The following is a 115,343-nucleotide window of genomic DNA, read 5'->3' on the forward strand; positions in this document are numbered from 1 at the left end:
TCTCGGCCGCCGGCAGATCGGTATCCTGCAGCAGCATCGCGAAGGTCCCGCTCCCATGGCGGGCAACCAGATCGCCATCGCGCCGGACGTGCTTGGCCAGACATTGCGCGACCGCGATCAGGCATTGGTCACCCTGGAACTGGCCGTATCGGTCGTTGAAATCCTTGAAGCCATCGATCTCGATCATCAGCGATGACAGCGGCGATCCGGCATGCGCGCCGCGCTGCCAGGCCTCGCTCAGGCCGGATTCGAAGGTGTGCCGGCTGGCGATGCCGGTGAGCGGGTCGTTGGCGGCGAGCCGTTTGAGTTCGGTGCGCGCGGCGGCCAGCCGCGAGTGCAGGACACTGTTCTCGATCAGCAGCAGCAACAGAATGAAGCTCGCCCCCATCAGCCCGAAAATGCGTCCGGCGTAGAAGCCGAGGTCGTAGCGTCCGCCGTTGAATACGGCACTGAGCGCGACATCGCAGATCCAGACGCACAGCACCACCATCAGCCAGATATCGAGGGTGAGATGCGGCTTGCTGCGCCACAGCACGGCCAGGGCCACCACGCAAAAGCACCATGTCGCCCCGGCCACCATCCACATGATCGACGTATAGCGATTCGCCACCATGATCGCGGGCAGCCAGTCCTGGCCCGCCGTGGCCAGTGCGACGCATGCGCCCGCCGCGCCCAGCACGGCGGGGATGATGAGCACGGTTGTCCGCCGCTTGAGCGTGCCGGCGGCGAAGCGGTCCGGTTCCCGGTCTTCCCGCACTTTGAGCACGGCATAGGCCATCACGAACAGCGGAAAGCCCGCATGCCAGAACATGTAGATCCAGGCCGTGCTCTGCGGCCCCGCACCGAGCAGGCCCCCGGGTGCAAACAGCCCGGGGAACGACAGCAGGTGCCCGATCGCGGCGGTTGCCGTGAACAGGTAGCCGCTCGCCAGCGCCAGCATGGCGCGCGAACGCGTGATGGCGAACTGGCCGAACAGCAGGGCGGAGGTCATCAGGTCATTGAGAATGAGCGCCGATTCGTAGGTCGGGATGAACGACGGAAGCTGCGCCAGCCGCACCTTGGCAAACGGCACCATCGAGATGAAGACCAGCAAGGACACCAGGGCAACGGCCCGCGCCATGCGATAGGTCCGGCGTCCCGGGGACAGGCTCAGCAGTAAGCCCGGCTGCACTTCAAGATATCCCGATGCCACGATTGCCCCTCTAGCAGCGGTGGTTGCGTCACGCGCTTTACCGTACCGCACGGCTTTTTTATGGTGCCGGCCACGCCCAGGCAACTGGGAATTCCCCCATTTGCCGGATTGAATGTTTCTCGACAAGGGCGCGTTGTGCGCCACCGATGGTTACTCACCGTTGATAGTCACGGGGTCGTCCGATGTCAACGCCACGCCACGGATTCGGACATGCGTGGTGCCCGCGGCGCTGGCGGGCGCGATCGCCGGGTGTCACGGATCGCGATGCAGATGTGGGATGGTGCCGTGGTGTTGGCTCATCCGCTTCGGGACCGCACAGAGGGGGCCGTTGTCGCGCTCCTGCATCGCCCTTCGCGCGGTGCGCTGTCGGATTGAGGCCGTCCGGTATGATGCATCGCACAGCACGCCACGCCCCCTTTGCGCTCGCGCATGCCCTTGGCGAATCGCGCCAGCCGGACCTTCGAATCGACCATCTTGACCCGCTCCCAACACCCCCAGCAGGGGATCGCATTCCTGATTGCCGCAGTCGCTTTCTTTGCTGTCTTCGACACGCTCACCAAATACATCAGCACCACGGTGCCGGTCGTCATGGCGCTCTGGTTCCGCTACCTGTTCCAGATGGTCGCCACAGGCGCCACGCTGCTGCCCAGCCGGGGGCGTTCGCTGCTGCGCACGCGCCGGCCGTGGCTGCAGGTGGTGCGCGGGCTGCTGCTGTTGCTGGTCAGCCTGTTCTCGTTCCTGAGCCTGCGGCGGATGCCGGTGGGGGACGTGACGGCCATCGTGATGCTGACGCCGCTGGTGGTCACGTTCGTCGCGGCCGTGTCGCTGGGCGAGCAGGTGTCCGCCACGCGCTGGATCTTCATGGCGGGCGGCTTCTTCGGGGCGTTGATGGTGATCCGCCCGGGCGGCGCGGCATTCGACTGGGGCATGCTGCTGCCGCTGGGCATGGTGGTGGCGAATGCCGCCTTCCAGGTCGTCACCAGCCGGCTGGCCAACGTGGACGAAGCGGGGACGACCCAGTTCTACACCGGTGCCGTCGGCGCATTGCTCCTGACCTGCATGCTTCCGTTCGGCTGGCAGGCGCTTGGCGGGAAGTGGTGGTGGCTGCTGATCCTGATCGGCATCGTGAGCTCATCGGGCCATGCCTTGCTGATCATGGCCTACACGCGCGCGCCGGTGGCGATGCTGACGCCCTACCTCTACATGCAGATCGGCTTTGCCATGATCGGCGGCTGGCTGGTGTTCTCGCATGTGCCGGATGGCTGGTCGGTGGCCGGCATCGCGATCATCGCAATGTGTGGGGCGGCGGGCACATGGGTCGCCGCGCGCGAGCGCCGCATGGCGATGCTGGTGGCGGTCGACGTGTGAGCCGCGAGCATGCCGGCGGGCGCGCCGAGGCGCGACGTCCGCCGGGATGCCGCCCTGCGCAACCTGCGTGGCGCGGCGGTCAGCCGATGTTCCACCGCGGCGCCGTCGCCAGGAATTCGCTGCGAAGCTGCTCGACTTCGCTCGCGAAGCGCAGCGCCAGGGCGCTTTCTGCGGTCAGCTGGCCGGGCAGGCTGGCGGCCGGTTCGGCGTCCGCCGCGCGACTGTGCGCCAGGCGCGCCACCGTGCCGAACCTGAGCGCCCGGGAGATGCCGATCAGCGTGTCGCGGATCCGCCGATCTTCCTGGGCGGACAGGATATCGGCCGTCGCGCGGGCGGCGGGCGCATCCGCCGATGCGCGTGCCGTGCCGAGCAGCTCCAGCGTGCTGATGCAGATGCGCAGGCTGTGCTGGATGCGTTCGAGCCGCTCAATGGGCACCTCGATTTCCTTGGACACCGAAGGCATCAGCGAGCGCAGCTGAACCAGCAGCGCATTCAGCCTGTTGAGGTGCTTGAGCGGCTCGCTGCCCGCGGTGGCGCCCGCCTTCGAGAGGCTGGCGTAGACCTTGGCGCATTCGCGCAGCGCATCGGCCAGCCTGTAGCGCCACGAGTAGGTGGCATACAGCGGTAGGGCAAACGAGAACAGCAGCGCAATCGCAATCCCGACCAGAACGTTGAGCGTGCGCCAGGCGCCGTCGAGCAGATCGTTGTCGCCGTGCCCAACGACGATGACCAGCGTGATGGCCGCCAGCAGCGCGATATAGCCGCCCTTGCCGATCGCATGGTAGGCGCAGATGCCGCAGGCGATGCCCATCAGCGCGTAGGTCAGCGGCGGATGGCCCAGATAGGTCTGCTGGACGATCAGCAGCAGGCCGGCCAGCGCGCCGATCAGCGTGCCCCAGGCGCGTTCGGCGGCGCGCTTGCGGATGTTGCCGTGGTGCTGCAGCCCGGCGATGACGATCAGCAACGAGATGGTGGCCCATTCTCCGTGCGGCCAGCCCAGGCCCGACGTCACCGCGATGGACAGCAGGACGCCCAGGCCGACCCGCGTCCCATGGATGTAGCGCGCGTAGCGATAACGCCGGTGCGGGTCGCGCACCAGCCTGAGCGCGTAGAGCAGGGGCGCGGGAAGTTTCGGGGCGCGGGGGAGGCTGATGGAAATCGACATGGGGAAGCGGTGTTGCGTGTTCTGGGGTGCTGTCCGCACTGAATTGGTGCGGTTTTGTGCGGATCACCCGGTTCTGGGCAAAAGTATGGCAGAAATCTAGGGTTTTCCCTAGGTATGCACGAATCTTGCCAGGTCACCGATGGTGTCGGCGCAACACGCGACATTCGGACGCTCATGCGGCACGCCATGAGCCCTGGGCAAGGCATCGCCGGACAGCGTGACCTCAGCGCGCCGTCAGTTGCCGCCGGCATTTGCCGCGCGAGACCGGTAGCGCAACAGATGGTCGGTGCCGGACTCGGACAGCCAGACTTCTCCCGGACGGCCCATCATCTGGCGTACGTTCGCGTGCGGGCGCGGCAGCGGCAGCACGTCGAACTGCTCGGTGCGCGGGTCGAAGCGCACCAGCGCGTTGGCGCTCCATTCACTGAGCCAGACGATGCCCCGGTCGTCGACGAAGATCGCATAGGCATGCGGATTCGAGCCGGGCAGCCGCCATTCGCGCCATTGATGCGTTGCCGGATCGAACATGCCGACTTGTCCGGCGTTCCACTCGCTGATCCAGACGCGCCCTTGCGGATCGGACCATACGCGGCGGGCACCCTGATGCGGCGTGGGCGGCTCGATGACCTGCGCCGCGCCGCTCGCCGGATCGATGCGGCCGAGATAGCTGCCGGCCAGCGACGCGAAGTACAGGCTGCCGTCGGGCGTCACGCAGATGCCGTAGGGCCCGGGCCCGCGCGGCGCATCGAAGACGCGCAGGCTGGCGCGGGCCGGGTCGAGCTCGCCGTAGATGCCGCTTTGCCCGGTAAACCACAGGTGTCCACGTTTGTCGAAGACGGCGGTGTTGAGATTGGCGTTCGGCCGGTCTTTCGGCAGCGGAAAGCGCGTGACGGCAAGCGTCTTCGGGTCGACGCGCACGATCGCGTTCTGGCCGCCGTCCGTGATCCATGCCGCCTGGTCGGGACCGATGATCACGCCATGCGGCGCCGACCCCGCGCCGAGCGGGACCCGGTCGGCCTTGCCGCTTCGCGGGTCCAGCCGTCCGGCTGCACCCTGTGCCTGCGCGGTGTACCACACGGTGCCGTCGGGCGCCGGCGCGACATCGTGCGGCGCGCTGCCGGCGGGCACGGCGAACGTGTCGAACGACGGCGGCTGCGCCGGTGCCGAACCCATGGCGATGAGGAGCGCGGCACCCACCAGCGCCGATGCGAAGGACAGGGCCGGCCCCGAGCCGGGCCGCCGCTTCGCCGCGGTTCCAACCGGTTCCCGCCGGGTCGCCAGCATGTCCGCCTCCAGGATCCAGGATGCGCCGCACAGGGCATCGACGGCTTCATTGTTGCACCGATCCCGGCCACGGGCAGGGCTCCCTGGACCATCGTCATGGCCCCGGCGCGGCGACGGGAATGCGGGCGGCCGCGCGTGGGAACGTGGTGCCACGCCAGCGCGATCGGCGCGGCGCGGACGCCTCGCGGCAAGGCGCTAGCGGGCGGCGCGCTGCGCCATCCGTCGCCGATAGCGCCGCGTCTGGCAGGTCGTCGCCAGTTGCTGCAATACCAGCGCCCTGAGCGGCGAGACCCGCGGGTCGGTGACACGCCCCTCGCTGAGCCGCTTGAGCTGGAACTTGACGACCGCCATGTTGGCCAGGGCGCCCAGTACCTTGTTCTTCCAGGTGATCGGGCGCAACGCCGGTGCGCTGTCCTTGCCCGCGTGCCAATCGCGCGGCAGGTTCGGGTCGATGGACAGCGCCGTGGCGATGCCGGCCATGGCGATGCCGCTGTCGACCACCTGCTCGGCCACGGCGCGCCGGCGGATGCCGCCGGTGACCATCAAGGGCATGCGCGCGGCCGCCGCAATGTCCTGGGCGAACTCCAGGAAATACGCCTCACGGGCGAGCGTGCGGCCGTCGCGGGCGTGTCCCTGCATCGCCGGGGCTTCGTAGCTTCCGCCCGACAGCTCCACCAGATCGACGCCGAGCGGATTGAGCATCTCGATCACGCGCTTGGCATCGTCGGGGCTGAAGCCGCCGCGCTGGAAGTCGGCCGAGTTCAGCTTGACCGAGACCGCGAACCCGGGCGACACAGCGCCGCGCACCGACCGGACGATCTCGAGCAGCAGGCGTGCGCGGTTCTCGATGCTGCCGCCCCATGGGTCCCGCCGCTGGTTGGTGATCGGCGACAGGAACTGGCTCAGCAGGTAGCCATGGGCGGCGTGGATCTGCACCCCGGTAAAGCCGCTTTGCTCGGCCAGCTGCGCGGTGCGCGTGAAGCGCTGCAGCACGTCGGCGATGTCCGCTTCCGTCATGGCCTTCGGCACGGGGAACTGCCTGGACAGCGCCCCCAGCTCCAGCGCAACGGCGGATGGCGCCAGGGTGGTCTGGCCGAGTGCCGCGGGCATCTGCCGCCCGGGGTGGTTGATCTGCATCCACGCATGCGCGCCATGGGCCCGCGCGATCCGCGCCCAGCGCCGGAAGCGGTCGAGGTGGGTGCCGTCTTCCAGGACCACGCCGTTCGGCCCGGTCATGGCACGGTGATCCACCATGACGTTGCCCGTCAGGATCAGGCCGGCCATGCCCTTGGCCCATGCCCCGTACAGGCGCAGGAGCGCCTCGGACGGCGCGTGGTCCGCATCCGCCATGTTCTCTTCCATGGCCGCTTTGGCCAGACGGTTGGGGATCACCGCGCCGTTGGGCAGGGCAAGGGGCGTGAACAGCTTCATGGGGCCATCCTCGGTTGACGATGGCCAAACCTTAAGCTTAAAGTCAACTTCAATGTCAAGCGGTGGAGCCTGCGCATGAAAATCGGTGAACTGGCCCGGATGAGCGGCGTGGCTGCCTCGCGCATCCGGTTTTACGAAGCGAACGGCCTGCTCCAGCCCGCGCAGCGGCAAGCCAACGGCTACCGCGAATATGCCCCGCAGACGCTGACCCGGCTGGAGATCATCCTGCGTGCGCAAGACACGGGGTTTTCGCTGGAGGAAATCCGGGCGCTGCTGCCGCCGGATCAGGGCAACTGGCCGCACGACGAACTCCTCCAGGCCCTGCGGCGCAAGGTCAGCGAGATCGCGTTGCTGGAGCAGCGCCTGGCGCAGAACAAGCGCCACCTCGTCGCGCTGATCAAAGAGATGGAGGCCAGCGCCGCCGGCGAGGACTGCGCGGGTCGGGCCAAGCGCGTGCTGGAGCGGATGCATCAGGAGGCGAGGCGCGCACCGACGGGAGAGCGTCCCGCGCGTCTGGCGAAAAAGCGGGCCTGATCTTCCGGGGGAAAGGCGGTGTTCGTGGAAGCGATGCCGTGCATTGGCGCCGAGGTGGCGCAAGGCTCGTCCGAATGAACGCGCAGCGCAAGCGAATCGGGCGAATCGGATGGCGCGCCGGGCTGACCGGCACGCCCGCCCGATTGCGCGGGGAGACGCAGCCGCTGCAGGCCCGGTGCCGCCATCGGGCCTTCGGGCGGAACGGGCAGACGCGGCCCGCCCATCCCGGCCCGGCTATCGTCGCCTCACTCAGTTGCCGCTACCCGCCCCCGTGTTGTTGTACTCAAAGAACCGATTCGCCGAATACGCGCAGTTGGCCGAACAGTAGGGCCGCCCCGCCGTCGATGGGCCCCACGGATCGGCCAGCCGGATCAGCGCGCCCAGCGACGAATCGCGGATCACCACCTGCCCATTGGGCGAGCTGCCGTTGATGTAGGCCGAGGTGCCGCTCACGCTCTGATCCCACGCGCGCCCCAGGTGCAGGCTGTTGTTCGGCGGATTGCCGGTGGCGTTGAAGGTGCTGTTGATGGCGAGGAACCCGTACGGATTGCCCGGGGCCGTGCTCGGCGCAAAGATGTAGCTGGCGGCCTTGGCGCCCAGGCGTGCCGCGGTGTACTGGATCGTGCAGCCATGGAAGACGGCGGTGCCGGCACCAAAGATGAAATCCGTATCGCCCTGGATGAAGCTGTTCTTGAAGTAGGCGCGGATCACCGTGGTGGTGCTCGTGGCGCCGACAAACAGCGTGTCCTGGTTGCCGATGACCGAGACGTTTTCGAGGATGGCCTTGTCGCCGCGCACGGCAAGCGCTACCGCGGACTGGTTGTTGTCGGCATAGGTGCCTTCCACGTAGCTGTTCTTGAAGGTCAGGTTGCGGGCGTGGAAGTCCGATGCCCGCACCATGGCGGTGGCGCTGCGCAGCGTGCCGACCGTGGCATTGCTGCTGGTGCCCATGCAGGGGTTTGTCTTGGCGCCCGAGGCGGGCGTCGGGTTCGCGTTGTTGTAGACGATCTGCGTGTTGCCGGCGTTCGCATCGAGGCCATACAGCGTGATCGGCGGCGCCGACTCGGGCACGCAGACCAGTTCGTTGTAGATGCCGGCCTTTACGCTGATGTACCTGCGCGCCACGCCGCCGGCGTTGACTGCCGCGTCGATCGCGGCCTGTACCGTCTTGTACTGCGCCGTTCCGTCCGCGGCGACCGCGTAGTTGGCCCGGAAGCCGCTCACCGCGCCGACGCCGCCGGTGGGGTCCCAGTTGTCCGTGGTCAGCGAGCCGATCGTCCCGAAGCTCGCCAGGTATTTCGCGATGGTGTAGGTGCGCGCGTCGGCACTGCTGAGCTGAGGGCGGGTGGCGGTGCTTGTCACGGCGAGCGCCGTTGCGGCAAACACGGTGCAGCCTCCCAGCAATGCGGTGGCTTTCAAGTACAGGGTTTTGGATTGCATCGTTATTTTTCCGGTCAAAAGGATGCCTGGTGTCAGGCTTTTTTTGTTTGATAGAGATGTGCAACTGATGGAATGCGATGGCATTGCGCGGGTATGGAACGGCAGCGCCATGGATCGGGGTCGTGCCCATTCGGGACAGATCCGGCGAACGATTATTGCTGGTGCGGTTGTAATAACCGTTTAAAGCAGCAGCGGAAATATAGGCAGGCAGTCTTCCGTCAACAAGCCGGATGGCCGATGCATGGGTAAGTGGGCCGCAAGTTTCCATCATGCGGATCGCCTATTGTGTTTTGGCGTCCACAGCGATATTTCTACGGCCTGGCCAGTGAAAAAGGCCGGCAAAGCTTGGGGGAATGGCATGGGCCGGGCGCTCGGCCTGGGGCAAGGGGAAGCCCTGATTGCGCGGTAAGCCGATTTTGATTCTGTGCCGCAAACCGGCGGCGAATTCGTTTGCGTGGTCCATTTGCGCCGATTCGATTATCGGTGCGATTACCGTATCCGGCAGTGGGTTTTTATTGCTTGTCGTCATTCGATGCTAGTCTAGGCTGTCGCATTTCCGGTGTGCCCCAACATCGGGAAATGTGACGACAAAGGCAAGCATAGCCTTGAAAAACAGTAAGCGTGCCGCGGGCTTCACATGCCCGGCGAGCACGCCATCAGGAGACAGGGTTAAACATGCAGATCACCGAAGACGTTCAATTGCGTCAGGCGTCCCGCGCCGATTGCAACGAAGTTGCCGCGCTCCTGCGGCGTTGCGGACTCCCGGCGGACGATATCCACGACATCATCGATGCGTTTCAGATCGCGCTGGAAAAAGGGCGTGTCATCGGGTGCGCCGCCATGGAGCAGGGTGGGAAATCCATCGTCGTCCGCTCGGTGGCCGTCGATCCGGTGTGTCGCGACCGGGGCATCGCCAGCCGGTTGATTGAGACGCTGCTGCTGCGGGCGCATGGCGCGGGAGCGCGTGAGGCGTATCTCCTGTCGACGAGCGCGCCGTCCTACTTTGCCCGCTGGGGCTTCTCGCTGTTTCCCGCCGACAAGGCACCGGCCGAAGTGCGCGCATCGGCGACGTTCCGCAATGCGGAGCGCTCGTCGGCGCTGTGCATGCGGTGCGATCTGAAGTAACGCCGTCATTCCGACAGGGATGTGATGCGCTGGCCGGGCGGCGTGCCGGGCTGGCGGCTTCTTGCGCGCGGTCATCGCGCCTTGATCTGGGGAGGCCGGCACGGCTTCCCACTCCCATCTCCATCCTTAGAGCCCGTTTGGAAATTCCCAGATGCCAGCGAAAACAGGCTCGACAACGCTGAGAAAGCCAAATTCAGGCATCTGGCCTGCTTAATTTCTGTGCAAAATGGGCTCGGGACGGTTGCCTCTTGACCGTATCGTGCAATTTTCAAACGGGCTCTTAGCGATCACACGTGTGCGTGTCGCGGTTTTTCCACCGCGTTCGCACGGGGCCTCCCCAATTCGCCGTCAGTCGGCGTGCCTCGTGGCGAGGTCGGCATAGTCGGACGTTCTTCTTCTACGCGCGGGCTGCGTCATGCGGCACGTTGACCGACAGGCCGTTGCCGGCCGCGCCAACTCCATCGCCGGAGCGCCGGGCAATCCGTGCGCGCGGGCATCGAGGCCGACATCGTGTTGAAAGGACGTATCGACGAACGCAATATCCGGGCACCGGCGCCGTCGGCTGCCCCACCAACTCCCATCGACCCCGACCGGGCCGTGAGCCCTCCGGTGGGCGGACACCAGGCGGTCCGGCCCGCGGCTTTGGCGGATCTGGCCAAGGCGCCGGCGGCGAGTGTCTCCACCGATACTGCGGGCAGCTTTTCACGACGCGCCGTGTTGCCCGCGGCGCCGGCCGACCCCGGCGACGTGCTGAACAAGGCGCTGAAACGCATCGACGTCTGGAAACAGTTGGTCGTTGCCGAACAGGACCCGCGGGGCAGGGCGTGGAGCCCGGAGGAAGAGGTGCAATACGCGAGCCCGGTCATGAAGGCGGTCTGGACAGGTCTGGATGCACTCTCGGCGCTGAAAATGCAAGGCAGGGCGACGGACAGCGATGCCAACCAAAAGGAAGTCATGCTGTTGACCGTGCTGACGAAGGCGTCCGACGTGGTGCTGGATGTGCGCGATCGCATGCTCAGGGCAGAGTGGGCTCAGCTGCGGGCAGTGCAAGCCGATACGGCGGAAACGGAATCCGGCCCGGCAGAGGAAGAGGATCCGGGGCCGGATTTCGAGCAGTTGCCGCGCTGGCTCGATGACCTCAGGCAGGTCCGCGATGCGCTGGACGAGGTCATGAAGCGCTTCAAGTCCTCCGAATCGCCAGCGGCGGTGCGAGCCGGGCTGCAGCCGATCATGCCGGCTGTCACCGTCCAGCAATCGTTTTGCCGGACCGCCATGCAGACGGCCCACGGCATCATCATTTCGGACCGCGTCGGCTGGCTGTTGATGCTGGCCGAGTGGAAGGGATTGCCGGGCGTAGTCGCGCGGGTTGGTGAGCTGCGGCAAGCCCTCCGCCATCGGCGCGAGGAGGTGGCAGCGGCAAGTTCCGCGCTGGAGGCGGAAGCGGACGACAGCTGGAAGCGGAGGCGGCCGGGTGTCCAGTCCGCAGATCGCCCGACCCTCCAGGCGCTGCTCAAGCATCACGAGGTGTTGCAGGACTACGGGCGTCAGCTCGACCAGGTCGGCCATGACATGTGCCTGGACGCTGCCACCATGATCGAAATGAACGATGCCGACGGCCTGTGGCAGTGCATGATGGACATTGCCCACTCGATCGCCGGTTACCAGGAAGGCTTGGAGGCGCTGTGTCGGGCAGCCGGCAACGTGCGGCCCGCGCGCGTCGAGCCGCCGCCGCTGCGGGTGGCCGAACCGCCGCCGCCTGCCGAACCGGCTCAACCGTCCGGCAGTTCGCAGCGCAAGCACGGCAAGCCGGGCAAACAGCCCGGTGCCATCGCTGGGGCCGTGCCGGCACCGCGGCCGGTCTCCGTGGATAAGCGCACCGACACGCAGAAGACGGCCGACGGGCTCTTGAGGCGGTATCCGGTCGACCGGAAGACCCTGGCGCAGTTCGACGGCGACCTCATCCGGATTGCCCAGTCGCTCGGCAGGGATACCCGCACGCTGCAGCGCGAATTGGCGGACCCCAGGCGCGACGCTGCGATCACCGCCGATTATCTGCGCGCCGTGGTACAGGACTGGCTCGGCGACGTCGGGAAGCGCGGCCTCTTGCGCGAGGCCGTGGCGGCGCTGTCCTCGCAGGATGTCCGTGTCGGGCAGTTGACCGGCCGGATCAAGGCGCTGGAGCGGATCGAGCGTCGGCTGGATACCATGGAGGCCGATCTGCTCAAGCGCGACGCGTGTCCGAGAGCACCTCACCTCAAGCGGTTATTGAACGCAAAGGAGAACCCGATCCGGTCCGTCGGCCAGCCGGCCCGGCTTCCGGCCGAGAGGCCGAATGACCGCCTGGGCACCTTGTTCGAGATGCGCATTGCGCTCAAGCCGCTTTCCAATGGCCAGCAGGTGGCGCCGTGGGTCGTGCACATCCATACGCGCGAACCCGTGACGGCTGACATGCTCGGCACGATGCCGTCCGGCGACTTCGCCGCGGTCCACCTGAAGACCGACTGGGAAAAGAACCTGGGCCCGCGCTGGGAGGCGGTGATGCGTGCGCTGGGTTACCCGGAGGCGAAGGTACACCGCGGCCCCATCGGCATGGAGCTGCTCGGCCAGCTGTTTGCGCGCGTCAAGCTGCCGGCTTCCGGGTAATCACGCCGGCCGATGGCGAGCAGGCCGCCTGGGGTGGCCTGCCCGCTGTGCGAGCCGGATGTCAGGAGGCCGGCATCCGCCCCGGCAGCGTTTGGCACGCCGGCCCGTTCGCCGGCGGCGCGACCGTCGGGTAGGCCTGCTTGCCGAGCACATAGGCCTGGCTCGTGGCCACGAATCCATCGGCGAATGTCGCTTCCACGAAGTACGCCGACCAGCCCGCCTCGGGCTGGCTCACGGGCACGCGGATCGCGCCGGCGGCCGGCACGTCGATGGGCGTCGAGGTGTACCGCACGCCGCAGGCATAGCGGAAGTCCCGCGCGTTCGGGTTGGTGGCGCTCCACAGCAGCAGCTTCTGCGGCGGCTCCGAGGCGTGCAGCACGATGGCCGCATCCGCCCCCGTGTTGCGCAGCCGCGCGTCGAGGCGCGGCAGGCTGGCGTCGGCCTGGAAGCGGTTGAGGAAGGGCGTCAACGAGCCGACGATGGCACTGCGGATGTCGCGGTGGGCGGCGTTGGGCACCATGCGCAGCGCCTTGCGGCCGGGGAGCCTGTCGTAGTAGAGCGCGGCGTTGTCCGGCACGAAGAAGTCGTCGCCGCTGGCGTTGACGATGTACTTGGGGATCGCCAGGCGCGCGCCGTAGCGTGTCTGGCGGTAGGCCAGCGGATCGATGATGTCGGTCAATGACGCGAATTCCGGCGTGTCGATCCGCTTGTCGATGCCCTCGGCATAGAACGGCGCGAAGGCGATGGGCCAGTTGCCGCCGTATGAGCGGTACATGTTCTTGAGGGTGTCGTGTGTGCCGAGCACATCGGCGGCGAAGGCGACCACGGCATCGGCGCGGGGGTCGGCGATGGCGGTGAGCCAGCCGGCCCAGGCGCGCTTGGAGGCGCCGGTCACGACGAAGCGGTGGATCTGGTACGGCGCCAGCTCGCGCTCCGCGAGCGTCATGGCGCGGGAGGCCGCGGCCACCATCGGCACCTGCAGCGGCATCGAGGCGCGTTGCTGCGGTGCGTTCATGAACAGCGACCAGCTGTGCGCGACGCTCTCGTCTTCGGCGCGGCTGCCGCCGTCGTCTGCGTAGACGAGGCTCTGGTTCGGCACGTCGCTCACCGAGACGATGGCCGTGCGGGTGGCCCGGGCGACGCCGGCCAGCGCTTCGGGCGTCAGGTCCGTGGAGGCGATCGGGCCGGTGCCGTCCTTCTTGCGCCGCGTGCCGTTGTTGACGACCAGCAGGGCGCGGCGGTGCGCGACCTCGTCGGGGATGTAGATCGTCACATCGTGCAGCCACTCCTCCGGCTGCACCAGCCGCTCGGGCGACCAGGATTGCGACGCCAGCCGGTAGGTGCGCTGCTCGACGTCGGCGACGCGGGCGGTGCCCGTCATCGCGTATTGCAGCGCCTGCGCTTCGGTCTGGTGCCGGTAGCACGCGATCGCATCGGTGAAGTGGCCGGCGGCATCGGTCGCGCAGGGCGGCGTGTAGGCCCTGGCCAGGGCCAGCGGGCAGGCCAGCATGGCCGCCGTGAGCGTCATCGCGACGAGAGGTCGTTTCATCATTCGGGGTTCCTGTTCGGTGGGCGGCAGCGGGCAAGCGTGTGCCGATCGCCGCGCGGATCGCATGATCCCGTGCCGCCTTCAATTCAAATGCACCGTTGCGCTGCAAATGGCGATTGGCGAGGCGATATGCGCGGTGCAATTCGGATGCTCAGATTATTTCCACTCGCCTTCCGTACTCTCAACTTTACTCAAAACCCTGTACTGGCTTGGGGTTGACAGCTTTTATTTTTTGCTTGCAATCGGGTGATTGAATTTCCAAGATGAATCAGGCAAATCCGGCCGATTTGTAATTTTTATCCAGAGTGAAAGTCATTCACCTGTCATTTCCATCCCTATCGATTTCTCCATTTTTCCATTTCGTCATGAAATCCAGATTCCGAATTGCAGCCGCAAATCGCATGCACCGATGTATGCCGCTGGTTGCCGCTTCGATGGCGGCCCTCATGCTCGCCGGTTGCGGCGGCGGCGACGGTGACACCGCCCTCAGCACGGCGGCCGCTACCGACACCACGACCCTGAAGACGGCCGCCACCACCTCGATCTCGCCGTTGTGGCTCACCGTCGCCAAGGACAGCGCGGCGTTCACGGTGAGCGGCACGCGCACGGTGCGCTATGGCGCCGGCAGCGCGTGGGTGGCGAAGAGCATGTCCGGCACAGGCCAGTGCACCGCCGCCTTCTTTGGCAAGGATCCGGCGGCCGGTGTCGCCAAGGTATGCCAGGTGGCGCAGGGCACGGGCACCCTGCTGTGGCGCGGCGTCAGCCTGGCCGGCGCCGAGTTCGGGGAGGGCAGCCTGCCGGGCACCTACGGGAGCAACTACATCTATCCGTCCGCCGACAGCGCGACCTACTACAAGAACAAGGGCATGAACCTCGTGCGCCTGCCGTTCCGCTGGGAGCGGCTGCAGCCCACGCTCAACCAGGCGCTCGACGCGAACGAGCTGTCGCGCCTGACCGGGTTCGTCAACGCCGTGACGGCGGCTGGCCAGACGGTGCTGCTCGATCCGCACAACTACGCGCGCTACTACGGCAACGTGATCGGCTCGAGCGCGGTGCCCAACAGCGCGTACGCCGATTTCTGGCGGCGCGTGGCCACCCAGTTCAAGGGCAATGCCCGCGTCATCTTCGGGCTGATGAACGAGCCCAATTCGATGCCGACCGAGCAGTGGCTGTCCGGCGCCAACGCCGCGCTGGCCGCGATCCGCTCGGCCAATGCGAGCAACGTGGTGTTCGTGCCCGGCAACGCCTGGACGGGCGCGCACAGCTGGAACCAGAACTGGTACGGCACGCCGAACGGCACCGTCATGAAGGGCATCAATGACCCGGGCCGCAACCTCGTCTTCGAGGTGCACCAGTACCTGGACGGCGATTCGTCCGGCCAGTCGGCCAGCTGCGTGAGCGCCACCATCGGCGCCGAGCGGCTGCAGGACTTCACCAACTGGCTGCGCAGCAACGGCTATCGCGGCTTCCTGGGCGAGTTCGGCGCGGCCTCCAATGACACTTGCAACCAGGCCGTCGGCAACATGCTCACCTTCATGAAGAACAATGCCGATGTCTGGACCGGCTGGGCGTGGTGGGCGGGCGGTCCGTGGTGGGGCGGCTACATGTACTCGATCGAGCCGTCGAACGGCGTGGACAAGCCGCAGATGTCGGTGCTGGCGCCGTACCTGAAGTAACCGCGCGCCGCTTCGCGGGCCCGGCGCGTGCCGGGTCCGTGGCGGATGGCATGCGTGCCGCCGTTCATGGCGGCACGGGATGGTTTGGTTTACCCTGCCGCTCGCGCGCCGCGAGCGCTGTCGCGGCAGGATCGAGGAACGGAACATGTTGTGTGTCTGGACGGTGCGCAGTCAGGAATACGCCGATGCGGTGCCGCGCTTTCTGGCGCAGCTGCCGGCCAGCGAGCGGCAGCGTGCCGAGGCGTTTCACTTCGAGCGGGACCGGGTGTCCTATGTCGTGAGCCACTACGCGCTCAGGCAGGTCCTGGCGGGCCATCTGGGGCTCGACGGCTTCGGGCACGCGTTCGAGGTCGGCCCGCGCGGCAAGCCATCGCTGCCGCGCGCGTTCGCGGCCAGCGGTCTCGAGTTCAGCCTGTCGCACACCCATGGGCTGGCGCTGATCGCGGTCTCCCGCCTGGGCGCGGTGGGCGTCGATGTCGAGCGCGTGGTCGATACCGTCGATGTTCACGGGCTGGCCGCATCGGTGTTCGCCGAGCCGGAGTGCCGCCGTCTGGCCGGCCTCGACGCGGTTGCGGCGCGGCACGGTTTTTTCCGCCTGTGGGTCCGCAAGGAGGCCTACGTGAAGGCGCTCGGCATCGGGCTGGCCGATGGGCTCAGGGAGCCCGTGCTCGATCCGGCCGCATTGGATGAGGATGAGGCCGGCGGCGGGCAGGTCCGGCGCGCGGGCGGCAGCGCCTGGGCGGAATGGCCGATCGCCGTGCCGGCCGGCTACTGCGCCGCGCTGTACTTGCGCCTGGACCCTGCGGACAGCGCCGTGCGCGTGGTGCCCGAGATCCGTGCCTGGCATCCCGCCGATCGGCAAGACGAGGCGGCACCTCAGCAACGCGCCGCGCCCTGATCTTCCCGGGGCCGCTCGGCGGCACGTTCCGCCGCCGGCGCGTCCGTCGGCATGAACGCCGCGCGCCAGCCGGCCCAGCGGTAATAGGCCAGCGACATCAGCATGGACGAGACCGAGCCCAGGCCGAAGCTCAGCCACAGCGCATCCGCGCCCCAGGCGTCCATCAGCAGCACAGCGGCCGGCTGCCGGATGCACCACAGGGCGAGGAACAGGATCACCAGCGGCGGGATCGCCGTGCCCGACGCGCGGATGACGCTCCCCAGCACGAACGTGACGCCGACCGGAACGAAGGCCCACGCCACCATCGCGTTGATGTGCTGCGCAGCCTGCAGGGTCTCCGGCTGGGCCGGCAGGAACAGGCCGAGCACCGCGCGGCTGAAGCACTGCAGCACCAGCACCATGCCGCCGGCCATCGCGATGTTGAGCGCGATGCCGGTGCGCGCGATCCGCCCGACCCGGTCCAGCCGGCGCGCGCCGAGGTTCTGCGCCGCCATGGGCGTGACCGCCATGCCCATCGCCAGCACCGGCAGCTGGATGTAGTTCCACAGCTGCAGGCAGGCGCCATACGCCGCCGACAACTGGGCGCCGAAGCGGTTGACCAGCGACATCATCATGACCGCCGCCATCGACACCACCGCCATGTGGAGCCCCATCGGCAGGCCCTTGGCGACCAGGGCCCCGAGGATGCCCCGGTCGGGGCGCAGCAGATGCACTTCGTCGGCGCGCAGGCAGAGCAGGTGCCGGGTGCGGTAGAGGCGCCGGGCCAGCGCCGTCAGGCCGATGCCCTGCGCCACCAGGGTGGCGGTGGCGGAGCCCGCGATGCCGAGCGCGGGAAGCGGCCCCCCGCCCGCGATCAGCAGCGGGTTGAGCGCGATATCGAGCCCCACGCTGACGACCTGGAAGCGCAGCGGCGTCTTGCTGTCGCCGGTGCTGCGCAGCAGGATCGCCAGGAAGATGTAGGCGGCCTGCAGCGGCATCGCCAGGAACTGGACGCGCAGGTAGGCCACGGCCAGCGGCAGCACATCGGGCGGGGTTTGCAGGCGCGCCGCGATGGGCCCGGCCAGCACCGCCCCGGCGAGCGCGATCAGCACCGCCAGCCCGACAAAGAACGTGGCGCCGGTACCGACGACACGCTTGGCCCGGGCGATGTCTTTCGCCCCGAGGCTCTGCCCGATCAGGATGGATGCCGCCGTACCGATGCCCATTACCATCGCGACGACAAATGCGATGACGGCATTCCCATTGGCCGCAGCCGCCAGCGCCGTATCGCCCAGCATGCGGCCGACCCACATCGCGTTGACCGAGCTGCCCAGCGTCTGCAGCAGGTTGCCGGACAGGATCGGCAGGAACAGGGCGAACAGCGTCCCGGCGATGGGGCCGTCCGTCATGCGTGCCGGCGCGGGGCGGGCGGCGGGCTCACCCGGCACGAGGCCTCCCGCGCCGACGGCGATCGGGCCTCACGTGCGCAGGCTCGCCGGCCGCATGTCCGTCCAGTGCGCTTCCACGTAGTCGATGGCCGCTTCGCGCGATTCGGCGCGGTGCACGGCCGACCAGCCGGCCGGTACCTCGATGCCCTCGGGCCACAGCGAATACTGTTCCTCGGCGTTGGTGAGGACGAGGCAGGCGTGAATCGGTTCGATGGTGTCTGTTGTCATGATGCGTTCCTGGTTGGCTTGAATGGATTGGAGTGGGTTGAGCGGCGCGGCTGCCGGCGCTCAGAGCGCGTCCTTCAGTTGCTGGCCGATGGCGGCCAGGCAGGCCGGGCGCGCCATGTCGTCGTGCGTGCAGGGGATGCCGTGCACGGCCATCGCGCGGGCGACGTGGGGCGTCCACAGCGTGTGCAGCGGCTCGGGCCGGGGCGCGGCGCGGGTGGCCTCGAACAGCACCGTTCTGCCGTGCACGCGGCCGAGGTCCGGCGCGCGCCACAGGCGCAGGTGGTGCTTGAAGACATCGAACAGCCGGTGGACCTGCGCCAGCGTCAGCACCGACAGGCGGTCGTGCTGCGCGTGCAGGCGCGCAAGCGTGTCGAGCGGCAGGTCGGCCGGCACCTCGTCTTCGCCAGCCGGCCAGCCGATGATGTCGAGGAACCGGCGCAGCAACTGCGCCTGCGTCGACGGCTGTGCCTGCGCGCGCTGCGCCGGATGGCTGTCGAGCAGCGCCAGCAGCTCGACCGCATGGCCGAGCTGTTCCAGCCGCGCGGCGATGCGGTGGGCGATCACGCCGCCGATCGACCAGCCCAGCAGGCGATACGGCCCCTGCGGCTGGACCGCCTGCAGCGCGGCGATGTAGCGGTCGACCACGGCGCCGATGTCGTCGTGCAGCGGGGCGTGCGCGTCGAGGAAGGGCGATTGCAGCGCGTAGACCGGCACCTCGCGGCCCACGTGCGCGACCAGCCCCGCGTAGGGCCAGCCGAGGCCGGTGGCCGTGTGGACGCAGAACAGCGGGCGCTTGTTGCCGGTGGCGCGCAGCGGCAGCACGAGGTCCAGATCGCCGTCGGCCCCGTCGGCATTCAGCCGCTGGGCGAGCAGCGCGACGGACGGAGCCTCGAACAGCGCCCGCACCGGCAGTGCCGCATCCAGTTCGGCGCGGATCCGGCTGACCAGGCGCGTGGCGAGCAGCGAATGGCCGCCGAGGTCAAAGAAGCTGTCGTCAATGCCGACCTTGTCCAGGCCCAGCGCCTCGGCGAACAGCGCGGCAAGCGCGTGCTCGTTGGGCGTGAGCGGCGCGCGGGCATTGGCGCCGGCGCCGAAATCGGGCGCGGGCAGCGCCCGGCGATCGATCTTGCCGTTGGCCGTGAGCGGCAGCGCGTCGAGCCTGACCATCGCGGCGGGCACCATGTAGTCGGGCAGGCGCTCAGCCAGGTAGCGCCGCAGGGCGGCGGGTTCGAGGCGCGCCGCACCGGCCGCGACGGCGTAGCCGACCAGCTGCTTGCCGCCGGCGGCGTCCTCATGGGCGACCACGGCGGCTTGCACCACGTCCGGATGCTGTTCCAGCACGGCCTGGATTTCGCCGGGCTCGATGCGGAAGCCGCGGATCTTGACCTGGTGGTCGTTGCGGCCGAGGTATTCGATGCGGCCGTCGGGCAGCCAGCGGCCGAGGTCGCCGGTGCGGTACATCCGCGCGCCGGCCTCGCCGCTGAACGGGTCGGGCAGGAAGCGTTCGGCGGTCAGCTCCGGCCGGTTCAGGTAGCCGCGCGCGACGCCCGCGCCGCCGATGTAGAGCTCGCCCGCGACGCCCACCGGCACCGGCTGCTGCCGCGCGTCGAGGAGATAGGCGCGCGTGTTGGCCAGCGGGCGGCCGATGCTGGGGCGCCCGGCCTGCCCGTGCAGCGCGCAGAGCGTGGCATCGACCGTGCACTCGGTCGGGCCGTACACGTTGTAGACGCGCATCCGGTCTGTCCGGCAGAGCGTGTCCCACGTGCTGGCCGCCATGGCATCGCCGCCGACCAGGATGGCCTGGGGCAGGCCCGGCACGTCATCGAAGGCGCCGCCGGCCACGAGCAGGTCGAGCTGCGCCGGCGTGCAATCGAAGACGTCGATGCGCTGGTCTTTCAGGAACGCCGACAGCGCGGCCGCATCCAGCCGGACCGCCTGCGGCACGATCACCAGGCAGCGGCCGGACAGCAGCTGGACCAGCGCCTGCACCGAGGCATCGAACGAGAGCGCCGCGTTCAGCGCGACGCGCGCGCAGGGCCGGCCTTCGCCGTAGACCGTCTGCTCGAGCGCCTGCCACAGGTTCATCACCGACCGGTGCTCGACCATGACGCCCTTGGGCTGGCCGGTCGAGCCGGAGGTGTAGATCACGTAGGCCAGGTGGCGTGAGGTCAGGCCGAGGGTGTCGGCATCGGCGTTGCCGGCCGGCGAGTCCCGGGCCGTGTCCGCGTCGTCGAGGGAGACGACCGGCAGCCCTTGCGCCGGCAGTCCGCTCGGCAGTGCGTCCTTCACCACCACGGCGGCCGGCGCGCAGTCTTCCAGCATGGCGGCCAGCCGTGCCGGCGGGTGGTTCGGGTCCAGCGGCACGTAGGCGCCGCCGGCCTTGAGGATGCCGAGCAGGCCGACCACCATCTCCACGCCGCGCGTCATGCACAGGGCGACCCGCGCATCGGGCCGCACGCCGAGCGCGATCAGGCGATGGGCCAAGCGGTTGGCCTGTGCATTCAGCTGAGCGTAGGTGAGCTGCCGCGTTTCGTGGACGACGGCGACGGCATCGGGCGTCCGCCCGGCCTGCGCCTCGAAGCCCTGATGCAGGCAGGCGTGGCGTGGATACGGTGCCTGTGTCGCGTTCCACTGCGCCAGCACCTGTTGCCGCTGCGCGGGCGTCAGCAGCGGCAGGTCCGCCAGCGGCCGGCTGTCGTCGTCGGCCATGGCTTCGAGCAGCGTGCGCCAGTGGTCGATGTAGCGTTCGACCGTCGCCCCGTCATAGAGCGCGGTGGCGTATTCCAGCGTGCCCACGATCCGCCCGTCGGCTTCCTGCAGGGTCAGCGTGAGGTCGAACTTGGCGGAGACGCTGCCGGGGCCCCTGAGCGGCGACGCGGTCAGCGCCGGCAGCGCGAGCCGGCCCGGCGGCACGTTCTGCCAGGCGAACAGCACCTGGAAGATCGGCGCATGCGCCAGGCTGCGCGGCGGCTGCACCAGGTCGACGATCTGCTCGAACGGCAAGTCGGCGTGCTGCTGGGCGGCCAGCACCTGCTGCCGGCTGTGGGCGAGCAGTCCGGCAACGGTCTGCCCGGGCGCCAGCTGGTAGCGCATCGCGAGCGTGTTGACGAAGAAGCCGATCAGGTGCTCGGTTTCGCTGCGGGTGCGGCCGGCGGTCGGGCTGCCGATGACGATGTCGTGCTGCCCGGACAGGCGCGACAGCAGTGTCGCCCAGGCGGCCATCAGGGTCATGTAGAGCGTCACGCCGTGGCGCTGGCTCAAGGCACCGAGCCGGCGGCTGAGCGCGGCATCGAGCACCACCGGGCAATGGGCGCCGGCGTAGTCCTGCCGTGGCGGGCGCGGCCGGTCGGTCGGCAGGGCGATCACCGAAGGGACGCCGGCCAGGGCCTGCCGCCAGTAGTCGGCCTGGTGTCGCTGGCGTTCGCCGCCGATCCAGCGGCGCTGCCACTGGGCGTAGTCGGGGTACTGGATGGGCAGCGGCGGCAGCGGGTCGTGTGCGTCGGCGCCGGTCTCGCGCAAGGCGGCGTACAGCGCGCTCAGCTCGTGCAGCAGAACGCCCATCGACCAGCCGTCGAAGACGATGTGATGCAGGCAGAGGAACAGGACGTGCTCCTGCGGCGCCAGCCGGAACAGGCCCGCGCGCATCAGCGGGCCGCGCGCCAGGTCGAACGGCGCGCGCGCTTGCTGCGCCAGGCGCTGGCGCAGCCGCGCTTCGCGTGCCTGCGGGTCGTCGATCCCGCTCAGATCGTGCGTCTGCAAGGCCAGGCCGATGTCCGGCGGCGCGATGACCTGGACCGCGACGCCATCGTGCTCGCCGAACGTGGTGCGCAGCGCCTCGTGCCGCGCGACGATGCGGTCGAGGGCCGCGGCCAGGGCCGCCGGGTCGAGCGTGCCTTCGAGCCGGAAGGCGCCCGGGATGTGATACGCCTCGCTGACCCGCGTGCCTTCCATCTGCGCCAGGAACCACAGCCGCTGCTGGGCGAACGACAGTGCCAGCGGTGCGCCGCGGTCGGCCGGCGGGATGGCCGTCACGGTGGTCCGGCCGGTCTGCTCCGCCGCCGCGGCAAAGCCGGCCAGGCTGGGATGGCTGAACAGGGCGCTCAGCGGCATCTCGAGCTGCAGCGCATCGCGAATCTGCGAAAGCAGCCGCACCGCCAGCAGCGAATGCCCGCCGAGCTCGAAGAAGTTGTCGTGGCGGCCGATCGACTCGCGCTGCAGCACCGCCGACCAGATCGCCGCCAGCGCGGTCTCCATCGCGCCCTGCGGCGCCGCGTCGCCACGGCGGACATAGGCATCGCCCTGCGGTGCCGGCAGCGCCTTGCGGTCGAGCTTGCCGTTGACCGTCAGCGGCAGCGTATCGAGCATCACGTAGGCGCTCGGCAGCATGTAGTCGGCCAGTTCCCTGGCCAGGCTGTCGCGCAGCGTCGCGGCATGCAGCGCGCCGCCGGCCTCGGGCACGAGATAGGCGACCAGCTGCTTGTCGCCGGCCCGGTCCTCGCGCGCCAGCACCACGGCATCGCGCACGCCCGGCTGCGCGGCCAGCTTGGCTTCGATCTCGCCCAGCTCGATGCGAAAGCCCCGGATCTTGACCTGGTCGTCGTTGCGCCCGAGGAATTCGAAGGTGCCGTCGGGCAGCCGCCTGCCGACGTCCCCGCTCTTGTAGAGGCGCGCGCCGGGCGGGCCGAACGGACTGGCGATGAAGCGCTCGGCCGTCAGCGCGGGCCGGTTCAGGTAGCCGCGCGCAAGGCCCGGCCCGCCGATGTACAGCTCGCCCAGCACGCCCACCGGCACCGGCTCCAGCGCCTCGTCCAGCAGATGGAGCCGCAGGTCCGCAAGCGGCGTGCCGATGCGGCTGCCCGCGCCGGCTTCGATGTCGGCGCGCCCGATCGGGCAGAAGGTGGCGTGCACGGTGATCTCGGTGATTCCGTACATGTTGATCAGGCGCGTGCGCTCGGGGTCGTTGCGCCGGATCCACGGCAGCAGCGTGTGCAGCTCCAGCGCCTCGCCGCCGAACACGATGCAGCGCAGCCGGTGCGCGGCGTCGCTGCGCGCCTGTGCCGCGATCAGCTGCTGGAAGGCACTGGGCGTCTGGTTGAGCACCGTCACGCCCTCGCGGCACAGCAGCGCGTAGAACGCGTCGGGCGCGCGCGCGCACAGCGCGGGCACCACCACCAGCCGGCCGCCGTAGGCCAGCGCGCCCCAGATCTCCCAGACCGAGAAGTCGAACGCGAACGAGTGGAAGAGCGTCCACACGTCGGTGTGGTCGAAGCGGAACGGGGGCTCGGTGACGCGCAGCAGGCGCGCGACATTGCGGTGCTCGATCACCACGCCCTTGGGTTTGCCGGTCGAGCCGGAGGTGTAGATCACGTAGACCGGATGCGACGGCAGCAGCGGCCGCACGCGGTGCGCGTCGGTCGGATCGGCGGCCGGCATGCGGGACAGGCGCGCCTCGGTTTCCGGGGCATCCAGCGTCCATTGCGGCGCGCCGGCGGGCAGGCGGTCGGCGACGGCCGCGTGGGTGATCACCAGCGTGGGCTGCGCGTCTTCGATCATGAAGGCGAGCCGGTCCTGCGGGTAGTCGGGGTCGAGCGGCAGATAGGCCGCGCCGGCCTTGAGCACCGCGAGCAGCGCCACCAGCAGGTCGAGCCCGCGCGGCAGGGCGATGCCGACGAACTGCGCGGGCCCGATCCCTTGCGCGATGAGGCCGTGCGCCAATCGGTTCGCGCGGCGGTTGAGCTCGGCGTAGGTCAGCGACTGCGCCTCGAACACCACGGCGATGGCCTCCGGCGTCTGCGCGGCCTGCCGCTCGAACAGCTGCGGCAGCGTGGCCTCGGACACCGCGTGGGCGGCTGCATCGGCGCCGGCGAGCAGGTGTTGCCGCTCGGCGGCCGGCAGCATGGGCAGGCGGTCGACCGGGCGCGCGTCGTCGTCCACCATGGCTTGCAGTAGGGTGCGCAGGTAACCGGCGAAGCGCTCGATGGTGCCCGGCTCGAACAGGGCCGTGGCGTACTCGATGCCGCCGCTGATCCGGTCGCCGGTTTCCTGCAGGGCCAGCGTGAGGTCGAACTTGGCCGTGGTGCGCGTCTCCATGCGCAGCGGCGTCGCCGTCAGTCCGTTCAGCGCCAGCGCTTCCTCCGGCGTGTTCTGCCATACGAAGACGACCTGGAACAGCGGATTGCGCGCCAGGCTGCGCGTCGGGCGGGTCAGCTCGACCACGTGCTCGAACGGCAGGTCCTCATGCTGCTGCGCGGCGATGGCGCGTGCCTTCACCTGCCGGAGCAGCTGGCCGACGGTCGGCGCGTCGTCGAGATCGACACGCAGGGCCAGCATGTTGGCGAAGAAGCCGATCAGCGGCTCGACCTCCGCATGCCCGCGGTTGGCGACCGCGGTGCCGATCACCACATCCCTCTGACGGGACAGCCTGGACAGCAGGATGGCCCAGCCCGTCAGCAGCGTCATGAAGAGCGTGGTGCCGTGCCGGCGGCTCAAGGCTTTCAGGCCGGCCGTCAGGGTGGCATCCAGCGTCACGTCCAGCAGCGCGCCGGCGTAGGCCCGCCGCAGCGGGCGCGGGTGGTCGGTGGGCAGCTCCAGCTGCTCGGGCGCGTCCGCCAGCATCGTCTTCCAGTAGGCGGCCTGCCGCTGCGGCGCGTCGCTTGCCATCCAGCGCTGCTGCCAGAGGCTGTAGTCCGCGTACTGCAGCGCGAGGGCCGGCAGCGGGTCGTCCTGCGCCTGTGTGAAGGCGTTGTACAGCGCGCCGAGCTCGCGCAGGAACACCCCCACCGACCAGCCGTCCGTGGCGATATGGTGCAGGGTGACCAGCAGCGTGTACGCATCGTCGGCCTGCCGGATCAGCCGGCCGCGGATCGCCGGGTCGGTGCCCAGGTCGAACGGCGTCTCGCACTCCAGCGCGATCAGCCGTTGCAGTGCGTCGTGCGGATGGCCGTGCCCGCGCAGGTCCGTTTCGTCCAGGTGCAAGCGCGCCGCGTGCGCGGGCAAGATGCGCTGGACGGGCTGCCCGTCGGCCACGGCGAAGGTCGTGCGCAGGGCTTCGTGGCGGGCGACGATGCGGTCCAGCGCGCGGCGCAGTGCATCGCGGTCCAGGTGGCCGCGCAGCTGCACGCCGATCGGCACGAGGTGCACCTGGGTGATGCCGTCGATCTGCGCCAGGAACCACAGCGCCCGCTGGGCGAACGACATCGGCACCTGCGCGCCGCGCTCGGCTGCCGAGATGGCGGGCAGGTCAGCGCGGGCCGCTTGCCGCAGATGCTCGGCGAGGTCCTTGAGCACCGGCCAGGCGAACAGGTCGCGCACGGCGACGTCCACGCCGAACGCCTGCCGCATGGCGGTCACCGTCCGCACGGCGAGCAGGGAGTGGCCGCCGAGCTCGAAGAACTGATCGGTCCGGCCGACGCGGTCGCGCTTGAGGATCTCGCCCCAGATGCGGGCCAGTTCCGTTTCGGCCTCGCCCTGGGGCGCTTCGTAGGCCTGGCTGGCGTCAGCGCCGGCTTCGGGCGCGGGCAGCGCCTTGCGATCGATCTTGCCGTTGGGGGTGAGCGGCAGCGCATCGAGCATGACGACGGCGGCGGGCACCATGTAGTCGGGCAGGTGCTCGGCCAGATAACGGCGCAGTGCCGCCGGCTCCGGCTGCGTGTGCTCTGCGGCAACGACATAGCCGACCAGTTGCCGATTGCCCGGCTGATCCTCGCGTGCGATCACGGTGGCCTGGGCCACCTCGGGATGCTGCTCCAGCACGGCCTGCACCTCACCCGGCTCGATGCGGAAGCCGCGGATCTTGACCTGCTCGTCGATGCGGCCGAGGAACTCGAGGGTGCCGTCATGGCGCCAGCGGCCCAGGTCACCAGAGCGATAGAGCCGCGCGCCGGGCGCGCCGAACGGATCGGCGACAAAGCGCTCGGCGGTCAGGCCGGGGCGGTTGAGGTAGCCGCGCGCGACGCCGGGGCCACTGATGCAGAGCTCGCCCGCCGCGCCGATCGGCACGGGCCGCAGCATCGCATCGAGCAGGTGAATCTGCGTGTTGTCGATGGGCGTGCCGATGGACAGATCGTCGGCGCCGGCCATGGGTGCGCTCATCGAAGCGAGCACGGTGGCTTCGGTGGGGCCGTAGGCGTTGATCATGCGCCGGCCATGGTGCCAGCGCTCGACCAGCGCGGGCGAGACGGCCTCGCCGGCCACGATCAGATAGCGCACCGAGGCCAGGCTGTCCTCGGGCATGACGGCGAGCACGGCCGGCGGCAGGGTGACGTGGGTGACGCACTCGCGCAGCAGCAGGGCGGTCAGCGGCGCACCGGGCACGAGGTCGTCGGGCGGCGCCATCACAGAGGTGGCGCCGGAGAGCAGCGGCCGCAGCAGCTCGGAGAGCGCGGCATCGAAGCTGGGGGAAGCGAACTGCAGGACGCGACAGCCGGGTCCGAGTTCGCAGCGGCGCATGTGGGTGCTGACAAGGTGCGGCACGCCGCGATGGCTGACGAGCACACCCTTGGGCTTGCCGGTGGAGCCGGAAGTGTAGATGAGGTAGGCGGCGTGCTGGGGTGCGATGGGCAGGCCGGGGTTGTGAGCCGGTAGGCCATCCAGCGCAAGGTCATCCAGGCACAACTGCCGGAGGCCGGGGGTATGCATCCCCGCACCGGCAGTCGAGGTGGTCAGCAGCAGCGTCGGCCGCGCATCGTCGAGCATGAAGGCGATACGCTCGGCGGGGTAGTTGGGATCGACGGGCAGGTAGACGGCGCCTGCCTTGAAGATGGCCAGCATGGCGACGGGGAGGTCGATGCCGCGGTGCAGTGCGACGGCGACGCGGTCCTCGGGCTGCACGCCGAGGGCGAGGAGGTGATGCGCGAGCCGGTTGGCGCGCGCATTGAGTGCGGCATAGGACAACCGAGTCTCGCCGAAGGTGACGGCGATGGCCTCGGGATCGCGCGCGACCTGCTGTTCGAACAGCGCCGGGATCGACCGCTCCGGCACCGGCTGCGCGGTTGCATTCCAGCCTTGCAGCAGGCGCCGGTCGTCGTCGTCCAGCAGATCGATCGCGCTGATGCGGCACCCGGGCGCGGCGGCGATGGCTTCGAGCACTCGCTGCCATTGCCGCGCCAGGCGCTCGACGGTGGGCGCATCGAACAGGTCCACCGCGTATTCGATATGGCCTTGCAGGCCCTCGGGCGTGTCCTGCGTGTCGGCCCATTCCCGCATGTTGAAGACCAGGTCGAACTTGACGACCGGCACGTGCACCGGCTGGTGCGCGGTCCGCAGGTCGGCCAGGTCGAGCCGCGGTTGCTGGCTCGCGTTCTGCAGCCCCAGCATGACCTGGAACAGCGGATGCGCCGACAGCGTGCGGGCCGGGTTGAGCGCCTCGATCACGCGCTCGAACGGCAGGTCCTGGTGCGCATAGGCGGCCAGGCAGTGCTCGCGTACCTGGCCCAGCAGCGTGGCGATGTCGGGATCGCCCGACGTATTGGTCCGCAGCGCCAGCGTGTTGACGAAGAACCCGACCAGCGGATCAAGCGTGGCCTCGGTGCGCCCGGCGATGGGCGAGCCGACGACGACATCGGCGCCGGCGCCCAGGCGGCTGAGCAGGATGGCGAGCGCCGCGTGCAGCACCATGAAGAGGCTGGCGCCATGCCGCTGGCCGACCGCCACCAGATCGCGGTGCAGGGCCGGCGCGATGCGCAGCGGCACGGCCGCGCCCCGATGGCTGGGGGCGGCCGGGCGTGCCCGGTCGGGCGGGAAGGTGCACAGCTCGGGCGCGCCGGTGAGCGTCTCGCGCCAGTAGGCGAGCTGGCGTCCGGCGCGGCTTGCCGGATCGTCGGGCCGGGCCAGCAGCGCGTGCTGCCAGACGGTGTAGTCCACGTACTGGACCGCCAGCGGCGCCCAGGCGGGCGCGCGTCCGCTGCGCCGCGCGGCATAGGCGACGGCCAGATCGGCCATCAGCGGGCCGATCGATTCGCCGTCGGCGGCGATGTGGTGCAGCAGGAGCAGCAGCACGTGTTCGTCGGCGCCGAGCGTGAACAGCGTGGCGCGCAGCGGAAGCTGCGTGGCGAGATCGAAGCTGTACCGGACGGCCGCCTGCAGCGCATCGTGCAGCGCCGCCTCGGGCTCGGGCCGGTCGTCCAGGCGCACGCATTCCAGCGCGGGCCGGGCGTGCGCTGCGTCCAGTATCCGCTGGCACGGCGTCTCCCCTGTCTCCGGGAAGACCGTGCGCAGGCTCTCGTGGCGCGCGACCACATCGGCGAGCGCGGCTTCGAGCGCATCGGCATGCAGCGTGCCGCGCAAGCGCCAGCACGACGGCACGTTGTAGGTCGGGCTCGGCCCTTCGAGGCGATGCAGGAACCACAGGCGCTGCTGCGCAAACGACAGGGGAATGGCATCGGGGCGCGGCACCGGCGCCAGCACCGGGCCTTCGATGGCGCTCGCCTGGCCGGCCGTCACCCGCTGCGCGAGCAGGGCGACAGTGGGCGCCTCGAACAGCGTGCGCACCGGCAATTCGACGCTCAGCATCGAGCGGATGCGGCTGGCCAGCCGCGTGGCCAGCAGCGAATGCCCGCCGAGATCGAAGAAGCTGTCGTCGATCCCGACCTTCTCCAGCCCCAGCGTGTTGGCGAACAGGGTGGCCAGCGCATGCTCCACGGGCGTGCGTGGCGTGCGGGAGGCCGATTGCGCAGTGAAGTCCGGCGCGGGCAGCGCCTTGCGGTCGATCTTGCCGTTGGGGGTGAGCGGCAGCGCCTTGAGCATGACGACGGCGGCGGGCACCATGTAGTCGGGCAGGTGCTCGGCCAGATAACGGCGCAGTGCCGCCGGCTCCGGCTGCGTGTGCTCTGCGGCGACCACGTAGCCGACCAGTTGCCGATTGCCCGGCTGATCCTCGCGCGCGATCACGGTGGCCTGTGCCACCTCGGGATGCTGCTCTAGCACGGCCTGCACTTCACCCGGCTCGATGCGGAAGCCGCGGATCTTGACCTGCTCGTCGATGCGGCCGAGGAACTCGAGGGTGCCGTCATGGCGCCAGCGGCCGAGGTCGCCGGAGCGATAGAGCCGCGCGCCCGGAGGGCCGAACGGATCGGCGACGAAGCGTTCTGCGGTCAGGCCGGGGCGGTTGAGGTAGCCGCGCGCGACGCCGGGGCCACCGATGCAGAGTTCGCCCGCCGCGCCGATCGGCACGGGCCGCAGCATCGCATCGAGCAGGTGGATCTGCGTGTTGTCCAGCGGGCCGCCGAGCGGCACGTTTTCCGCCATGTCGCCCTGGGCCGGCACCGGATACGCGATGGCGTAGGTCGTGGTCTCCGTGGGGCCGTAGACGTGCACGACCGCCGTGTCCGGGCAGCCCGCGCGCATGCGCTCGAATGCCGCTGCCGAAGCGCGCTCGCCGCCGGTCCACAGCGTGCGCAGCCCGCGCAGGCAGGCGGGGTCGGTGTCCATCGCCAGCCGGAACATCGCGGTCGTCATGAAGACGGCGGTCACGCTCGCCGTGTCGATCAGCTGCCGCAGCGCGGCTGGCTCCAGGTTGCCCGGCGGCGCCGCGACGATCTGCCCGCCCGTCAGCAGCGGCACCCACAGTTCATAGGTCGACGCATCGAACGCATGCGGCGAATGCGCCAGCACGCGCGCGTGGTCGCCGTTGCGCCAGCGCCGGTCGGCGGCGAAGCTGGCAATGTTGGCGTGCGTGACGGCCACGCCCTTGGGGCGGCCGGTCGAGCCCGAGGTGTAGATCACGTAGGCCAACTGGTCCGGGGCGATCGCGCGGCCCGGGTTGGTGGCGGGTTGCCGCGCCAGCGCGGGATCGTCGAGGTCGATCACGCGGCCCGGCATGCCGCGCAGGCCCTCCGGTGTCTCGCCCTTGACCAGCAGCACGCCGGCGGCGGCATCGGCCATGATCCACTGCTTGCGCTCATCGGGGTAGCGGGACGACAGCGGCGTGTACACCGCGCCCGCCTTGAGCACGGCGGCGATGGCGACGACGAAATCGGTCGAATCGTCCAGCAGCACGGCGATGCGGTCTTCGGTCCGCACGCCGAGTCCGATGAGGTGATGCGCGAGCCGGTTGGCGCGGGCGTTCAGGTCGGCATAGGTGAAGCGGCGGTCGCCGCAGACGATGGCGATGGCCTCGGGATCGCGCGCGACCTGCTGCTCGAACAGCGCCGGGATCGACCGGTCCGGCACCGGCTGCGCGGTCGCATTCCAGCCTTGCAGCAGGCGCTGGTCCTCGTCGTCCAGCAAGTCGATCTCGCTGATGCGGCACCCGGGTACGGCGACGATGGCTTCGAGCACCCGCTGCCACTGCCGCACCAGGCGCGCGATGGTCGGTGCGTCGAACAGGTCGACGGCGTATTCGATGTGGCCGTGCAGGCCGGCCGGCGTGTTCCCCGCATCGGCCGCATCGGCCGATTCCCACATGTTGAAGACCAGGTCGCATTTCACGACCGGCACGTGCACCGGCAGGTGCGTGGCCCGCAGGCCGGCCAGGTCCAGCCGCGGCTGTTGCCCCGCGTTCTGCAAGCCGAGCATGACCTGGAACAGCGGATGCGCCGACAGCGTGCGGGTCGGGTTGAGCGCTTCGATCACGCGCTCGAACGGCAGGTCCTGGTGCGCGTAGGCGCTCAGGCAGCGCTCGCGCACCTGGCGCAGCAGCGTGGCGATGTCGGGATCGCCCGACGTATCGGTCCGCAGCGCCAGCGTGTTGACGAAGAACCCGACCAGCGGATCGAGCGCGGCCTCGGTGCGCCCGGCGATGGGCGAGCCGACGACGATGTCGGCGCCGGCGCCCAGGCGGCTGAGCAGGATGGCGAGCGCCGCGTGCAGCACCATGAAGAGGCTGGCGCCGTGCCGCTGGCCGGCCACCACCAGCGCGCGGTGCAGCGCGGGCGGCATGTCCAGCCGGAAGGCGGCGTTGCGATGGCTGGAGACGGCGGGCCGGGGGCGGTCCGGGAGCGGCGAGCACAGCTCGGGCGTGCCCGCCAGCGCCCCGTGCCAGTAGGCGAGCTGGCGCCCGGCATGGCTTGCCGGATCATCCGGCCGGGCCAGCAGCGCGTGCTGCCAGAGGGTGTAGTCCGCATACTGGAGCGGCAGCGGTGCCCAGCCGGGCGCCTGCCCGCCGCGCCGCGCGGCATAGGCGACGGCCAGGTCGGCCATCAGCGGAGTCACGGACTCGCCATCGGCGGCGATGTGGTGCAGCAGGAGCAGCAGCACGTGCGCATCGGGGCCGAGCGTGAACAGCGTGGCGCGCAGCGGAAGCTGCGTGGCGAGATCGAAGCCGTATCGGACGGCCTCCCGCAGCGCGTCCTGCAGCGCGGCCTCGGGCTCGGGCCGGTCGTCCAGGCGCACGCGCTCCAGCGCGGGCCGGGCGTCCACGCCGTCGAGAATCCGTTGGCACGGCCCGCTGGCCGTTTCGGGAAACACCGTGCGCAAGCTCTCGTGACGCTCGGCCAGGTCGGCCAGCGCCGCTTCGAGCGCCGCGCAGTCGATGGCGCCGTGCAGCCGCCAGCACGACGGAATGTTGTACGACGCGCTCGGGCCCTCGAACCGGTGCAGGAACCACAGCCGCTGCTGGGCGAAGGACAGGGGCAGCGTATCGGGGCGCGGCAGGGCGGTCAGCACCGGCTGCAGGGCGGCCGACGCATCGGCCCTCTCCAGGCGCGCGGCCAGCCGCGCCACGCTGGGCGCCTCGAACAGCGCGCGCACCGACAGCCCGATCTGCAGCGTCGTGCGGATCCGGCTGATCAGCCGCGTGGCCAGCAGCGAGTGCCCGCCCAGCGCGAAGAAATCGTCGTCGATGCCGACACGCGGCAGCCCGAGCACCTCCGCGAACAGGCCCGCCAGCGCGCGCTCGTTCGGCGTCTGCGCTTCGCGGGCGGAGGATTGCGCAGTGAAGTCCGGCGCGGGCAGCGCTTTGCGATCGATCTTGCCGTTGGGGGTGAGCGGCAGCGCCTCGAGCATCACCACGGCGGCGGGCACCATGTAGTCGGGCAGGTGCTCGGCCAGATGGCGGCGCAGCATCGCCGGCTCTGGCTGCGTATTCTCTGCGGCGACCACGTAGCCGACCAGCTGCCGATTGCCCGGCTGATCCTCGCGCGCGATCACGGTGGCCTGTGCCACCTCGGGATGCTGTTCCAGCACGGCCTGCACCTCACCCGGCTCGATGCGGAAGCCGCGGATCTTGACCTGCTCGTCGATGCGGCCGAGGAATTCGAGGGTGCCGTCATGGCGCCAGCGGCCGAGGTCGCCGGAGCGATAGAGCCGCGCGCCCGGAGGGCCGAACGGATCGGCGACAAAGCGCTCGGCGGTCAGGCCGGGGCGGTTGAGGTAGCCGCGCGCGACGCCGGGGCCACCGATGCAGAGTTCGCCCGCCGCGCCGATCGGCACGGGCCGCAGCATCGCATCGAGCAGGTGAATCTGCGTGTTGTCGATGGGCGTGCCGATGGACAGATCGTCGGCGCCGGCCATGGGCGCGCTCATCGAAGCGAGCACGGTGGCTTCGGTCGGCCCGTAGGCGTTGATCATGCGCCGGCCATGGTGCCAGCGCTCGACCAATGCCGGCGAGACGGCCTCGCCGGCCACGATCAGATAGCGCACCGAGGCCAGGCTGTCCTCGGGCATGACGGCGAGCACGGCCGGCGGCAGGGTGACGTGGGTGACGCGCTCGCGCAGCAGCAGGGCGGCCAGCGGCGCACCGGGCACGAGGTCGTCGGGCGGCGCCATCACGGAGGTGGCGCCGGAGAGCAGCGGCCGCAGCAGCTCGGAGAGCGCGGCATCGAAGCTGGGGGAAGCGAATTGCAGAACGCGACAGCCGGGGCCCAGCTCGCAGCGGCGCATGTGGGTGCTGACAAGGTGCGGCACGCCGCGATGGCTGACGAGCACGCCCTTGGGCTTGCCGGTGGAGCCGGAAGTGTAGATGAGGTAGGCGGCGTGCTGGGGTGCGATGGGCAGGCCGGGGTTGTGAGCCGGTAGGCCATCCAGCGCAAGGTCATCCAGGCACAACTGCCGGAGGCCGGGGGTATGCATCCCCGCACCGGCAGTCGAGGTGGTCAGCAGCAGCGCCGGCCGCGCATCGTCGAGCATGAAGGCGATACGCTCGGCGGGGTAGTTGGGATCGACGGGCAGGTAGACGGCGCCGGCCTTGAAGATGGCCAGCATGGCGACGGGGAGGTCGACGCAGCGATGCAGTGCGACGGCGACGCGGTCCTCGGGCTGCACGCCGAGGGCGAGGAGGTGATGCGCGAGCCGGTTGGCGCGCGCATTGAGTGCGGCATAGGACAACCGAGTCTCGCCGAAGGTGACGGCGATGGCCTCGGGATCGCGCGCGACCTGCTGTTCGAACAGCGCCGGGATCGACAGTTCGCTCATCGGCTGCCGCGCGGCTTCGTCGGCGCTGTGCTGCAGCGGTGCATTATCAGCGACGAACATCGTGCTGGCTCCCGTTCATGCATGGATAGATGCCGACCGCATCGAGAATGCGGCTCGCGCAGGTGGAGACGTCGTGGCGGCTGGTGTCGATCCGCAGCGTGCTCTCCGGCGGTGGCTCGTATGGGGCGGCCAGGCCGGTCATGGCCGGCAGCAGCCCCGCGCTCGCCCGCTGGTACAAGCCCTTGGGATCGCGCGCCTGGCAGACCTGCAGCGGCGTGCAGACCCAGACTTCATGCATGGCGCCCGCGCCGATGATCTCGCGCGCGAGCTGCCGATCCGCGCGATACGGCGACACCAGCGCGACGATCGCGACCACGCCGGCTTCGTTCAGGATCCGCGCCACGTGCGCCACGCGGCGCACCTGTTCGCAGCGGTCTTCGCGGCTGAAGCCGAGATCGCTGCTCAGCCCGTCGCGCAGCACATCGCCGTCCAGCACATAGCAGGCGCGCCCGTGCTGCCGCAGGCGGGATCGCATCTCCTGGGCCAGGGTGGACTTGCCGGCGCCGGACAGGCCCGTCATCCAGATCGTGAAGGCTTCGGACGGCGCGAGCGCAAACCGCTGCGTGTCCGGCAGGGACGGAGAGACCGGTATCGATGCGTGCATGATGGGCGGGCGGAAGGCGGGTTGGTGGGGCGTTCGCTGCGGGCCGCGGAGCGCGTCAAGGCAGGCTGGGCAGCGCGGGAAGCGGATCGGGTTCGCTCATGTCATCGGCGGTCACGATGGCCAGCCTTGCCGCGCCGTCGTCCGCGCCGGCATCGACCTGACGCACGAGATGGGCCTGGCTATAGCCGGGCTGACGCCAGAAGCTCAACTGCGACAGCCGCTCGTGCAGGTCCGGCGGCAGTACGGTCCGGCGGGTAACGGTCTGGACCGATGGCCTGACCAGATGCAGGCCCGGTGTCGAGATGCCGTTGTCGAAGCCGGGCTCGTCGTACTGCAGGGTGTCGAGGCTGTGCTCGAACAGCGGCTCCCCCAGGAACCGATAGATCAGCGCCAGCGTCTGCGTGGGGAACTGGACGAGGTGGTCGTATTCGACCACCAGCAGCGAGCGCGCGTGCTCACCGTAGAACGCCTCCTTGAACGAGGCCAGCGCGTAGCCGATCGTGCGGTCCGGCAGCAGCAGCGCATCGGTGCGCGAATAGAGGGTGGCGCGCTCGCGCTCGTCCAGGAACAGGCCGGAGCGCTCGAAGACGTTCTTGCGCACCAGCACCTCGAAGCTGTCCATGACTCTGGCCACGTCGCGCACCATGCAGATCATCTTCACGTCGCCGAACAGCTCGACCAGCAGCGGCAGGCGCGTGCCCCAGCCCCGGTTGGTATCGAAGATGACTTCCCGTGCCGCGCGCTCTTGCGCGTAGTAGGCATCGAACAGCCCGTGCACCACGCGGCGCCGCTTGTCCTGCGGCACCAGCGGCCCATCCTCGCCCGTCATCTCGACGAGCAGCGCAGATGTCATGCGTGCAAGCGGGCTGCTCATGCTGGCATGGAATCGCGGATTCTGTCGCAGCAGCGCGGCGAGCAGCGTCGAGCCGGACCGGGGCAGGCCGGCAATGAAGTGGAATGTCGCGGTCATGTCGAGTGGGGCACCGGGTGTGGAGTGGTGGGAGGGGACACTGCGCAGTGTTTTATGAAATAAATTGCAATGCCGAGGCGAGGTGGATTCTATGTCGGCCAAAACACCCGATTTCGTGTGCTTCTTTCAAAAATCCTCACAGATGCAGGCATCGCGTCGCCTGAATGGGGCATGGCCGTCGGGATGTGAACATCTCGTAAAAAATCGGCGGTGCGGTGGGCGCAATTGCGTAGCAATGTGCGGAGGCGCGGCGAGCCTCATCGTCGAATGCAGCGCATGGCAGCGCGTGTCGGAAAGGCGGCGCCGGCCTTGGCGCGCCGCGCGCGGATCAGTGCTTCCCGGGCGGCGGAAAGCGGTGCGGCGGCGTCCGCTTGTCGCACCGGTGGCGCATTGGCGTCCATTGCACCGCAAGTCCACGTAATATGCGCGTCGCCAGGATCGCCATGCCGCGGTATTTTTTACACGCGTCACGCGCTTCGGATGACCACTTTCCGCGGATACCGATCAAAGAACATGAAACGACTGACTGCGCTTGTCCTGATTCCCGTCCTTGCCGGCTGCGTGTCGGCCGTCAGTGAGCGCGTCTCCGCCAACTACACGCGGCTGGGCGCCGCGGCCCAGGAGCAGGGGGACTGGGCCGCCGCCCGGCGCGCCTACGCGAGGGCGACGCTCAACGCCGACGAGGCCGGGCTGCCCGCCGACCGCCGCGCCATCGTGCATTACGAATACGGCCGGTCATTGGGCGCTACCTGTTTCTTCGAGCAGTCCGAGCGCGAACTGCACACCGCCTACGAGCTGGACCAGCGGGCGGGCCACCCCGTCTACCTGTCGCTGATCGAGCTGGCGCGGCTGATGCTCGATCAGCAGAAGTTCGTGCAGTCCACCACGTATTTCGAGCGCGCGCTGCCGGCCCTGGATGCGGCGGGCGCCGCCGCCAAGGCGCCCGCGGCCTATGCCGATATCCTCGACGAATATGCGCAGGCACTGACCGGCGCGGAGCGCTCCACCGAGGCGAGCACCGTGCTCGAGCGGGCCGATGCGCTGCGGGGCGACCATCCGGGCAAGCGGTCGATCACGGATCGGACGCCCTACGGAAAATTCTGCCGCCTGATCTAGCACGCGGTCTTGCGCCGCCGCCGAAGCCCATGTGAACCGCCTGCGGTGCGAGCGGCCATGCCCCTTCCCGCATGAACGCCGTTGCATGCGGCGACACAAAACCACGCAGATCAGAGTTCGAGAGACTTCAGGAGAAATCGCGTTCGCCCTCCACTAGCCTGCTTTGAGTCGCCCTGTAGATGGGACGACCAAGACGCTTTTCGATCAATGCATTGCTATGGGAGATCATGCATGAAGCATGAAATGAAGACGCTGCTCGCGCTGCTGGCCGCCACGGGTTTCTTTGCCGCTACCGGCGCACAGGCCGACACTGTGGCCGTGACGTCCGTGACCAATCTGAGCGATCCGTCGACGCAGTCGGTTGTGTCGAAGGGGGTGGCCTCTTTCGTTGGCACCAAGCAAATCGTTCTGGCGCTCGCCGGTAAGACCTGCACCTGGGTCGGCTCGGCCAGCGCGATCGGGCCGGTGGGCTGCAACTACGGCATCACGGTGAACGGCGCCAACCAGCTGTCCAATCCGGAGAGCAACAGCAACCCCAACTGCACGCCGGCTTCACAGATGATCGCGATGTGCAAGTGAGGCGCGTGCGCGGGTAACCGCCACTCGCGACACTTTCCGGTTTCCTGGGGAACGCCGCCCGAAGCGCGCTGGAACGCCGTGCTTCGGGCGGTTGACGTTTTGCGCTGCCGTGCGCATGCAGGCGCTTGACCGCCTTGGCCGGATCACGGATGGCCGCGGAAGATGAATGCGCGGGGCCGCCTCATGGTTGAGGCGGCGCAACGTATTCCACCCACACGAGTTCGCCAGGATGGTGTTCCTGGATCGTTTGAAGGGCGTCCTGTAGAACATCGGGTGACGCGCCGCCCAATGCCTGAGTGAATCGCGAAACTTGCCGGCCGGCCAGTTCGCGGTAGCCGTTGTCGCTGATGGCATCCGCGCCGCACCAGATTGGTATGTCCTGTTTGCAGTGCAGTGCGTCTTGCAAGCCCTGCGGCGTGATGGCGAGAAAAACCATGTGATATGGATCGGGTGAATGATGTGCTTTGCGGCGCCGCGCAATGTTCCCGTTCGCGCATCCATGGCGGCGTGCCGTCTGCCGAATTTGCCTTGCGCGGTACGGCCGAAAGCGGTTGGATTGTTGCATAGTCGTTCGCTTCGTCGGCCCCGGCTTCGCGGACGGACGGCAAGGGGAGGCCAAGGCTTGTATTGCCTGGGCGCTCGTCGTTAGGTGCTTCGGATCGATGCTGCCCAGGCAGATGTCTGCTCGGAAGCGCTCGGAGATCCGGCAAGCCATCCCGCCGTCCCGGCGCACCCTCAAGCTATTCCGCTCCACTGTCGTTAGCCCCAATAACAATTCCAAACCAGCCGGGGGGCACCATGACGCACAACTATCTGGAACCGTGTGAAGTCATCGAGGAGGTGTTTGCGTCCACCCACGCCAGCGTGGCCGACCTGGGCGGCCGGGTGGTGGCGCTGAGCGGCTTCGCGTCCTGCGCGCTGTCGTTCATTCCGGCCGGGCAGCGGGCCGATCTCGAAGGTGCCTTCCGGCGCCTGATCGCAGCGCAGCTGGAGTCGGCGGTGGAGTCGTCGATGCCGGAGGCGTTCAGCGATGCGCTCATGCTGCAGTTCAGCACCTTGATGCGCGCCCTGCGGAGCGTTGCGGGATAGCGCCAACGTCACACGGCACGGACAAGCGTTCGAGCCGGCGATCTGGCATTCCGTGGTCGATGCCTTGCGCGGGCGGGGCATCCGAGGCATCTAATTGCCTGGGCATGCATGTGCGGCGGGTGAAATTGAAATTTCAAAATGTGAACCTCTCTACGCAAGGCCGGGACCCGCTACTCTAGCTGTGCTGGTCGAGTTTCCCTGCTCGCATCAGCCTATGCATTCAGACGCCCGCCGCAATGGCGGGCGCTTTTTTTGGGGCGTCGATTTTGCTTCGGTATCCGTCCGGAGCGATCAGGGTTGTTTCGGCGCGCTCGCATGCCGCCACGCTCGCATGACGCGATCGGCTAGCCAGGTTTTCATTCCCGAATACGCAACGGGGTGTTGCGGCATCGGGCCGGTTGGTCCCTCAGGGCAGCAATATCCGGCAATCGGGCCTTTGCGGACACGCTGATGGGAATCGGGCCGCTTCCAGTGCGTATTTAATCCGGATACCGGATGAGCGCCATTGTTTTTCGCAGTTCTATATTCGTTTTTCAAATATCAGCAGTTAATAACATTCAGTAACCGGCTTTTCCAATCGTTCCTAGGCTGACACTTCGCTGCAGGTAACGCCGATGGGACCGATTTCCAGCCGCATGGTCGATACGCATGCGCGGTGGCTTTCGCCCCGATCGGGCCAATTCGGCACGCTGAAATCCCGGCTGGCCGTCTTGCCACGATCGCCCCACGAGCTTCCTGGCGAGACCGCCGCAGCACGCCCTCCCATCGATTTCCCGTGACACCGATAGCGCGCCATGCGACAAGCCAATACCTCCCACAGCCACAAATTCGTCCAATCCGAGGGCGAGCTGATCGACCTTCTTCTCAAGGAAGTCACCAACGCATCGCAACCGGACCTCGTCATCATGGCGGGGCATTTCATGCTGTTCCTGGATGAAGCGCAGGGGCGTCTCACACCGGGGATCATCGAAGAGCAAACGTCGCCGATGCGGGAAAGGATTGCGCGGCGCGTGGGGATCTTCCCCGGCTACACGTGGGAACTGGGCGTGCGCATCGCAGAGAAAGTCGCACACCGGTTCGAGGCGATCAAGTTCCTGCTGCTCATCAACGACTGGCAGTATGTGTCGGTCGACAGCGGTCCCGCGTCTGAGCTCAGGCGCGCTTTCTACGATCGGTTCACCGAGCTTCCGGCCTCGTACCTCCCCGTCCTGAAGCGCAGCGGGCAGTTTTCAGAGCGGAACATGCTCGCCAGTCGCAAGCATCCGATCGCCTATCCGGAGACCTGGCTGAAGTACCGTTTCCAGAAGAGCGCCGACAAGCTGGTCAAGGCCGGGCGGCTGGAGCGCCGCGTGCTCGACAACGGCCCGAATGCCGGCACCGAGGTGTCGCTCGTGGATGAGAACGGCGACTACAAGCCGCTCATCACCTGCGGCGTGACCGGATGCGCGGGCGAGGTCACCGAGATGATCTCGGAGGTCTACAAGGCCAATCACCGGCTGCTGCTGATCTTCGCGCCGGGCGAATGCTTCCAGCCGGTCAAGACGGGGGTGGACATCGCGCTCTCGCTGTATGGGCTCTCGGGCATGAAGGTCATCATCGCGGACCCGGGCGGCAGCGGAGAGATGGAGCCGCAGGAGATCTTCTCGAAGCTCGTCAACCTTGCCGTGTTCAGCTCCTGAAGGGGACCATCATGAATGCCGACGCAAGACCGACCGGTGTCATCTATCTCGATCATTGCGCCACGACACCATGCCTGCCGGAAGTCGTGGACGCCATGCGGCCGTACATGGACCGCGAATTCGGCAACCCCGCCTCGGCTCACGTGATGGGCCGCCGCGCCCGGCATGCCATTGAGAACGCGACCCAGCAGGTCGCGTCGCTGATCGGCGCCCGGCCGGAAGAGATCGTCTTCACCTCGGGCGCCACGGAAGCCAACAACATCGCGCTCTTCTGCGGTTTCGCGCACGACGAGCGTGCGCCCGCGGGCGTGCTGCTTTGCCCGATCGACCACAAGTCCACCCTGGACGTGGGCAAGGAACTGAAGCGCCGCGGGCTGGCCGTTGATTACCTGCCGGTGGCCGCGAACGGCCGGGTGCGCCCGGCAGACGTGATGGCCAGGCTGACGGCCGCCACCCGCATCGTCAGCATTGCGCACGTGAATTCCGAGCTCGGCACGATCCAGCCGGTGGACGAGATCGCCAGGGTGACGCGGCAGTCGGGCGTCTGGCTGCACGTGGATGCCGTCCAGTCGGTCGGCAAGCTGCCGGTGGATGCCAGGGCCTGCGGCATCGACATGCTGTCGCTGTCCGCCCACAAGCTGCGCGGGCCGAAAGGCGTCGGGGCACTCTTTGTCGATGCGCGCGTCGCACCGCGCCTGCGGCCCTTCATCTTTGGCGGCGGCCAGAATCGCCTGCGCAGCGGCACCCTGCCGACGCCCCTCATCGTGGGGTTCGGCCTCGCGTGCGAGATCGCCCAGTCCGCCCTGGCACAGCGTCACCGGAAGGCCATGGCACTGCGCAGCCATTTCATCGCCCGCCTGTGCCAAAGCGTGCCGGACACCGTGCTGAACACCGACGTTGCGTGCAGCTCTCCGTATGTCGTGAACGTCCGGTTTGGCGATATCGCTTCAGAGGCGCTCGTCTCGGGGCTGCACCAGGTGGCCATTTCCACGGGCTCGGCCTGCAATTCGGCGGAACTGCAGCCCTCGCATGCTCTGATCGGCGTGGGCCTGAGCGCCGACCAGGCGCGCGCGTCGGTCCGGTTCTGCCTGGACCCGGACCTCGACACCGAGACGCTCGATACAGCGATCGGGCATTTCGTTTTCCGATTGAACTCTCTTCGTCAGGAGCACTACGCATGACCACGCAAATGCCCATCGCGAGTCCGCGCACGGAATTCTACGAGCGCGCCTTCGGCGGTTTCCATGACCAGGCCGTGGCCGAGGTACGCAAAGAGACCTACGGCGAAGATCTGGGACAGAACGACTGGTCCACCGTGGATGAGATGCGGCAGTTCTCGCAGTGGCTGGAGTTGTCCCCGCAGTCGCATCTGCTCGACGTGTGCAGCGGCTCCGGCGGGCCGGCCCTGTTTCTCGCGCGAAACAGCGGTTGCCGTGTGACCGGCGTCGATCTCCACCCCGACGCCCTGCAGACCGGGCGGCAGCTCGCACAGGCGCTGGAGTTGCACGACCGGAGCCAGTTCGTCGAATGCGATGTCCGCCAGCGCATGCCCTTTCCCGACGGCACGTTCGATGCGCTGTGGTGCATCGATTCCGTCATCCATATCCCGGATCGCCTGGCGCTGCTGCGCGAATGGTGCCGCCTGCTGAAGCCCGGTGGGCGGTTCCTGTACACCGATCCCACCCTCGTCACGGGCATGGTCAGCAAGGAGGAGATCCTGTTGCGCGGCACGCCGGGCTATTTCCTGTACACGCCGATCGGGCTCAATGAACGGCTGATCGAGCAAGCGGGTCTGCGCCTGGATATGCAGGCCGACCTCACGCACAGCATCACGGAACTCAGCGAACGCTGGCACGCCGCCCGGGAGAAGCGCAGTGCGGTGCTGACGGCCACGGAGGGGGCGGAAGCCTTCGCGCGCATGCAGAGCTTCCTGACCGCGACCCACCGGGTTTCCGTCGAGGGCAGGTTGTCGCGCTGGGTTTTTGTCGGCGTGCGTCCCTGATCGCTGCCGGATGGCAATGAGGGATTGAGCCGGCAACCCTGTCGTCCAGTCATTTGGAATGATTGAATTCCCAACCGAAGGCGCGTTGATATCGCTATTTGTTAATAAAAGATAATCGTAGAGCCATGGGCTTGCGGTAGTGGTGCATTTAAAATCAATTGCCCGCGCGCGGAATAATGCGCCGGGCATTTTTCTTTGATACGCCACCCGCCCGCGCATGGACTTCAAGACGCTGCTGCAGCACCTCTTCGCCCCCGCGCACCGCCTGTACGCGCTGGAAGGCGAAGGCCCGATCGCGGAACTGGCGGTGGAGGCATGGCTCGGCCGCGAGGCCTTGTCCGAGCTGTTCGAATGGCGGGTGGTGGCCGCCAGCGCCAATGCGCGCATCGCGCTCGAATCGTTCATCGGCCAGCGCGTGACGCTGGTCACCACGCTGGCCGACGGCACGCAGGCCCGGCGCACCGGCCTGATCCGGCAGGCCGAGCAGCTTGGCGCCGATGGCAGCCTCGCGCGCTATCGCCTGACCGTGGTGCCGTGGTTCTGGCTCGCCACCCAACAGCGCCACAGCCAGGTGTTCCAGAACCGGCCGCTGGCGGACATCCTCGAACAGGTGCTGTCGCCGTATGCGCCCTATGCCGCATGGCGCTTCGCCGCTGGCGCGGAAGACCGCATGGCGGCGTTCGGCACGCGCACGCACATCGCCCAGTTCCGAGAGACCGATTACCGCTTCGTTACGCGCCTGCTGGCCGAGGCGGGTCTGGGCTTCACCATCGTCGAGGATGAGCAGGCGCCCAGTGGCCACGCGCTGCTGATCTTCGCCGACAGCCCCCGGCTGGCCGAGGACACGGCATCCGCTGCCGAGGGCGGCATCCGCTACCACCGCGCGCACAGCCAGGAAGAACGCGACGCCATCCAGGCGTTGATCTGCCATAGCCGCACGGCGGTGGGCGGAGTGGCGGTGGCGGCCTGGGATGCGCAGGCCAAGCGGGCCTTCCGCGCGCACGTTCCCTCCCGGTTTTGCGGTATCGCGGGCAGCCCGGATGCCTATCTGTCGATCAGCTCGTCGCTGGCGCCGGATACGGCCAACGCCCAGCGCATCGCCGAGCAGGTGATGGAGAGCGTCGAAGCGCGCGCTCGCCTGTTCATCGGACGCGGCTCGGTGCGCACGCTGCGCAGCGGCACGCGACTGAAGATCGTGGACTGCCCGCACCTGCCGAAGGACGTGGACGGCCCGTATCCGTTGCTGATCGACCTGGTGGAGCACTGCGGCATCAACAACCTGACCGCCGATACGCAGGCAACATTGGCCCGGAAGCTGGGCGGGCTCGACGCCGCACTGACCTTCGACACGCCGCCCAGCCCACCCGAATCCGGCCCGGGCCCGTTCGGCTTCATGGCGCCACACGAGGTCATCGAACGTTTCACGCCGACGGCGGACCTGCTCGCCGCCGCGCGCGCCCACGGCTACGCCGGCCAATTCCGCGCGAGCGACGCACGCCGCCCGTGGCGACCGGTCGTGTCACACCCCGACACCGGCCGCCTGTACGCCGAGCCCACCGCCAGGGGCGTGCAGAGCGCCATCGTGGTCGGCCCGAACGGCGAGACCGAGGCCAGTGGCGATGCGGAGCACCACACCACTCCACGGGGCCAGGTCCGCGTCCGCTTCCCGTGGCAGCAGGGCGAACGGCCGGACGACCGCAGCAGCCGCTGGCTGCCGGTCGCGCAGCGGCAGGCCGGGGCGGGCATGGGCTGGCAGTGGATACCGCGCATCGGCCAGGAAGTGCTGGTCAAGTTCCAGGAAGACGACATCGACCAGCCGGTGGTGATCGGCGCGCTCTACAACGGCCAGGGCGAAGCGGGCATCGCGCCGACCCCGGGCGGGCAGGTCGCCAAGGGTGTCAGGCAGGAGGCCGACCCGGAGACCCTCTACCGTTTGGGCAGCGACAGCGCCGCCAGCGCGCAGGGCAATCTCGCCGCCGGCCACAGCCCCGCATGGCACGGCCTGGGCACCGAGGCCGAAGGCCACCGCAACGCCGCCGCCCTCAGCGGCTTCAAGAGCGCCGAGCATGGCGGGCGCGGCGCCAACCTGCTCGTCTTCGACGACAGCGATGGCCAGTTGCGTACGCAGCTCGCCACCACGCAGGCTTACAGTCAACTCAACCTGGGCCACCTGATCCATCAGCAGGACAACCGGCGCGGCAGCTTCCGGGGCCAGGGCTTCGAGCTGCGCACCGATGGCTATGGCGCGGTGCGCGGCCAGGCCGGTGTGCTGCTGACCACCTACCGCGATGCCACGAACGGCAAGGCTGTGCCGACCGGCGACAACGCCGCCGGCATCGCGCTGATCCGGCAGGCCAAGCAACTGACGTCATCGTTGAGCCAGGGCGCCACTACGCACCAGACCGCAGCGCTGTCCACCGCGAAGGACGACAGCGCACCGCTGGCCCAACAGGAAAAGGCCGCCTCGGGCATGGTCGACGGCAAAGCGCTCGATGCGGCCCGGCAGGACGCGGCCGCAGGCAACACCACCACGCAAGGCAAGGTGCCGCACCAGAGCGATGCGACGGTGCAGCTGGCCGGCCGCGCGGGGCTGGTGGCGATCGCCGGGCAGGATCTGCAATTCGCCAACGGCGAGAGCGTTGTGCTGGCCAGCGGCCAGGACACCAACGTCGCGGTGGGCAAGCAGGCGCGCATCCATGCGGGGCAGGGCATCGGCGTGGCGGCGGGGCTGTCCAAGGCGGGGGACGACAACATCGGCCTGCAGCTGACGGCGGGGCAGGACAACCTCGACGTGCAGGCGCAGCATGACGTGCTGGGGCTGTTGTCCAAGGATGACCTGAAGCTGGTGTCGGCGAATCTGCATGTGGACTTCGCGGCGGCCAAGCGGATCCGGCTGGCGACGGCAGCGGGGGCGTCGATCACGCTGGAGGGCGGGAACATCATCGTCGAGACGCCGGGGCGGATTACGTACAAGGCGGCGCAGCGCAGCTTTGCGGGGCCGGTGAATCAGTCGTATCCGTTGCCGGCGTTTCCGCAGGGCGTGTGCGTGGAATGCGTGCTGCGTGCCATGGGCAAGCAGCATGCGTTTGCCAACAAGAACGGCTGACGACCCGCTGCCCCAACCGATTGAACCATGGCCACCCGTTTCCAGATCCAAGACCCGCGCCATCGCACCCCTGCCTGGGTGGACGACTACCCGGCGGATGCTGTCGAACAGCTGCTGTCAGCGCTGCCGCCGTTGGACGTCTACGCGCTGGTCGACAACGCTTACGACACCGATTTCGCGCATCGCCTCCGGCGCCGCTTCCCGGACATGCCGCCGCGGTCGCTCTATGCGGGGCGCTACGAGGGGCCCGGCCTGGACGAAATCGCCCCAACGCTGATGCGCTTGCCCGACGCGCCTGCCGAGCGGCGTACGCGCCTCGATTTCCTGTTGCAGGAGACATCGGGCAAGCCGATGCTGAGCTTCCTGCATGCGAATGCGCCGGCCGCCGATCCGCTCACGCATCTGTGTAACCAGATGGAAGCCGTGGACCACGAGGGCACGGCGTTCCTGATTCGTCTGGCGGACACCAACGCACTGGACGCGGTGCTGCAAGTCTTCAATGACGCCCAACGCCAGCGCTTTCTGTCGGACACGCAGTGGTGGTGTTTTCGGCGCGACGGCAGCCTGCGGCACGCAAGTCATGCAACCGGCGGAGGCGGCGACGCCGAGAGCACGCCGTACCGTTGCACCGCCGATCAGATGCAGCAGCTGGAAGCGCTGGCAAGGCCGGGGGCCATGCTGAACCTCGTCCAGAACAGCCCGCACATCTTCGGTGATTTGACCGGCTTGCCGTCGCAGGCCTACGAATGCATACGGATGGCGCTGCAGGCAATCGAACCCGGCACCACGACCCACGATGCGGTGGCCTTGCGTTTGATTGCCAGTGCCTTGAACGAAGCGGGGCTATTGCAGCACGCTGCCTGAGCAAGTCTCGTGGACATGCAGGAATGACGATGACGAAACGAATCTGGAGTGGGATCGTGATGGCGCTTTGCATGGCACTGTGCACGGGCTGCAAGCCGTCGCAGATGCAAGCAGCGAAGGCCAGCGAGGAGAAAGAGATTGGCCTGAAGGTCCAGGTGCTCAACTACATGGACGAGGGGCTTGGGGTGGTCTACGTCAACGGCGTGTGGGCTGGGAGCATGTCAAGCCACGCCGGTGGACATAGTATTGCCGGAGCTATTGGTTTGCCGGCGAAGTGGCATCCGGGCCTAACTGTAGAAGTCGAGTGGCGTGACAACACATTGTGGGAAAAAGACCCGAATGGTCTCTACAAGACGCAAGTGCAGGTCGAGCCCTATGACATCAAGTATGACGGCTACCTATGGCTGGCATTTTTCCCGGGTAACAAGGTCAGAGCCCTTCCATCGAGCACGTCGCCAGGGTTTCCCGGTTTTCCTGACGGCTTGAAATATCCTGCAGTCGTTTGCCAAGCTGATCCTGCCTGCGCTGCCGAGTTCTATCCGGAACGTGCTCCTCACCCCTCACAGGATCACAAGAATGGCTGAGCTTGAACCATTGGGATCGAACCCTTTTGTGCTGACGGTGGATGAGCAGGCACGCTTTCTTGCATGCCGTATGGAGCGTTTCGAAGTCCACTGTTCCACGGAGTTTCATCTGAGCGTCTTCTTTGACGGTACGAACAACAATAGATACCGTGACACACCAAGGCAGGCCCATAGCAACGTGGCACGGCTGTTCGATATCTTCGAGGAAAAAGAACATCAAATTCGCATCTACGTTCCCGGTATCGGCACGCCGTTCGAGAAAGAAATCGGTGATACAGGTAGAGGGGATCATGCTCGAGCCGGCCTCGGTGCCGGCTGGGGTGGCGAGGCTCGGATCAACTGGGCGCTTCTGCAGATCACCAACGAATTCCACCGGCTGTACTATGGCCGGCCGCTCAGCGAGGCGTTAGGCTTCGACGAGCGTGAGTTAGTCCACCAAATCTCCTCCGACCTCAACATGGGACTCGGAGCCGTATCCACCGCCGGCCGCGACGAAGTCGAGCAACTGGCCAACGCCAAGAACTCGGAAATGGTCATCACGGCAGCCGAGACGGTGTTGAAGCCGCCGCGGCACGAAGAACGTCGCGCCCTGCTGCGCCAGCGCCGCGAGTATCTGTCGGAAAAGCTCAAGGCACTGATCGCCGGCCGCAAGCCCAGGATGCTGCGCATCCGCCTGTCCGTGTTCGGTTTCTCGCGCGGCGCGGCCGAAGCCCGGGTCTTCGCCAACTGGCTCAAGGATGCGCTGGACGACGACATGACCTTGGCCGGCGTGCCGGTCAGCTTCGACTTCCTCGGGATCTTCGACACCGTGGCGTCCGTGGGCGTGGCCAACAGCACCAAGGTGGCGACCGGGCATTCCGGCTGGGGCGAAGAGGCGTTCCTGCGCAGCCCCGGTTACGTCAAGCGCACCGTGCATCTGGTGTCCGCGCATGAGGTGCGCGGCTCGTTTCCGCTCGACAAGGCGGTGGCCGACAACTGCCTGGAACTCGCCTATCCGGGCGTCCACACCGATGTCGGCGGCGCCTATCAACCCGGCGACCAGGGGCGCGGGTGCGGCACGGATGGCAAGCCCGACGACAGCAACAAGCTGTCGCAGATCACGCTGGCGAAGATGTACCGCGAAGCCGCCGCCGCCGGCGTGCCGCTGAATCCGATGGCGAGGAACCTCACGCCGGAAGTCCGTGCAGCACTGAAAATTTCCCCCGACCTTATCCAGGCCTACAACGACTACGTCGACGCCGTGAACCCGCTGATCCGCAAGCACGGCGGCGGCACCACGGGCGCGGCGCGGGTGCAGTACGGCCTGTATCTGCGCTGGCGCCGCATGCGCCTGGCCGGCGGCGCGCAGGCCTTCGAGAACCAGCCGTTCTTCCAGCGCGCCGAACAGTACGGCGCCCAGTGCGCGAACGATCTGTCGGTCGCCAACGCGTTGCTGCGCGAAGAGGCGAAGGACCTGGCGGCGCGCGAGAACGACCCGGCGTACGCCGATGGCTGGATGCAGCGGGTCTTGCCGGTCACGCAGGGCGTGGCCGTGTGGAACGGCGTCAAGCAGAAGGTGTGGGGCGACAAGGTGCGGGAGTGGCGCGAGGTCAAGGCCTACTGGAACGACACCGCGCCGCTGGACCCGCGCATCGTGCGCATCTGCGACGACTACATCCACGATTCGCGCGCTTGGTTCAAGCCGTTCGGCGCGCCCAGCGATTCTGTCTGGCGGATGCGGCAGCAGGCGCGCCTGGAGCAGCTCAAGCAGCAGGATGCCGCGTGGAAGCAGGTCGCGGCGGACCTCAGCCGCGACCTGATCGGCACGCTCAAGCGCTATGAATCCACGGCAAACGGCGGCGACGGCGAAGCGGCGCCGAACCCCGTCGTCGGCCAGGATCGCCGCGATCTGGAGCAGTACCTGAAAGACGGCAGCGTGCCGATGGAAACCAAGGGCCGCGAGCCGAGCTCGATGTGGGGCTACCTGCGCTGGCGCACCCACTTCGCGCCCACGCCGACCTTGGGCGAACGGGCGCAGGCCGCCTGGGACGAGGTGGCCTCGGTACCGGGCAAGGTGGCGAAGAAGGCCCAGGAAGCCGCGCACGACGCCGAGGCGCGGCTGGCCAACACCGCGCGCAAGCTGCTCGAGGCGGGCCAGGAGTCGCTGGAGCGTGCCGCGACAGATGCCTTGCAGCGGTTCCTGGGCGGCGGCGTGCCCCGGTTCTGATGCGAAGCCGTACCGGCCGGGGTCCCCCGTGCAGGGGAATCGAAGGCCTTTGTGCAAGACCGTGCGTTTTTGTCTGAACTTGTTTTGTCGATCTCAACGGAGAGAACACCGATGACCCAATACCTCTACCACATCACCACCACGGCCGTGGCGCGCATCATCCGCACCAAGGGGCTGACGCCGGCCGCGCATCCGGAGGCACTCGGCCGGCCGGTCGCGCGTCGCCACGGGGCGTTCGAAGTGAACCGCGCCGCGCAGGAGCCCGGCCGCCAGGTCAATCGGCTCAAGGCCTATCTCAAGAAGGGCCTGGAGGCGGGGTATTCGCTGGACCAGATCCGCACCGGCCAGCGCCCCTTCACGCCGATTCCCGTGGTGCCCGCGGGCAACCGCGATGACGAGCAGGTGGAGATCACCCGCGTCGAAGAGGCCGAGGTCAAGGCCTTCCTGGCCGCGCTGGGGAAGGCGGCCAACAAGCCGGGCCGCCTGACGATGCCGCTGAAAACGCTGGGCGAGCACGCCGACGACATGCTGCGCACCCGCAAAGCCAACGCGCTGTGCCGGCTGGCGGTCCATACCGTCTCGCTCGAATACGCCATCGAAGAGGGGATGACGTCGCGCCACGTCTATTTCTCGCGGCCCGAGCGTGCGTCGGATTGCTACAGCAGCTACACGCGGCAGCATGGCGGCGCCGCGCAATGCTCGGTGCTGCGCGTGTCCCGCATGGCCGCGGCGCCGCTGCTGGACGATCCGTCGGACTTCCGCGCGGTCATGACGCAGCGCCGGATCTTGCCGCAGCAGATCGAGATCTGGCGCGCCCCGTCGGACGTGCTGTTCACCAACGCCGACGATCGGGCCGCAGCCGGCAACTGGATGCCCTTGACGCAGTGGAGCTGAACGCGCCGGACCGCGAGGGACAGCCGATGATGCGGGCAGTCGGACGGGGCGCCGCCATTGCGCTATCGGCGCTGGCGCTGGCCGCTCCCGCGCTGGCCGATGCGCCGAAGGGGCCGTGGCAGGACGAGCCGGCCAGGGCGGCGGTCAGCGAGGCGCAGCCGTACGAGGTGGTGTCCGGCACGCACATTCCCCTCGTGCTGATCCACGCCGACCCGGCCATGGTGGTCGCGCAGGTGTCGACGGACGTGTTCGATGTCCACCGCAATGTCGCGATTCCGAAAGGCAGCCGGCTGATCGGCAAGGAACTGCGCAAGGTGAACGCGCGGCGCGAGATCGTGTGGATCGGGCTGCAGATTCCGGCGGCGTCCGGGACGCTGCGCCTCGATCCGCCGCTGCAGGCCACGATGCGCGATGGCTCGGCGGGTGTGGCGGACCTGTCGCCGGGTGCGTTGCTGGGTGCGATGACGAGCGAGCCGTTCATCGTGCCGCATTGAGGGGACGGGCCGCCCGGGAAACCGAGGGCTGCCGGATGCTGACCTTACCGCGCGGGCGCGCCATCCAGGCGGGCCCGCAGTTCGCGGACGGCATCGCGCCACTTGTCGCCGTCCTCGCTCTCCTGCCAGAGTTCGAGCAGCTCGGACGGTTCGCAAACGATGCGGTCGAGCGCTTGCCGGGCCTTGTGCACGATGTCGCGCGGCGGGGTGATTCCGGTGCGCTCGATCCAGGCGTCGATGCTTTCCGAGTCCGCATTGCGCACGCCCCAATGGCCCTGGAGCCGCGCCACGACCTCCGCCGCGGCAACAGCCTGCGAGGCTTCCGGGGCTTCGAGGTCGTCGTCTCCCGCTGCGAGCACTGCGTCGAATGCGGACTCGACGCGCGACAGATCGTTCGTCTCGGCCACCTCGGCCGCGAAATCGATGGCGTCGTCGTTGCCGAAGGATGCGTGTGACCAAGCGCCCATGGCGATGCTCCTGGTTGGATTGGATGATGGAACGGTCCGGTGCCGGCGCGCGCCCGATTCGGCCTACGCCGCCAGCATCGCCGCCAGTCGGTCGATCACCATCGGCCACCCGGCGCGCATGCCCTCGAACGCCGTCTTGCCCGCCGGCGTCTCCAGGTCAAAGCCCGCGTGCTCGAGCGATAGCCGCGTGCCGTCGCCTTCCGGCGCGAGGGACCAGGTGATGACGGTGTTCAGCACGCCCGGCGCGAACGCGTAGGACAGCCGGCTCGCTGCCTCGGCCGCCAGCACCTCGCAGGGCTGCATCCCCCATTTGCCCATGTCGAGCGTGAAGCGGTGCCCGACGACGGGGCGGATATCGCCCGCGGCCCACCACGTCGCGTGGCGCGCCGGGTCGGTCAGGGCGGTCCAGACCTCGGCGGGCGAATGCGGGAGCGTGCGGGTGAGCCGGATGGCTGCGGGTTCTGTCATCGTGTGCGCGGGTGGGGCGAGCGGGCGTCGCGTTGCGGATCGCCCGTATTCTGGCACGTCAAAACGGGTGCCGGACACTCGCGAGCGCGGCGGTCCGGCCGCTCCCGGCCACGACGTTGCCGCCGCTGCCCAGCGCGAGCGCCGAGCCGTTGCGGTTCAGGGCGCGGGCCGCCGGCCTGCCGGACGGTGTCCTGCCCGGCGGGTTCGGCGGTGTTCGCGTGTTGGTGTACCGGCGCGGCGCGTCAGGCCGGGCAGCGGGCGTCAGGCGCTCAGCGGCCCTGCGGCCGGTCGGGCGCGTGCGCCTCGGTGACGCGCAGCCGCAGCGTCATGACGAACGACACGGCCAGCAGGCCCGCCAGGAACAGCAGGCCCGCCGTGGTGCTGTGCATCTGCCCCTTGAAGTAGCCGATGGCGAACGGGCCGACGAAGCCGCCGAGGTTGCCCACGGAGTTGATGACGGCGATCGAGACGGCGGCGGTGGAGCGGGTCAGGAACAGCGTCGGCAGCGCCCAGAACGGCGACTTGAAGGCGTACAGCCCGGCCAGGCTGAGGCTGAGCATCGCCATGGCGACGGCCGGATGGCCGATGAAGCCGGCGCCCACGAAGGCCAGCGCCGCCACGCCCAGCGGCACGGCCGAGTGCAGGCGGCGCTCGGCGCGCAGGTCGGAGCGCCGCGACCACCAGATCATCACCGCCGTCGCGAACACATAGGGCAGCATGGCGATCAGCCCCACCTCGGTATGCGACAGCGCGGACGAGAAGCCCTTGATGATCTGCGGCATCCAGTAGCCGATGCCCAGGCTGCCGCACTGGTAGACGAAGTAGATGAAGGCCAGGTACAGCACCCTCGGATGGGTCATGACCTTGAGCGTGGCCAGATGCGCGGCGGCGGGGCGGGCCTTGCGGTCCCGCTCCAGCTCGGCCAGCAGCCAGTCGCGCTCGGCCTCGGACAGCCAGCGCGCGTCTTTGGGGCGATCGGCGAGGTAGCCGTAGCAGAGCAGCCCGCCGATCACGGCCGGCGCGCCTTCGAGCAGCAGCATCCAGCGCCAGCCGCTCCACTGCAGCCAGTGGACGTGGTCCATGATCCAGGTGGAGAGCGGCGCGCCGACGATGTACGACACCGGGATCGCGGCCGTGAACAGCGCCACGGTGGTCGCCAGCTCGCGCGCCCGGAACCAGTACGTCAGGTACACGATGATGCCGGGAAAGAAGCCCGCCTCCGCCACGCCGAGCAGGAAGCGCAGTGCATACAGCTGCGTGGCGCTTTGCACGAACGCCGAGCCCATGGCGACCAGCCCCCACGTCACCAGGATCCGCGCGATCCAGCGGCGCGCGCCGAAGCGGTTGAGCATGAGGTTGCTGGGCACCTCGAACAGGAAGTAGCCGATGAAGAAGATGCCCGAGACGAAGCCGAACGCCTCGCTGCTCAGGGCGAGCTCCTGGTTCATCTGCAGCGCGGCGTAGCCGATGTTGGCGCGGTCGAGGTACGAAATGATGTACAGCGCGAACACGAAGGGGAGGATGCGCCAGGTGATCTTCCGGACGATCGCGCGCTCGTCGGGCGCTGCGGGGTGGCGGGCAGCGATGGTGCCGACGGCGGGCGCGCCGGCCGGCGCTTGGGTGTGGGACATGGCGGGCTCCTTACGCGGCCGGGGTCGAGAACACCATGCAGACCGGGCTGCCGCTCTGCGCGCGGGTTCCGGTCGGGTGCAGGCGGCCTGTGTGCGGGTCGATGGCGAAGGCGACGATGCTGTCGCTGTCTTCGTTCAGCGCATACAGGAAGCGTCCGCCCGGGGCGATGGTGAAGAAGCGCGGCGTGCGGCCGAGCGACGGCTCCGCCGCCACGAACCGCAGCAGCCCGCTGGCCGCGTCGATGCGGAACACGGCAATGCTGTCGTGTCCGCGGTTGGAGGCGTAGACGAACCGGCCGGCGGCATCCACTTCGATCTCCGAGGCGCGGCTGTTGCCGGTGAAGGTGTCCGGCAGCGACGGCAGCACCTGCAGGGGCGTGAGCGTGGCGGTGCCGGCGTCGTAGCCGTACGTCGTCACGGTCGAGTCGAGCTCGTTGACGACGTAGGCGAAGCGGCCGTCCGGACGGAACGCCACGTGGCGCGGCCCGGCGCTCTCGCGGGCCGACACGAAGCTCGGCGCGGCCGGGGTGAGCCGGCCTTCGGCAAAGCGGAAGGCGAAGGTCCGGTCCAGGCCCTTGTCCGGCACGACGACGAAGCGGCCGGCGGGATCGAACCGGTTGAAGTGCGGCTTGGCCTGCCTCTGCTCGATGCGGTGCGGGCCGATCGGGCCGTCGAGCTTCACCAGCTGCGTGACCTCGCCCAGCGCGCCGTCGGCGGCGAGCGGGAGCACGGCCAGGCTGGCCCCGATGTGGTTGGTCACCACCACGAACCGGCCCGACGGGTCGAGCGCCAGGTGGACCGGGTTCTTGCCCTGCGTGCTCTGCCGATTGATGAAGCTGAGCCGGCCGGATGCGCGGTCGACGGCAAAGGCGCTGATGTCGGCCAGATCGCCGTGCACCGTGTAGAGCCGGTCGCCGGCGGCGTTCAGCGCGAGGAACGATGGGTTGACGAGGTCCTTGACGAGCTGGACGGGCGCAAGCCCGCCGGTTTGCGTGTCGACGCGGAACACGCTGATGCCGTCTCCGCGGGCGTTGCGCTCGCGCGTGGTGCGCGAGCCCACATAGGCGTACAGATCCATGGGTTTCGAAGGGGTTGAGGTGGCGTGGGCGGAGGCCGCGGCCGGCGCTGCCGTTCCGATGGAGGCCAGCACGCCGGTGGACAGGGCGGCCTGCAGCAGGCGTCGCCGCAATGCGTTCGGGCCGGGCGGGCAAGGGTGGGCGGGAACGGCGGATGCCGGTGTCATGGCGGTGTCTCCGGGTGGTTTCGTTGGGATTGGGGTTTCCACTTGATTGCATTTTTTCTTAAAAACATGCAAAAATTCACTCGTGGAAAACACCTATCCCCCTCTTCAGGCGGTGGTGCGCGTCGGCAACGCCGCTTACCGGATCACCGATCTGCCTGCGATGTTCGGCATGACGTCCGCGCGGCTGCCGGTGGTGCTGCGGCTGGAGCTGGAGCCGCCGCGCTGCTGGAGCCGGCGTACCGACTCGATGCATGTGCGATCGAGCGGCTGCGCGCGGCGGAACACCATCTGCTGGCCGGCGGCATCGAGACGGACACCGCCGACCAGCTGCACGACCGCGGTGTGCGCTTCCACGAATCGCTGGTGGAGGCGTCGGGCAACGCGTTCTTCATCGATACTATCCGGCGCGTCAACCGGGTCCGGCGCCTGCTGTCGTACCGCTCGATGCAGCACCGCGAGCGCTATCCGGAACACGCCCGCCAGCACCTCCACATCCTCGACCTGCTCGCGCGCGAGCGCAACGAAGCGGCCTCGGACATGATGCGCGCGCACCTGCGCCACACGCTCGATGCCATCACCAACATCGCCAGCATTCTCGAATCCTAGCCAGCATGACCCTCGATCCGACCCTGCTTGCCGATCTCGCACCCACGGGCGCCTTGCGTGCCTCCATCAACCTGGGCAACCCCATCCTGGCTGGCCTGGATGCGCAGCGGCAGCCGGCCGGCGTCTCCGTCGATCTGGCGAACGCCCTGGCGCAGCGGCTCGGTGTGGCGCTGGAGCTGGTGGTGGTCGATGCCGCCGGCAAATCGGTCGACGTGGTGTCGCAGGAGCAGGCCGATGTCGGCTTCTTTGCGATCGATCCGTGCCGCGCCGCGAGCATCCGCTTCACCGAGCCTTATGTCCTGATCGAGGGCTGGTACCTGGTCCGCGCGGACTCGCCCATCCGCGGCAACGCCGAGGTGGACCGCGCCGGCAACCGCGTGGTGGTCGGCCAGGGCAGCGCCTACGACCTGTTCCTCACGCGCGAGCTGCGGCACGCGGAGATCGTTCGCGCGCCGACCTCGCCCGCCGTGGTGCAGACCTTCCTGGACACGCAGTGCGAGGTCGCCGCCGGCGTCAGGCAGCAGCTCGAGGCCGATGCGGCGCACCGGCCGGGGCTGCGGCTGCTGGACGAGCGTTTCATGGTGATCCGCCAGGCGATGGGGGTTCCCGCCGGGCGGGGGCCGCGTGCCGCGCAGTATGTGGCGCGCTTTGTCGAAGAGATGAAGGCAAGCGGCTTCGTCGAGCGCGCGCTGCAGCGGCACGGCGTGACCGGCGTGTCGATCGCGCCGGCGGCCGTGGTTTGAGACCGTGCTCCAGCACCAGCAGGTGACGCCACGAACGATCGTACCGCCCCGGCATCGGCAGCCAGCCCGGCCATCCGCTTGAGCGCCACGCCGGCGAGGTCTGGGTGGGCGGCCAGGGCCCCGCTCGGCAGCAGGACGCCGACGACAAGTTCGCCACCAACGCGCGCCTGTGCTGCCATGGCTTGCCGGTCGCGGCCTGCGGCCGCCGGCATCGTGCCGGTCAGCGGCCGACGCGCTGCTGCAGATGCGCGGGGTAGCGATCGCCCGCCACGGCGATCTGCGCCAGTGTCGCCTTGATGGCGGAACGGTCCGCTGGCGTCAGCGCCGCGGCGGCCGTGCCGACGTTTTCCTGTAGCCGGTGCGGCCTGGCCGTGCCCGGCATCGGCGCCCGATCGATGGTGTGCGTTAGGGCAACAGTTCCAGGTCAGGCAACCGTGGCACCTTGGCCGATGCCGCAGGGTCCTGATCCGGCGTGGCCAGCAGTTCCAGGCTGTGGCGGGGCAGGTCGTCCGCCGTGGCCGGCGCCTCGGGCGCTTCGGGGACCTCGGCTGGTTCGGCGGCAGCGGCGTCCGCTGCTTCCGCGGGAGGGGCGGGCGCGACGGGCATGGCTGCCGCGTCCGCATTCGGGCCATCGCCCTGCACCGTCAGGTACAGCGGATTGTCCGGGTCGAACGTGCGGCCCAGCGCGGCGGCCTCGGCCCATTCGGCAGAGGCGGCGCCGACCCGCGCCAGCATGTCTTCGGCGATGCCCTGGAAGCCCTGCGCATCCTGGCGGTTGGCGAAGATCTCCATCAGCTTGAGGCGGATGGCCTGGCGCTCCGGATGCTGTTCGAGCGTCTCGCGCAGGATTTCCTCGGCCTGCACGTCGCGGCCGTAGGCGATGTAGACATCGGCTTCCGCGATCGGATCGACGTCGTTGTTCTCGTTGCCGCTGCCGACGCGGAAATCGGTCCCGAACACGCTGTGCTGCGACGTGTTGATGTTTTGGGCGCCGGCCGGGCCGAACAGCGAGTTGGCATCGGCGATCACGGTGTTTTCCCGCGACAGCAGGCTGTTCTGGAAGCCGTGCGTGCGTACCGGCGTCTGCTGGAGCCGGCGATACACCACCCAGCCGCCGAGCAGCGCCACCAGGCCCAGCGCCAGCGAGACGACCGGCAACGACGAGAGCCACGATGCCTTCGGGGCCCGTGGCTGCGCGACGGCGGCTACCGGTGCCTGTTCGGGCGCGGCGGCGGGCGTGGAAGCTTCGGTCACCGGTGGCGACGCGCTGGCCGCCGTCTCGATCGGCGCAGCCGGAGCGGCCAGCGCTTGCGCCTGCGCTGCCGGGGCCGACGACTGCGTCTCGGCCTGCGGCGCCGGCGCACTGGCGGCCGGCATGGGCGGCGCGCTCGCGGCGGCCCTGGCGAGCTCCGCATTCTTCAGCGCGAGCTGGTGCTGCATCTCGGCAAGGCTCTTCTCGAGCTCGGCCACGCGCGATTCCATTGCCTTGAGCGCGCGGTCGTCGGCCACTGGTGCCGCAGCGGCCGGGGCCGGCCGGCTGCGGTCGGCGTCGGAGCCGGCAGAACCGGCGGTTTGCCCGATGCCGTCGCTCATCGTCAGGACCAGCGTGTTGCCAGCCGGCGGCATGTTCAGCACGGAGCCGACGCGCAGGCGATTGATGTTGCCGCCGATGAACGCGTCGGGATTGCTGCGGTACAGCGCAAGCACCATCTGGTTCCGCGACGCGGCGTCCTGGCCTGGCGCGGCGTTCGACGCGATGTCGTAGAGGCTGTCGCCGGGCCGCACGGTGTATGTCCTGCCGGGCGCGGCATCCGTTGTGGCCGGGGCGGGCCGCGGGCGGGCGGCCTGGCGCGCCGGACGGGCGGCATGCTGCGGCACCAGCGCGGCGATCCGGACTCGCGGTGTGGCGGCCGGCGCCGGCGCGGGTTCGGACACCTTCGGCGTCATCGCCTGCGGCACCTGTATCGGCGTGGCATTCTGGATCGCACTGCCGGAGCTCGCCGGGTCCAGCAGGAAGGTATAGGCGCGGGAGAGTCGGCCGGCGCCCCAGCCCAGGTCGACCAGGATGTCGACGATCGGCTCGCCGATGGGCTGGGCGGAACGCACCCGCACCACGTAGCTGCCGTCGGGCTGGTGCACCAGCGAGGTCCGCAGCGTCGAGACGATCGGGTTGTAGGTCAGGCCGGCGCGTTGATACGCATCAGGCGAGGCCAGCCTGGCAGCTAGATGCTGGCCTTCTTCCTCGGTGACGTTGATCAGCTCGATCTCGGCCTGCAGCGGCTGTCCCAGATTGGAACGCACGCGCAAAGCGCCGAAGCCGGCCGCGTGCGCGGTGGGCTGGACCAGCAGCAGGATTGCCACGGCGATCGCGACGGCCGGCCAGCGAGGACTGCGATGGAACGACTCTCTCTGGCGAAATTGGCTCACCCTCACCCTTCATTCCCCGTTCTTTTGACGTGCCGATGAACTCAGCATCAATGAATTTGCGCCGGCAATCTTACCTAAAACGGGCGCACCAAAGTGTCAAGACGTGTTTTTTCGACCCAGAAAGTCGGGATTATTGGGGCGCGCGCGACACTGCCACCGGGCCGGCCGTCGGTTTTCCAAGGCGTTCGGCGGGTCTGCGTACGGCATGCCGAGCCGCTGCCGCGACGGCCATGTCTGCCGTCCGGATGCCTGGCCGCACCGCCCGCCGGGCGGCGGCGGGGACGAGCGGGCGGGCGAGGGCGGCGCTACAATGCTGCGCTCTTTTGTCATCAAATCGGGTCGGCGCCAGGGCGCGGGCCTTTCTGTTGGTATGGCGCATCACCTGGTCCTGACGGTTCTGACAAATCTGCTGCTCGGGCTGGGCCTGGGTGTGGCCGGCGGCCTGCTCGGCATCGGCGGGGGCCTGATCGCGATCCCCATCCTCGGCTATCTGTACGGGATGGATCAGCACCTGGCCCAGGGGACGGCCCTGGTGATGATCGCCCCCAACGTGCTGATCGGCTTCCTGCGCTACCACCAGCGGCATCCGGTGCATCTGCGCTCGGTGGCGGCCCTGTGCGCGGTCGCGATGGCATCGACCTACGTGGCCGCGCGATTCGCGGCGGGGCTTGATGCCGATCACCTGCGCACGGCCTTCGCCTGGTTCCTGATTGTCCTGGCGGTCTACTTTGCCTCGCAGCTCCAGGACCGGCCCCACGCGGAGCCGGCCGCCGCCCACCCCGAACCCGGGGCGCCCCGCGCCATGCCGCCCGCCGCGATCGCGCTGCTGGGCATCGCCAGCGGTGGCATGTCGGGCATCTTCACGGTGGGCGGCGGGCTGGTCGTGGTGCCGGCGCTGGTGACGCTGTTCGGCATGTCGCAGACGCGCGCCCAGGGCATGGCGCTGGCGCTGGTGGTGCCGGGCTCGCTGATCGCGCTCGCCACCTACGCCCATGCCGGCCATGTCAGCTGGGGCACCGGCATTCCGCTGGCGCTCGGCGGCATGGCCAGTGTGTCGTGGGGCGTGGCGCTGGCGCACCGGTTCTCGCCGATGCGGCTGCGGCTGGTGTTCTGCGCGGTGCTGGTGGGGGCGGCGGCGGCGATGCTGGTGGAGGGGGCGTGATCCTGGCGAGCCCGAAGCAGGCGCGCTTCATGTGAAGGGCGTTTCAGGCGCGATCCGGAAGCACCAGGGTGGCAATCGACCTCGGCGCAGACGGCCTCGGACCCGATAGGCTGTGGCCCATCGGTGGCCATGCTGAGGCATTCCCGATTGCAAGTGCAGTGGTCTCGACTTGACCATCTGATGGCTGGATAACCGGCTGAGCCCGGTTGGCGGTACGCCCGTCGGTTGAATCCGCAGCCGACGCCGGTCATCGATGCGCGGACTGTTTGGGATCAGGGGGAGTCCACCCACAATCCGTCCGACTGCAACGCTACCTCCACGGCATCGAAATGCCGCATGACGAACGCGTATTAGGCCTCTGCCTCCGGATTGCCAGGCACGAACTCATGCGCAAGGCTCCGACCACGAGAAACGAGCATGGGTATCGGCTTGAAATGCTTGCTGATCCAGTAGCCAACAATATGGTTGACTGTGCTGGATAGCTGATAAATCGTGGCGTCGCGCCGGTAAAAGCGTGCGCCGATGATGTCGGCGTTATTTGCCTCTCGGCTCATGGCCGTGACTTCTTGCTCCAGTTCAGGCGCCATCATGACCCGCTTCGGCCGACACTACGGCTTGCTGTGCTGTGTCCACAGACTTGAGTCCACGCAGCATCTTCAGTGCTGTCCGCGCCTTCCACGCGCGCGAAAGATTGAAGACGGCTAACAGCACGGCCATGCCAAATATGACCGACAACGCGGCACGCGGCTCCCATTCCCCGACACCAAACAGAGGCATGACATACATCGGCGTGAGCGCAATCGGCAACACACAAAGCGCGGCATGCAAGACAGTCAATGAGGGCGGGCGGATGCCTGATATCGTCCCCGTTTCATGGTCTACCCAGCCCCGCAACGTTTGCCAGTTGCCCGGCTCTCCAAGCAGAGCCGTGACGGTCATGCCGTTCTGAACCTTGACATTGCCTTCTATGCTCACGGCATATTCCCGCTTGCCGTTGGCGGTGAAATTGAACGATGTCGTTTCGGGGTGATACCGGGTGGCCGGATGGTAGATACGCTGCGACACGTCGTCGAAGGTGACCGTGGTGGGACGTAACTTCATTCTGTCTATTCGGTTGTCTTATCCGAGAGCAGAGAGTCGTATAGCGCTTGGACGGCCGCTTGATCGAATCCCCCAGCTTGCTGCAACTTTCCAATGGATGCCGAGTAAAGACCACGCTAGTGGGAGGTCGCAATTGGATGCGCCCACTGTCGTTCCCGGATGGGTGATGTGGTCGCCATTGTCAGCGATTTCGCTGGCATTCCATATCTTGCGAAACGGCATGTTCCGATGTTTCGTCGCGGCAATGCGTAAGCGACGATTCATCCAATCGCCAGGGTGCCGGCAGCGCCGCCCGCGACGATAAACCGCGCCCAACCCGCTGCACAGCCCCCGTCCACCCCTGAAGAACACGCTTTCACGCATCCACCGCCCCCAAACGCCACGGCACGCGCCGCGTGCCCGGTCGCATCGGTTTCCGAACTGCGGTTTCGCATAGCCTGGAGCCGCTGCCCGGCAACCGATCTATAAATGCCGATTTCCCTGCGCATCCGGCGATGCGGGCGACCCCATCGGCGCCGGAACAGCGAAGCCGCTTGCGCGCGTCGGGCCCCACGTCTTCCCCTTTCCATCCGGAGCACGAACCCATGTGGCGTTCCAACATCGGTGACCAGCGCGTACGCCATGCACCCGACGCCCCCGACATGCAGCAGCAGCCGGCCTCGGGGCAGGCGTCGGCGCCGCGGCCGGAGGGCAGCCGCGCCGTACGCGCTTCCAACGAAACGCTCGCGCCGCTGGCCGCCAACCGCTGGTCCGTGCTGGGCAGCGCATCGAATGCGGGGTTCAGGCGGAGCACGATGGCGCTGCCGAAACGTCCGGAGCCGGCGGACGGTGGTGTGGATGCGTCATCCCAGGTTGGCGATCCGCGTTCGAATGCCGCCGCGATCGCAACGTATGCCGACGAGGGATGCCCGGCGGACGAGGTCCTGAAGCTCACGACGTCCCTGCTGCGGATCGGCGGCGACTTTGCGCGCTCCATGGCGCTGTTCGCCGCCGTCAAGGACGCCGGCATCTGTCCGAACGTCGTGACGTACAGCGCGGCGATCTCGGCGTGCGAGAAGGCCGGGCGCATGGACGAAGCGCTGGTCCTGCTCAATGAACTCAAGGCGATCGACAGCGACGATCCGATGATGCGGCCGAACGTCGTGACCTACAGTGCGGCGATCTCGGCGTGCGAGAAAGCCGGCCGGGCCGACCATGCGGTGGCGCTGCTGGGCGAACTCAAGGCGCTCGCCGCCCACGATCCGATCATGCGGCCGAACGTCGTGACTTACAGCGCGACGATCTCGGCGTGCGAGAAGGCCGGCTGGGTGGACGAGGCGCTGGCGCTGCTGGACGAGCTCAGGGTGCTGGGCCAGAGCGATCCGGCCCTGCGCCCGAACGTCATCACCTACAGCGCCGCGATCTCGGCTTGCATGGGTGCGGGGCAGGCGGATCGCGCCCGGTGGCTGGTCGCCCAGGCCATCCAGGACGAGGTCGTGCTGCCCGATGCCGGGTATGACGCGCGGGCGAACACCTTGGACTTCCATGCCAATCTCGTTTTCCGCGAACCGGCGCCATCGAGCCGCCCCGTCGGCGTGGCCGCGCCGGTCGCCCTGGCGCTGATGAGCTACCACGGGCATCGCGGCAATCTGAATGGCGAGACGCACTATATTGTCGGCCAGCATGGCGGCGATGCGATCAAGTCTGCCGTGCTGGAGACGCTCAACCGTGTCAGGCCCAGGGCCTATGTCGTGTCGCCCACCAACGCAGGCATGCTGATCGCAACCGCGCCGGATCCGTATGCTGTGTGGTCGGCCGAAGACGACCTGCCGCCGTCGCCCCGCGCCGCTTCGTCGGCCTTGCCGGATGCGCTGGCGGACCGGCTGCGCGCCATGTGGCCCCAGGCCGGCGCGTCCGAAGCCCTGGCCGCCGGGCAGAGCGACGCCATGTCGATCGACGATGCGGAGGCGATGTCCTCGGACGAAGAAGACGATAGGCTGATCCGTTTCCACGCCGATCCCGCCGCGCGCGCGGCGCAACTGCGCGACCTGAAGGCGCGCGTGCGCGAGGCCGCCACGGCCGAAGACGTACTCGCTCTGGTGGAAGCGGCAGGACGATTGCGCGCCGAGGCAGCCGAGCGCTATCCAGGCGCGTCGGCCGAGCAACTGAAGGATGCGTTCTTGCCCGGGAGCGAAAACGTCGATTCCAATTTCCGGCGGCTCAACGACATGAGGCTGGACTGCGACGATGCCGCGCAGGCCTGGCAGGCGGCATCGGATCACTATCGGTCCGCCCGCGATGCCGCGCTCAAGCTGAATCTGCCGGGCGATTTCGTCACGCCGCTGGAGACCGCCGAGGCGGAGTGCGAAGCGCAGGCCACGCGGCTTGAGATCACGCACGGTCTGCTGGATGGCATCTGGCGTTTCAAGGGCGGGCGGCAATCGTTCGATGCGGGCCATCCGAAGTCGCTCGACGTCGTGCTGAAACCGTTGCAGCGTGCGCTCGCATTGGGCAATGCAGAGGCGCTTGCCACGTTGCCGTTTCGTGACGTCCCCATCCAGGCGGAGTTCAATGACCAACTGAACATCATCCACGGGGATGCGGCGCAGCTCGTCTCGGCCGGGGGCGGGGTGCTCCCCCTCGCCTTGCTCAACCGGCTGCGGCCGGAGGCGCAAGCGGCCCGACGCGCGATGTCGGCAGCCATGAGCGCCGAGATCGTCAAGACGATCGCCTTGCTGGGGCCGGCGCTGAAAGGCGAGATGCCGGCAGCGGCGGCCCCCGAACCCATGTTGATCGACGAGCCCGGCGTTTCGGAGCGCGCTGTGGGCGTGGCGCTGACGGAGCTGATCGCGCATCTGACGCCCGGCATCGAGTCCGCAAGGCGTCTTGCCGCGCTTGCGCAGTCGCATGAAGCGGGTGCGTTGTCGGTGGACGACCAGGTCAGGGCATTCGGTCTATGGCATCGCACCGTGGAGGTCTTCGGCAGGGCCCGGCAGGCGTTCGAGGCGGTCGCGGCCTCGGGCTGGCCGAGCGAGGCGCTGTCGGCGCCGGACGTGCAGGCATTGCATGCGGAGATCCGCCAGGGGTATGACGCAGGCGTCGGCAAGATGCAAGCCATGGCCGGCCGGGTCTTCGCCGCGATGTGGGAGCAGGTGCGCGGCAGCCTGGGGCAGGTTCGCGACGCGCAGACCGTCGCCCAGCTGATGGCGCGGATGCACGTGCCGGACGAACTGGGCATCCACGTGGCGGATGGTTGCCAGCACATGCGCAGTTGCGTCGAGGACGTACCCGTTGCGCTGCGCGCGAGCGGTATCGATGCTGCCCGGATGGTCGCGCCGTTCACCGCGCTGCAGGCTTTCCTCCGCATCACGCGCCAGCCATTGGCGCAGCCGGAACAACTGTTGCCCACCGCCGCCCACCTTCTGCAAGTGGTGACGCTGGCCAAGGAGGCCGGGGCCGGCGCAGCATCGGCATTGAAGCCGGCCCTGCACGCGTTTTCGACGTTCTGCGCGGATCTGCGGATGCAGCTGGTGCACACCGCGCACCGCATCGAGCGCCGCGAGGTGAGCACGCTGTGCACCAGCGTGTCGCCCGATATCTGGGCGGCGGCCACCCGCGTCGAGCACAGGCTGAGGGCACTCGTCGATCCGAAGGCGGTCACAGGGCCAGGCATCACGTCCGCCGGTACGGCCGAGGAGCCGTCCGACGCCGCGATGGCCGCGGCCGCCGACATGGCCGCGCTGCGCCTGGAGCAGCGGCGCGAGGGCCTGCTTGCCTTGCCGCCCGGCGTCCCGGCGGCGCTGACCCGAAAGCAGGCCGGGTCAGCGCTGCTCTTGCGCGGGATCGCGGCGGCCGGTCGCCTGACAGCGGAGTTGATCCGCTGCCACGAGCGCGCGGCGCCCGCAATGGGCGAGGCGAATCTGGCGCAGCGGGCCAAGGCACTGGGCAAGATCGCCGCGGAGGTGCAGGCCGCGGGCGCGAAGGCCGGCGAGGCCTTTGTCGACACCGTGACGCTTGGCGACGCCCCGGAATCCGCGAGCCCGAATAGCGAGGCCGCGCTCCTCAGCGCCGCCGTGAGCCGCTGCGAGTTCCTGGCCGAGTACATGCGGTTCTGCGTGCAGACGCTGGCCGATCTGGCGGCGGGGCGGCGTAACGCGCAGTCGCGCATCCGGCAGCCCGCCGGCGACGCCAGCGCCTACGTGCGGGAAGCGGATGCCATCCAGGGCATCCACGACGACATTGTCGACAGGCTTTATGAGGCGTGCGAGCGCGTCGTAGGCCTGATCGAAGCGAAGCCTGCCATCGGCGACACGCGCGAGGCCATCGACGCGGAAACGAACTTTGTCCACGAGCTGGTCGATTCGCTGGAATGGCGCGCCATCGTCGAGACGGACATGACGCAGCGTGCGTGGATGCGCGCGACCCTGGACGTGGCCGCTGTCAGCATTGACCACGCCAGCCGGGACGTATTGCAGGGGATGTCGACCATGCTGGCGGAGATTGAAGACGATCTTGGAAAGAGCAAGGGTCGCCTGGTGCGGTACGCTGAAGCAACGGGCGACCAGGCCTACCGGGCGTCGTTGAAGCTCGAGGACGTCACCCTGGGTGTCGGCGTCGCGCGGGCCCAGACGAGGCTGATCGATCGATTGAACGCGCTGGCGGGGGCGTCGCGCGCCCAGCCATCCAGGAGCAAAGGCAAGGGGACGAAGGGCAAGGGCAAAGCCAAGTGACGGGCCGTCGGCCGAGGGGCGAGGTCCGGCATGGCCGCGCGGGTGGATGAGGCGGTACGGCGCCGGCCCCTCCCGCTTCGTGCAAGGGTGCGCCGCCCGCGACCGTCCGGTCAGCGCTTGCGCACCGCCACGCTCCCGATCGAATACCCCGCCCCGAACGAGCAGATCACCCCCAGATCGCCCGGCCGCAGGTCGCCGCGATGCCGATGGAAGGCGATGATGGAACCGGCCGAGGCGGTGTTGGCGAATTCGTCCAGGATCACCGGCGCGTCGTCCGCCGTGGCATCGCGGCCCAGCAGGCGCTTGCCGATCAGCTGGTTCATGCCCAGGTTGGCCTGGTGCAGCCAGAAGCGGCGCACGTCCGCCGGCGCGTGGCCGAGCGCTTGCAGGTGGCCGGCGATGTGCTCCGCGGCCATCGGGCAGACTTCCTTGAACACCTTGCGGCCTTCCTGGCGGAAGAGCTGGTCGCGGTCGTCGGGGTGGCGGTCTTCGCTGCGCGACAGGAAGCCGGCGTTGTTGCGGATGCTGTTGGAGAAGCGGGTCGCCATGCGGGTGCCCAGCACGTGCCATTGGTCGCGGGCGCGCGCGTCGTCGGCGCGCTCGACCACCACGGCGGTGCACACGTCGCCGAAGATGAAATGGCAGTCGCGGTCCTGCCAGGCCAGGTGGCCGGAGGTGATTTCGGGGTTCACCATCAGCGCCATGCGCGCCGAGCCGGTGCGCACGGCGTTGACCGCCTGCTCCAGGCCGAAGGTGGCGGACGAGCAGGCGACGTTCATGTCGAAGGCGTAGCCGCCGGCGCCCAGGGCGTTCTGGATCTCGATGCCCATGGCCGGATACGGGCGCTGCATGTTGGCGGCGGAGCAGATCAGCATGTCGATGTCGGCGGCATCGCGGCCGGCGGCCGCCAGCGCCTCGCGCGCCGCCGCCACGCCGATCTCGGCCTGCAGCGACAGGGTGTCGTCGCCGCGCGGCGCGAGGCGCGGCCGCATGCGCGCCGGGTCGAGCACGCCCGCCTTGTCGATCACGTAGCGCTGCCGGATGCCCGATGCCTTCTCGATGAATTCCACCGAAGACTCGGCCACGGCGGCCAGTTCGCCGGCAGCGATGGCGTCGGCGTTCGCTTCGTTGTAGCGCCGGGCATAGGCGTTGAAGGACGCGACCAGTTCTGCGTTGGTGATGACCTCCGGCGCGACCCACAGGCCGGTGCCGCTGATGACGACATCATGCATAGCGTACGTGCGTGAAATTTGCGTGGCGGCGACGATAGCACGGCGGGCCGGTGGAGGACGGGCGTTTGAAGTGGGGTGAAGGGGCCGCGCGATAGGGTGTTGGCGCGGGTGGTTGTCATCCGTCAATCGCCGCGGTCCCGCGCTTTCCGCGCCGCCGGGTCGACGGCGTTCGCTCAGCGGCCGTGCGATGCCGCGAACCGGTCGGTCGCCGCGATCAGCCGGTCCAGGATGCCGGGCTCGGTCCAGGCATGCCCGGCGCCCTCGATCAGGTGGAACGCGGCGTCCGGCCATGCCTGGTGCAGCGCATAGGCGTACCGCGCGGGGCAGGGCATGTCGTACCGGCCGTGCACGATCACGCCGGGGATGCCGGCCAGGCGGTGCGCATCGCGCAGCAGCTGTCCGTCCTCCAGCCAGCAGCGGTGCGTGAAGTAGTGGTTCTCCAGCCGCGCGAAGGCCAGCGCGAAATGGTCTTCCGCGTGCTTGGCGCTGTTGGACGGATCGGGCAGCAGGGTGATGGTCTCGCCTTCCCACACGCTCCATGCGCGGGCGGCCTCGATCTGTTTCTGCGGATCGCTGTCGGTCAGCAGCTTGCGGTAGGCGGCGATCATGTTGCCGCGCTCGCTTGGCGCAACGGGCGCCTGGAAGCGCGCCCATTTCTCGGGGAACAGCTCCGACACGCCGTATTGGTAGTACCAGTCGAGCTCGGCCTGCGACACGGTGTAGATCCCGCGCAGCACCAGTTCGCTGACGCGCCCGGGATGCTTCTGCGCATACGCGAGCGCCAGCGTCGAGCCCCACGAGCCGCCGAATACCAGCCAGCGCGCCACGCCGGCCAGCGCGCGCAGGCGCTCGATGTCGTCCACCAGGTGCCAGGTGGTGTTGGCCTCCAGCCCTGCGTGCGGCGTGGAGCGGCCGCAGCCGCGCTGGTCGAACAGCAGCACGTCGTAGCGTGCCGGATCGAACAGCCGGCGATGGTCCGCCGAGATGCCGCCGCCCGGCCCGCCGTGCAGGAACACCGCCGGCTTGGCGCCGGGCGTGCCGACGCGCTCGTAGTAGACGCTGTGCCCATCGCCGACATCGAGTTGGCCGGTCTCATACGGTTCGATGGCGGGGTAGAGGGTGCGCAGCTCGGGCATGGCGGGATTCCCAGGATGGATGGTGGAGTGGCGAGTGTAGCGCCCGCGCCCGCGAGGCCGGGAGGTGCGGGCACGCACCGGCATCGCTATCATTGCCATCCTTCGCAAACAGAGCATGGCATTCCGCCATCGACACGCATTCGCTATGAAGACCATTCTCAAGCGTCCGGGTATCCGGCAAACCGCGGCACTCGCCTGCGCCCTGTGGCTGACCGCGGGCTGCGCGGCGACCGGCGCCGGCACGCAGGAAAACGCCTTTGCGCCGCTGGTGCGCGGCCTCGCAGACCGCCTCACCACGGCCGACCAGGTGGCCCTGAGCAAGTGGGACACGGGCCAGTCCGTCTACGATCCCGAGCGCGAAGCCAAGGTGATCGCCAACGTCTCCGGCCAGGCGCCCGCGTATGGGCTGACGGCCGAGGAGGTCTCCAGCGTGTTCGCCGACCAGATGGAAGCCAACAAGACCGTCCAGTACGCCCTGCTCAACGGCTGGCGTCGTGACGGCGCGGCGCCGTCCGCGCCGCGGCAGAGCCTGCGCGATGTCATCCGCCCGCGGCTGGACACGCTGCAGGCTTCGATCCTGGCGGGCTTGCGCGATACCGCATCGCTGCGCCGCGCGCCGGATTGCCAGGCGCAGGCCGCCATCGCGGCGGGCCAGGTGGCGCGGGAGCGGTCGCTCGATGCGCTGCATCGCGTTGCACTGGACCGCGCGACGGCGCGTCTGTGCGTCAAGCGCTGACCACAGACCCATCGGACGCAAGCGGCGGCCCGGCATGACACGGGCCGCCGGAACCGCATTCACCACGGCGGGGCCTGCCCCGTCGCCGCAGCGCCCGCCACGGCCGCAGCCCGGGCCGTAACCCGCCCGCCCGCAGCGCGCCGGCCCGGCTCGTCCAGCCACGCTGCGTCACCGGTGTGGCGGCAGCCTTCCAGCCGGACCCCATCTTCATCCCACGGAATTCGGCCGCGCCCGCCCGGACGCATCCGCGCCGCAATCGCGGATCAGGCACGGCCGCGCCGAGACCGGCAATGTATTGATCGGCTGAATTCATTGTAAATATTCCTGATTCAAAATAATGATGTGATTTTTGAATCGCATGGAAAATGGCGACCAGATGCGGATATTTCAAGAATAATGGGATTTGAGATTTGTTGAAAAATGCCGGAAATCGGCACGCATACTATTCACCCCGCTTTTGGGGGGTAGACCCGATCGGTCATCCCCGATATTTGCCGGTGCGCTTCACATACGCCGGAATCAACCGGGTTCGCGGCATGCATGCCGTGTTCGGCATGGCGCCGGGACGACCACTCAATTCATTTCTCGTTAAAGGAAAATCCACCCATGATGGTATTGCCTTTTCTCATTTTTTTTATCGGGCTATGCGGCATTCTGCGCGGCCAGCAGAGAATCGGACTCGGCTTGTGGGCGCTCGGTATTGCCGCTGTCCTGGTGCTGTTCCGCATGCATGCGACCAGCACCTTGAATATCGTGCTGTAAAAGCCGGCCCATTCTCCATTCATTACAAGAATCCGATCTCCCATGTCTTCCTCGCTTTCGGTCCGACTCAACACGGCGGGTCTTTTCGGCGTGAGCGCCGTCCTGCTGTATGCCTTTGTCCACCAGATCGTCCTGCACGACCTGCCATGTCCGCTGTGCCTGCTGCAGCGCGGGTGCTTCATTGCCGCGGGCGTGGGCCTGGCGCTCAATCTCCGCTTCGGTGCGCGGCCGGCGCATTACGCGCTGATGATCCTGGCGTCGCTGGCGGGCGCCGCCATCGCCGGCCGCCAGATCCTGCTGCATATCGTGCCCGGCACCGGCACCTACGGCGAAGCGCTGTGGGGTCTGCACCTCTATACCCTGGCGTTCATCGCGTTCGCGGTGATGATCGCGGGCACGGCGATCCTGCTGCTGCTGGAGCGTTCGCCCGAGGCGGACGAGGGGCCTGCCAAGCGCGCGCCGATGTCGCGCGCGGCCCTGGCGGCGGTGGCCCTGCTGACCGTGCTGACGCTGGGCAATGTCCTCGGCACCTTCCTTGAGTGCGGCGGCGGCATGTGCGCGGACGATCCGGTCATCTACGATCTGCTCGGCCGCTGAAGCGCGCCGGGATGGGATGGGCGGGGCGGCTTGCCGATGGCGGGCCGCCCCGTTTTGCTGTCTGCCGGTAGCGCGGGCTTGCGGTCAAGCTCGTGCGAGCCGCTGTCCATTGCCGGCCGGTGACGCACGTGCCGATGGATCAGAAGCGCAGCGCCTGCGAGCGCCCTGGCGCAAGCCCTTGCGATCCGGCGCCGAGATCAGTCGAGGAAGGTCGACATGTCGTGGCAGACACGAGCGAACGCATCGACGAAGGATTGCGCCTGGTCTTCGTTGAGCACCAGCGGAGGCTGGATGCGCATGACCCGGTTGTTGTTGGCGGTGACGAAGGTGAGGATGCCGTACTCCTGGGACAGCTTGGTCACGAAGCGCAGGACGAACATCTCCTCAAAGCTCTTCTCCACTTCTTCGATGGCCGCGCGGATGTGCTGCCTGGCCTTGCCGGACAGCATCCGGTAGGTGGCCGCGGCATCGCCCGGCATGCGGTTGGCGAACTCGCGGATGAAGGCCTCGATGCCGCCGGCGTAGCTGTGGCTGAACTCGATGGCGATCATCAGGCCCCGGCCGCGCACTTCCCGGATGAACGGATAGTCGCGGGTTGCCGCTGTCAGCTGGTGCCTGAGGCTTTCGCCGACCCGCGCGGCGTTGCCCGCCAGGTCTTCCTCGGCCAGCACATCGAGGGTTGCCAGGCCCGCCGCCGCCGCCAGGTTCCCGCCGCCGAAGGTCGAGGTGTGCAGGGCGAAAGTGTCGATGTTGCCGTAGGCGCGGTCCCAGATCGCCTTGCGCGAGAGGGTCGCACCGATCGGTACGGCGCCGCCGGAGAGCGACTTCGACAGGATCAGGATGTCCGGCTCCACGCCCTCCCATTCGCAGGCGAACATCTTGCCGGTGCGGCCGAGACCGGTCTGGATCTCGTCGAGGATCAGGATGCAGTCGTACGCCGAGCAGAGCTGGCGGACCTTGGCCAGATAACCGTCCGGCGGAATGATCACCCCGCCCTCGCCCTGGATCGGCTCGACGATGAAGGCGCCGACGTCGCCGGTCTGCAAGGCCGCCTCCAGCGCGTCGGCATCCCCAAAGGGGATTGCGTCGCAACGCGGCAGCAACGGCTTGAACGGCGTGCGGTGCTTGTCGCGGCCGGTCACCGACAGGGCGCCGAGGGTCTTGCCGTGGTAGCCGTTGTCGCAATACAGCACGCGCGGCTTGCTCATGGCGGCAAGGGCGAGCTTCAGGGCAGCCTCCACCGCCTCGGTGCCGGAGTTGCTGAAGAACACCCGTTCCATGCGCCCCGGCGCCAGCTCGCTCAGGCGCTGGGCGAGCTGGCTGGTCTGCAGCGGCACCGAGACATATTGAACGAACGTCGGATGCTCACGCTGCAGGTAGTCCAGCAATGCCGCCTTGATCCGGGGATGGTTGTGGCCGGTGTTCAGGCAGCCATAGCCGGCGACGAAGTCGAGGAATGCCTGGCCGTTGATGTCGGTGAGGGTGCAGCCGCGACCATGCTGGAAGACCCGTTCGATATGGTTGAACGCATAGAAATCGCGGAGGATCGGGTTGATGTGTTCGCCGAAGCTGCGCAGCGCGTGCTCGCGCAGCGATTCGCCTTCCAGGCCGGCCGGCGACTGGGTGCGCGGGCGATGGAAGGGCCGCAACGCAGCGAAATGGCGATCCTCCACGGGCTCGCCGTAAGACGCCATCGGCGACGGCGAGAAGCCGTGCAACTCTGCGATGCGACCGATTTCCAGCACCTTGTCTTCGGGCAGCTCGCGGCCGATCGAGAACGCCTCGGCGCGACCTTCCAGGCCGAGGATCAGGGTTTCCGCCAGGCAGCCATTGAGAAACTTCTTCGGCGCCAACCCCATGCTTTCGGCGCCGAAGCGCAGCGCCGAGCTGGCCGAGACCAGGCCGCCGTCGATGATCAGGATGTCGTTGCGATCCTTGCGGTAGGGCTTCACGTCGCGCGGCAGCGCCGCATCCACCACCACCGACCCGGGGCGCAGGCGATACGGATCGATGAGGCCGCCGGTGGAGGTCGCCGCGACGTAGAACTGCACGTGCTCGTAGCAGTGCTCGATGTCATTGCTCAGGCGGACCTGGGCGTGCATCGACTCCGGCAGGTAGGCGAGCCCCTGGCGGCCCTGCGCTTCGCTGCCGCGATGCACCAGGCACAGGCGGCAGCCATGGCCGGCGAGCAGCTTGGCGATGACCAGCGCGATCGAGCCCGGGTAGCCGACCACCGCCACCTCGGTATCGGCGGGCTCGACACCGAGTCGGTCCATGGACTCGAGCACATTCCTGTAGGCCGCGTAGGCGGTCAGCGAGTTGCCGGTGGTGACCGGTATGCCGGTGCGCTCCAGGGTTTGCAGGCCGCGGTTGCCGACGATCGCGGTGAAGCCGCCGAGGCCGACCACCTGGGCGCCCTGATCCTTGAGGCTCTCGACCGCGTCGACCACCCGCTGGGCGATGGCGCGTGGTTGCGAGAGCATCTCCTCGGCGGTCAGCGGCATGTAGTGGAGGATGCCTTCGCAGACCGCCCCCTGGGCGCTGACGATGCGCCCGAAGTCGGCGAACGGAACCAGGTTGCGCCATTGCCAGCGGTCGTCGCGATAGCCGCGGTCCTGCTCCGCGATGGTTCGCTCCAGCAGGTCGACGATCTTCACATGACGCTTGAGAGCAACGGACGTCGGATGGGCGATAAATCCAAATTTCATGGTCTTGGGGGCCGTGGACGGATTCATTGGCGGTTCCAGGCGGTTTCGGAGACGAGGCTCAGCCCGTCTCCTTCGGAGTTGTGGGCGAGCAGGACATCGAAAATGTTCAGGCGCCCTGGCTCGGTCAGGGCCGCGCGCAGCGCCGGCTCGTCGAAGTCGCTCAGGTGTTCGCGGCGCAGGCTGATCGCGCCGATCCGCTCCTGCGGCGGCGCGCTGCGCAGCGATGGCACGGCAACCTGCACCGCGCCGTTGTGCGCGTAGCGCTTGTCCAGGTAAGACTGGATCAGCGACAGGACGCCGTTGGTGAGATAGAACAGGGTCACGTTCTTGCGCGCGCCGAGCGGGTCTTGGGCCAGGCCGACAGCCAGGCGCGCTTCGATGTCCGGCACCAGGGCGCGGGCACCGTCGCCGACGAAGGCGAGCACGTTCTGCGAGCCGGTGATGGCGATGTAGGGCAGCGCCATCAGCGCGTCGCCCATCAGTGCCCGGCCGTACCAGCCGGAGAACCCCGGACTGGTGCGAGGGACGTTGCGCACCGCCGAGATGCCGCAGCGACCGACGTCGTAGACGCCGATGTAGCGGTAGTCTTCCTGCTCGATCAGGTCGCGGACCAGCGCACCGAGGCGGTGGAAGAAATAATTCGCCGTCATCGGCGTGGTGCGGATGCAATCCGTCGGCACCGTTTCCGGGAGCTTCTGCATGACGCTCAGCTTGGCCTTGCGTTCGCGCAGCACCTCGTCGTCGACGTCGAGCCGGCTTTCCACGTGGGCGAGGAAGGTGTCCAGCGGCAGATCCAGCGCCAGGTCGGTGAATGGCGAGATGTGTCGGGGGTTATGGTTGACCTGCACCACTTTCAGCTGGCGCTTGAGCTTGCCTTCGGAGAACGGCGTGGTGGCCTGGTCGACCTTGCTCTTGATGAAGAACACGCACTGGCTGTCGGTGTCGTTGATCTCGTGGTCGGTATGCAGGAACTTGTAGATCCGCCGGCTGAAGCCATACAGCGACAGCGGTCCGAGGTAGTTCGGCAGGTATTCGCCGTGCTGGTACGGGCCGATGCTGCCGGGCTGGGTGATGCTGTCCGCCAGGGCGATGCCGGCGCGCCGGGCAATGCGCTGCACCCGCGCGCGCTGGTCGGTGCTGAGGTGACCGCAGAACCAGAGGATGTGCATCGGCTGCTGGTTGATCAGCCGCATGGCCTCGTCTAGCGCGGCGCGCTGCGTCTCGTTCGGGCCGGGCACCGGGGCCGGCTGCGCAAGCGCAGGCAGGCTGACCTGGAGCGCTTGCGCCGGGCGCGATTCCAGCACGCCCTGGGTCGCCAGGATGAAGACCGGCTCGGGCCGCTCGGCGAGCATGGCGAAGGCTTCTTCCAGGCGCGCGCCGATCTCTTCGACCTTGCGAATGAAGACATGGCGCAGGCCCCGGGCGGCGATGACCTGCCGGCTATCGTTGTCCGCGTCCATGGTGCCCTGGAAGGCGAACCAGGTGCTGTCCGGGCTGTCGGCGCAGACGATCAGGCCCGGCGCCTCCGCCCGTTTGAGGTTGGACAGGGTGCCGCGGAATTCGTCGAGCATGCCCGAGGTCACGGCGATCACGAAGGCCCGCTCGAACAGCTGCCAGCCGGCCAGCGCTGCCACCGCCAGGCTGTGTTCGTTGCAGCCATGCAGGCAGCGGACCTCGCTGTCGGTCGTGCACTGCTGCATGGACTGGATGAAGCCGGCCACCATCGAGCCGGTGTAGGAATGGAAGTCCCATGCATCGCCCCAGCGGCTGCGCATGAAGCGCGTGATTTCGCTGGCCACGCTCACCGGAGGCAGCGCACCGCTGACCACCGAGCGCGCCAGCATCCGGTTGAGGTGCGCGTGCTCGAGGTGATCGAGCAGCAGGCGCAGCAGGTCGGCGCGGCAGGCGGCCTGGTCTTCGCTCCTGACCCGCAGGTGACGATTGCCCCCGATCCCGAGCATCAGCCAGGGCAACGCTTCCGGCGAGCAGAACAGCATCGCGGAGTGGGGCGTCAGACGCTGGTGCCGGCCTTCACAGGCGCCGGCCTCGAAGAGCGCATCGAACGGATCATAGGCCTGCTCCGGGGGCCGGTGTGCCTGATCGACGATGAAGACATCCACCGGCAGATCGCCGGCCCGGGAGCGCAGGCCTTCGCATGCCGCGTCTTCGCTGGCGAAATGCAGCAGGCTCAAGCGTGGTGCCCGGGCCGTTTCCGCCAGATTGTCCAGCAGGTAGCCCTGTGCCTGGGCCATCAGGGTGTCCAGCACCGCTTGGCTGTGCGGCTGCCTGCCGAGCGCTTGGCCGATGGTTTCGACGGATTCGCCCCGGTTGTCGCGAGACGCATGCTCCGCGCGGTCGAATCCGCTGTTCAGTTGCTCGATAACGAAGCGGACGTTTTCACGCAGCGCCTCTGATTGTGTAACGAGGCAAATCCCTAAATTTCCACTCATCCCTATATCCCATATCAAGATCGAATTCTTGAATAAACGCCATTCGCAAGAAATGAGCGCAACAATGCCTATCCGCCATTTATGGATGGGCGAATATCGATTGATGCAAACTCAATGCTAGCGTGGCGTTGAAGGCAATTTTGTTAAATTGCGCTTGTGCCGATTAGGGTGGTGTATTTTTTTGTGAAGACTTGGTATTTTTGGAGATTACCACGCAAGATGAATGTCTTCTCCTGTGATAAAAAATTTTGAGAATTGATTCGCTGAATTCAGCTGTTATTGGAATTTACTCGCGTGATTGGCAGGGTGGGAGGGCATTCGATGCATTGACCCGTTTCAGAACCATGCGCTTGCGTCGGTTGTGCCGGTTGTAGGGCGCTGGCGTCATTGCGGCTGGTGCCACAGTTGTGCTTCTGGCGGCCGGAGCCGAGGGAATGGCCGAACTGGCAGGCTGCGTGTGTGCCACAAGGAATCCCCGCGTGACGCCGTGGCGGCGGCGCCCCAACCTTGGCAAGGTCGCCGGGTGGAGGATCTGTGGCGGACACACGGGAGCGCAGCGGACGGCGGATTTTCGGCAGCCCCCACTCCGGGGCGGTCAAGATCCGGGATAGGGGGCGCCCTTCGGCCGGTCCTCGACGCTGGCACCTTCTCCTGCCCAGGTGAGACCGCAAACTAAAACGGCCGCTGGGGGCGGCCGATTGCGTCCTGGGGCCTGGCGTCCGTCCGGAGGGGGAGAACAGCCAGGCCATGTTAGCCAAGCGCGTACGAACTAGGTGCTATCACGGTGCCGGAGCGAAAATGCATGCGCTCGCGTTTTCGTTTCGCGTTATTTATTTTATGAAACTCAAATAAATTATGTGGTTTCAGCAAAAAAACAACGCTCCTCCCAGGGCTGTCGCTGCCAAGGCAGAGGTCAGCATGTTGCGTTAATAAATTGCATATAATAAAAATTTCTCCGCATATACTGCATTCAGATAACGCAAATGGACCTCCCATGAGCAACAAGACAGTCCAGCGGCTCCTGCAAGAAAGCCGGCGCGGCCACCCGATCGATTCCGACATGCTCAGGGAGATGGGGGTGAGCGCAGCGCTCGCAGCGTACATGGTCAAATCCGGTTGGCTGCAGCGTCTCTCGCAGGGGGTCTACCTTCTGACCGGCGACATGCCATCAAGAGACGGCTCGATCGCCTATCTGGGCCAATGCATACCCGGCCTGCATGTTGGTGGCAAAACAGCCCTCGCCTGGCAGGGGGTACGCCACAATATCGCCTTCCGGGAACAGGTCGTCCTATGGGGACAGAAGCCGTACCGCATTCCTCCGTGGGTGGCGGAGCACCTGAGCTACTCGTACCAGACCACAACCCTGTTCGACGAAGATTTCCCCTACGAGAAGGGCCTGAAACTGCTTCCGGCCGGCGACCCCGCGGTACGGGTCTCTGTGCCGGAGCGAGCCATCCTGGAGCTCGCGAGCGATATCGGGAAGGGCCAGTCGATGGAGGAAGCGAGCAACCTGATGGTCGGCTTGCGCAATATCCGCTCCGACGTGCTGGACGAGTTTTTGAGCCACTGCAAACGTGTGAAGGTCGTCAGGCTCGTGCGCGACCTCGGGCTGGAGGCCGATTTTTCATGGGCAAGAGACGTTCAGAAGCATGTTGACCGTCTTGGCGCCGGGAAAAGATGGTCGAACAAAACGAAGAACGGCCGGCTAACACTCAAACCACAATGAACGAGATCTACGTAGGCACCGTCCGGCTGATGCTCGGCATTGCACCGATTGTTTTCGATACGCCCATCTTCGCCATGAAAGGTGGTACCGCGTTGAATCTGTTCTTGCAGGATATGCCGCGTCTATCGGTCGATATTGATGTCGTGTTGACCGACCGAATGCTGTCCAGAGATGACGCGATTGCTGCGATCAGCAGCGAACTGGAACGCGCGCGAGAACGAATCGAGGCCGAGGGGCATGCGACGAAGTTCTCGAAAGCCGCCCCATCCGGGAAAGCCAAGGGCGATGAAGTGAAGCTCACCGTGATTTCCGGTGACACCTCGGTCAAGGTGGAAGTCAACTACGTGTCCAGGGGCACATTGCTCGAACCGGTCGCACGCCCCCCTCGCACCAGCGGCCGAAGAAACGTTCAACACCCGCATCGTCGTGCCCACGCTTCATGAAGCGGAGCTGTATGGGAGCAAGCTTGTCGCGGCCCTGGACCGCCAGCATCCGCGCGATCTGTTCGACGTGATGCACATGTACGCTCTTTTCGGCTTGCGCGAAGATATCGTGGATGCGTTCGTTGGCTACCTCGCCGGGCACAACAGGCCCATTCACGAAGTGCTGTTTGGCCCGAAACATTCGATGGCGGAAGTCTACGAGACCGACTTCGTTGGGATGACTCTCGAAACCGTTGGTCTTGACGTACTTGAGGCAACGCAAGGTCGCCTGCACCGGGAGCTGCCTGCCGCTCTCACCGAGAACCACCGCCAGTTCTTGCTATCGCTGGTCCGCGCTGAACCCGACTGGTCCCTGATGCCATATGAACATCTGCGCGATTTGCACAGCAGGAATCTTTGCTGCGCGAGCACTTTGTCAAACCGGACAGCGGGAACGCGCAGTCCTGACCGGGTTTGAGTTTGGGGCGCGTGGGGCACCACCGAACTCACTGCAGTTGCGCATGCCGTCCGTGGCACGGGTGCGCCTTCCAGCCGCGCTCTCGATCCCCGGCTGCCAAGGACACACCCGCAATCCGATCGCCACGGATGGCCGTTGAGGCAAGTGTGCCGCCGTGCTGCACGGCGGTCGGCGTTCCGGAGATCGAACGGATGAGCCGACGGCTCAATTCGCAGCGCTGTACGCTGCCTTGATCGCCTTGTGCCGCTGTTCCATCTCCTGCCGCAGCGCGCGCCGCTGCTGCGCGGCTTCGAAGCGCTCCTTCTCTTGCGCGTCCGTGGGCGTCAGCGGGGGCACGTCGGCCGGCTTGCCGTCGTCGTCCACCGCCACCATGGTGAAGTAGCAGCTGTTGGTGTGGCGCACCACCTTGTTGCGGATGTTCTCGGTCACGACCTTGATGCCGATCTCCATCGAGGTCCGGCCGGTGTAGTTGACCGAGGCGAGGAAGGTCACCAGTTCGCCCACGTGGATCGGCTGGCGGAACACCACCTGGTCCACCGACAGGGTCACCACGTAGCGGCCGGCGTAGCGGCTGGCGCAGGCGTAGGCCACCTGGTCGAGCAGCTTGAGGATGTGGCCGCCGTGCACATTGCCCGAGAAGTTGGCCATGTCCGGGGTCATCAGCACGGTCATGCTGAGCTGGTGGGATTGCGTGTTCATGAGACAGCAGAAAGTGACTTATGGGACGAAGAAATGGGTACGCCGCGAGCCGCGTGGCGGCGCCAGGTGGAGCATTCTGCCTGAAAGCTGCTGCGCTGCGGCGTGAGCCGGGCCCGATGTTTGTCCGCCACGACAGTGGTGTTCCCGCGCGGAGGGTGCCCATCGCGCTTTGTCGTGGGCGCGTGTCCTGCAACGAAAGACCGGGGAACGTGGGTGGTCAAAACGCCGCGCAGTGGCGGGCAATGGAGACGGCGTGCCCGGGATGTGTGCGTGCGGGGGAGGGGGGCACGCGATTGGGGCGAGGCAGGGGGCGCGCGACTCCACCCTTGCCGGGTCGCGCGCATCGCGATTGTGCTGGTGTTGTGCTGGTGCGTGAGGGGATCTACGGCAAGCCGTACAGACGGTGTTGAAGCGATGACGTATCCCGAAGCGCTGCACGCCGTGCCGGCAAGTTGGGGCGTTGCCCCGCGAGAAGCGGTGGAAGGGGTGTGGAATCAGCGTGTGCCGAAGCTGGCCACGGTGGCCGTCAACGTCGCGCCGCAGGAGGTTTTGTGTTCCTCGAAGGCGATGGGCACGCCGTCCACCTTGAAATGCTCGTCGCCTTCGATGATGACGCAGTCATGATGGCCCTCGCGCGGGCAGGAACAGCGGCCACCCTTGCGCGCAACCGCGACGCCGTTGACTTTGAAGTTTGGGGCGGAGGTTTGGACGACGGCGCCACCGTGCTCGGTGGGGTCGCCCAGGCGGATGACTCGGGGCACGGGACGTGTCAGATGATCGATTGGCGGGCGGCATTCCGCTGGTCACTCATGCCCGTTCTCCATCGGTCTTGACCGGCGCGCTGGAAGGCAGCGCAGAAGCATCGGCCGTGTCGGGCATGGGCTCGTAGCTCAGCAGCGTCCACACGGTGGCCGTCTGCCGCATCGGCCGCTCGCCCTTGAGGCGCTGCCACAGCGAAGGCTTGCCCACGATGGCGACCTTGGGCATGACTTGTCCCTCACGGATGAAGCGGTGGCCGCCATCGATGGCGCCAACATCAGGGCATTGCCACCAGCCGGTTTGCGGACACTGACGGCCGGTGGCGGCGAGTTCGCCCAATGGCGCGGACGGGGCATGCGGGGGCAGCGGATCGTTGGATACGGCCTTGCCCGTGCCGGGGCCGCCAACGGGGCGCACGCGAATGGTGGAGGTCAGCTTGTCCCATAGCGCAACGGCCTCTTCGTCGGTAATGCTCGGGCGGTGCTTGCCGACCATGTTGTCGGCGACGCCGGTTTGCATCTGCACGTCGAGCAAAGGCTTGAGCGGGTCGGTCGGGTGGCCCAGGCTCATGAACTGGAAATCGTGATGCGCGCTCACGCTCTCTTGTTCGGGCAAGTGTCCCAGCGCTTCATAGCCGGTCCACCCCTCGATCTGGCGGTCGCCCCGGCGCAGCATCTTGATCTGGCGATACCAGTCGCCGCCGCCCATGCGAATCGTGTTCGCTTCGGCCCGCTTGAGCCGGGGTTCCAAGGCGCTTGATTCTATCAATCGGCCCTGGTTACGGCTGGTGTCGATAGAGATATGCACGTCGGGGAATTCCTTGAGGCGGATGCCGAGGGGAATCCGCTCGTGCGTCAGCCAGCCCGACGAATCGTCGAGGAAGGCACCATCGAGACAGACACCGGGGGCGGTGGGAACCTCGTCGTCGGCGCGGGCATGCAGGTTGCGGGCAGTAGCGTTCAAATCCTCGATTGCATCGCCAAGACTCGCGATCACCGATTTCTTCGGTGTTTGGCCGGTGAGTTTGTACGGTTCGACAGGCGCCTGGGTTTCTTGGATATACAAATCCTGACCTAGACGAATATAGGACTCCACCTCATAAAAAGAACCTCGGAAATTCTGATAGCCCACCACGATCTTCTGGCCCGATACAGCGCCGTCCAAGGTTTCCTTATAACGATTCAGGTCGTCTCGTTTTTCGTCATAACGATCTTGCGCTTTGAGTTCCGTTTCTCGCTTGGCAACATACTCCTCCAGCTTGTCGCCCTCTCCTGGCAACCGCTCGATCCGAGTGCTGGCGCGTACGGGCCCGAAAACGACAGTCGCCGTAGCCGGCACATCGATCAGGAAGCGCCCAAAGCAAACCGTCTTGGTCTTCTCAAACAGCGGTTGCAGGCGGGGAGACAGCGCGGTCATATTCGGTTTCCTAAAGGATTCGGGCGTGCGGTCGAACCAGCCTATGGCGTAAGCGGTCAGGCCAATCAGGGCCAGCAAGGCGGGCGCGCTCCATCGGGCATGGCGCCGCAGGCGTTGCAACAGGGGTGGCGTCATGGGGTGCTCCACTGCATGGTTTGCGCGATGCGTACAAGGCTGTAGAGGGTGGAGCACAGCGCGTGCTCATCCTTGTAGCTCGATTGGTGCTCATAGCCGGTCTGCCGGAACAGCCCTTTGAACTTGCCGCTGCGCAGTTGGTGGTCGGCGGAGTACAGCGGCACGGTCTGATCGCCAGCGCCATCCGCCGGCAGCAGATGCACGCGGATGCGTTGCGCTGTGGTGCCGGTCAGCTCCAACGCCCCTTGCTGCGTGTCGGTCACGATCCGCAGGGCATCGACATTGCCGACCATCGACCGCTCGTTGATTTCCCACGTCACGTTGCGCCAGGTCGGGCGGCCACTGTCGGCGCCGTAGTGCGCGTAGCTCTGGTCGTGGTAGGTCTGCTCAATGGTGCGGTGGAACGCTCTGGCTTCATTCAGATATCCATGCGTGCGCTCAATGCCTCCCTCCTTGTCACCACCGGGGTTGATCCACTCGGGACGCAGTAGCCCATACCATCGGTCTTGCAGCTTGTAGATTTCCTCGTAGGGGTCGCCGGTCTGCGGCAGGCTCCTGAGCGTGCGGCCCTTGTGCGTCACGCGCAGCCAGCCGTTGCCATAGGCTTCACTGGGCAGCAGTTGCAGGCCGCCCGGAGAATTGGCCAGAACGGCCGTCACTTCGGCGCCCATGTTGCCGCAGATTTTTGCCGTGACGCTCGCGATGGGACCGTGCAACATGCCCGCGTCCTCGAAGCCGCAGCGCATGCGTTTGTAGGCCGTCGCCGCGCCAATGGATGGCTGCACGCCGTGCACCACGCCCAACACCTTGTCCTGCATCTTGCCGATCCTGGGATGCACCAAGGCACGTCCGACCAACCCGCCCATTGAGTGGGTCACTACAATGACCTTCTCGCACTGGAAGCCCCATTGCCGGTAATCCGCCATGATCTTCTCGATGCGCTGGGCAACATACTCGGCGGATTCCCAGTTGGATTTCAGCCAGTTATAGCCCACGGCATGCACCGGGAACCAGCAGCCCTTAACGGCTTGTTTCAGGTCGTCCTCGGTCAAAGGCGCCAAGGCTGGCTGCTGGTTCGCCTGCCATGTGGAGGGCGCCACGCCAACGACGCACTTCCACCACTTGTCGAGCTGCCCGCCCCAAAACGCCGAATTCAGGCGCTGTTCGCAGCGCTCCAGCAGCAGCCGGTAGCTGTCGAAATACACCTCGCCCCATCCGCGCTTGCGCGCCTTGTGCTCCTTGGTCTGGCGCGGCTTGGCCGTGGGCGGGTCATCGCAAATCAGCGGCGTTTCGATACCCACGTCGAGCTTGAATTTCGGCAGGCTCACGTTGTCGTGTCGCATGTTTGCCGTTTCCTTCGGGTCGCCGGTCGGGTTGTGGTCCGGATCGTAGGTGTCCACCTCAGTCATCTCCGGGTCCAGTAGCAACTGGCGTGTTCGTGTATCGGCGTCGGTCATGTCATAGGCAAATCCATACCGCTCGGGTCGCCAAGCGATGTTGTTGTCCCTGCGCAGTTCGCGCTGCCGCTCGGGCTTCAGGCGCAGATTGGTGCCCATGATCCCCGGCAAAAATGGTATGGACGCCTCCGCCGCAGCAATAATGGTGCGTCACCACCTTTCCAGGGAGAGCGGAAATGGAACCGACCATCATTGGCGTTGACATTGCGAAGCAGGTCTTTCAGTTGCACTGGATTGACCGCGAGACGGGGGAAGTGGTTGACCGGCAACTCAAGCGAGGTGCCTTCTTGGAACATTTCGCAAATCGTGAACCCTGTCTGATTGGCATGGAAGCGTGTGGCAGCTCACAACACTGGGCACGGCGGTTAAGCGAACTTGGACATCAGGTCAAACTGATGCCGGGCAAGCTGGTCAAGGCGTTTGTGACAGGCAACAAGAACGACGTTGCTGACGCGCGCGCCATCTGGGCTGCAACGAGTCAACCTGGCATCAAGACAGTGGCAATCAAGACCGAAGCGCAGCAGGCCGTTCTAGCGCTGCATCGCATGCGCCAGCAGCTAGTGATATTCCGGCGCTCTCAATCGAATTGCTTGCGTGGACTGCTGAGCGAGTACGGCGAAGTCATGGCATTGGGGCGGGCCGCGATGAGCCGAGCGATGCCCGACGTGCTCGCACGGCTGGAGTCGCGATTGCCGGCAGTCCTGATAGATTCCCTCAGAGAGCAATGGCAACGTCTGAGCAACATGGACGAGGAGATTGCCCGTATCGAGCGGCGCTTGAGGGCATGGCTACAGGAAAGCGATGCGTGCAAGGCAATTGCGGATATTCCAGGCGTCGGCTTCTTGACTGCGACTGCGGCAGTTGCCGCAATGGGCAATGCGAAGGCCTTCAAATCTGGTCGTGAGTTTGCAGCTTGGCTCGGCTTGGTGCCAGCGCAGATTGGGACGGGAGGGAAGGTGCGCCTACTTGGAATCAGCAAACGAGGCGACCGCTACTTGCGCACCTTGCTCATTCACGGGGCGCGCTCGGTCATGAAGCACGTGAAAGATGCAGAGTCATGGGCAGCAAAGCTCAGGCAGCGGCGACCGCTCAACATTGTGATAGTGGCCTTAGCAAACAAGATGGCGCGGACGATTTGGGCATTGCTTGCGCACCGATGCTCATACCGAGCTGACTATACGGCGGCAATTGCATGACGGCACCATGTATGGCATCCGGATGCCCTTGATGTTGCACTGAACGCGAACTTCCCAGGTTGCGCAAGGTATCGATTGTGATGGCAAACAGGTTAGACCGGGGCTCACCAAACCTGCATCGTCTTCTGGACATCATGGTCCGTGGCAAAAATGAGGCGTGAGTCAGCGGATTCCATAGGGGCCAGCGGGGTTCGTCCTGTATAGGCCGGATATAAAACCGCAGCCTTCTTACTTGTTCGACAACTCATCGACATCTTGCCAAACAGGAGGCGTCCATATAAAGATGATGGGCAGCACACGGCGCGGCAGGATGCTCGCGCGCTGGATGGACTTGTCCTCGACGGGCGAGAGGAACCCCTGGGTTTTGCGCCCGCCGTGTTCGGGGTAGGTGGGAAGCTGATAGACGTAAGGCATGGCGCGGGTCAGTCGAGAATTTCCAAGGCGTCGTGCGCGAAGGTGGTGCCGGTCGAAATGCCCGTTATTGGTGGGCAGGTTGAGGCTCGAACGGAAAATCAGGGGTGACGACTCGGGGGAATATTCAATCAATCGAATCGTCGATATTCGGTCGATTGAATAGAGGCGCCGCTGCCATGCCGTTCCTGATGGGTACAAGCGTGAGACCCCGAGGCAGTCTCGTTTTTAGGTTGTCGAGTATAGACATCCAAATGGCCGGGAACAAGCGCACTTTCGTGCCGATTTGAAAGGCTGAAACCCGTGCGTTTCTCGTTTGTTAATGGGCAATAATCACTGCCCAACGATGCGGGGCCAGTGGGCGATTCGATGGCCTCAGCCGGATGGGGCCCCCAGGGGGCTGAGCCGGGTGGCATCCGCGTAGCGTGTTGGGCTGGCCGCGTTTCACCCTGTTTGCTGTTGGGACTTTGCCTTGCCCGCATGCGGCTTCGGGTACGGACCACTTGAATATCGAATCTGCGCAAGCTTGGGCATCGCGCTACACTGGTCGACTCGATCACGCCGCCTGGCGGTCCTGTCCCCCCGATTTCCATGACCACGTCTGCCCCCGTGCTCGCCCAGTCGCATGCGCTGGATGCCGAGCAGCAAGCCTTTTTCCATCGGCACGGCTACCTGATCCTGCGCGCGCTGGCCGGCCCGTCCGAATGCGCGGCGCTGCTGGCTGCCGCCCGCGCCGCGCTGGACGCTGCGGTGCCGCCGGTCGAGCTGGAGGCCGATGTCGGCTATGCGGGCGCGCCCGCCTCGCGCGATGCCGTGGGTGGCCGGACGGTGCGTCGCCTGCTCGATGCCGATTCGCGCGGCACGCCGTTCACCGATTGGGCCCGCGATGCGCGCGTGGCCACCCCGATCGCCCAGCTGATCGGCGCGCCGGTGCACCTGTCCCTCGCCCATCACAACTGCGTGATGACCAAGCACCCGGCGTTCGGCACCGCCACGCACTGGCACCGCGACAGCCGCTACTGGTCGTTCGCGCGCAACGAGCTGGTGTCGGCCTGGCTGGCGCTGGTGGAGGAAACGGTGGACAACGGCTGCCTGTGGGTCATTCCCGGCAGCCACACGCTCGACCTGCCGGCCGGGCGCTTCGACGACAAGCTGTTCTTGCGCCAGGACCTGCCGGAGAACCGCGCGCTGATCGACACCGCGCGCCCCGTACCGCTGCTGCCCGGCGACGTGCTGCTCTTCCACTGCAACACGTTCCACGCCGCGCGCGCGAATCAGACGGGCGCCATTAAGTTCTCGCTGGTCACGACCTATTATGGAACGGACAACACACCGTTACCGGGCACGCGCTCGTCGGCGCGGCCCGATCCCCTGGTGGGCTGAGTTGCACGCGTACGGCTCCAACGTTTGCAGCCCAGTCCCCAGTCGTTTGTAGGTGATCGGCGGACAGATGGGTGTCACGCGTGGTTGTTAAGGTGGAGCCCCGATCGACGCCCCAAGGAGGCGGACATGCCGATTCAGGAAGTGGTCCACGGCCCGCACATCATCCTGGTCGATCCCCTGCAGCGTGCAGACCATCGCTGGATGGCGCGCTTCCAGATCTGCCGTGCCGGCCGTGTCGTGTACGACTGGGAAGATGTGGAGATGCCCGAAGGGTTCATCTCGTCCCAGCTCGCCATCAGTGCCAGCGTGCTGCTGGCCGAACAGCGTCTCACCCAGCTTCCCCACTGACCTTCCGGTCGACGCCGCCCGCCGTCGCGCCCGCTGCGGTGCCCGCGCCGGGCGCGCTGTCTTTGCCCCGGCCGTTGCAGGCGTGATGGGTTCATCGCGCAGCGCCACCGTTGGCACCGCGCATCGAACCGTTGGTCGCAGCAGGCGGGACGTTGGGGGCACGCTTGCCTAGACTGCCTCCTGAACGCCGGCCACCCGGGCCGGCCCGCCAGGAGGCTCCCCATGTCCATGTCGTCGATGCCGTTGCGCCGCGCGCGCCTTGCCGGGGCGGCGCTCGCCCTGCTGTTGCTCGCGGCGTCCGCGTCCGCCGCCACGCTGACCGTCACCATCGAAGGCGCCCGGAACCGCCAGGGCACGGTGCGCGCCGCCGTGTTCCGCGATGCCGCGCACTGGCTTCAGCCGGATCGCGCCGCGCGGGCGGACGTCGCCGCGCTCGATAGCGTGACGGGCGACAGTGTCACCTTCGTCTACACCGATCTGTCCGCCGGCCGCTATGCGTTGTCGGTGTTCCAGGACACCAACGGCGACGGCAAGCTCGACACCAACCCGGCCGGCTTGCCCATCGAGCCCTACGGATTCAGCCGCGACGCGCGCGGGCGCTTCGGTCCGCCCGCGTTCGACGATGCCGCCATCGACGTGCAGGGCGACCAGCGCGTGACCATCCACCTGCGCTGAGCGTGAGGCCCGCCATGGAACGCCGGTCATTTCTCACCGCTGCCGGCCTGGGGCTGGCAGCGCCCTTTGGCCTGACGCCGCGCGATGTCATGGCCATGGCAACGGAGTCGGCCGACGCCTGGGCGTCCGGCTTTGCCGCCGCGCGGGCCGAGCGCGCCTGGCTGGCCGGCTTCGAGGGCGTGTCCGCCGATCTGCCGCCCAGCGCGCTCACGGTGGAGGGCCGCTTCCCGGCCGCGCTGCACGGTTCCCTGTATCGCAACGGACCGGCGCGGCACCAGATCGGCGGCCTGCGCTATCACCACCTGTTCGACGGCGACGGCCTGATCCAGCGCTACGATATCGACACGCGCGGCGCGCGGACACGGGTCACGCATCGCGGCGTATTCGTGCGCACCGACAAGTTCGTTGCCGATACCGCCGCGGGCCGGCCGGTGCGCGGCACCTTCGCCACGCTGCTGCCGGGCATGGTGCCGATCGATTCGCCGGATGCGATCAACGTCGCCAACACCAGCGTGGTGATGCGCGGCGACGAGCTGCTGGCGTTGTGGGAGGGCGGCTCGGCCACGCGGCTCGACCCGGACTCGCTGCGCACGCTGGGCGTCAAGACCTGGCGCGCCGACTACGCCGGCATGCCGTTCTCCGCGCATCCCAAGGTGGAGGCGGACGGCACGCTGTGGAACTTCGGCGTGAGCAGCGCCGCGGGTCTGCTGACGGTGTATTGCGTGGGCGCGGACGGCGCGCTCAGGCGCGCCCAGTCGGTGCGCGTGCCGCAGATGGCCATGGTGCATGACTTTGCCGTGACACAGCGGCACCTCGTCTTCCTGCTGCCGTCCTTCATCTACGACGTGGAGCGTGCGCGCGATGGCGCGTCGTTTCTCGACGCGCACGTGTGGCGGCCCGAGCTGGGCATGCGCGCGCTGGTGCTCGACAAGAACGACGCCGCGCGCATGCGCTGGTTCGAGCTGCCGGCGGGCTTCGTCTTCCATGTGGGCAACGCGTGGTCGTCGCCGGACGGCCAGCGCATCCACCTCGACTATGTGCGCTCGGACGATGCCGCGATCGTCACCACCGCGCTGCGCGAGCTGATGCGCGGCCACATCGTGCATCCGGCCGCGCCGGCCAGGCTGACGCAGCTCACGCTCGACCTGCGCTCGGGCCGCGCCGGGCAGACCGCGACGCCCTACGCGGCCGAGTTTCCCAAGATCGACACGCGCCGCACGGGATTGCGCCATCGCGCGCTGTTCTGCGTGGCGAATGCCGTGTCGCGGCCCGGGGCGGACAGCCCGATCGGCTTCGATACGCTGATGCGGTTCGATACGGAATCCGGCCACGTGCAGCGCTACCGCTTCGCGCAGCGCGCGCTGGTGGAGGAGCACCTGTTCGTGCCGGCCGGGCCGAACGCGCCGGAAGGCGAGGGCTGGCTGCTCGGCACGGTGTTCGACGTGGATGCGGGCCGCACGCTGCTGACGGTGTTCGATGCGCGCAATGTGTCGGCGGGGCCGGTGGCCGTGGCCGCGCGCGAGGGCGTGGTGCCGCTGGGGTTCCACGGGCTGTTCCGCCCGCGCGCGGCGGCGTGACCGGAGGCGGCGGGCAGCCCGGCACCGCCGCGCCCCGGCCGGAGGGCCTAGCGGAAGGCCGGCTCGTCGAAACTGCGCAGCTTGCGCGAGTGCAGCGTCTCTACGCCGTTCTCGCGCAGCAGGCGCACCGCCTCCATGCCGATCGCCAGGTGCTGCGAGACGCGCTGGCGGTAGAACAGGTTGGCCATGCCGCGCAGCTTGAGTTCGCCGTGCAGCGGCTTGTCGGACACGCACAGCAGGGTGCCGTACGGCACGCGCAGGCGGAAGCCGTTGGCCGCGATGGTGGCACTCTCCATGTCGATGGCGATGGCGCGCGACTGGTTGAAGCGCGTGTACAGCGCCTGGTATTTCAGTTCCCAGTTGCGGTCGTCGGTGGAGACCACCGTGCCCGTGCGCATGCGCGATTTCATGTCCGAGCCCGACAGGCCGGTGATGCGCGCCACGGCCTCCTGCAGCGCCACCTGGATCTCGGCGATGGGGGGCACCGGCACCCACGGCGGCAGGTCCTGGTCGAGCACGTGGTCGTCGCGCACGTAGGCGTGGGCGAGCACGTAGTCGCCCAGCTGCTGCGAACGGCGCAGGCCGCCGCAGTGGCCGATCATCATCCAGCAGTGCGGGCGCAGCACGGCCAGGTGGTCGGTGATGGTCTTGGCGTTGGACGGGCCGACGCCGATGTTGACCAGCGTCACGCCCAGGCGGTCTTCGCGCACCAGGTGGTAGGCCGGCATCTGCGGCAGGCCCTTGATGCGGTGCGAGTCGTCGGGCGCGGGCGTGCCGAGCTCGTGCACGGTGTCGCCGGGCTCGACAAAGCGGACGTAGCCTTCGTCGTTGCCTTCCTCCATCAGCTTGCGGCCGAGGGCGGCGAACTCGTCGACGTAGCGCTGGTAGTTGGTGAACAGCACGAAGCGCTGGAAGTGCTTCGGGTGCGTGGCGGTGTAGTGGTACAGCCGCTGCAGGGCCAGGTCGACGCGCTCGGCGGTGAACATCGACAGCGGCTGCGGCTCGTTGTCGGCCGGGCGGTAGGTACCGTTGGCGATGGCATCGTCGATCTGCGCCAGGTCCGGCAGCGGGAAGGCGCCGCCCAGCGCGCGCGCCTGCTCGGGCGTGATGTCGATGGTGGAGGCCTCCACCACGAACGGCAGCGGGATCGGCCGGTTGCTCACGCCCACCACCACCGGGCTGTTGTGATAGTGCAGCAGCCGTTCGATCTGCACGCGGTAGTACTCGCGGAAGAGGTCGGGCCGCGTGAGCGTGGTGCCGTACACGCCCGGATACGCCACCGTGCCCCACGACGGCCGCGCATCGCTTACCAGCGTCTTCGGATCGACGGTGATGCCCAGATAGGGGTAGCAGGCCGGGGTGTCGTCGTCGAGCGCTTCGCCGCGCGCGAAGGCGTGGAAGCGCGCGCGGATCGCCTGCGCGGAGCGGTCGTAGATGGCGGTGATGCGCTCGACGGCGCTGCCGGCGTCGGTGCAGACCGCCAGGTCGTGCGCGGGATAGAGGTGGGCGGAGGCGCGGGTATCGGTCATGGAAACATCATACCGGCGTTTAGCGGGGTGGCGATAGCGATGGCGCGGCGCCGTCCGCCTGTGCCGGTCGGGTGTCATGGTGCCGTGGCGCGCGCCGTTTCCGGTTCGCGGAGGAAGCGCTGATTTCGCATCCGGCCGCCGTGCCGCTGCCCGGGTTTTGGCATCGTCCGGCCCTTGCGGCGAGGGACGGGGCCGCTGCGCAGGGTTGCGCGGAGGCGGCGCGCCGACCCCGCGGCCCGGGTGACGGTTCGCGTACGCCGTCCGAGCGCTCCGCCGATGCGCTATCGACCGAGGCGGAGCGGGGCCGTATCGGGTTGCCGCGAACGAACATCGGGAGGGCACCATGCTTGGCGGAAACATCACGGAACGTTCGATCCGGGCACCGGCGGATCCGGTGGCATCGCCGGCCGGCCCCGACACGGAGCGGGCCGGCAGCCCGCAGGCGCACAGACCGCCCGCGACCAGGCCCGTGGCGTTGGAGGGGCTGGCCAGGCCCCCGGTCTGCGCGTCGCCTGGAGCCTCGATGGCCGCCGTGGCGTTGCGGCAGGCCGAGTTGCCGCTGCGCGCGCTTCCGGCGGCAATGCTGCAGACCCCGGAAGGGACGGTGCTCACCAAGGCACTGAAATATGGCGCGCTTTTGCAAACGCTGGTCAGCGACGCGTCCGTGAGTACGGACAAGCGGCGGGAGCACGCAAAACGGGGTGTGGAGCAGGCCAAAGCGGGGATAGAGGCGCTGTCCAAGCTGTCCAGGAAAGGCGGTCTGCCCAGCGTGGCAGCATTGCTGGGGGACCTGCTCCATCATCTTGCCCAGGCGGCGATGGTCGGCATCAAGGCCTATCACCGGATGCTGAATGAAGAATGGGATGCGCGCACGGAACGGTTCGGCATCCGTTCCGAGCATGCGACGGCCATGAGCGCGTACGAAGGCCTTCGCTCCGCCTTGACCGAAAAGCCGTTCCAGGGCGCGATGGACGAGCTCGCGTCCTATCGTGCCGCCCTGGACCACTTTGTCGAGGCATGCAAGCCCAGCCGGCCGAATGATTCGATGCCGGCGCGGCTGGAGCGCAATCTGCCCGCTGTCTTGTCCGGCCGGGTGCGCTGCCGCAGCGCCCGGCAGAGCCTCGATGCCCTCCATCTTGCGCTGTGCGGGTTCAGCCTGCGCAGAATCGCCGTCGTCATGGGACTGCCGGACCTCAGCCAGCGTGTGAGCGCATTGGCGGGCGCCATGAAATATCGGCACGACGAGGTGGAGACGGCGATCCGCAGGCTCGATGCGGTCGCCATGTGGTATCCGGGCGCCGAAGGGGCGCCGCCGGAGCGGTTGACCGTGCGGCAACTGGCCGAGTGCAAGGCGCTGGTCAGGGCGTATCGCGACGGGATCGACCGGGTCGGCACGCAACTGTGCATGGATGCCGCCGCCAGGATCGAGGCGGCCGATACCTCCCCGCTCTGGAAGACCTTGCTGGAAGTGGTGGAGGTGATTGCCCGCTACAAGGGGTGGCTGGACGAGCTGTGCGACAGCGTTCGTGGCGGCGATCCGGAGCCGGCCGCCGCGCCGGGCACGTCCGGGCAAGCGCCTGTATCGGCGCCGGGGATTGCGTCCTCGATGCCCGACCCGGCGGATGCGTTGGCGGTGTCGGATACGGTTGACCCGGTGGATGCAACTGATGCAACTGATGCGACCGAAGCGGCGGTCCGGACCGAGGACCGGGGCTCGCCGGCGCCGGTGAGGCCGCTTGCCGCCGCGCCGCGCCTGCCGGACACGCGTACCGCCGTGCAGAAGCAGGCCGATGGTCTCCTGAAGCGATGCCCGGTCGATTCGGAAACGGCGGCACGGTTCGGCGGCGACGCCGTCGCGATCGCGGATGCGTTCGGCAAGGACACGCGCGACATCGAACGCCTGATGGGCGACCGCAAGACGAGCGCCGCCGTGGTGGCAACGTCGATGCGGCAGGAGGTCGACGGGTGGTTCGAGCGCCGCGAGCGTCTGGAACAGGTGCGCAGCGGGCTCTGCGCGGAGGATCCGCGGACCGGGCACCTGACCGATCGTCTTCGCGCATTGGACATCATCGACCGGTATGTGACGACCTGGGAAGCCGACGCCGCCAAGTGCGCGCTGTTCCCCAAGGCAAAGCACCTGGAGCGGCTGCTGGAGATGGGCGAGATCGAGCACGTCGACGCGCCGGTGCCACTGCGTTCCGGCAAGGACAAGCGCAACCGGGATCGCGTGTTCGAGATCCGCATCCAGCCCAAGCGGCTGTCCAGCCCCGACGGGATCGAGGACGGCGATCGCGCATTGCCGCTGTTCGTGCATCTGCATCTCTCCAGGCCGGTCGACGCTGGCAAGCTGCACACGCTGTCCTATGGGGATTTCAACGCCGTGCACCTGAAGCTGGCCGCGCAACAGGGGCAGGGGCGGAACTGGGAAAAGATGATGCACGCGATGGGCTATCGCGATGCGAAGGTGGAGCGGGCGATGGTCGGCGATGCGCTGCTGCGCCGGCTGTTTGCGCTGGCCGGCCGCGATGATGCGGTGGCATCTGCGGTGGCCGGCGCGCCGGGGGCGCATTGAGCGGGGGCTGGCGTCTAAGCGTCGCCAACAAAACTGATCGACAAATCGACCGCGGATGACGGCACAAGCCAGGTGGAGCCAAGCGAGATGCGTATCAAGAGAGCGCTCGAAATGCATGCGCAACTTGCCGTGGACTGATGCCTCGATCTCGCAGATGCCGGTGGCATTGCGCGAAGTCGTACCGCTTATCTGCGTGGAGCTTGTTGGGGCGGCATCGCGGACGGCCGGTGAGCCCCGGCACACTTGGAATGGCATCGACCAGCGCTTCGAACACCACCGAGTCATGGCGATTGGCGCCGGTCACGCTCAGCGCCAAGGGTACGCCGCGCCGGTCTACGGCGAGATGGCGTTTGCTGTCGAGCTTGCCGCGATCCGTGGGATTCGGCCCTGTTTGTTTGCTTGCCCCCGGGGGGCTCGCTACCGTCGCGCTGTCGATGCTCGCCCGCCCCCAGTCGATCTGGTCATGCTCGCGCAGACGCTTGAGCAGCGCCAAATGCAGTCGCTCCCAAACACCGTCAGCCTGCCAGTCGCGCAAGCGGCGCCAGCATGTCATACCGCTGCCAAAGCCCAATTCCTTTGGTAGGTCTTCCCATGGGATACCGGTCTGCAAGACAAACAGGATGCCGTTCAGCGCAGCCCGATCGCCCGCGCGCGGCTGGCCTCCTTTGGCCGAAGGCTTCACAACCGGTAGCAGCGGTTGCAGGACCTTCCACAATGCATTGCTGATCTTCTTTCAAGCCATGTCACCCAAAACGTCCATGGATCGTTGCCAGATGACATGGCTTTTTAGAAATTATAAAACCAGCCTGGTTGTTGAAGGCTTACCACGCCGGATTGACCAACACCGACCCTATGATTGATGTATCAAAGACAGCGTCTTTTGGCACTCTTTTTCGTTAATTCCGTGAAACGCTTCATGATCCAATAATTCGGCAGGCGTTGCGCGATCTGAACTGGGGTTCATCATGATTCTGATGAGGTCTGCTGCCTTCGATTGATCGGCAGGGAGGATTTCGGTATTGCCGGCCGCATAATTTTTAATTGCGTCATAAATCTTGTGCTCATCTTTGGGGAGATCGCCGTCGAAGGGGCGATGCCCGGTCAGAAGCTCATGCAACGAAATTCCCGCAGACCATACGTCTTGTGCTGCTGTGTGCTGCCCGCGCCCTTGTTGTTCCGCACGAAGATATTCAGGAGACTTGTATTGCGGAGTTGTCACCACCGGTAAATCAGAAGACGTTCCCAGTACGCTCGTTCCAAAATCGGCAATCTTCGGAATCAGCACGCGCGTTCCATCACGTTCCTTTTCGATGTGCAGCAAAACATTATCCGGCTTCAAATCACGGTGAATCAGCGTTGAGGAAAGATATTTCATGCCGTTAAGAATGCCTTGCATGATATAGAGTGCACTGTCACGTCGTTGGCCGACAGAAATGATGCCATCTTCAACAGCTTTATCCAGGTTCTTGCAAAGATCGCGTACAGATCCGCCGCGGAAGTATGGCATGACGATTGTGAAGCGACCGTCGACCGTACCCGCACGCAGCGCATGTGCAATGTTTTTTGCTGCCGGGTGGGTAGCGAGCGCATCAAATGCCGACTTCTCGATCATGAAGTCTTGCATCTGAATTTTTTCGAGTTCCGCGCGCTTGCCGGCATCTTTGGGCGGATTCACATCCATATCGCCTGGAGACGCCTGAGAACGCAAGCGGAAATACTCTTTGACCACGATTTCGTGAGATGTGGCAGGATCTCTGTAAATGAATGCCTCCCCACCAAAACCAGAGCCAAGTCGGCGATCCTGACCATAAGCGATGCCGTCTATGACAACGTGCATTCGCCCGGAACGATCCCTAAAGGCGGCATCGAAAACGTCACCTGTCGCCATCTTTTCGGCACCCCGCGGAAGGATGAATTCCGAAGCGAATCGACCGGACTGTTTAACTTGACCGGGCTGCCTATCAAGTACACGAGACATGCCCACCGGAAGCCCCATCTTTCTGGCCTTTGCCGCCGCCTTGTCCGCCAGAACATCCCGGTCCATCCGAATCTGCAAGTCACCTTCCTGTTTCAATGGCAGATGAACGTTGAATCGACTTGCTGTCGAGATCTTTCCGGCCAGATCGAGCGTGACGGCGGAAGTCGCCTTGGGAGCGATAATGGTAAGAGCATTATCCGTGACACTGGTGATCGAGGTGCCACGTTGATCAGAAGAGCCAACGGTGCACACATGTCCGCCCAAGAACGCCTCCGGCGCTCCACCGAACATTCTCGGCATGAGCTTCCCCAGTTCGCTGATCATATTGTTCGTGCGATAAAGATGAGGCCCTTTTCCGGCTGAGGTCATCACGCTTCGCATATGCTCGCTGAGTTCAACTTGGGATCGGGTTTCCTTGCTGCGTGCCTCCCCATTTTCGACATACGTGCACTCCGGCGTCGTGACATTGATCACGGCGGAGCCACTCTCGAAAGGAGAAACATGCACCATCGGCGCGCCCATGATGTACATCTGAGGCATGGCGTCGATCGGGCTAGGAAGGCTTGCCACGCCGGCGCCCTTCACGATGACAGTGCGTTCAGAAATGGCCTCGCGCTTGTCGTCGTGCGTACCGCTTTCCGCGCCTGAGCAGTTCACGGCATAATCGAAATGTGCCTGATTGACCATAATCCCAGGCTTGCCCGCCTGTGAGGTCAAGTCATTGACGGTTTCACCAATGTGAGTATCCACGCCGAGTTCGCCCAATGCACTGCGGGCCAGCTCTCGGAACCGAAGCATGTTGATCTCAGGCTCTTTAACCAGGAATACCGGGTATTGCAATTCGGAAAGAGCCTCTTCCGACATTTCGTGCGCCCAGTTGGCAACCCATTCGTCATTGTTTCCCGGCGCCCCCGTCAATGGCTGGTTGCGCAATGCTTGAACTTGCTCGCGCGTATAGCCGCTTTGATACTTTCCCACCGGGCCGAAAACCTCGCTTTTCGGATCGGATTCCACCGCTTTTTTGTATTCGTTTTCCGCTAGATTCACGGAATTTTTTAAATCATCTATTGTGCGAAACCGTCCATTTTTGTCATTGGTCACGCGAACACGATCGTTTTTACGAAGCGCAAAAATGGTGGGCCGCAAGCTGATAGCCTGCGGAAATAATTTAGCGAACGCAAGGCCGGACCGGAAAATTTCGATCTGTTCATCCTTGGGGAGATGGCAATACCCCGGTGCACCATAGCAATGAGCCGGTATCTTGCTCGCTTCCAGGCAAATATCTTCGTTTGACTCGAATAGCGACACTTCGTGCCCCAAACTCCGCAGCTTCAGCGCGGAAATGACGCCTGTCAGCCCGCCTCCAATGATCGCGATTTTTGATGGTTGGAATTGATATGGAACGCTGCTATCAATGGCGTAGGCATTCAGCGACTTGGGAACCGTAAGGAATGGAGCGGCCTTGATTCTCAATGAACTGCTGGTTTCAGATTGCGCGCCGGCAGTGACGCTGGAAGAGCGTGGGCGGAGTTTTGATAAAAGTGGGTTCGTCTCTAGGCGAGGCTCTTTGGCTGATTTCTTGCTCGGCGCTTCTTGGGGCGAGGATATTTGGATGTCGCCAGAAATAATGGCTGTGGCGGATCTATGGGGCTTGCAAGCACTAATCGGCATGACGACTTAAAAAGAGAGCTGAAAGAAATAAGATAAACAGAGTCCGCCTCTGTGGCTCGGGCGGATTATTTTCTGCGGGAATAATAAAAATTTGAAATTCTACAAAATACATGTTCTTGTTTTCAGAGAATGGCGAAGTTATGCGTTAAGATGCGAAGCAAGCTGGGGCTTGAAAAAATCCGAGCGCACTTCGTCATGCGGCTCGCTCAGGCGTAATCGTGCTGTATCGCTCACTTCGATTATCGAGGGAGATACATTTTTCGACGCAACCCGCATTTTTCGAAACACGTCACACCCGACTGGCGCGCCGCTCTCATCTCGTTGCCGATTGCCTTCGCAATGCATCGGGCCGAGACGGGAATTTCGGTCGAGGAGGCGTGCCGCAAGATTGGCATCTCGCAGGCGACGTTTATGCGTGGAAGAAAAAGTACGGCAGCGGGGCATGACTCCCCGGATCGCTCGCCGTAGCATCGAGAAGAACGACCGGCTCGGCAAGCATCGCTGGGTTGTCGAGCGCACGCATGCCTGGCTTGCCGGCTTCGGCATGTTGCGCATTCGTTTCGAGCGCTCTCTTGATACGCATCTCGCTTTGCTCAACCTGGCTTGTGCCGTCATCTGCGGTCGATTTGTCGATCAGTTTTGTTAGCGACTCTAAGCGTCGCTAACAAAACCCGGTGCAGCGGTCCTGGCGAGGCGCGCCGACGCAGACAATACTGAAGTCGCGAATTCTGGGCACATTCGGGCGGCGCTACGACGCCAGAAAGGTTTTGTTGGCGACGCCTAGTGGCACAGGGCTTGCCGGCACGCGCCGGCTTTCGCAAGGCTGGTCTGCCTCATCATCATGGGCCCCGTCCGTGAGCCTCCTGCCGCAACATTTTCGGCTGCGCCAGTGATGAGCGCCGAGACGGGTAGATTCGTGTTTCCTTAACGCTTTCCTCATATCAAAGAGTACCCACATGATCGAACCTTCCCCGCGTATCGAGCTGATGCAAGTGGTCGAGGACTTGGCACCCAAACTCGCTGTCAAGAGTGTGTTCATCGAACAGGCTCGCCATCTTCCACAGGAAATCGCGGACGAACTGGCGGCCCGTGGGCTGTACCGCATGTTGACGCCAAGGTCATTTGGCGGACACGAAGTCGACATCATGACCTTCGCAAGCGTCATTGAAAGGCTTGCCCGTGCCGATGCCTCCGCCGCATGGTGCACCTTCATCTCCTGCACCTCGGCGTTGGTGGGTGCGTATCTCCCGACGGACGAGGCAGCTCGTCTCTTTGCTGACCCCGCCGTGAAGCTGGCTGGCGTATACGCGCCGGGAGGCCGTGCGACGCGCACCGAGCGCAACGGGGTTCCAGGCTTCCTCGTTTCCGGACACTGGAACTGGGGCTCCGGCAGCCGTAACGCGAACTATATTGTTGGGGGCTGTTTCATCATTGATGACGACGGCAAGCCGGAGTTGACGCCGGCAGGCAAACCGAATGTTCAATCCATGGTGTTCAGCGCAGAACAGGTCACCATTGCCGATACTTGGCATTCTGTCGGCTTGTGCGGAACCGGCAGCAACGAATTCTCGGTGGAGGGCGTGTTTGTGCCGACCTCCCGCACGGCGTCGCTGGTAGTCGATACACCGCTGCCGCGCCCTCTCTATCGGTTCCCGGTATTCGGCGTTCTCGGACTGAGTATCGCTGCCGTCGCGCTTGGAATCGCTCACCGCGCAATCGAGAGCCTCATTGATTTGTCCAAGCAGAAGACGCCGCAAGGCAGCACTCGACCATTGGCCGAGCGCTCCGGGACCCAACTGGCGATTGCTTATTGCTCGGCCCGTTTGCGGGCAGCCCGTGCCTTCCTGCATGAAGTATTGGAGGACACCTGGGCGGTATCAAAGGGCAGCGATCCAATCGCCGTATCTCACCGACGCGATATTCGTCTGGCGGCGACCTTCGCGACCACAGAGTCCGCCTCGGTTGTTGACAGGATGCACAGATTGGCCGGCGGGTCGGCCGTGTATCAGGCGTCCCCCATTCAGCGCTGTCTGCGCGACATCCATGTTGCGACACAGCACATCATGGTGAGTGAGTCGACGTACGAACTCGCTGGCCGCTTGTTGCTGGATTTGCCGACCGATATTTCGACCTTGTGAAGGAACGGATCGCATGTCCGGGCATGATGCTGCCCCAGTCGCGCATGATTCGGGGTGCCACCTGGCTTGATCGTGACTTCCTGAAACTGCCCCTCCCCGACTTCACCGGCCATGCGAGAAACATCGTCTCAGCGGGCGACTAGGATTCGCTAACAAAACCGATCAGCGCATCGCCCGCAGACGACGGCGCAAGCCAGGGTGAGCAAAGCGAGATGCGTATCCAGGGAGCGCTCGAAACGAATGTGCAACTTGCCGAAGCCGGCAAGCCAGGCATGCGTGCGTTCGACAACCCAGCGATGCTTTTGCCGAGCCGGTCGTTTCGCTCGATGCCACGGCCAGCGATCCGGGGGCTGATGCTCGGCTTGCGCAGGTGTTGCCGACAGTGCGCGAAGCCGTATTCCCTTCTTCGCGTGAAGCTTGTCGGGCTGCGCAGCGTATCGGGCCGGGATCGATGGGCCGGCCGCGGCGCGATGCCGGCGCGGCCGTACCCGTTTCTGCGTGACCGACCGGCGCCGCCCCGACCGCGCGGCAGCCCTCAGGCGGCGGCCTGGCGGGGCAGGTGCAGGGTGAACAGCGTGTACTCGTCCACCACCGATTCGCACTGGATGCGCCCGCCGAATGCCTCCACCACGCGGCGGCAGAAGGTCAGGCCCACGCCCGTCCCCTGGTCGGCCAGCTTGGTGGAGAAGAACGGGTCGAAGATGCGGCGCTGCACGCTGGGCGGGATGCCCATGGCGCTGTCGCGGATGGCCAGCACGTAGCTGTCGCCGTCCGGCCAGGCGGAAATCTCGATGTGGCCCTTGCGGGCGATCCGGATGGCGTAGAGCGCGTTCTTCAAGAGATTGAACAGCACGTGCATCAGCAGCGTATCGGAGCCGACGAAGCGCCAGTCGGCGCTGAACGCCTGCACCCGCACGTGCTCGCGCTCGCCGTACTGGAACGGATAGCGGGCGAGGGCCATGTCCACGCAGGCATGCAGCGAGTGGGAGGCGAAGGTCCGCCGGTCCAGCCGCTCCAGCGTAACCGAGGCCAGCGCCATGTCGATCACGCTGTGCGCGGAGGCCACCTCCGCGGCGATCGCCCCGGCCAGCCCGGGCAGGCGCTCCAGCATGGCCGGATGCGCCGGCGGCGCGCACAGCCCGTGGTCGACGGCGAGGCGGTAGCCGTGCAGCAGGTCGGGCCACGCGCGGGCGATCTCGGCGGCCTGCAGGCGGATCGTCGCCAGCGGCGTGCGGACCTCGTGCGCGACCGTCGCCGCCAGCGCGTAGGGCCGCATCAGATCGAGCTTGAGGATGGCGAAGGCCAGGATGACCGGGCTGCCGGCGATGAAGACGACTCCGGGCGGGTAGGGCGCCAGGCCGTAGTTCACCGCGTAGTCCGCCGCCGACAGGGCATAGAGCGCCACGCCGCACAGGCAGAGCTGCAGGCGCCGGCGCTTCTCCGCGGCGGCGTGCCGCTGTCCGGCATGGAGCAGCCAGAGGCTGCGCAGCACCAGCGCCGTCGTCTGGGCGATATGCACGGCCTCCAGCGGCCCCGCCTTGGGATAGAAACCGAAGCTGAACCGCCTGACGCCGTCGATCACCAGGTCGCTGCCGAGCAGCAGCACGACCAGCCCGGCGGCCAGCGCATAGGAGGCGATCAGCCAGCGATGGTCGTCGGGGCGCTCCGCCACTTCGAGCACGAAGTGATACAGCACGGTCGGCAGCGGCAGGATCGCCACCCAGCCCAGCCTGGCCAGCACCCGCGCGGTGGCGACGTCGGGGGCTTCGAACAGGAACGCCCACAATCCCTGCCACAGGCAGGTCAGCACCGTCACGCCGACGAACGCCAGGCCGGCGCGCGTCCGTCCGCGCGTCATGAGCACGTGGATGCCGTAGAACAGGAACAGCGACGAGACGAACGCGGGGAGCAGGGCGTACATGGGATCGTCAGCCAAGCCAAGGGAGGGGGGGACAGTGCCGGCGTGGGCCGGTCGGCAGCCCTCAAGAGTAGTGGCAATGGCCCGCGCCGGCCACGCGTTCGACAGTCACATATTTTTTACTCTGCCTTAAGTGCCGCTGAGCGGATGACCGCGCCTATCCGGGTGGCCAGCGGGTGCGCCGCCCGGTGACGCTCAGGCCGGTGCGGCCACGTCGCGCTGCCCGAACAATTGCTGGAGCAGCTCGCGCATCCAGGCGTGGGCCGGATCCGCGCTGCGGCTTTCGCTCCAGAACAGGCTGACGTCGAACGCCGGCATGGCGACCGGCAGCGCCGCCATGCGGAACAGGCCGGTTGCCGCGTACTGCTCCGCCAGGCGGGCGGGGATGATGACCATGAGATCCGATGTCTCCACGATGCGCGAGACCACCAGGAAGCTGGGCAGGCGCAGTGCAATGCGCGCGCCCATCTTGACCAGCATGTCTTCGACGGCCTGGTGACCGCTCGTGCAGACCAGCACCTGCTCGGAAGCCACGAAATCCTTGCGCGACAGGGCTTGGCCGGCCAGCGGGTGGCCGGCGCGCATCAGCACCGCGTAGCGGTCCTTGAACAGTGCATGGCGGCCCACGCCGTGACCGGCCGCCTTCGACATCCGGCCGAAGGCGAAGTCGAGGCGCCCCTCGTCCAGCGCGGGGCGGATGGCCTCTTCGGCCAGCGCCTCGACGCGGATCGCCACCCGGGGAGCCTGCGCGCGCAGGCGCTCCAGCAACGCCGGCAGAAACGCAACCTGGGCGAAGTCGGTCAGATGCATGCGGAATTCGCGGTCGCTGCTGGCCGGGTCGAAGCCCTTGCTCATGGCCAGCGCCTGCTCCACCTCGCGCAGCGCGCGCTCGATCGGCGCGGCCAGCTGCTGCGCATAGGGCGTCGGGCGCATGCCGTAGGGGCCCGGCACGAACAGCGGGTCGGCGAAGACCTCTCGCAGGCGCGCCAGCGCATTGCTCATGGCCGGCTGGGTGATGTTGTGGTGCCTGGCGGCCAGCGTGACGTTGCGGGTCTGGTAGATCGCCTGGAACACGCCGAGCAGGTTGAGATCCAGCCGCTTCGAGAGCATGTTTGAAATTCACCGTATGAATGGATGCCATCATAACAATAAATTTGATGTATCCGTAACCTGATATCAGACTGAGATGAAAAGCGGTATCCGCCAGAACTGAGACCCCCCAAGGAGACAAGCGCATGTTCCTCAAGAACGCCTGGTACGTAGCCTGCACCCCCGATGAGATCGCCGACAAGCCGCTGGGCCGCCGCATCTGCGGCGAGCGCATGGTGTTCTACCGCGGCCAGGAGGGCAAGGTGGCCGCGCTGGAAGACTTCTGCCCGCACCGCGGCGCGCCGCTGTCGCTCGGCTTTGTGCGTGACGGCCACCTCGTGTGCGGCTACCACGGCCTGACCATGAAGGCCGACGGCAAGTGCGCCAGCATGCCGGGCCAGCGGGTGGGCGGCTTTCCGTGCATCCGGCAGTTTCCGGTGGTGGAGCGCTACGGCTTCATCTGGGTCTGGCCGGGCGATCCGGAGCAGGCCGATCCCGCCCGGATCCATCACCTGGAATGGGCCGAGAGCGAGGCGTGGGCATACGGCGGCGGCCTGTACCACATCCAGTGCGACTACCGGCTGATGATCGACAACCTGATGGATCTCACGCACGAAACCTACGTGCATGCCACCAGCATCGGCCAGCCGGAGATCGAAGAGGCGGCGCCGCAGACCAAGGTGGAGGGCGACGCCGTCGTCACCAGCCGCTTCATGGAGAACATCATGCCGCCGCCGTTCTGGGCCACCGCGCTGCGCGGCGCCGGCCTGGCGGACGACGTGCCGTGCGACCGCTGGCAGATCTGCCGCTTCACGCCGCCCAGCCACGTGCTGATCGAGGTGGGCGTGGCACACGCGGGCAAGGGCAGCTACCATGCCGCGCCCGAGCACCGGGTCGGCAGCATCGTGGTCGACTTCATCACCCCGGAGACCGAGACCTCGATCTGGTATTTCTGGGGCATGGCGCGCAACTTCCGGGTGGACGATGCGGCGCTGACCGACACCATCCGTCAGGGCCAGGGCAAGATCTTCAGCGAAGACCTCGACATGCTCGAATCGCAGCAGCGCAACCTGCTGGCGTATCCCGAGCGCAATCTGCTCAAGCTCAACATCGATGCCGGCGGCGTGCAGTCGCGCCGCGTGCTGGAGCGGCTGCTCGAGCGCGAGCGGCAGTAAGGGGAGGCGCCATGCAGGTCATTCTTCGCGACAAGGCCGACGCCGCCCAGGACATTGCGACCTTCGAGCTGGCCGCGCCCGACGGCGGCGCGCTGCCGCCGTTCACGGCCGGCGCGCACATCGATGTGCGGGTGGCGGGCTTCGTGCGGCAGTACTCGCTGTGCAACAGCCCGGCGGAAACGCACCGCTACCGGATCGGCGTGCTGCGCGATGCGCAGTCGCGCGGGGGCTCGGTGGCGATGCACGCGCTGGCCGTCGGCGCCACGCTGGAGATCAGCGCGCCGAAGAACCATTTCGCGCTGGTGCCCGGGGCGCGGCATTCGATCCTGCTCGCCGGGGGGATCGGCGTGACGCCGCTGCTGGCCATGGCCGAGCAGCTGGCCGCCGATGGCGCATCGTTCGCGCTGCACTACGCGGCGCGCGCACCCGAGCGCATGGCGTTCCGCGACCGGCTGGCGGCGGCGCACCTGGCGCCGCATGCGCGCTGCTACTTCGACAACGCGCCGGCGGCCGAGCGGCTCGACCTGGCGGCCGTGCTGTCGCGGCCGGATGAAGGCACGCATCTGTATGCGTGCGGGCCCGCCGGCTTCATCGAGGCCGCGCTGGCGCAGGCGCGCGCACTGGGCTGGCCGGAGGCCAATCTGCATCGCGAGTATTTCGGCGCAGCGCCGCAGACGCCGGCGGCCGGGGAAACCGGAGACGCCGGCGCTTTCCGCATCCGGCTGGCGCAGCGCGGCGAGACGGTGGAGGTGGGCGCCGGCGAAACGGCGATCCTCGCGCTGCGCCGCTGCGGCGTCGACTGGCCGACCTCGTGCGAGCAAGGGGTTTGCGGGACATGCCTGACCCGCGTGCTGGAAGGCGAGCCCGTGCACCAGGACCAATACCTCACGGACGAGGAGCGCGCCTCGGGGTGCTTCCTGCCCTGCGTGTCGCGGGCCAAGGGTCTGCTGGTGCTGGACATGTAGGCGGCGGGGCCGCCCGCGCGCATCCGCCGGGGCCCGTTCCCGCCTGGAACGCACGTGTGTTCCGGGCGGGAACGGGCCTTAGACCGTCACGGCGCTCAGGATCCGCACCAGCGTGCGCAGCTGCTGATGCAGCTGTTCGCGCTCGGCGGGGGCCATGTCGGCCAGCATGGATTTCTCCACCTCGGCCACGGCGATGTCGCAGCGGTCGAGCAGCGCCTGGCCTTCCGCGGTCAGCCGGATGTTGATGATGCGGCCGTGGCTGGGATCGGGCTCGCGCGCGATCCAGCCCCGTCCTTCCATCATCTTGACCATCTCGTTGGCGGACTGGGGCGAGGTCAGCGAGCGCTCGGCCAGCTGCGCGTTGGAGAGCTGCCCCTGCGTGCTCAGGAACGACAGCGTGGTGTATTGCGGCACGGTCAGCCCCAGCGGCAGCAGGCTGTCGCGCATCCGCCGGCTCAGCACGTGATCGAGCCGGCCGATCAGGTAGGCGATGCCGGTGGGCTTGCCCGCCGCGCGCGGCTTCGGTTGGGAGGTCTTCTTCATGTGGACGCGGAGGATCTTGCGAGGTGTCGACCGCTATTGTGCATGAAGATATCAGCGGGCCTGATATCTTTTGCTTGCCAAGCCGAACAGATCGTCCTACCATCGTTTTAATATCAGGTTGCCTGATAAACTTTTGATAAGGAGATGCCGTCATGGCCACATACGAAGGTCGCTGGAACACCGTCAAGGTGGATGTCGAAGACGGGATTGCCTGGGTGACCCTCAACCGCCCGGACAAGCGCAACGCGATGAGTCCGACGCTCAACCGCGAGATGATCGACGTGCTGGAGACGCTCGAGCTCGACGGCGACGCGCAGGTGCTGGTGCTGACCGGCGCGGGCGAATCCTGGTCGGCCGGCATGGACCTGAAGGAGTACTTCCGCGAGACCGACGGCCAGCCCGAGATCATGCAGGAGCGCATCCGCCGCGATTGCTCGCAGTGGCAGTGGAAGCTGCTGCGCTTCTACTCCAAGCCGACCATCGCCATGGTCAATGGCTGGTGCTTCGGCGGCGCATTCTCGCCGCTGGTGGCCTGCGATCTGGCGATCGCGGCGGACGACGCCGTGTTCGGCCTGTCCGAGATCAACTGGGGCATTCCGCCGGGCAACCTGGTGAGCAAGGCCGTGGCCGACACCATGGGCCATCGCGCCGCGCTGCACTACATCATGACGGGCGAGACCTTCACCGGCCGCGAAGCCGCCGAGATGGGGCTCGTCAACCGGAGCGTGCCGCGCGAGCGCCTGCGCGAGGCCGTGACCGAACTGGCCGGCAAGCTGCTCGCCAAGAACCCGGTGGTGCTGCGCTATGCCAAGCACGGCTTCAAGCGCTGCCGCGAGCTGTCGTGGGAGCAGAACGAGGACTACCTGTACGCCAAGGTGGACCAGTCCAACCATCGCGATCCGGAGAAGGGGCGGCAGCACGGCCTGAAGCAGTTCCTCGACGACAAGACCATCAAGCCGGGCCTGCAGACCTACAAGCGCGCCTGAGCGGTACCGTCCTCGCACAAAAAAAAAGAAAAAACGGATGCGCCGCGGCCGAGGCCTTCCGGCCGGCACGCGGGCACCAATGACAACAAAGGAGACAGCCATGTTCGAGAGCCAGTTGCTCATCGGTGGCAAGCAACGCGCGGCCGCCGGTGGGGCGACCTGCGAGCGCCCCAACCCCGCGACCGGAGACGTCGCTTCGCGCGCGGCGGCGGCATCCCTGGCGGATGCGGATGCCGCCGTGCAGGCCGCGCACGCCGCGTTTCCCGCGTGGGCAGCGATGCTGCCCGGCGAGCGCCGCCGCCTGCTGCTCAAGGCCGCCGACGTGATGGAGCGCCGCGCCGATGACTTCATCGCGCGCGGCGTGGCCGAGGCCGGCGGCGTGCCCGGCTGGTACGGCTTCAACGCGGCGCTGGCCGCGGGCATGCTGCGCGAGGCCGCCGCCATGACCACGCAGGTGGGCGGCGAGGTCATCCCGTCCGATGTGCCCGGCAGCCTGGCGATGGGCCTGCGGCAGCCGTGCGGCGTGGTGCTGGGGATCGCGCCGTGGAACGCCCCGCTCATTCTCGGCACGCGGGCGATCGCCATGCCGCTGGCCTGCGGCAACACGGTGGTGCTCAAGGCCTCGGAGATCTGTCCGGCCCTGCACAGCCTGATCGGCGCGGTGTTCGAAGAGGCCGGCTTTCCGGCGGGCGTGGTCAACGTCATCACCAACGCGCCGGCCGACGCGCCGGCCATCGTGGAGCGGCTGATCGCGCATCCGGCGGTGCGGCGCGTCAACTTTACCGGCTCGACCCGCGTGGGCCGCCTCATCGCCGAGCAGGCGGCGCGGCATCTCAAGCCGGTCCTGCTGGAGCTGGGCGGCAAGAACCCCCTGGTCATTCTCGACGATGCGGACCTGGATGCCGCCGTGCAGGCCGCGGCGTTCGGCGCGTTCTTCAACCAGGGCCAGATCTGCATGTCGACCGAGCGCATCATCGTCGACCGGGCCATCGCCGACCGGTTTGTCGAGCGGCTGACGGACAAGGCAGGCGCCCTGCGGGCAGGCCGGCCGGGCCAGGACGGTGCCGTGCTCGGCGGCATGGTGGACGCGAGCGCGGCCCAGCGGATCCGGCATTTGGTGGACGATGCCGTCGGCAAGGGCGCGAGGCTGCGCACCGGCGCGCTGCGGATCGACGGCAACATCGTGCAGCCCGCCGTGGTCGACGGCGTGACCCCGGCGATGGCGCTCTACGGCGAGGAGTCGTTCGGGCCGGTGGTGGCGGTGCTGCGCGCGGCCGACGACGAGGACGCCATCCGCCTGGCCAACGACAGCGAATACGGCCTGTCGGCCGCGGTGTTCAGCCGCGATATCGCGCGGGCCATGCAGGTGGCCAGGCGCATCGAGTCCGGCATCTGCCATATCAACGGCCCCACCGTGCACGACGAGGCGCAGATGCCGTTCGGCGGCGTCAAGGCCAGCGGCTACGGGCGCTTCGGCGGCAAGGCCGCCATCGACGCCTTCACCGAACTGCGCTGGATCACGGTCCAGGCCGGCGCACGCCATTACCCGATCTGATGCGAGGTCGCTGTCATGCACATGGAGTCGATGAAACAGGCGGCGGCCCGCTATCGTCCGGTGTCGATCGGCGCGGGCACGGTCGAGGTGTGCCGGGAAGCGGGCGGCGCCTGGCATCTGCGCTCGGCTGAGCCGATCGGTGCCTATCCCGAGCGGATGACGGATTGCCTGGTGCGCGGGGCCGGACAGCATCCGGATCGCGTCCTCGCGGCGCAGCGCGGCGCCGATGGGCAGTGGGAGCGCATCACCTATGCGCAGATGCTGCACCGGGCGCGCGCGGTCGGCCAGGCGCTGCTGGCGCGGGGGCTGTCGCCCGAGCGGCCGTTGCTGATCCTGTCGGGCAACGATCTGCAGCATCTGCAACTGGCGCTGGGCGCCATGTATGCCGGCATTCCCTATTGCCCGGTGTCGCCGGCCTATGCGCTGGTGACGCAGGACTACAGCCGGCTCGCCTACCTGGTGCGGCACCTGACGCCGGGCCTGGTCTATGCCACCGACGGCGCGCTGTTCGCCGGCGCGATCCAGGCGGTGGTGCCGCCGGAGACCGAGGTCGCGATTGACCACGGCGAGGTGGCGGGGCGCGCCGTGACCCGGCTGGCGTCGCTGCTCGCGACCGGGCCGGCCGACGTGGATGCCGCCAACGCCCGCGTGGGCCCCGACACGATCGCCAAGTTCCTGCTGACCTCGGGCTCGACGCGCAGCCCCAAGGCGGTCACCACCACGCATCGCATGCTGTGCAGCAACCAGCAGATGCTGCTGCAGACCTTTCCCTGCTTCGGCGAGGCGCCGCCCGTGCTGCTGGACTGGCTGCCGTGGAACCACACCTTCGGCGGCAGCCACAACGTGGGCATCGCGCTGTACAACGGCGGCAGCTACTACATCGACAGCGGCAAGCCGACGCCGCAGGCGTTCGAGCAGACGCTGCGCAACCTGCGCGACGTGCAGCCGACGGTGTACTTCAACGTGCCCAAGGGCTGGGAGATGCTGACCGACGCGCTCGAGCGCGACCCCGCCCTGCGCGAGCACTTCTATGCGCGCGTCCGGCTGTTCTTCTTTGCCGGGGCCGGGCTGTCGCAGGCCGCGTGGGACCGGCTCGAGGGCGTGACCGAGGCCCACTGCGGCGAGCGCATCCGCATCATGGCCGGCCTGGGGATGACCGAGACCGCGCCGTCGTGCACGTTCACCACCGGCCCGGTCATGATGGCCGGCTACATCGGCCTGCCGGCGCCCGGCTGCGAGGTCAAGCTCGTGCGGGTCGACGGCAAGCTCGAAGCCCGCTTCAAGGGCCCGCATGTCATGCCGGGCTACTGGCGCGCGCCGGAGCTTGCCGCTGAAACGTTCGACGAAGACGGCTACTACCGCTCGGGCGATGCCGTGCGCTTTGTCGACGAGGCGCGGCCCGAGATCGGCCTGATGTTCGACGGCCGCATCGCCGAGGACTTCAAGCTCAGCTCCGGCACCTTCGTCAGCGTGGGGCCGCTGCGGGCCCGGATCATCAGCGAGGGCGCGCCCTACGTGCTCGACGCGGTGATCGCCGGGATGAACCGCGACGACCTCAGCGTGCTGGTGTTTCCGCGCCTGGAGCACTGCGCGGCGCTCGCGGGCCTGGGCGCCGGCGCCAGCCCCGCGCAGATCGCCGACAGCCCCGCGGTGCGGGCGTGCTTCGCGGCGCTGCTCGAGCGCCTGAACCGCGCGGCGACCGGCTCGGCCAACCGGATCGCTCGCCTGCGCCTGCTGGAAGAGGCGCCGTCGCTCGACCACGGCGAGGTCACCGACAAGGGCTCGATCAACCAGCGCGCCGTGCTTGCCCGCCGGGCGGCGCTGATCGAGGCGATCTACGCGGGCGGCGACGGCAAGGTGATGCTGGCGGAGCCGGCCGCTGAGTGTTGAGCGGGGCCGGCCGGCTCAGTGGTCCGGGGCATCCGCCCCGCGCCGCTGCAGCCGGTAGGCCAGTTGGGCCCGCGTGATGCCCAGCGTGCGCGCCGCCGACGACAGGTTGCCGTTGGCCCGCTGCACGGCTTCTTCCAGCAGCCGCTGCTCCAGCGCCGGCAGCGAGACGGCGGCGCCCTGCGTCTGCCGGCCCCAGTCGTGCACCAGCTCCAGCAGCGTGGCCGGATAGGGCGGGGCGGTCGATGTCGCCGAGGCCGCCGATGCTTCGCGTCCGTGCGTCAGCGTGCCCACCTCGCCGGCCATCGCCAGGGACAGCACTTCCTGGTCGAGCGTCTCGCCGCTGATGAACATGTGCGGCAGGTCCACCAGCTCCGCCTGCGCCAGGATCACGCCCCGCTCCACCAGGTTCTGCAGCTCGCGGATATTGCCGGGAAAGCTGTAGTTGAGCAGGGCCTTGATCGCGCGGGGGCTGAAGCCGCGCACGGCCAGGCCGTGCTTGTGCGCATAGCTCTTGAGGAAGTGGCTCATGAGCAGCGGAATGTCGTCGCGCCGCTCGCGCAGCGGCGGCAGGTGGATGGGGAACACGTTGAGGCGGAAGAACAGGTCCTGGCGAAAGCGCCCTGCGCGCACGGCCTGCGGCAGGTCTTCGTTGGTGGCGGCCACCACGCGCGTGTCGACCTTGAGCGATCGGCTGGAGCCGACGCGCTCGAATTCGCCTTCCTGCAGCGCGCGCAGCAGCTTGCCCTGGGCCACCAGGCTCAGGGTGCCGATCTCGTCCAGGAACAGGGTGCCTTCGTGTGCCAGCTCGAAGCGGCCGGCGCGCGAATGCGTGGCGCCGGTGTAGGCGCCGCGCTCGACCCCGAACAGCTCCGCCTCCACCAGCGTCTCGGGGATGGCCGCGCAGTTGATCGCGATGAACGGCTTGTCGTGCCGCCGGCTGATCTGGTGCAGCATGCGCGCGAAGCGCTCCTTGCCGACGCCGGATTCTCCCGTGAACAGCACGGTGGCATCGGTGGGCGCCACCCGGCGCAGCAGGTGGCAGGCGGCGTTGAACGCGGACGAGGCGCCCACCAGCGCGGGCGCGGCGCTGTCCTGCGCGTCGTGCGCTTCGGGCGGGCGGTCCGGGCCGGAGGGCGGGGCGGCGCTGCGTGGCTGGTCGGGCTCGGGCGCGCTGGCGGCCAGCATGCCGGAGTCGACGAAATCCTGGGCGTTCAGGTAGCGCAGGTCTTCGCTGGCGTCGTCCCACAGTTCCGCCGATTTGCCGATCACGCGGCAGACGCCGGCGCCCATCGCGCGGCACTCCACTTCGCGGAAGATAACCAGGTGCCCGAGCAGCGTGCTGACGTAGCCGATCGCATAGCCGAGCTGCCGCCAGCAGGCCGGCGCGGTGCCGACGCCGTAGGCCTCCAGGTGCTCGTCGTCTTCGCTCGAGTTGTGCCACAGGAATTCGCCCTGGTAGCGGCCGCTCTCGGGCGCGTAGCTGAAGCTCACCGGCACCACCTTGACCATGCCCTCCAGCGTGTGCAGCCGCGTGCCGGCGATGAGGATGGCCGACGGCTCGGCATCCGGCCAGCGCTCGCGCACCAGCCGCGCATCGTGCGCGCCCGAAACGTAGCCGGAGCGCGTCAGCAGCCCGCGCGCGCGGTCGATGCCCAGGCTGTCGATCAGCTCGCGCCGCAGCGTGCCCATCGCCCGGCTGTGCAGCAGCAGCATGCGCTGGTCGTTGAGCCAGATGCGTCCGTCGCCGGGCGAGAAGTACAGGCATTCGCTGATGTCGGTCAGGGTCGGCTGCGAGTCGGCGCTCCAGCGGTCGCTGCCGGCCGGGCTGAGGACGGTGCCCGTGGTGCGAGCCACTTCGGCAAGGGAGATGCGGGGCAGCGGCGCCATGGTTGTTCCGGGCGGGTGGTTTGTTCAAATGATCATATCAGGCTACCTGATACTTGAGGGCGTTCATCAAATCCGTAGATTCCCTGACCAGGCTGGCTTTTGCTGCGGCGCGGCGGCCGATGGCGGGGCCTGGCGGCGTGCGCGGCCTGGGTCAAGGCTTGCGCGTCCTGCTGCCCGACGGCAAAGGCATGCGCCGCTGCCGATGGCATGGCGCTTGCAATCGGGGTGCCCGGAACCGGCCGCACGGACAGGCCGGACCCGGAACAAACCAAGGAGGAGACAACCGATGAATGCCCCGCAAGCAATGCGCTTTCTGGACGATGCCCAGTGGGATGGCCTGCTGTTCCAGGGCAGATGGGTGCCCCCGCTGCGCCGACGGACCGCCGACGTGATGGAGCCGGCGACCGGCCGCAAGCTGACCCGTGTCGGCCTGGCCGATGCCCAGGACGTGGACGCCGCGGTGGAGGCCGCAGCGGCCGCCCAGCCGGCCTGGATGGCCATGCCGCCGCGCGAGCGCGCCAACGTGTTCCGCCGTGCCGCCATGCTGTTCGAGCAGCATTTCGACGAACTCGCCCTGGCCATTGCGCGGGAAACCGGCGCGGCCCTGTTCAAGGGCGAACACGAGGTGCGCGAGGCGATCACGCTGTGCCACGTGGCGGCCGGCATGCCGCTGGAGGCGCAGGGCCAGGTGCTGGCCAGCCCGGCCGGCCGCCTGAGCTACGCGCGCCGGGCGCCGTTCGGCGTGGTGGGCGTGATCTCGCCGTTCAACTTTCCGCTGTTCCTGACGCTGCGCTCGGTGGCGCCGGCGCTGGCAGCCGGCAACGCGGTGGTGATCAAGCCGGATCTGCGCACGCCGGTGTCCGGCGGCTACGTGATCGCGCGCGTGTTTGCCGAGGCGGGCCTGCCGGCCGGGCTGCTGCACGTGCTGCCGGGCGGCGCCGAGGCGGGCGAGGCGCTGGTGGTGCATCCGCGCGTGCCGATGATTGCGTTCACCGGTTCGCCGGGTGTGGGCCGCCGCATCGGCGAGCTGGCCGGCCGGCATCTGAAGAAGGTGTCGCTCGAGCTGGGCGGCGCCAATGCGCTGATCATCCTCGACGACGCAGACCTGGACCTCGCGGTCAGCAACGCCGCCTGGGGCGCGTGGCTGCACCAGGGGCAGATCTGCATGGCGGCCAACCGCATCCTCGTGCACGCGTCGCTGGCCGATGCGCTGACCGCGCGGCTGGTCGAGAAGGCCGAGCACTTGCCCGTGGGCGATGGCGCCAGCGGGCAGGTGGCGCTCGGGCCGCTGATCGACCAGAAGCAGTTGCAGCGCGTGCACGCCATCGTGCTGGACAGCGTGGCGGCGGGCGCCAGGCTGCTCGCGGGCGGGTCGTACGAGCAGCTGTTCTACCGTCCCACCGTGCTGGCCGGCGTGCGGCCGGGCATGCGCGTGTTTGACGAAGAGGTGTTCGGCCCGGTCGCCAACATCATCGTCTTCCGGGACGACGACGAGGCGGTGGCGCTCGCCAACGACAGCCAGGGCGGGCTGGCCGCCGGGGTGATCTCGGCCTCGGTGGGGCGTGCCATGGCGCTCGGGCAGCGCCTGCGCGTCGGCATGGTCCACATCAACGACCAGACCGTCAACGACGACTGCGTCAACCCCTTCGGCGGCCCCGGCATCGCCGGCAACGGCACCAGCATGGGCGGTCCGGCCGACTGGGAGGAATACACCCAGTGGCGGTGGGTGACGGTCAAGGAAAGCGCGCCGCGCTATCCGTTCTGAGCGGGAGCGGCCGCCGCCATGGCGGCCGATGACGGCGGCCGGGGCCGCGCACGCCCCGCGTCCGTCCTGACAAAAAACACAAGAGCAACGAGAGGAGACAACCATGCAACTCGGCAACAAGACCATCGTGGTGACGGGCGTGTCGTCCGGCATCGGCGCGGAGACCGCGCGCCTGCTGCGCTTCCACGGCGCGCGCGTGATCGGCGTGGACCGCAACGCGCCGGGCACCACGCTGGACGGCTACGTGCAGGCCGATCTTTCCACCGCGCAGACGATCGATGCGGCGGTGGCGCAGCTGCCGTCGCGGGTCGACGCGCTGTGCAACATCGCCGGCGTGCCGGGCACCGCGCCGGTCGAGCTGGTCGCGCGCGTCAACTATCTGGGGCTGCGCCATCTGACCGAGCGCCTGCTGCCGCGCATGCCCGAGGGCGGGGCCGTCGTCAACGTCGCGTCGGTTCTCGGCGCCGAGTGGCCGCAGCGGCTGGATCAGCACAAGGCGCTGGCCGGCGCCGCCGGCTTCGAGGCGGGCGCGGCCTGGCTGGCGGCCCATCCCGTGCCGCAGTCGAGCTGCTACCAGTACTTCAAGGAAGCGCTGATCGTGTGGACGCTGACGCAGTCGCAGCCCTGGTTCCTCCAGCATTCGGTGCGCATGAACAGCGTGGCGCCCGGGCCGGTGTTCACGCCCATCCTCGGTGATTTCGTCACCATGCTCGGCGCCGAGCGCGTGGAGCGGGACGCGCACCGGATGAAGCGTCCGGCCTATCCGGACGAGATCGCGCCGGTGATCGCGCTGCTGTGCGCCGATGAGACGCGCTGGGTCAACGGCGTGAACCTGCCGGTCGACGGCGGGCTCGCCTCCACCTACTGCTGACCCGCTTCCCCGATCACGTTCCGGCCGCCGCAAGGCCGCCGCCCCCGACTGCCCGTCCGGCCGGTGCCTCTGGCCGCGCGGCGGCGGGGGCGCGCTTTGCCGCGCGTCCGCACAGGAGACACCATGACGCTCAAACTTCTCAAGCTTCTCAAGACCACCCTGCTGGCCGCTTGCCTGGGCGCCGGCACCGCCTGGGCCTACGATCAGCCCTCCGTCAACATGGGCGGCACCAGCTTCTTCGACGGCGCGCCGCTGCCGGGCGGGCCCGGCTTCTACTTCGTCGAATACCTGACCCACTATTCCGCCAGCCGCATGATGGACAACGGCGGCAACACCGCGGCCTCCCCGCCTTCGCAGACGTTCGATCTGACGGTGCCGGTCAGCCAGCTGATCTACGTGCCGGAGGGCGCCAGATGGGGCAACACGCAGCTCGGCTTCCAGGCGCTGCTGCCGTGGGTGGCCCAGGCGAGCGTCAATGACGGGATGGGCAACGCGGTGCTCAAGGGCGAGCGCGGCATCGGCGATCTGGCCGCGGGCGTGTGGCTGCAGTTCGATCCGATCATGGGCGAGCAAGGGCCGCTGTTCTCGCAGCGCTTCGAGCTGCAGGTGATCGCGCCGACCGGCCACTACGACCGCACGGCGGCGGTCAGCCCCGGCAGCAACTTCTGGTCGTTCGATCCCTATTGGGCGGTCACCGTGTGGGCGAGCCCCAAGCTCAGCTTCAGCGGCCGCTTCAACTATCTGTGGAATGCCCGCAACAGCGACCCGAACGCCGCCTTCGGCAGCGGCGCGACCTCGACCCAGGCGGGCCAGGCGCTGCACGGCAATTTCGCCGTCGAATACGAGATCCGGCAGGGCCTGGTGGCCGGCCTGAGCGGCTACTGGCTCAAGCAGATCAGCGACACCCGGGTGAACGGCGTGGCGGTGCCGGGGCGGCGCGAGCAGGTCGTGGCGCTCGGCCCGGCCGCGATGGTCGCGCTGTCGCCCAAGGACTTCCTGTTCTTCAACTACTACCGGGAGTTCGCGGCGCGCAACCGGACCCAGGGGGACAAGTTCCAGATCCGCTACGACCACCACTTCTGATCCTGTGCAACCCCGGGGCGGACGCAAGCCATGCCTGCGTCCGTCCCCAACCACGCCGAGACCCATCATGCTGGACATCCAGATGCAATCCCTGCTGCAGGGCATGCAGCAGGCGGGCGTGCCCGACATGGCCGACCTGCCGCCGCCGGCCGCGCGCCAGGTCTACAGCCGCATCATGGCGGCGGCTGCGGAGCCGGTGCGCGCCGTGAGCATCGCCGAGCGCACCATCGCCGGGCCGGGCGGTGACCTCGCGCTGCGCATCTACGCGCCGCAGCGGCCCGATCCGCGGCGCGGCGTCGCGCTCTACCTGCACGGCGGCGGCTTCGTGGTCGGCACCCCGCGGGATTACGACAGCGTCGCCTCGGCACTGTGCGAGCGCAGCGGCTGCGTCGTGGTGCAGGTCGACTACCGGCTGGCGCCGGAGCATCCCTTTCCGGCCGCCGTGGAGGACGCCTGGGCGGCGGCCTGCTGGGTGGCCGCGCATGCGCGTGAACTGGGGGCGCAGCCCCGCATCGCGGTGGTGGGCGACAGCGCCGGCGGCAACCTCGCGGCCGTGCTGGCGCGGCTGGCCCGCGACTGCGAGGGCCCGGCCATCGTGCAGCAGACGCTGATCTACCCGATGGTGGCGGCGCGGCCGGAGACTACTGCCTCGTACTTGCGGTACGGCACCGGCTATACGCTGACGACACGCCTCACGCACTACTTCCACGACCTGTACCTGAACGGACGGCCCGCCGAGGGCGATCCGCGCCTCGCGCCGCTGAGCGCACCGGATGCGTCCGGCCTGCCGCCCGCGCTGGTCATGGTGGCGGGCTACGACGTCCTGCGCGACGAGGGCATCCAGTACGCCCACCGGCTGGCACAGGCCGGCACGCCGGTGACGCTGGTCGAATACAGCGGGATGGTGCACGGCTTCATCGGCATGGCCGGGGCGCTGGAGGCGGCCCGGCAGGCGCTGGCGCAGGTGGCCGATGCCGTGGGGCGCGCGCTGGCCGGGTAGTCGTGCACATCGCCATGTGCGGCACGGGCCTGGCTACGGCCGGCGGACGTTGCCGGGCGTTTTTGCCGGCAGCGTTCCTGCCTTGTTCCTGGCGTGCCGCCGCGGATCAGGCGAAACGGAAAAGTCTTGCCGGTGTCTCCACCAGCACCTGATGGCGGTCGCCGGCGTCCGGCAGCAGCGTGTCGGCGAACGCCCGGGCGCTGTCGTAGCCGATGCGCGATTCGTACTGCGTGTGCGGCCAGTCGCTGCCCCAGACGAGGCGGTCGGTGCCGAGCGCATCCTTGAGGCGCGGCATGGCGGCGAGGGCGATCGCTTCGCCGCGTCCGGCATCGCCGTTGCGGTAGGCGCCGGACACCTTGACCCACACGCGGCGCGTGCGGCCGGCGGCGAGCAGGGCGGCAAAGCCCGGGTCTTCCACGCTCAGGGCGGGATCGGGCCGGCCGAAATGGTCGACCACCACGTCGACCTGCGCTTCCAGCAGCGGCGGCAGCAGCGCGGGCAGGCGGTGCGCCTGCGTGTGGAGTTCGACGTGCCAGCCGAGCGCGTGCAGGCGATGCAGCGCCGCTTGCCACGCCGGGGCGCGCAGCTGCGGATCGGGCGCGCCGATCAGATTCAGCCGGATGCCGACGATGCCCTCGGCGTTCAGCTGCGCCAGGAAGGGCTCGGGCGCTGCGGGGTCGATCACGGCCACGCCGCGCAGGCGCTGCGGGGCCTGCCGGAGCGCGGCCAGCAGGTAGCTGTTGTCGACACCCAGGAAGCTCGGCTGGATCAGCACGCCATGCGACAGGCCGTGCGCGTCAAGCTGCGCGAGATAGGCGGGCAGCGTGGCATCGTACGACGGCGCGTAGCGGCGCGCGCCGGCCAGCGGCAGGCCGCGCTCGAACACATGCGCGTGCGTGTCGATGCCGGTGATGCGGGCGGTCGGGGCCGGCATGCCGCGGGTGGCGCAGCCGGCGAGGGCGGTGGCGCCTAGCATGGCAAGCAACCCGGTGTTGAAGGCGCGGCGCGTCGGCATGGGGTCTCCTGGGGCGGGGTGGTCGGGGGCATGGCGAGGGGGTTCAGGCGGTGACGGCGGCCAGGTCGCGGCCGCGCGTCTCGGGCAGCATCAGCACCGCCACCGCGACGATCGCATAGGCGATGGCCGCGTCGATGCCGATGGCCGTGCCGAGCGACATCGACGCGCTCATCTTGCCCACCAGCACCGGAAAGGCGGCCGAGACCACGCGGCCGAAGTTGTAGCAGAAGCCCACGCCGGTGCCGCGCACGCCGTGCGGGTAGAGCTCGTTGAACAGCGCGCCCATGCTGGCCGGGATGCCGGCGGCAAAGAACCCGAGCGGGAAGCCCAGCACCAGCATCGCGCCGTCGGACAGCGGCACCAGCAGGTACACCAGCACCGTGACCACGCAGCAGCATGAGAACAGCAGGATGTTGCCGCGCCGGCCGATCACGTCGAGCAGCCAGGCGCTGGCCACGCAGCCGCACCAGAACGCGAAGATGATCACTGCCAGGTAGCCGCCCGTGCCCAGCACGGAGAGGTGGCGCTCGGTCTTGAGATAGGTGGGCAGCCACGTCATCAGCGCGTAGTAGCCGCCGTGCGCGCCGACGCCGAGCAGCGCGCCGATCAGCGTCATGCGCAGCACCTGCGGGCGGAAGATGTCGAGCAGCGGGAAGCGCGAGACGGGCATGCCGTCGGGCCCGGCCACGGCTTTGGCGCCGGCCGGCGCCGGTTCCTGCACGCCGCGCCGGATGTAGATGATGAGCAGCGCCGGCAGCACGCCCGCGGCAAACATCACGCGCCAGGCCAGGTCCGGCTCGACCAGGGAATACGTGAGCGCATATAGCAGCACCGCTGCGCCCCAGCCGACCGCCCATGCGCTCTGCACGGTGCCCATCGCCTTGCCGCGATGGCTGGCGCGGATGCTCTCGGCCATCAGCACGGCGCCCGCCGCCCATTCGCCGCCGAAGCCGAAACCCTGCACGGCCTTGAGCGCCAGGAACTGCTCGAAGTTCTGCGCGAAGGCCGAGGCGAAGGTCGCCAGCGAGAACCACGCCACCGTGATCTGCAGCGTGCGCACGCGGCCCAGGCGGTCGGTCATTGCGCCGGCGATCCAGCCGCCCAGGGCGGAGGCGACCAGCGTGATGCCCGACACCAGCCCGGCCTCGGTCTTGCCGATGTGCCACGCCGCGATGATGGTGGGGATGACCAGGCTGAACATCTGCACGTCGAGCGCATCGAGCGCCCAGCCGCCGAAGCACGCCCAGAAGGTGCGCTTCTCTCCCGCTGAAATTTCCTTGAACCAGCCGAACATGCCG

At 67.6% G+C, this 115,343-nt stretch carries 80 protein-coding genes and 6 pseudogenes (1 of these 86 running past the window's edge); 46 read left to right on the forward strand and 40 right to left on the reverse strand.

The window, feature by feature from the left end:
* On the reverse strand, window positions 1–1,120 hold the 5' portion of the coding sequence (locus GO999_RS22785; RefSeq protein WP_249215090.1) for a GGDEF domain-containing protein. It extends 245 nt beyond the left edge of the window; the window shows 1,120 of its 1,365 coding nt (coding positions 1–1,120); it begins with the start codon at window positions 1,118–1,120; its stop codon lies beyond the left edge, outside the window.
* Between the two features lie 501 nt (window positions 1,121–1,621).
* Between GO999_RS22785 and GO999_RS22790 the strand changes: the two genes are divergently transcribed.
* The gene (locus GO999_RS22790; protein ID WP_019719062.1) at window positions 1,622–2,560 is read left to right on the forward strand and encodes a DMT family transporter; all 939 of its coding nucleotides are present in this window, start codon (window positions 1,622–1,624) and stop codon (window positions 2,558–2,560) included.
* A gap of 79 nt (window positions 2,561–2,639) precedes the next feature.
* Here GO999_RS22790 and GO999_RS22795 read toward each other — a convergent pair whose 3' ends face one another.
* The 3 genes from GO999_RS22795 to GO999_RS22805 form a co-directional block, all read right to left on the reverse strand.
* On the reverse strand, window positions 2,640–3,725 hold the full coding sequence (locus GO999_RS22795; protein ID WP_011003450.1) for an FUSC family protein: 1,086 nt from the start codon (window positions 3,723–3,725) through the stop codon (window positions 2,640–2,642).
* 234 nt (window positions 3,726–3,959) lie between these two features.
* Window positions 3,960–5,009 (reverse strand): Vgb family protein, encoded by a 1,050-nt coding sequence (locus GO999_RS22800; RefSeq protein ID WP_043897990.1) that lies wholly within the window; start codon window positions 5,007–5,009, stop codon window positions 3,960–3,962.
* 195 nt (window positions 5,010–5,204) lie between these two features.
* On the reverse strand, window positions 5,205–6,440 hold the full coding sequence (locus GO999_RS22805) for an NADH:flavin oxidoreductase/NADH oxidase family protein (protein ID WP_211906917.1): 1,236 nt from the start codon (window positions 6,438–6,440) through the stop codon (window positions 5,205–5,207).
* Window positions 6,441–6,515: 75 nt separating this feature from the next.
* Between GO999_RS22805 and GO999_RS22810 the strand changes: the two genes are divergently transcribed.
* Window positions 6,516–6,974, forward strand: a complete 459-nt coding sequence (locus GO999_RS22810; RefSeq protein ID WP_011003453.1) for a MerR family transcriptional regulator — start codon at window positions 6,516–6,518, stop codon at window positions 6,972–6,974.
* 249 nt (window positions 6,975–7,223) lie between these two features.
* Here the strand turns inward: GO999_RS22810 and GO999_RS22815 are convergent, their stop codons facing one another.
* Together GO999_RS22815 and GO999_RS22820 are read right to left on the reverse strand one after the other, a co-directional pair.
* Window positions 7,224–8,414: a putative acyl-CoA thioester hydrolase gene (locus GO999_RS22815; RefSeq protein ID WP_043876793.1), complete on the reverse strand. Its 1,191-nt coding sequence runs from the start codon at window positions 8,412–8,414 to the stop codon at window positions 7,224–7,226.
* A 280-nt stretch (window positions 8,415–8,694) separates the two neighbouring features.
* Window positions 8,695–8,943 carry a hypothetical protein gene (locus tag GO999_RS22820; protein ID WP_143012794.1) on the reverse strand — a complete coding sequence of 83 codons (249 nt, stop codon included), beginning with the start codon at window positions 8,941–8,943 and terminating at the stop codon, window positions 8,695–8,697.
* Between the two features lie 146 nt (window positions 8,944–9,089).
* Here GO999_RS22820 and GO999_RS22825 point away from each other — a divergent pair, with 146 nt between their 5' ends.
* Together GO999_RS22825 and xopP (GO999_RS22830) are read left to right on the forward strand one after the other, a co-directional pair.
* Window positions 9,090–9,539 (forward strand): GNAT family N-acetyltransferase, encoded by a 450-nt coding sequence (locus tag GO999_RS22825; protein ID WP_081350338.1) that lies wholly within the window; start codon window positions 9,090–9,092, stop codon window positions 9,537–9,539.
* Between the two features lie 483 nt (window positions 9,540–10,022).
* Complete coding sequence (gene xopP / locus GO999_RS22830; protein WP_211906918.1) at window positions 10,023–12,182, forward strand: type III secretion system effector XopP; 2,160 nt, start codon at window positions 10,023–10,025, stop codon at window positions 12,180–12,182.
* 61 nt (window positions 12,183–12,243) lie between these two features.
* Here xopP (GO999_RS22830) and GO999_RS22835 read toward each other — a convergent pair whose 3' ends face one another.
* Window positions 12,244–13,734, reverse strand: coding sequence for a PhoPQ-activated pathogenicity-related family protein (locus GO999_RS22835; RefSeq protein WP_020829541.1), 1,491 nt, complete (start codon window positions 13,732–13,734; stop codon window positions 12,244–12,246).
* 410 nt (window positions 13,735–14,144) lie between these two features.
* On the opposite strand from GO999_RS22835, the gene GO999_RS22840 reads away from it, so the two are divergent.
* Both GO999_RS22840 and GO999_RS22845 read left to right on the forward strand, forming a co-directional pair.
* Window positions 14,145–15,407, forward strand: a complete 1,263-nt coding sequence (locus tag GO999_RS22840) for a glycoside hydrolase family 5 protein (RefSeq protein WP_173651677.1) — start codon at window positions 14,145–14,147, stop codon at window positions 15,405–15,407.
* A 145-nt stretch (window positions 15,408–15,552) separates the two neighbouring features.
* The gene (locus GO999_RS22845) at window positions 15,553–16,305 is read left to right on the forward strand and encodes a 4'-phosphopantetheinyl transferase family protein (protein WP_211906919.1); all 753 of its coding nucleotides are present in this window, start codon (window positions 15,553–15,555) and stop codon (window positions 16,303–16,305) included.
* On the opposite strand, the gene GO999_RS22850 is transcribed toward GO999_RS22845, so the two are convergent.
* From GO999_RS22850 to GO999_RS22870, 5 genes are all read right to left on the reverse strand, one after another.
* The gene (locus tag GO999_RS22850) at window positions 16,284–17,693 is read right to left on the reverse strand and encodes an MATE family efflux transporter (RefSeq protein WP_249215091.1); all 1,410 of its coding nucleotides are present in this window, start codon (window positions 17,691–17,693) and stop codon (window positions 16,284–16,286) included. The two genes, GO999_RS22845 and GO999_RS22850, sit on opposite strands and share 22 nt — an antisense overlap.
* A gap of 69 nt (window positions 17,694–17,762) precedes the next feature.
* On the reverse strand, window positions 17,763–17,960 hold the full coding sequence (locus GO999_RS22855; protein WP_011003480.1) for an MbtH family protein: 198 nt from the start codon (window positions 17,958–17,960) through the stop codon (window positions 17,763–17,765).
* Between the two features lie 60 nt (window positions 17,961–18,020).
* The gene (locus GO999_RS22860; protein ID WP_211906921.1) at window positions 18,021–33,368 is read right to left on the reverse strand and encodes a non-ribosomal peptide synthetase; all 15,348 of its coding nucleotides are present in this window, start codon (window positions 33,366–33,368) and stop codon (window positions 18,021–18,023) included.
* Window positions 33,355–33,972 carry an adenylyl-sulfate kinase gene (cysC, locus tag GO999_RS22865; protein ID WP_071015295.1) on the reverse strand — a complete coding sequence of 206 codons (618 nt, stop codon included), beginning with the start codon at window positions 33,970–33,972 and terminating at the stop codon, window positions 33,355–33,357. Before cysC ends, GO999_RS22860 begins: the two co-directional genes overlap by 14 nt.
* Window positions 33,973–34,027: 55 nt before the next feature.
* Entirely contained in the window at window positions 34,028–34,942 is a 915-nt protein-coding gene (locus GO999_RS22870; RefSeq protein WP_058908607.1) for a sulfotransferase family protein, read from the reverse strand.
* 513 nt (window positions 34,943–35,455) lie between these two features.
* Here GO999_RS22870 and GO999_RS22875 point away from each other — a divergent pair.
* On the forward strand, window positions 35,456–36,058 hold the full coding sequence (locus GO999_RS22875) for a hypothetical protein (RefSeq protein ID WP_211906922.1): 603 nt from the start codon (window positions 35,456–35,458) through the stop codon (window positions 36,056–36,058).
* Window positions 36,059–36,301: 243 nt separating this feature from the next.
* On the forward strand, window positions 36,302–36,637 hold the full coding sequence (locus GO999_RS22880; protein WP_020371979.1) for a hypothetical protein: 336 nt from the start codon (window positions 36,302–36,304) through the stop codon (window positions 36,635–36,637).
* Window positions 36,638–36,818: 181 nt separating this feature from the next.
* Here GO999_RS22880 and GO999_RS22885 read toward each other — a convergent pair whose 3' ends face one another.
* Window positions 36,819–37,202 (reverse strand): hypothetical protein, encoded by a 384-nt coding sequence (locus GO999_RS22885; protein ID WP_231105960.1) that lies wholly within the window; start codon window positions 37,200–37,202, stop codon window positions 36,819–36,821.
* Window positions 37,203–37,435: 233 nt separating this feature from the next.
* Here GO999_RS22885 and GO999_RS22890 point away from each other — a divergent pair, with 233 nt between their 5' ends.
* The 10 genes from GO999_RS22890 to GO999_RS22935 all read left to right on the forward strand — a co-directional run bounded on the left by GO999_RS22890 (window position 37,436) and on the right by GO999_RS22935 (window position 49,555).
* Window positions 37,436–37,726, forward strand: a complete 291-nt coding sequence (locus GO999_RS22890) for a hypothetical protein (RefSeq protein WP_011003486.1) — start codon at window positions 37,436–37,438, stop codon at window positions 37,724–37,726.
* Window positions 37,727–38,520: 794 nt separating this feature from the next.
* Complete coding sequence (locus GO999_RS22895) at window positions 38,521–39,405, forward strand: LPD16 domain-containing protein (RefSeq protein WP_011003487.1); 885 nt, start codon at window positions 38,521–38,523, stop codon at window positions 39,403–39,405.
* A gap of 11 nt (window positions 39,406–39,416) precedes the next feature.
* Complete coding sequence (locus GO999_RS22900) at window positions 39,417–40,586, forward strand: cysteine desulfurase family protein (RefSeq protein WP_071015288.1); 1,170 nt, start codon at window positions 39,417–39,419, stop codon at window positions 40,584–40,586.
* A complete protein-coding gene (locus tag GO999_RS22905; RefSeq protein WP_016724810.1) occupies window positions 40,583–41,407 on the forward strand; it encodes a class I SAM-dependent methyltransferase in 825 nt (274 codons plus the stop codon). The genes GO999_RS22900 and GO999_RS22905 overlap by 4 nt, the downstream gene beginning before the upstream one ends.
* Before the next feature lie 217 nt (window positions 41,408–41,624).
* Window positions 41,625–44,513 (forward strand): type VI secretion system Vgr family protein, encoded by a 2,889-nt coding sequence (locus tag GO999_RS22910; protein WP_211906923.1) that lies wholly within the window; start codon window positions 41,625–41,627, stop codon window positions 44,511–44,513.
* A 27-nt stretch (window positions 44,514–44,540) separates the two neighbouring features.
* Window positions 44,541–45,377, forward strand: a complete 837-nt coding sequence (locus tag GO999_RS22915; RefSeq protein WP_211906924.1) for a DUF4123 domain-containing protein — start codon at window positions 44,541–44,543, stop codon at window positions 45,375–45,377.
* A 29-nt stretch (window positions 45,378–45,406) separates the two neighbouring features.
* On the forward strand, window positions 45,407–45,961 hold the full coding sequence (locus tag GO999_RS22920) for a DUF3304 domain-containing protein (protein ID WP_231105961.1): 555 nt from the start codon (window positions 45,407–45,409) through the stop codon (window positions 45,959–45,961).
* On the forward strand, window positions 45,954–48,167 hold the full coding sequence (locus GO999_RS22925; protein ID WP_211906925.1) for a Tle1 family T6SS lipase effector: 2,214 nt from the start codon (window positions 45,954–45,956) through the stop codon (window positions 48,165–48,167). The genes GO999_RS22920 and GO999_RS22925 overlap by 8 nt, the downstream gene beginning before the upstream one ends.
* 111 nt (window positions 48,168–48,278) lie before the next feature.
* A complete protein-coding gene (locus GO999_RS22930) occupies window positions 48,279–49,061 on the forward strand; it encodes a hypothetical protein (RefSeq protein ID WP_019719071.1) in 783 nt (260 codons plus the stop codon).
* 26 nt (window positions 49,062–49,087) lie between these two features.
* The gene (locus GO999_RS22935) at window positions 49,088–49,555 is read left to right on the forward strand and encodes a TraB/TrbI/VirB10 family type IV secretion system protein (RefSeq protein WP_223259842.1); all 468 of its coding nucleotides are present in this window, start codon (window positions 49,088–49,090) and stop codon (window positions 49,553–49,555) included.
* Window positions 49,556–49,599: 44 nt separating this feature from the next.
* On the opposite strand, the gene GO999_RS22940 is transcribed toward GO999_RS22935, so the two are convergent.
* The 4 genes from GO999_RS22940 to GO999_RS22955 all read right to left on the reverse strand — a co-directional run bounded on the left by GO999_RS22940 (window position 49,600) and on the right by GO999_RS22955 (window position 53,364).
* Window positions 49,600–50,022 carry a DUF4259 domain-containing protein gene (locus GO999_RS22940; protein WP_011003495.1) on the reverse strand — a complete coding sequence of 141 codons (423 nt, stop codon included), beginning with the start codon at window positions 50,020–50,022 and terminating at the stop codon, window positions 49,600–49,602.
* 63 nt (window positions 50,023–50,085) lie between these two features.
* Complete coding sequence (locus GO999_RS22945) at window positions 50,086–50,490, reverse strand: SRPBCC family protein (protein ID WP_111375200.1); 405 nt, start codon at window positions 50,488–50,490, stop codon at window positions 50,086–50,088.
* Window positions 50,491–50,759: 269 nt separating this feature from the next.
* The gene (locus GO999_RS22950; RefSeq protein WP_019719074.1) at window positions 50,760–52,121 is read right to left on the reverse strand and encodes an MFS transporter; all 1,362 of its coding nucleotides are present in this window, start codon (window positions 52,119–52,121) and stop codon (window positions 50,760–50,762) included.
* A gap of 10 nt (window positions 52,122–52,131) precedes the next feature.
* A complete protein-coding gene (locus GO999_RS22955) occupies window positions 52,132–53,364 on the reverse strand; it encodes a lactonase family protein (RefSeq protein WP_211906926.1) in 1,233 nt (410 codons plus the stop codon).
* A gap of 196 nt (window positions 53,365–53,560) precedes the next feature.
* On the opposite strand from GO999_RS22955, the pseudogene GO999_RS22960 reads away from it, so the two are divergent.
* Both GO999_RS22960 and GO999_RS22965 read left to right on the forward strand, forming a co-directional pair.
* Window positions 53,561–53,970 (forward strand): annotated as a pseudogene (locus GO999_RS22960) (FCD domain-containing protein); the annotation flags it as partial.
* A gap of 5 nt (window positions 53,971–53,975) precedes the next feature.
* On the forward strand, window positions 53,976–54,713 hold the full coding sequence (locus GO999_RS22965; RefSeq protein ID WP_211906927.1) for an ABC transporter substrate-binding protein: 738 nt from the start codon (window positions 53,976–53,978) through the stop codon (window positions 54,711–54,713).
* A gap of 220 nt (window positions 54,714–54,933) precedes the next feature.
* On the opposite strand, the gene GO999_RS22970 is transcribed toward GO999_RS22965, so the two are convergent.
* The gene (locus tag GO999_RS22970; protein WP_011003503.1) at window positions 54,934–55,095 is read right to left on the reverse strand and encodes a hypothetical protein; all 162 of its coding nucleotides are present in this window, start codon (window positions 55,093–55,095) and stop codon (window positions 54,934–54,936) included.
* 23 nt (window positions 55,096–55,118) lie between these two features.
* Entirely contained in the window at window positions 55,119–57,146 is a 2,028-nt protein-coding gene (locus tag GO999_RS22975; RefSeq protein ID WP_211906928.1) for a type IV pilus assembly protein FimV, read from the reverse strand.
* 364 nt (window positions 57,147–57,510) lie between these two features.
* Here GO999_RS22975 and GO999_RS22980 point away from each other — a divergent pair, with 364 nt between their 5' ends.
* Window positions 57,511–58,302, forward strand: a complete 792-nt coding sequence (locus GO999_RS22980) for a sulfite exporter TauE/SafE family protein (RefSeq protein WP_211907208.1) — start codon at window positions 57,511–57,513, stop codon at window positions 58,300–58,302.
* A gap of 350 nt (window positions 58,303–58,652) precedes the next feature.
* Here GO999_RS22980 and GO999_RS22985 read toward each other — a convergent pair whose 3' ends face one another.
* Both GO999_RS22985 and GO999_RS22990 read right to left on the reverse strand, forming a co-directional pair.
* Window positions 58,653–58,892: a hypothetical protein gene (locus tag GO999_RS22985; RefSeq protein WP_223259843.1), complete on the reverse strand. Its 240-nt coding sequence runs from the start codon at window positions 58,890–58,892 to the stop codon at window positions 58,653–58,655.
* Entirely contained in the window at window positions 58,879–59,403 is a 525-nt protein-coding gene (locus tag GO999_RS22990) for a hypothetical protein (RefSeq protein WP_165592137.1), read from the reverse strand. Before GO999_RS22990 ends, GO999_RS22985 begins: the two co-directional genes overlap by 14 nt.
* A 395-nt stretch (window positions 59,404–59,798) precedes the next feature.
* On the opposite strand from GO999_RS22990, the gene GO999_RS22995 reads away from it, so the two are divergent.
* Window positions 59,799–64,112 (forward strand): hypothetical protein, encoded by a 4,314-nt coding sequence (locus GO999_RS22995; protein WP_249215092.1) that lies wholly within the window; start codon window positions 59,799–59,801, stop codon window positions 64,110–64,112.
* A gap of 110 nt (window positions 64,113–64,222) precedes the next feature.
* On the opposite strand, the gene GO999_RS23000 is transcribed toward GO999_RS22995, so the two are convergent.
* Window positions 64,223–65,344 (reverse strand): beta-ketoacyl-ACP synthase III, encoded by a 1,122-nt coding sequence (locus tag GO999_RS23000; protein ID WP_020829564.1) that lies wholly within the window; start codon window positions 65,342–65,344, stop codon window positions 64,223–64,225.
* Window positions 65,345–65,517: 173 nt separating this feature from the next.
* A complete protein-coding gene (pip, locus tag GO999_RS23005) occupies window positions 65,518–66,480 on the reverse strand; it encodes a prolyl aminopeptidase (protein ID WP_028861347.1) in 963 nt (320 codons plus the stop codon).
* Between the two features lie 145 nt (window positions 66,481–66,625).
* Here pip and GO999_RS23010 point away from each other — a divergent pair, with 145 nt between their 5' ends.
* The 3 genes from GO999_RS23010 to GO999_RS23020 all read left to right on the forward strand — a co-directional run bounded on the left by GO999_RS23010 (window position 66,626) and on the right by GO999_RS23020 (window position 68,575).
* On the forward strand, window positions 66,626–67,216 hold the full coding sequence (locus tag GO999_RS23010) for a chorismate mutase (protein ID WP_016724828.1): 591 nt from the start codon (window positions 66,626–66,628) through the stop codon (window positions 67,214–67,216).
* Between the two features lie 606 nt (window positions 67,217–67,822).
* A complete protein-coding gene (locus tag GO999_RS23015; protein ID WP_016725406.1) occupies window positions 67,823–67,978 on the forward strand; it encodes a DUF5993 family protein in 156 nt (51 codons plus the stop codon).
* Window positions 67,979–68,020: 42 nt separating this feature from the next.
* Window positions 68,021–68,575 carry a disulfide bond formation protein B gene (locus GO999_RS23020; protein WP_011003514.1) on the forward strand — a complete coding sequence of 185 codons (555 nt, stop codon included), beginning with the start codon at window positions 68,021–68,023 and terminating at the stop codon, window positions 68,573–68,575.
* 197 nt (window positions 68,576–68,772) lie between these two features.
* Here GO999_RS23020 and pigE read toward each other — a convergent pair whose 3' ends face one another.
* Window positions 68,773–71,283: a prodigiosin MAP biosynthesis aminotransferase PigE gene (pigE, locus tag GO999_RS23025; protein ID WP_089191149.1), complete on the reverse strand. Its 2,511-nt coding sequence runs from the start codon at window positions 71,281–71,283 to the stop codon at window positions 68,773–68,775.
* 23 nt (window positions 71,284–71,306) lie between these two features.
* Window positions 71,307–73,733 carry a decarboxylase gene (locus GO999_RS23030; protein ID WP_029240445.1) on the reverse strand — a complete coding sequence of 809 codons (2,427 nt, stop codon included), beginning with the start codon at window positions 73,731–73,733 and terminating at the stop codon, window positions 71,307–71,309.
* 994 nt (window positions 73,734–74,727) lie between these two features.
* On the opposite strand from GO999_RS23030, the gene GO999_RS23035 reads away from it, so the two are divergent.
* Window positions 74,728–75,459, forward strand: a complete 732-nt coding sequence (locus GO999_RS23035; protein ID WP_211906929.1) for a type IV toxin-antitoxin system AbiEi family antitoxin domain-containing protein — start codon at window positions 74,728–74,730, stop codon at window positions 75,457–75,459.
* Window positions 75,456–76,284 (forward strand): annotated as a pseudogene (locus GO999_RS25140) (nucleotidyl transferase AbiEii/AbiGii toxin family protein); the annotation flags it as partial. The gene GO999_RS23035 and the pseudogene GO999_RS25140, both read left to right, overlap by 4 nt.
* Before the next feature lie 279 nt (window positions 76,285–76,563).
* On the opposite strand, the gene GO999_RS23045 reads toward GO999_RS25140, so the two are convergent.
* The 4 genes from GO999_RS23045 to GO999_RS23060 all read right to left on the reverse strand — a co-directional run bounded on the left by GO999_RS23045 (window position 76,564) and on the right by GO999_RS23060 (window position 80,924).
* Complete coding sequence (locus tag GO999_RS23045) at window positions 76,564–77,058, reverse strand: acyl-CoA thioesterase (RefSeq protein WP_011003518.1); 495 nt, start codon at window positions 77,056–77,058, stop codon at window positions 76,564–76,566.
* Window positions 77,059–77,552: 494 nt separating this feature from the next.
* Window positions 77,553–77,819, reverse strand: a complete 267-nt coding sequence (locus GO999_RS23050; RefSeq protein ID WP_019719105.1) for a PAAR domain-containing protein — start codon at window positions 77,817–77,819, stop codon at window positions 77,553–77,555.
* Between the two features lie 46 nt (window positions 77,820–77,865).
* On the reverse strand, window positions 77,866–79,368 hold the full coding sequence (locus GO999_RS23055; RefSeq protein ID WP_211906930.1) for a T6SS immunity protein Tli4 family protein: 1,503 nt from the start codon (window positions 79,366–79,368) through the stop codon (window positions 77,866–77,868).
* Window positions 79,365–80,924, reverse strand: coding sequence for a Tle4 family T6SS lipase effector (locus GO999_RS23060; RefSeq protein ID WP_211906931.1), 1,560 nt, complete (start codon window positions 80,922–80,924; stop codon window positions 79,365–79,367). Before GO999_RS23060 ends, GO999_RS23055 begins: the two co-directional genes overlap by 4 nt.
* Before the next feature lie 77 nt (window positions 80,925–81,001).
* On the opposite strand from GO999_RS23060, the gene GO999_RS23065 reads away from it, so the two are divergent.
* Window positions 81,002–82,021 (forward strand): IS110 family RNA-guided transposase, encoded by a 1,020-nt coding sequence (locus GO999_RS23065; RefSeq protein WP_019719041.1) that lies wholly within the window; start codon window positions 81,002–81,004, stop codon window positions 82,019–82,021.
* A 228-nt stretch (window positions 82,022–82,249) separates the two neighbouring features.
* Here GO999_RS23065 and GO999_RS23070 read toward each other — a convergent pair whose 3' ends face one another.
* The gene (locus tag GO999_RS23070) at window positions 82,250–82,567 is read right to left on the reverse strand and encodes a hypothetical protein (protein ID WP_200764382.1); all 318 of its coding nucleotides are present in this window, start codon (window positions 82,565–82,567) and stop codon (window positions 82,250–82,252) included.
* Window positions 82,568–83,023: 456 nt separating this feature from the next.
* Here GO999_RS23070 and GO999_RS23075 point away from each other — a divergent pair, with 456 nt between their 5' ends.
* From GO999_RS23075 to GO999_RS23090, 4 genes are all read left to right on the forward strand, one after another.
* Window positions 83,024–83,815, forward strand: coding sequence for a phytanoyl-CoA dioxygenase family protein (locus tag GO999_RS23075; RefSeq protein ID WP_020829574.1), 792 nt, complete (start codon window positions 83,024–83,026; stop codon window positions 83,813–83,815).
* Window positions 83,816–83,941: 126 nt separating this feature from the next.
* Window positions 83,942–84,163 carry a hypothetical protein gene (locus GO999_RS23080; RefSeq protein ID WP_011003525.1) on the forward strand — a complete coding sequence of 74 codons (222 nt, stop codon included), beginning with the start codon at window positions 83,942–83,944 and terminating at the stop codon, window positions 84,161–84,163.
* Window positions 84,164–84,385: 222 nt separating this feature from the next.
* Window positions 84,386–84,838 carry a DUF2141 domain-containing protein gene (locus GO999_RS23085; RefSeq protein WP_016725207.1) on the forward strand — a complete coding sequence of 151 codons (453 nt, stop codon included), beginning with the start codon at window positions 84,386–84,388 and terminating at the stop codon, window positions 84,836–84,838.
* Between the two features lie 14 nt (window positions 84,839–84,852).
* On the forward strand, window positions 84,853–86,415 hold the full coding sequence (locus tag GO999_RS23090; RefSeq protein WP_021156165.1) for a carotenoid oxygenase family protein: 1,563 nt from the start codon (window positions 84,853–84,855) through the stop codon (window positions 86,413–86,415).
* A 47-nt stretch (window positions 86,416–86,462) separates the two neighbouring features.
* Here GO999_RS23090 and GO999_RS23095 read toward each other — a convergent pair whose 3' ends face one another.
* The gene (locus GO999_RS23095; RefSeq protein ID WP_011003529.1) at window positions 86,463–87,944 is read right to left on the reverse strand and encodes an AMP nucleosidase; all 1,482 of its coding nucleotides are present in this window, start codon (window positions 87,942–87,944) and stop codon (window positions 86,463–86,465) included.
* Window positions 87,945–88,287: 343 nt separating this feature from the next.
* On the opposite strand from GO999_RS23095, the gene xopP (GO999_RS23100) reads away from it, so the two are divergent.
* Window positions 88,288–90,516, forward strand: a complete 2,229-nt coding sequence (gene xopP / locus GO999_RS23100; RefSeq protein ID WP_211906932.1) for a type III secretion system effector XopP — start codon at window positions 88,288–88,290, stop codon at window positions 90,514–90,516.
* Between the two features lie 27 nt (window positions 90,517–90,543).
* On the opposite strand, the pseudogene GO999_RS23105 reads toward xopP (GO999_RS23100), so the two are convergent.
* Together GO999_RS23105 and GO999_RS23110 are read right to left on the reverse strand one after the other, a co-directional pair.
* Window positions 90,544–91,243 (reverse strand): annotated as a pseudogene (locus GO999_RS23105) (IS5 family transposase); the annotation flags it as partial.
* A gap of 123 nt (window positions 91,244–91,366) precedes the next feature.
* Window positions 91,367–93,967, reverse strand: coding sequence for an FAD-dependent oxidoreductase (locus GO999_RS23110; RefSeq protein WP_211906933.1), 2,601 nt, complete (start codon window positions 93,965–93,967; stop codon window positions 91,367–91,369).
* Here GO999_RS23110 and GO999_RS23115 point away from each other — a divergent pair.
* From GO999_RS23115 to GO999_RS23130, 4 genes and pseudogenes are all read left to right on the forward strand, one after another.
* Entirely contained in the window at window positions 93,957–94,175 is a 219-nt protein-coding gene (locus tag GO999_RS23115; protein WP_143012807.1) for a hypothetical protein, read from the forward strand. The two genes, GO999_RS23110 and GO999_RS23115, sit on opposite strands and share 11 nt — an antisense overlap.
* 329 nt (window positions 94,176–94,504) lie before the next feature.
* Window positions 94,505–94,599, forward strand: a pseudogene (locus GO999_RS23120) (transposase); the annotation flags it as partial.
* A pseudogene (locus GO999_RS23125) lies at window positions 94,593–94,811 on the forward strand (transposase); the annotation flags it as partial. The pseudogenes GO999_RS23120 and GO999_RS23125, both read left to right, overlap by 7 nt.
* Before the next feature lie 310 nt (window positions 94,812–95,121).
* Window positions 95,122–96,303 carry a flavin-dependent monooxygenase gene (locus tag GO999_RS23130; RefSeq protein WP_211906934.1) on the forward strand — a complete coding sequence of 394 codons (1,182 nt, stop codon included), beginning with the start codon at window positions 95,122–95,124 and terminating at the stop codon, window positions 96,301–96,303.
* A gap of 149 nt (window positions 96,304–96,452) precedes the next feature.
* Here GO999_RS23130 and GO999_RS23135 read toward each other — a convergent pair.
* The 3 genes and pseudogenes from GO999_RS23135 to GO999_RS23145 form a co-directional block, all read right to left on the reverse strand.
* Window positions 96,453–96,734: pseudogene (locus GO999_RS23135) on the reverse strand (transposase); the annotation flags it as partial.
* 104 nt (window positions 96,735–96,838) lie between these two features.
* Entirely contained in the window at window positions 96,839–98,224 is a 1,386-nt protein-coding gene (locus tag GO999_RS23140) for a sensor histidine kinase (RefSeq protein ID WP_071014958.1), read from the reverse strand.
* 192 nt (window positions 98,225–98,416) lie between these two features.
* Window positions 98,417–99,331, reverse strand: coding sequence for a LysR family transcriptional regulator (locus GO999_RS23145; RefSeq protein WP_019719095.1), 915 nt, complete (start codon window positions 99,329–99,331; stop codon window positions 98,417–98,419).
* Between the two features lie 125 nt (window positions 99,332–99,456).
* On the opposite strand from GO999_RS23145, the gene GO999_RS23150 reads away from it, so the two are divergent.
* Entirely contained in the window at window positions 99,457–100,485 is a 1,029-nt protein-coding gene (locus tag GO999_RS23150) for an aromatic ring-hydroxylating dioxygenase subunit alpha (protein ID WP_028853999.1), read from the forward strand.
* Window positions 100,486–100,496: 11 nt separating this feature from the next.
* A complete protein-coding gene (locus GO999_RS23155; protein ID WP_058908857.1) occupies window positions 100,497–101,450 on the forward strand; it encodes a PDR/VanB family oxidoreductase in 954 nt (317 codons plus the stop codon).
* A 78-nt stretch (window positions 101,451–101,528) separates the two neighbouring features.
* Here GO999_RS23155 and GO999_RS23160 read toward each other — a convergent pair whose 3' ends face one another.
* Window positions 101,529–101,993, reverse strand: coding sequence for a MarR family winged helix-turn-helix transcriptional regulator (locus GO999_RS23160; RefSeq protein ID WP_011003538.1), 465 nt, complete (start codon window positions 101,991–101,993; stop codon window positions 101,529–101,531).
* A 152-nt stretch (window positions 101,994–102,145) separates the two neighbouring features.
* Here GO999_RS23160 and GO999_RS23165 point away from each other — a divergent pair, with 152 nt between their 5' ends.
* From GO999_RS23165 to GO999_RS23175, 3 genes are all read left to right on the forward strand, one after another.
* Window positions 102,146–102,979 carry a p-hydroxycinnamoyl CoA hydratase/lyase gene (locus tag GO999_RS23165; protein WP_011003539.1) on the forward strand — a complete coding sequence of 278 codons (834 nt, stop codon included), beginning with the start codon at window positions 102,146–102,148 and terminating at the stop codon, window positions 102,977–102,979.
* Between the two features lie 100 nt (window positions 102,980–103,079).
* On the forward strand, window positions 103,080–104,534 hold the full coding sequence (locus tag GO999_RS23170) for an aldehyde dehydrogenase (RefSeq protein ID WP_011003540.1): 1,455 nt from the start codon (window positions 103,080–103,082) through the stop codon (window positions 104,532–104,534).
* A gap of 15 nt (window positions 104,535–104,549) precedes the next feature.
* Window positions 104,550–106,424, forward strand: a complete 1,875-nt coding sequence (locus GO999_RS23175; protein ID WP_028854001.1) for a feruloyl-CoA synthase — start codon at window positions 104,550–104,552, stop codon at window positions 106,422–106,424.
* Between the two features lie 15 nt (window positions 106,425–106,439).
* Here GO999_RS23175 and GO999_RS23180 read toward each other — a convergent pair whose 3' ends face one another.
* Entirely contained in the window at window positions 106,440–108,311 is a 1,872-nt protein-coding gene (locus tag GO999_RS23180; RefSeq protein ID WP_019719090.1) for a sigma-54-dependent Fis family transcriptional regulator, read from the reverse strand.
* 286 nt (window positions 108,312–108,597) lie between these two features.
* Between GO999_RS23180 and GO999_RS23185 the strand changes: the two genes are divergently transcribed.
* From GO999_RS23185 to GO999_RS23200, 4 genes are all read left to right on the forward strand, one after another.
* Window positions 108,598–110,076: a benzaldehyde dehydrogenase gene (locus GO999_RS23185; RefSeq protein ID WP_211906935.1), complete on the forward strand. Its 1,479-nt coding sequence runs from the start codon at window positions 108,598–108,600 to the stop codon at window positions 110,074–110,076.
* A 103-nt stretch (window positions 110,077–110,179) separates the two neighbouring features.
* Complete coding sequence (locus GO999_RS23190) at window positions 110,180–110,947, forward strand: coniferyl-alcohol dehydrogenase (RefSeq protein ID WP_211906936.1); 768 nt, start codon at window positions 110,180–110,182, stop codon at window positions 110,945–110,947.
* A 123-nt stretch (window positions 110,948–111,070) separates the two neighbouring features.
* The gene (locus GO999_RS23195; RefSeq protein WP_197345831.1) at window positions 111,071–112,030 is read left to right on the forward strand and encodes a SphA family protein; all 960 of its coding nucleotides are present in this window, start codon (window positions 111,071–111,073) and stop codon (window positions 112,028–112,030) included.
* A 67-nt stretch (window positions 112,031–112,097) separates the two neighbouring features.
* Entirely contained in the window at window positions 112,098–113,030 is a 933-nt protein-coding gene (locus GO999_RS23200) for an alpha/beta hydrolase (protein ID WP_019719086.1), read from the forward strand.
* A 106-nt stretch (window positions 113,031–113,136) separates the two neighbouring features.
* On the opposite strand, the gene GO999_RS23205 is transcribed toward GO999_RS23200, so the two are convergent.
* Window positions 113,137–114,045, reverse strand: a complete 909-nt coding sequence (locus GO999_RS23205) for an amidohydrolase family protein (RefSeq protein WP_019719085.1) — start codon at window positions 114,043–114,045, stop codon at window positions 113,137–113,139.
* 43 nt (window positions 114,046–114,088) lie between these two features.
* Entirely contained in the window at window positions 114,089–115,339 is a 1,251-nt protein-coding gene (locus GO999_RS23210; RefSeq protein WP_064047910.1) for an MFS transporter, read from the reverse strand.
* Window positions 115,340–115,343: the final 4 nt, after the last annotated feature.

It is taken from the genome of Ralstonia nicotianae (assembly GCF_018243235.1).
GTDB lineage: Bacteria > Pseudomonadota > Gammaproteobacteria > Burkholderiales > Burkholderiaceae > Ralstonia > Ralstonia nicotianae.

Coding starts and splice junctions, on each gene's coding strand:
- GO999_RS22990 (WP_165592137.1), bottom strand. CDS start 59,403: ATGAAGTTACGTCCCACCACGGTCACCTTCGACGACGTGTCGCAGCGT.
- GO999_RS23200 (WP_019719086.1), top strand. CDS start 112,098: ATGCTGGACATCCAGATGCAATCCCTGCTGCAGGGCATGCAGCAGGCG.
- GO999_RS22795 (WP_011003450.1), bottom strand. CDS start 3,725: ATGTCGATTTCCATCAGCCTCCCCCGCGCCCCGAAACTTCCCGCGCCC.
- GO999_RS23020 (WP_011003514.1), top strand. CDS start 68,021: ATGTCTTCCTCGCTTTCGGTCCGACTCAACACGGCGGGTCTTTTCGGC.
- GO999_RS22790 (WP_019719062.1), top strand. CDS start 1,622: ATGCCCTTGGCGAATCGCGCCAGCCGGACCTTCGAATCGACCATCTTG.
- GO999_RS23150 (WP_028853999.1), top strand. CDS start 99,457: ATGTTCCTCAAGAACGCCTGGTACGTAGCCTGCACCCCCGATGAGATC.
- GO999_RS22915 (WP_211906924.1), top strand. CDS start 44,541: ATGGCCACCCGTTTCCAGATCCAAGACCCGCGCCATCGCACCCCTGCC.
- GO999_RS23000 (WP_020829564.1), bottom strand. CDS start 65,344: ATGCATGATGTCGTCATCAGCGGCACCGGCCTGTGGGTCGCGCCGGAG.
- GO999_RS23045 (WP_011003518.1), bottom strand. CDS start 77,058: ATGAACACGCAATCCCACCAGCTCAGCATGACCGTGCTGATGACCCCG.
- GO999_RS23205 (WP_019719085.1), bottom strand. CDS start 114,045: ATGCCGACGCGCCGCGCCTTCAACACCGGGTTGCTTGCCATGCTAGGC.
- GO999_RS23195 (WP_197345831.1), top strand. CDS start 111,071: ATGACGCTCAAACTTCTCAAGCTTCTCAAGACCACCCTGCTGGCCGCT.
- cysC (WP_071015295.1), bottom strand. CDS start 33,972: ATGCACGCATCGATACCGGTCTCTCCGTCCCTGCCGGACACGCAGCGG.
- GO999_RS22885 (WP_231105960.1), bottom strand. CDS start 37,202: ATGCAACAATCCAACCGCTTTCGGCCGTACCGCGCAAGGCAAATTCGG.
- GO999_RS22965 (WP_211906927.1), top strand. CDS start 53,976: ATGACCCTCGATCCGACCCTGCTTGCCGATCTCGCACCCACGGGCGCC.
- GO999_RS23185 (WP_211906935.1), top strand. CDS start 108,598: ATGAATGCCCCGCAAGCAATGCGCTTTCTGGACGATGCCCAGTGGGAT.
- GO999_RS22825 (WP_081350338.1), top strand. CDS start 9,090: ATGCAGATCACCGAAGACGTTCAATTGCGTCAGGCGTCCCGCGCCGAT.
- GO999_RS22855 (WP_011003480.1), bottom strand. CDS start 17,960: ATGACAACAGACACCATCGAACCGATTCACGCCTGCCTCGTCCTCACC.
- GO999_RS23155 (WP_058908857.1), top strand. CDS start 100,497: ATGCAGGTCATTCTTCGCGACAAGGCCGACGCCGCCCAGGACATTGCG.
- GO999_RS22840 (WP_173651677.1), top strand. CDS start 14,145: ATGCCGCTGGTTGCCGCTTCGATGGCGGCCCTCATGCTCGCCGGTTGC.
- GO999_RS23075 (WP_020829574.1), top strand. CDS start 83,024: ATGACCACGTCTGCCCCCGTGCTCGCCCAGTCGCATGCGCTGGATGCC.
- GO999_RS22800 (WP_043897990.1), bottom strand. CDS start 5,009: ATGCTGGCGACCCGGCGGGAACCGGTTGGAACCGCGGCGAAGCGGCGG.
- GO999_RS22880 (WP_020371979.1), top strand. CDS start 36,302: ATGAAGACGCTGCTCGCGCTGCTGGCCGCCACGGGTTTCTTTGCCGCT.
- GO999_RS23145 (WP_019719095.1), bottom strand. CDS start 99,331: ATGCTCTCGAAGCGGCTGGATCTCAACCTGCTCGGCGTGTTCCAGGCG.
- GO999_RS22950 (WP_019719074.1), bottom strand. CDS start 52,121: ATGTCCCACACCCAAGCGCCGGCCGGCGCGCCCGCCGTCGGCACCATC.
- GO999_RS22945 (WP_111375200.1), bottom strand. CDS start 50,490: ATGACAGAACCCGCAGCCATCCGGCTCACCCGCACGCTCCCGCATTCG.
- GO999_RS22980 (WP_211907208.1), top strand. CDS start 57,511: ATGGCGCATCACCTGGTCCTGACGGTTCTGACAAATCTGCTGCTCGGG.
- xopP (WP_211906932.1), top strand. CDS start 88,288: ATGCTTGGCGGAAACATCACGGAACGTTCGATCCGGGCACCGGCGGAT.
- GO999_RS23015 (WP_016725406.1), top strand. CDS start 67,823: ATGATGGTATTGCCTTTTCTCATTTTTTTTATCGGGCTATGCGGCATT.
- GO999_RS22895 (WP_011003487.1), top strand. CDS start 38,521: ATGCGACAAGCCAATACCTCCCACAGCCACAAATTCGTCCAATCCGAG.
- GO999_RS23055 (WP_211906930.1), bottom strand. CDS start 79,368: ATGACGCCACCCCTGTTGCAACGCCTGCGGCGCCATGCCCGATGGAGC.
- GO999_RS22955 (WP_211906926.1), bottom strand. CDS start 53,364: ATGACACCGGCATCCGCCGTTCCCGCCCACCCTTGCCCGCCCGGCCCG.
- GO999_RS22815 (WP_043876793.1), bottom strand. CDS start 8,414: ATGCAATCCAAAACCCTGTACTTGAAAGCCACCGCATTGCTGGGAGGC.
- GO999_RS22845 (WP_211906919.1), top strand. CDS start 15,553: ATGTTGTGTGTCTGGACGGTGCGCAGTCAGGAATACGCCGATGCGGTG.
- GO999_RS22870 (WP_058908607.1), bottom strand. CDS start 34,942: ATGACCGCGACATTCCACTTCATTGCCGGCCTGCCCCGGTCCGGCTCG.
- GO999_RS23060 (WP_211906931.1), bottom strand. CDS start 80,924: ATGGGCACCAATCTGCGCCTGAAGCCCGAGCGGCAGCGCGAACTGCGC.
- GO999_RS22805 (WP_211906917.1), bottom strand. CDS start 6,440: ATGAAGCTGTTCACGCCCCTTGCCCTGCCCAACGGCGCGGTGATCCCC.
- GO999_RS22835 (WP_020829541.1), bottom strand. CDS start 13,734: ATGATGAAACGACCTCTCGTCGCGATGACGCTCACGGCGGCCATGCTG.
- GO999_RS23095 (WP_011003529.1), bottom strand. CDS start 87,944: ATGACCGATACCCGCGCCTCCGCCCACCTCTATCCCGCGCACGACCTG.
- GO999_RS23065 (WP_019719041.1), top strand. CDS start 81,002: ATGGAACCGACCATCATTGGCGTTGACATTGCGAAGCAGGTCTTTCAG.
- GO999_RS22850 (WP_249215091.1), bottom strand. CDS start 17,693: ATGACGGACGGCCCCATCGCCGGGACGCTGTTCGCCCTGTTCCTGCCG.
- GO999_RS22900 (WP_071015288.1), top strand. CDS start 39,417: ATGAATGCCGACGCAAGACCGACCGGTGTCATCTATCTCGATCATTGC.
- GO999_RS22860 (WP_211906921.1), bottom strand. CDS start 33,368: ATGTTCGTCGCTGATAATGCACCGCTGCAGCACAGCGCCGACGAAGCC.
- GO999_RS23030 (WP_029240445.1), bottom strand. CDS start 73,733: ATGAGTGGAAATTTAGGGATTTGCCTCGTTACACAATCAGAGGCGCTG.
- GO999_RS22810 (WP_011003453.1), top strand. CDS start 6,516: ATGAAAATCGGTGAACTGGCCCGGATGAGCGGCGTGGCTGCCTCGCGC.
- GO999_RS22905 (WP_016724810.1), top strand. CDS start 40,583: ATGACCACGCAAATGCCCATCGCGAGTCCGCGCACGGAATTCTACGAG.
- GO999_RS23085 (WP_016725207.1), top strand. CDS start 84,386: ATGTCCATGTCGTCGATGCCGTTGCGCCGCGCGCGCCTTGCCGGGGCG.
- GO999_RS23170 (WP_011003540.1), top strand. CDS start 103,080: ATGTTCGAGAGCCAGTTGCTCATCGGTGGCAAGCAACGCGCGGCCGCC.
- GO999_RS22890 (WP_011003486.1), top strand. CDS start 37,436: ATGACGCACAACTATCTGGAACCGTGTGAAGTCATCGAGGAGGTGTTT.
- pigE (WP_089191149.1), bottom strand. CDS start 71,283: ATGAAATTTGGATTTATCGCCCATCCGACGTCCGTTGCTCTCAAGCGT.
- GO999_RS23130 (WP_211906934.1), top strand. CDS start 95,122: ATGATCGAACCTTCCCCGCGTATCGAGCTGATGCAAGTGGTCGAGGAC.
- GO999_RS23140 (WP_071014958.1), bottom strand. CDS start 98,224: ATGTACGCCCTGCTCCCCGCGTTCGTCTCGTCGCTGTTCCTGTTCTAC.
- GO999_RS22930 (WP_019719071.1), top strand. CDS start 48,279: ATGACCCAATACCTCTACCACATCACCACCACGGCCGTGGCGCGCATC.
- GO999_RS22925 (WP_211906925.1), top strand. CDS start 45,954: ATGGCTGAGCTTGAACCATTGGGATCGAACCCTTTTGTGCTGACGGTG.
- GO999_RS22970 (WP_011003503.1), bottom strand. CDS start 55,095: ATGCCGGGCACGGCCAGGCCGCACCGGCTACAGGAAAACGTCGGCACG.
- GO999_RS22920 (WP_231105961.1), top strand. CDS start 45,407: ATGACGAAACGAATCTGGAGTGGGATCGTGATGGCGCTTTGCATGGCA.
- GO999_RS23210 (WP_064047910.1), bottom strand. CDS start 115,339: ATGTTCGGCTGGTTCAAGGAAATTTCAGCGGGAGAGAAGCGCACCTTC.
- pip (WP_028861347.1), bottom strand. CDS start 66,480: ATGCCCGAGCTGCGCACCCTCTACCCCGCCATCGAACCGTATGAGACC.
- GO999_RS23175 (WP_028854001.1), top strand. CDS start 104,550: ATGCACATGGAGTCGATGAAACAGGCGGCGGCCCGCTATCGTCCGGTG.
- GO999_RS22910 (WP_211906923.1), top strand. CDS start 41,625: ATGGACTTCAAGACGCTGCTGCAGCACCTCTTCGCCCCCGCGCACCGC.
- GO999_RS22875 (WP_211906922.1), top strand. CDS start 35,456: ATGAAACGACTGACTGCGCTTGTCCTGATTCCCGTCCTTGCCGGCTGC.
- GO999_RS22935 (WP_223259842.1), top strand. CDS start 49,088: ATGATGCGGGCAGTCGGACGGGGCGCCGCCATTGCGCTATCGGCGCTG.
- GO999_RS23035 (WP_211906929.1), top strand. CDS start 74,728: ATGAGCAACAAGACAGTCCAGCGGCTCCTGCAAGAAAGCCGGCGCGGC.
- GO999_RS23190 (WP_211906936.1), top strand. CDS start 110,180: ATGCAACTCGGCAACAAGACCATCGTGGTGACGGGCGTGTCGTCCGGC.
- GO999_RS23090 (WP_021156165.1), top strand. CDS start 84,853: ATGGAACGCCGGTCATTTCTCACCGCTGCCGGCCTGGGGCTGGCAGCG.
- GO999_RS23165 (WP_011003539.1), top strand. CDS start 102,146: ATGGCCACATACGAAGGTCGCTGGAACACCGTCAAGGTGGATGTCGAA.
- GO999_RS23160 (WP_011003538.1), bottom strand. CDS start 101,993: ATGAAGAAGACCTCCCAACCGAAGCCGCGCGCGGCGGGCAAGCCCACC.
- GO999_RS23080 (WP_011003525.1), top strand. CDS start 83,942: ATGCCGATTCAGGAAGTGGTCCACGGCCCGCACATCATCCTGGTCGAT.
- GO999_RS22820 (WP_143012794.1), bottom strand. CDS start 8,943: ATGACGACAAGCAATAAAAACCCACTGCCGGATACGGTAATCGCACCG.
- GO999_RS22985 (WP_223259843.1), bottom strand. CDS start 58,892: ATGATGGCGCCTGAACTGGAGCAAGAAGTCACGGCCATGAGCCGAGAG.
- GO999_RS23010 (WP_016724828.1), top strand. CDS start 66,626: ATGAAGACCATTCTCAAGCGTCCGGGTATCCGGCAAACCGCGGCACTC.
- GO999_RS22940 (WP_011003495.1), bottom strand. CDS start 50,022: ATGGGCGCTTGGTCACACGCATCCTTCGGCAACGACGACGCCATCGAT.
- GO999_RS23180 (WP_019719090.1), bottom strand. CDS start 108,311: ATGGCGCCGCTGCCCCGCATCTCCCTTGCCGAAGTGGCTCGCACCACG.